The following is a 111,762-nucleotide window of genomic DNA, read 5'->3' on the forward strand; positions in this document are numbered from 1 at the left end:
CATCGCGCATTTATTGCTACGCGGTCAGGCGTTGGGGCTGGCGACCATGGCGTGCGACGTCGCTGCGTTGCTCGGCGAGCGGGATATCTTGCGCGGCGCCGGGGCGGATCTGCACAGTCGTCTGGTGCTGCTGTCCGGCGAAGAACGTGCGGCGCGCGGCGCTCAGGGCGGCGTGCAGCGCGCCCGGCAACTGGCGCGGCAGTATCGCGGCTACCTGCGCGGTAAGGCGAGCGAGCCGGTCAGCGATCCGGATCACCCGCGCTGGCTCGGTGCGCTGCTGGCGCTGGCCTACCCGGATCGCGTCGCCCAGCAGCGGCGTGCCGGTGGTGCCGAATATCGACTGGCCAACGGCCGTGCGGCGTTGTTCGCCGAAGCCGACAGCCTGATGAAGGAACCGTGGATCGTCATCGCCGACCTCGGCAGCCGTCAGGGCCAGCGTGAGGAACGGATTTATCTGGCGGCGGATTTCGATCCGGCGCTGTTCGATTCGGTGCTGGCCGAGCAGGTGCACAACGTCGATCAACTGGACTGGGACGAACGCGAAGGCGTGCTGCGCGCCGAGCGTCAGCGCAAGGTCGGCGAACTGATCCTCAGCCGCGAGCCGCTGACCGGTCTCGACGAAAACGCCCGCAGTCAGGCGCTGGTCAATCTGGTACGGCGCAAGGGTCTTGAACTGCTGCCGTGGACCCCGGAACTGCGCCAGTGGCAGGCGCGAGTCGCGTTGCTGCGCCAGCTCGATCTGGACACCAAGGGCGACAGCCAATGGCCGGATGTCAGCGACGCCACGCTGCTGCAAACCCTCGAAGACTGGCTGATGCCTTATCTGGGCAAGGTCTCGCGGCTCAGCCATTTCGCCAACCTCGACCTGTCGAACATCGTCCGTAATCTGCTGCCATGGCCGCTGCCGCAGCAACTCGACGAACAGGCACCGAATCACCTGAGCGTGCCGTCGGGCTCGTCGATTCGCCTCGACTACAGCGAGCAGCCACCGATTCTCGCCGTGCGTTTGCAGGAGTTGTTCGGCCTCGCCGACACACCGCGCATTGCCGGCGGGCGGCAAGTGGTCAAGTTGCATCTTCTATCGCCAGCACGGCGGCCGGTGCAGGTGACGCAGGATCTGGCCAACTTCTGGCGCAGCACCTATGCGGAAGTGAAGAAGGATTTGAAGGGGCGGTATCCGAAGCATTACTGGCCGGATGATCCGCTGGTGGCTGAAGCCACTGCGCGGGCCAAGCCGCGCGGTACGTGAGGTTCAGCGACTGGCCTTGGCCGTCAGTTGTTCCCGGCAATAATCGGCAAACAACTGCGCCGGTTTGGTCAGTTGTCCGCGTTTGAGCCATGCGGCCACGAGGCCTGAGCCGGTGACGTCTTCGACGATGTCCACGCACACGACTTTCTTGCCGTCGTAGGTGCATTCCGAATGTGGGCGGGTGACCAGGATCGAGAAGCCGAAACCCTGGCCGACCATGCCGCGCACCATTTCGATCGACGGCGAGCTGAACTCGATGCGTGGCGACAGCCCGAGTTCTTCGAACAGGCTGACGAAGTAGGTGCGGCTCGGTTGTACGTCGAGCAGGATCATCGGTTCCAGGCACAAGTCCCGCAGCGACACTTGTTTGAGCTGAGCGAAGCGGTGATCTGCCGGGAGCAGGGCGTAGGGCCGCTGGGCCGGCATCAAGGGTTCGGTTTCGATGGTGGCGTCGAGGTCGTGCTTGTACAGGATCGCCAGGTCGAACGTGCCCGAGGTCAGGCCTTGCACCAGTTCCTGTTGTTCGCCGTCGCGGATGCGGATCTTCACCCCCGGATACAGCGCCGAGAAGCCGGCAATCAGTTGTGGCAAGTACAGCGGCGCGACGGTTTCGAAACAGCCGATATCGATCTGCCCGGCCACCACGTCGTTGTCGGCGAGGGCGTTCTGTTCGAACTCCTTGGCCATGCGCAGCAGTTCCTGAGCCTTGCGGAAGAACCGCGCACCGCTGGGTGTCAGGGATACGCCCTGAGCGTGATGGCGGATCAGCAGTTGCACGCCGAAGCTGTCTTCCAGCCCCTTGATCGCCGTGGAAATCGCCGGTTGCGCGATGTACAGCTTGCGCGAGGCTTCGGCGACGCTGCCGCATTCGACGGTGGTGATGAAGTATTTCAACTGACGCAGGTTGTAAGCGGCCACGGTGAACCTCAAAGCGAACGGATTCCACATCCAAGCAATTTGTAAGCCGCCGGCCTCCGTTCTGTCGGCGGTTTTTTTGTCCCTGAACAATAGCCCCATACGTGCGCGAAGGGGCCATCGGCTGGTTACCTTTTTTATTGTCTGCGAAGACATTTTTACTGGTTTTAGCTCGCACGGGCCTGAGCGACTATCTCTGCGCACTGTTCTCAAAAGAATAAAAGTCCAAGGAGCAACCACCGTGTTCGAGCTTGCAGACTGGCAGCGCAAGGCCGCTGAATTGAGTTTTCCCGATCAGGCCGTGATCGACGGCAAGTTGCGTTCAGCGCAGTCGGGGCAGACCTTTGCCGCGATCAACCCGGCCACCGGCCAGCTTTTGGCAAACGTCGCCGCGTGCGGTGAAGAAGATGTCGCCGCGGCGGTGCGCAATGCGCGGCAGGTATTCGAGGCCGGCACCTGGGCCGGGCGTTCACCGACCGAGCGCAAGCAAGTCTTGCTGCGTCTGGCGGATCTGATTCTGGCCAATCGCGAAGAACTGGCGCTGCTCGATTCGCTGAACATGGGCAAACCGGTGATGGACGCTTACAACATCGACGTGCCGGGCGCCGCCGGGGTGTTCCGCTGGTACGCCGAAAGTCTCGACAAACTCTACGATCAGGTCGCGCCGAGCGCTTCGAATGTGCTGGCGACCATCACCCGCGAAGCGCTGGGCGTGGTCGCCGCCGTGGTGCCTTGGAACTTCCCGCTGGACATGGCCGCGTGGAAACTCGCCCCGGCGCTGGCGGCGGGCAACTCGGTGATCCTCAAACCCGCCGAGCAATCACCTTTTTCCGCATTGCGTCTGGCCGAACTGGCGCTGGAGGCCGGGCTGCCGGCCGGTGTGTTGAACGTGCTGCCGGGGCTCGGCGAACAAACCGGTAAAGCCCTGGGCCTGCACCCGGATGTCGATTGCCTGGTGTTCACCGGCTCGACGCAGGTCGGCAAATATTTCATGCAGTACTCCGCGCAGTCGAACCTCAAGCAGGTGTGGCTGGAGTGCGGCGGCAAGAGCGCCAACCTAGTGTTCGCCGACTGCAAGGATCTGGATCTGGCGGCGCAGAAAGCCGCATTCGGGATCTTCTTCAATCAGGGCGAAGTCTGCTCGGCCAACTCGCGATTGCTGGTGGAGCGCTCGATTCATGATGAGTTCGTCGAGCGACTGAAGGCTCAGGCCGAGCGCTGGCAGCCGGGCGATCCGCTGGATCCGGCGAGTGCGGCCGGGGCGATTGTCGAGACTCGTCAGACCGAAAGTATTCTGCGCTTCATCCACCAGGCCGAACGCGAAGGCGCGACCCTCGTCTGCGGCGGGCGACAGCTGAGTTTCAACGGTTCGGACAACTACGTTCAGCCGACGATTTTCACCGACGTGCAGCCGCACATGACCCTGTTTCGCGAAGAAGTGTTCGGCCCGGTGCTGGCGGTGATTCCGTTCGATGACGAAGCCCACGCCTTGCAACTGGCCAACGACAGCGTCTACGGTCTGGCGGCGTCGCTGTGGACGGATGATCTGCATCGCGCGCACCGGGTGGCGCGGCAATTGCGAGCCGGTACGGTGTCGGTCAACAGCGTCGATGCGCTGGACGTGACCGTGCCGTTCGGCGGCGGCAAGCAATCCGGTTTCGGCCGCGATCTGTCGCTGCACTCGTTCGACAAATACACCCAGTTGAAAACCACCTGGTTTCAACTGCGCTCATGACAGCCGCTCACAACAAAAAAGGAGATCCGGCGATGACCACCTCACGTGAAACCCGCGACTACCAGGCCGCCGATGCAGCGCACCACATTCATGCGTTCGTCGACCAGAAGGCCCTCAACGACGAAGGCCCACGGGTGATGGTGCGTGGCGACCGCCTGCACCTGTGGGACAACGATGGTCGGCGCTACCTCGACGGCATGTCCGGGCTGTGGTGCACCAACCTCGGCTACGGGCGCAAGGACCTGAACGCGACGGCGAGCCGGCAACTGGAGCAGTTGCCGTACTACAACATGTTTTTCCACACCACTCACCCGCAGGTGATCGAGCTCTCCGAGCTGCTGTTCAGCCTGCTGCCGGGGCACTACAGCCACGCGATCTACACCAACTCCGGCTCCGAGGCCAACGAGGTGCTGATCCGAACCGTGCGCCGTTACTGGCAGGTGCTGGGCAAGCCCGAGAAGAAAATCATGATCGGCCGCTGGAACGGCTACCACGGTTCGACCCTCGCGGCGACGGCCCTCGGCGGCATGAAGTTCATGCACGAAATGGGCGGGATGATTCCCGACATCGCGCACATCGACGAGCCGTACTTCTTCGCCCACGAAGGCCACCTGACTCCGGCGGAATTCGGCCTGCGGGCGGCACAGCAACTGGAAGCGAAGATCCTCGAACTGGGCGCGGACAAGGTCGCAGGTTTCATCGCCGAACCGTTCCAGGGCGCGGGCGGGATGATCTTTCCGCCGGAAAGCTACTGGCCGGAAATCCAGCGTATCTGCCGCAAGTACGACGTGCTGTTGTGCGCCGATGAAGTGATCGGCGGCTTTGGTCGCACGGGTGAATGGTTCGCCCACGAATACTTCGGTTTCGAGCCGGACACCCTGTCCATCGCCAAGGGTTTGACCTCTGGTTACATCCCGATGGGTGGCTTGATCCTGTCGAAGAAAATGGCCGACGTGCTGGTGGAGCAGGGCGGTGTGTTCGCCCACGGCCTGACCTATTCCGGGCACCCGGTGGCGGCGGCGGTGGCGATTGCCAACCTCAAGGCATTGCGCGATGAAGGCGTGGTGACGCGGGTCAAGGATGACATCGGGCCGTACCTGCAACAGTGTCTGCGCGAGGTGTTCGGCAATCACCCGTTGGTGGGCGATATCCAGGGCACGGGCATGGTCGCGGCGTTGCAACTGGCCGAAGACAAGGCGACACGCAAGCGCTTCGCCAACGAGAACGACATCGCCTGGCGCTGCCGCACGATCGGTTTTGAAGAGGGGGTGATCATTCGCTCGACCCTGGGGCGAATGATCATGGCGCCGGCGTTGATTGCCAGTCGTGAAGAGATTGACGAGCTGGTGGGCAAGACGTTGAAAGCGCTGGATCGTACGGCGCAGGAATACGGCCGGCTCTAACTCCCAATATCGTTCCCACGTCGAGGCGTCGAACCGTCTGCGTGGGAACGCCTCAAGGGACGCTCCGCGTTCCAGCTCTCGAATGGGACGCAGAGCGTCCCGGGCTGCATTCCCACTCGGAGCGTGGGAACGATCTCCGCCAGACTTTTCCCAATCTGCACCCACCTCGGGCACCCCCGCCCGACGCGCCCTTTCGCGGTGCGCACTACCCAGTTTTTTCATCGTTCGCGTCTAACTATTTCCTCGTTTTCCTGACGCCAAGCCTGGGTCAACATCGATTTCGCCAGCCAAGGCATTGCCCGTCAGAGTCCAGCAGAGACCGCAGCGTGCAATCGCGACACCACGGCTGGCCGTACTGCCCATGACAACTAAATCAACAGCGTTGGGAGTGCTCCATGAACAAGTCCTTGTTTACCCGTCTTGCATGTCCTCTGGCGATTTCCGCCCTTTCAGTCACCGGCGCCCAGGCCGGCACCTTGTCGATCGGCCACACCACGTGGGTCGGTTACGGCACCCTGTATCTGGCCCAGGATCTGGGCTACTTCAAGGAAAACGGCCTGACCGTCGAATTGCCGGTGGTCGAAGAAGCCTCGATGTACATGGCCGCCCAGGCGTCCGGGCAATTGTCCGGCTCGGCCTCGACCATCGACGAAGTGCTCAAGTACCGCCCGCAGTTCTGCTTCAAGGCCGTGGCCGCGCTGGATGACAGCCATGGCGGCGACGGCGTGCTGGTCGGCAAAAACGTGAAGAGCCTGCAAGAACTCAAGGGCCAGGCCGTGGCCGTCAATGAAGGTTCGACCTCGCAGTTCTGGCTGTCGTACCTGCTGAAAAAGAACGGCATGAGCATGAGTGACATCACCGTGCAGAACATGACCGCCGACGATGCCGCCACGGCGTTCATCGCCGGTCGTGTGCCGGCCGCCGTGACTTGGGAACCGCATCTGTCGATGGTGCGCGACAAGCAGCAGGGCAAGGTGCTGATCGACAGCAGCAGTACGCCGGGTGTGATCGTCGATGTGGTGGCGCTCAACTGCACGGTGATCGAGAAGCAGCCGGAAGACGTCAAGGCGCTGGTCGCCGGTCTCTACAAAGCGGTGCAGTACACCAAGGACCATCCACAGAAAGCCTACGAAATCATGGCCAAGGGCGTCGGCGGTTACCTGTCCGATCCGAAGGAACTGGCCGCCGCCGCGCAGGGCGTGCGCTTCTACGATCAGGCCATGAGCGAGAAGCTGCTGGGCAAACCCGGCGCGCCGGGTGACAGCGCACCGCTGATCAAACTGGCCAATGAAACCGCCAGCGAATTGCAGGGCAAGCCCTACAACGTCAGCAACGACGATCTGGTGGATAACCGTTTCGTCAGCCCGCTCTAGGAGACTGGTCATGTTCAAGCGCAATTCATGGCTGAGCCGCTGCATCACGCCGAAGACCGGATTGCCGGTGCCGGTGGTGTGGAGCGCCAGCGGTCTGGCCTGGGTGTTGCTGGTCGGCCTGTGGGCCGGGTTGTCCTACGGCGGCATCGTGCCGGGGATGTTCCTGCCGACGCCCGGCGCGGTGGTTGAAGCCGCCGTGCGCCTGAGCCGCGACGGCACCCTCGGCCAGCATGTCTGGGCCAGTGTCGAAGTGGTGATGGTGGGCTTCATCGTGTCGTCGCTGGTGGCAGTGCCGCTGGGCTTGCTGATGGGCAGCTTCCGTATTGTCCAGGCGTTCCTCGAACCGCTGGTGAATTTCATCCGTTACCTGCCGGTGACCTCGTTCGTGCCGCTGTTCATCCTGTGGATCGGTATCGGTCTGGAGCAGCGGGTGTCGGTGATCATTTTCGGCGTGTTCTTCCAGCAACTGGTGATGGTCGCGGACGTGTCCAAAGGCATTTCCAAGGATTTGATCAACGCCTCTTACACCCTCGGTTCCAACCGGCGTGACGCGGTGCTGCATGTGATCGCCCCGGCGTCGTTGCCGGGTGTGCTCGACACCTTGCGGGTGACCATGGGCTGGGCCTGGACCTATCTGGTGGTCGCCGAACTGGTCGCCGCATCGAGTGGCCTCGGCTACTTGAGCCTCAAGGCCATGCGCGGCTTTCAGGTGGATGTGATTTTTCTCGCCATCGCGATCATCGGCCTGCTCGGCCTGGTCACCGATCAACTGTTCCGCTTCTTGCGTTTGAGGATTGCCGCATGGGCTCAGTAACCGCTGCCAACCGTCGTTTCATCGAGCCGGTCGCCGCACCGGCACTCGCCGCGCCAAGGTTGCAGGTGGACAAGGTCAGCCTGCGCTACAGCAAACCCGGCGGCGGAACATTCACTGCGCTTGAAGAAGTGTCGTTCGAAGTGCCGGATCAGCAATTCGCGGTGCTGGTCGGGCCGTCAGGCTGCGGCAAGTCGAGCCTGCTGTACCTCACCGCCGGCCTGGCCGAGCCGACATCCGGCGAGATCTACGTCGGCGGCCAGCAAGTGCAGGGCCCCGGCGCGGATCGCGGGATGGTGTTCCAGAGCTACACGCTGTTCCCATGGCTGACCGTGCGGCAAAACGTCGAGTTCGGCCTCAAGCGTCGGGGCATGCCGGCGGCGCGGCGCAAGGAGATCGTCGATCACTATGTGCATGAAGTCGGGCTGTCCGGGTTCGCCGACAACTACGCCAAGCAGTTGTCCGGCGGCATGATGCAGCGGGTGGCGATTGCCCGGGCGCTGGCCAACGACCCGCAGATCCTGCTGATGGACGAACCCTTCGGCGCCCTCGATAGCCAGACGCGCCTGCAAATGCAGCAACTGTTGTTACGGGTGTGGGGCAACAGCAAGAAGACTGTGTTGTTCGTCACTCACGATATCGACGAGGCGATCCTGCTCGGCGACCGGGTGTATGTGATGGGCGCGCGGCCCGGGCGGATCAAGCAGATCCTGGATGTGCCGATCGAACGACCGCGCACGCTGGACATGGTCATGGAGCGCTCGTTCATCGACATGAAACGGCAGATCTTCGGGCTGTTGCACGACGATCTCGAAGAGGCTCACTGAGATCAGTTGGGTGGCAGGAGGAACTTCGCAATCACCGGCAGATGATCGGAAATGCGCAACGTATCGTCCTGACGCACCGTGGCCTCGACCCGTTTGATCTTCGGGCTGTAGAACAGGTAATCGACCGTGCGGTCCGGGCCGTTGAGGCCGGGGTCGTTGGGGTAATGGGTCAGCCACTTGGCGCGGTCGATGCCGCCGGCTTCGTTGTTGGTCGGGATCATCGGGTACTTGTCCCACAGCAGATGCAGCGCACTGTCCACGGAGTAGGGCGTGCGCTGTTCGGTGGGCAGGCGCCGGTACTGGCCGAGCGGCAAGAGGTTGAAGTCACCCCCGATCAGCCACGGCGTGCCGTGGCTTTCGTGTTTGTCGAGAACCTTGGCCACCGCCGTCACTTGCGCCTGCAAGGTTTCGTCCGGCTGCATGGCGCGATCCAGATGCGTGTTGAACACCACCAGTTGCCCGCCATCGCTGAACGGCAGGGTGGTGGCGAGCAGGGCGTTTTTCGGCTGGAACTGGCGGCTGATGATATTCAGCGGCTGCACCGGCAATTGCAGGCGTTCGGCGTGTTCGATGCGCAAGCGACTGAGCGTTGCGAGTTGCCGGCCGACGCTGCCGAAGACATGCGGATCCGGGACAAAGTCGGCCTTCCAGTCGAAGGCATGGGCACTGCACGGGTAGAGGTCGGCGAGGCGTTCCTGCAACAGCTTGAGCTGGTTCTGATAGTCGCTGGCCTTGGCGCCGTCATCCAGTTCCTGCAACAGCACCACGTCGGGCTGTTCGTCGCGGATCACCCGCGCCACTTCATCGAGGCTGAACGCCATGTCTTCCGGGGTGGGTGCTTCGTCGTCGCCTTGCGCCAGGTCATTCCAGAACACGTAACGCTTGCCGGCCAGGTATTGCACGTTCCAGGTCATGACCTTCAGCGCCTGGCCGGGCACCAGCGTCGGCGGCTGCCCGGTGCAACTGACCGGCAGGGTCTCCCGGGCATCGGGGCGCCAGGTCAGGCTGAAAATCATCACGCCGGTCAGGGCGACGGCCAGCAGCACGGAGAGCAGGATGTAGCGCAGTAGACGGGTCATGGCTCGGCTTATAGCGATACGGAAGTGGTCCCGAGCATACCCGAGACCCGTCGCTCAGCCCAAGCGCGGAGCGGTCAGGCTATTCCGTCACGTTTGTCGGGCAATTCGCTGATCAGCATGAACAGCCGGAACAGCACCACGCTGGTGAACAGTTGCAGGAAGCTGTGGCCACTGTCGATCAGCACGGCGATCAACGGATTTTGCGGATCGGGATAGACCTGCAAGGTCAGGCCCTTGAGCAGCCACAACGGCCCCATCACACAGAGGATGCACGCCAGAATCCGCAGGAAATGCCCACGGCTCAGGCGCAGGCTTTCCTTCATCGCCTGCAACGGGCCGTAGCCGCGCAGCACCAGCAGGTATTCACCGAAGGCCAGGGTGACCATCAGCCACAGGCCTGGCAGGAAATACAGGGACAGGCCCAGCAGGATCAACATCGTGTTGAGCGCAGTGAGCACGGCGAAACGCGGCCACAGGCGCGCCGACATCGCCAGCAGATCGAGGTTTTGCGGGGATTCGCCGCGGGTGCGGGCGTCGAGAAACAGGATCAGCGCGGCGGTGTACAGCGGATAGACCAGCAGGCCGACGATCACGCTGATGGCCGAATAACCGTCCGGGTCGCTGGCGCGATCGACCACTTGTTGCAGCGCGGCTTCGAAGATCACCAGCGGCAGGCACAGCTGGACGATCCGCACCAGATTGCGTTTAAAGAAATACAGCGAGTCACGCAGCACATCGAAGGCATTCATCAGTCGGTATCGCAGGTCAAAAACAGTGGCTCACTTTAACCGATGATGTGCTGCCGGGCGCAAACGTAAACGTTCGGTAAAGACCATTGAAACATTCTGTCACTGCCTCCATTACAGAGGTGCGCCTCCTCCACTGTGGAGGAGGGCAACGTTATCCCCGGCAATCTACGAGGTCGCCATGAACAGCGAAGAGCAAACCCTGATCGATGGACTGTTTTCCCGGCTGCAACAGGCCGAAACGGAGGCAGCCCCGCGTGACGCCCAGGCCGAGGCGCGGATCAAGGAACACCTGACGCGCCAGCCGGCCGCAGGCTATTTCATGACCCAGGCGATTCTGGTGCAGGAGGCCGCGATCAAGAGCCTCGACGAACAGAACAAACAACTGACTCAACAGGTTCAGCAACTGCAGGCCGAACTGCAATCGGCCAAGGCGCAAAGTGCTGCCCCGGCGCCGAGCGGCGGTGGTTTCCTGTCGAGCATCTTCGGTGGCAGCAGCCCGCGCCCGGCGCCGACCCAAAGCGCCCCGGCTTCTACTGGCGGCTGGCGTGAGCCGGCACCGCAGCAGAACTTCGGTGCACCCGCGCCACAACAGAACTTTGGCGCGCCACCACCGGGTTATGGCCAACAGCAAGCGGCCCCGGCGGCGGGCAGCAGCTTCCTCGGCGGCGCCCTGAAAACCGCGGCCGGTGTGGCCGGTGGCGTGATGCTGGCACAAGGCATCAGCAGCCTGTTCCATCACAACCAGCAGCCGGAAGAAATCGTCGAAGTGATCAAGGAAGAGCCTGCGCAAGTGGCCGATCAGGGTAATAACGGTTGGGGCGATGACCAGCGCATGGCCAACAACGATTCCTTCGGCAACAACCAGGGTGGCTTCACCGACACCGACTACAGCGATGACAACTCATCGTTCTTCGATGACGACGATTCCTTCGTCTGATTCACCATTCGTCCGGGGCGCCTGAGCGCCCCGGGCCGATTATTCGCGGAACCTTCCTTCGGGCTGGCATACTGAGCGCCTTTTTCGGGCCTGGTGCCTGATCCGGCTCATGCGCGTCAGCGCTCACAGGAACTCCGGTGAAAAAAATCGCAGTGTTCGCCGATGTGCAGAACCTCTACTACACCGTGCGTCAGGCCTATGGTTGCCACTTCAACTACGCGGCACTGTGGGCGGACATCAGCAAGGACGGGCAGATCGTCGAGGCCTATGCCTATGCGATCGACCGGGGCGACAGCAAACAGCAGCAGTTCCAGCAGATCCTGCGCAACCTCGGTTTCACCGTGAAACTCAAACCCTACATCCAGCGCAGCGACGGCTCGGCCAAGGGCGACTGGGACGTGGGCATCACCCTCGACATCATGGACGCCGCCGACCACGTCGACGAAATCGTCCTGGCCTCCGGTGATGGCGATTTCGACATGCTGCTCGAACGCATCATTAACAAACACGGCGTGCAAGCGGTGGCCTATGGCGTTCCCGGCTTGACCGCCAACTCGCTGATCCGCGCCGCCAGCCGTTATGTGCCGATTGAAGGCACGCTGTTGCTCAAGAATTGAACGGAGTTGAACCCGGTTTGGAACGCATTGCAGTCATCGACTTTGAAACCACCGGCATCTCGCCGAGCAGCAGCTGCCGGGCCACGGAAATCGCCGTGGTCATGCTGGAAAACGGCCGCATCGTCGAGCGTTACCAGAGCCTGATGAACGCCGGCGTACGCGTCCCGGCCTTCATCGAACAACTCACCGGCATCAGCAACGCCATGCTGCGCACCGCGCCTTCGGCCGAGCAAGTGATGAACGAAGTCAACGAATTCGTCGGCTGCACGCCCCTGCTGGCGCACAACGCTGCGTTCGACCAGAAGTTCTGGGACTTCGAACTGGGCCGGATCAAGCGCACCCGTTTGCAGAACTTCGCCTGCTCGCTGCTGCTGGCCCGCCGCCTGATGCCGGCGGCGCCGAACCACAAGCTCGGTACGCTCACGACCTTCGCCCAACTGCCGCATACCGGCCAGGCCCACCGGGCGATGGCGGATGCGGAGATGGCGGCGAACCTGCTGGCGCATCTGGCGGATGAGTTGCGGCGCAAGCATGGGGTGCGGGAGCTATCGCACGACCTGCTGTGCAAATTGCAGAAAGTCCCGGCCGCTAAAGTCGGCGAACACCTCCAGCGCTATCGCTGAAGTCCACCCCTGGTTGATCGTTCCCACGCTCCGCGTGGGAACGAGCGGCAGTAGGTGTTATTGCCTCAGGGTTTGCCGTTGCCCTCGATATGACCGAGCGGCACCCGCTTCTCTATCGCACTCGACAATACAATCGACGTCTTGCTGAACCCGAATTTCGCCACCCGGTTGATCAGCTCTTCCAGCTCGGTCATCGAGCCCACGGCGGCCTGCATGATCACGCACGGGTCGCCGGTGACGCGGTGGCATTCGGTGAGTTGCGGAATTCTGATCAGTTCGTCGTACACCTTCGGGTTGCCGTGCTGGTTCAGGCGCAGTTCGATGACGCACTGGATCGGCAGGCCGAGCTTGGCCATGTCGACCTTGGCCGAGTAACCGGTGATGACGCCGCTGGCCTCGAGTTTGGCCACGCGCTCGGCGACGGCGGGGGCGGAGAGGTTCACTTTGCGGGCGAGATCGGCGTAGGACGCGCGACCGTTTTCGAGCAGGGCGCTGAGCAGCATGCGGTCGTATTTGTCCAAGGTCGGACTCCTGAAAATGCCAGACTTTCGAAATCGCGGTTTTGGCCGTCGATCTCCGTGTTTTCAAAAGTGTACCGGCGCTATAAACAGGTTTTGTAACTTATTTTTAGCGGTTGGCCTTTCTAGAATAACCAGTCTCCCTGCCTTGATGTCGAGTCGTCTCATGTCTGCCGTGCGCCGTTTTTCCTTGCCGCTGATCGCCGCGTTTTTTGCGTTGTACGTGATTTGGGGATCGACCTATCTGGTGATCCGCATCGGCGTCGAATACTGGCCGCCGCTGATGCTTGGCGGCGTGCGCTTCGTGATCGCCGGCAGCCTGATGTACGCGTTCCTGCGTTGGCGCGGGGCACCGGCGCCGACCTGGGCGCAGTGGAAAGCGGCGGGGATCATCGGGATTCTGTTGCTCAGTTTCGGCAATGGTGCGGTGACCCTGGCCGAACACAGCGGTGTGGCGTCGGGTGTTGCCGCACTGGCAGTGGCGACGGTGCCGCTGTTTACCTTGCTCTGCGGTTATTTCTGGGGCGCTCGCAACACGCGTCTGGAATGGGCCGGGGTGGCGATGGGGATTATCGGCATCGCGATGCTCAACATGGGCTCCAACCTGCAATCGAGCCCGCTGGGCGCGGCGCTGCTGATTTTCGCGGCGGCGAGCTGGGCGTTCGGTTCGGTGTGGAGCAAGCACCTGCCGCTGCCTCAAGGCGCAATGGCCAGTGCGGTGGAAATGCTGGTCGGCGGCGTGGTGCTGCTGATCGGCAGCGCGGCCAGCGGTGAACACCTGCAGGCCATGCCGCCACTGGAAGGCTGGTTGGCGCTGGCATACCTGATTTTCTTCGGCTCGATCATCGCCTTCAACGCCTACATGTATCTGTTGAAAAACGTCCGTCCGGCGGCGGCCACCAGTTATGCCTATGTGAACCCGGCGGTGGCGGTGTTGCTGGGGATCGTGTTTGTCGGCGAGACCATCGGGATCGAAGAGGCGCTGGCGATGCTGGTGATCATCGGCGCGGTGGTGCTGATCGGTCTGCCGCAGTGGCGCCGTCCACGGCAGCTGCCGGTGGTCACCGAGCCGGCTGCCGCAACGAAGGCCATAGCGACGGAGCAGCGTGCGAATTAGGGTAAACTGCGCGCCATCGCACACTTTGCTCTGATTTTTCCTACGGTACTCCCATGACTTTCGCCACCCTTGGCCTGATCGAACCCTTGCTGCGCTCCCTCGAGAAGCTCGGCTACCAGACCCCGACGCCGGTGCAGGCGCAAGCCATTCCGGCCGTGCTGGCCGGTCGCGACCTGATGGCCGCAGCCCAGACCGGCACCGGCAAGACCGCCGGTTTCGCCTTGCCGCTGTTGCAGCTGCTGAGCATGGAAGGGCCGAAAGTCGCTGCCAACTCGGTCCGTGCATTGATCCTGGTACCGACCCGCGAGTTGGCAGAGCAAGTCCACGAAGCCGTGCGCCAGTACGCCGAAAACCTGCCGTTGCGCACTTACGCGGTGTACGGCGGCGTCAGCATCAACCCGCAGATGATGAAGCTGCGCGGCGGCGTCGATCTGCTGGTGGCAACCCCGGGCCGTTTGCTCGACCTGTTCCGCCAGAAGGCACTGAAATTCAATCAGCTGCAAACCCTGGTGCTGGACGAAGCCGACCGCATGCTCGACCTGGGCTTTTCCGAGGAGCTGGCGAACATTTACCGCGCGCTGCCGAAGAAACGTCAGACGCTGCTGTTCTCCGCGACCTTCTCCGATGACATCCGCCTGCTGGCCGGGCAGATGCTCAACGATCCGCTGAGCATCGAAGTCAGCCCGCGCAACGTGGCCGCCAACACCGTCAAGCAATGGGTGGTGACGGTGGACAAGAAGCGCAAGCCGGAACTGTTCGTGCACCTGATGCGCAAGAACAAGTGGAAGCAGGTGCTGGTGTTCGCCAAGACCCGTAATGGTGTGGACTCGCTGGTCGAGAAGCTCCAGGGCCTGGGCGTGAATGCCGACGGCATCCACGGCGACAAGCCGCAAGCGACTCGGCAGCGGGCGCTGGACCGTTTCAAAATGAGCGAAGTGCAGATTCTGGTGGCCACCGACGTGGCGGCCCGTGGTCTGGATATCGAAGACCTGCCGTTGGTGGTCAACTTCGATCTGCCGATCGTCGCCGAGGATTACATCCACCGCATCGGCCGGACTGGCCGCGCGGGCGCGACCGGTGAGGCGATTTCGCTGGTGTGTGCTGATGAAGTGAACATGTTGTCGGCGATTGAAATGCTGACCCGCAGCACGTTGAAGCGCGAGATCGAACCGGACTTCGTGCCGGAGCACCGCGTGCCGGACACTGATGCCAGTGGCCAGGTGATCAAGAAGCCGAAGAAACCGAAAAAGCCGAAGGCTTCCGGTGGTGGCGGTGGCAAGCGCAATCTGGGCAAGTGGGTGGACAGCGGCGAGACTCAGGCGCCGGAGCCTTCGATCAAGCCTGTTCGTAAAGTGCCGGTGTTCAATACCGGGCCGCGTAAGCGTAAGCCTTGAAGATTGCCTTAAAGATCAAAAGCCCCCTCACCCTAACCCTCTCCCGGGGGGAGAGGGGACTGACGGGGTTGTTTTTGCGAGTTACGCCGACCTGAAATACCGAGTCGAACTCAGGTTGTGAAAAGCACTTGATCGATGAATCCATAATCGACTCGGTTTTTCAGGTCGATGTATGACGCCAGACACCGCGGTCGGCTCCCTCTCCCGGAGGGAGAGAGACTGATTGGGGGATGCTTCAGAGATGCGCCGACCTGATTCTGTTTTCCCGAATCCATAATCGACTCGGTCTCTCAGGTCGATGTATGACGCCAGACACCTCGGTCGGCTCCCTCTCCCTCCGGGAGAGGGCTGGGGTGAGGGGAAGAGGTGCAACTCGGTATCAGCGTCGTAACCAGTCCAGCATCCCCAACCCCGCCGCCCGGCCACTGGCAAAACACGCCGTCAGCAAATACCCGCCAGTCGGCGCTTCCCAATCCAGCATCTCCCCCGCACAGAACACCCCCGGCAACGCCTTGAGCATCAGCCGCTCATCCATCGCCTCGAACGTCACGCCACCAGCACTGCTGATCGCTTCATCCAGCGGACGGGTTTTCACCAAGGTCAGCGGCAAGGCCTTGATCGCCCGGGCCAACAGCGCCGGATCGGCAAACGTCGCAGCATCAGTGAGTTCACGCAGCAACGCCGCTTTCACCCCATCAATCCCGACCTGACTGTGCAGATGCTTGGCCATCGAGCGCGAACCCCGTGGTTTGCTCAATGCCGCCTGCAATTTATCCACAGGTCGGCCGGGCAGCAGGTCGATGTGAACAGTCGCTGCACCGTGCACATTGATCGCCTCACGAATCGGCGCTGAGAGCGCGTAAATCAAACTGCCCTCGATGCCGGTCGCAGTGATCACGCATTCACCCAGACGCGGAACATCGTCGTTCAAACCGATGGCGATATTTTTCAGCGGCGCGCCGGCGAATTTGCTGACCAGCACTTCGCTCCAGGTCTGCACCTCGAAGCCGCAATTGCTCGGCTGCAACGGCGCCAGTCCTACACCGCGTTGCTCCAGCGGCAGCATCCACGCACCGTCGGAGCCCAGCCGCGACCAACTGCCACCGCCGAGGGCGAGCAGGGTGGTGTCGGGGTTGAGGGTTTTCTCGCCTTCCGGGCTGTCGATGCGCAACGCACCCTTTTCATCCCAGCCGAGCCAGCGGTGGCGGGTGTGGATAACCACGCCGCTGTCGCGCAGGCGCTTGAGCCAGGCACGGAGCAACGGCGCGGCTTTCATGTCGGTGGGGAATACCCGGCCGGAGCTGCCGATGAAGGTTTCGATCCCCAGTTCGTGAATCCAGCGGCACAGTGCGTCGGCGTCGAACGCGCGCAGCAACGGGGCGATGTTCGGGGCGCGTTCGGCGTAGCGCGAGAGAAACGCCGGGTAGGCTTCGGAATGGGTGATGTTCATGCCGCCGACCCCGGCCAGCAGGAACTTGCGGCCCACCGAGGGCATGCCGTCGTACAAATCGACGCGGACTCCGGCCTGGCTCAGCACTTCGGCGGCCATCAGGCCGGCGGGGCCACCGCCGATGATGGCGACATGAGCGGAAGGGGCGGCGGAAGTCTGAGTCATGGCAGCGGCAATAGCGTGGCGGAATAAGCCGCGCATTCTAGCAGCAGCGGCCATCGTCAGGCCTGATCAAAAAACAACCAGCTTGCTGCAGGCCATGTTCAGCGTGGGCTGTAGTCCGTTTCGCTCAGGTTATCCACAGGCCGTTCCACAGCCATTGTGGGTAACGCAGCACAACTCAATGACAACCCGATGACTGCCAGACGCGCTGCGCACTGTGATGCAGGATGCCGTGACGGCGGGCCAAGGCCTGGCGATCCTTGCTGTAACCGCCGCCGATCACCCCGACCACCGGGATGTCGCGGCCCAGGCAGTGGCGCATCACGCTTTCGTCGCGGGCGGCGACGCCTTCGTCAGTCAGTTGCAGATAACCGAGGGCGTCGTCCTTGTGCACGTCGACACCGGCATCGTACAGCACAAGATCCGGTTGATACAGCGGCAGCAGGTAGTTGAGCGCATCGTCGACCACTTTCAGGTAATCGGTATCGCCCATGCCGTTGGGCAGCGGAATGTCCCAGTCGCTTTCGGCTTTGCGTGCAGGAAAGTTCCTTTCGCAGTGCAGGGAAACGGTGATCGCTTCCGGGGTGTTGTGCAGAATCCGTGCAGTCCCGTCGCCCTGATGCACGTCGCAATCGAAGATCAGCACCCGGTTCACCCGGCCGCTTTGCAGCAGGTAGTGGCTGATGATCGCCAGGTCATTGAAGATACAGAACCCGGCGGGGTAGTCGTAGTGCGCGTGATGGGTGCCGCCGGCGAGGTGACAGGCCAGGCCATGTTCCAGCGCTTTCTCTGCCGCCAGAATCGAACCGCCGACGGCCCGCACCGTGCGCCGGGCCAGTGCTTCGTTCCATGGCAGGCCGAGACGCCGCTGGTCTTCACGGGACAATTCGCCACTCATGTAGCGTTCGATATAACCGCGGTCATGGGCCAGGGCGAGGATGTCGGCAGGGCACAGTTCAGGGCGCAGCAGGTCTTCGTCGCGGGTCAGACCGCTGTCCACCAGGTGATCGCGCAGCAGGCGGAACTTGTCCATGGGAAAGCGGTGATCCGCCGGAAACTCGGGGCTGTAGTCTTCGTGGTAGATCAACGGCAATGGCATGGCGGACTATTCATAAAGGCTGTAGGAAAGAGTGCAAAGCCTACCAGCGATGTAGACTTGCGGCATGGAAACGGAGGGGCACGATGGAGCCGATACTTGAGCTGGAAAGCGCGAGACTGCTGATGCGTCAGTGGCAGGACGCGGATTTGCCGGCATTTGCGGCGATGTGCGCCGATCCGCAGGTGATGCGCTACTTTCCCGCCCCCTTGAGTCGGTTGGAAAGCGCCGCGTTGATTGGCCGTGTACGCGGTCATTTCGCCGAACACGGCTTTGGCTTGTGGGCGCTGGAACGCAAGGACACCGGCGAATTCATCGGTTTTACCGGGCTCGGCGTGGTCGGTTTCGACGCGCCGTTCACCCCGGCGGTGGAAATCGGCTGGCGCCTGGCGAAAGAACACTGGGGCCTGGGTTATGCCAGCGAGGCGGCGTGGACCGCGCTGCGCTGTGGCTTTGACCGGTTGGCCCTGAAGGAAATTGTGGCGTTCACTGCGCAGAGCAATCTGCCGTCGGAAAAGGTCATGCAGGCCATCGGCATGCATCACGACCCGGCCCATGATTTCGATCACCCGAAAGTGGCTGTCGATCACCCGTTGCGTCGACATCTGTTGTACCGCATCACCAGGGAGCAATGGCTGCAGACCCTGCATGGCTAAGCCGACACGGACGTTTACAAGGGCGCGATCATGGCTCGCGCCAGAACCTGAATTGGCCGCCGCAGCCAAGACTGCGCGGCATAGCGTTGTGTGAGGAGAGTCTGAATGAGCCAAGTGTTGGAAGATCTGGTGGATCTGCTGACCCTCGAACCGATCGAGGAAAACCTGTTCCGTGGTCGCAGTCAGGATCTGGGCTTTCGCCAGTTGTTCGGCGGCCAGGTGCTCGGCCAGTCGCTGTCGGCGGCCAGTCAGACCGTTGAAGAGACGCGTCATGTGCATTCGATGCACGGTTATTTCCTGCGCCCGGGCGATGCCAAGTTGCCGGTGGTCTACTCGGTGGATCGCGTACGCGACGGCGGCAGCTTCAGCACCCGCCGTGTGACCGCGATCCAGAAGGGCCACCCGATTTTCACTTGCAGCGCTTCGTTCCAGTACGACGAAGAAGGTTTCGAACACCAGAGCCAGATGCCGCAAGTGGTCGGCCCGGAAAACCTGCCGTCGGAGCTGGAACTGACCCAGCAACGCGCGCACCTGATCCCGGAACACATGCGCGAAAAACTGCTGTGCCCGAAGCCGATCGAAGTGCGCCCGGTCACTGAAAAAGACCCGTACAACCCGCAGCCGGCGGATCCGATCAAGTACGTGTGGTTCCGTGCCGACGGTGCATTGGCCGACATCCCGGCGCTGCACAAATACCTGCTGGCCTACGCCTCGGACTTCGGTCTGCTGACCACCTCGATGCTGCCGCACGGCAAATCGGTCTGGCAGAAAGACATGCAGGTCGCCAGCCTCGACCACGCCTTGTGGTTCCACAACGATCTACGCGCCGATGACTGGTTGCTCTACGCCATGGACAGCCCGTGGGCCGGCAATTCTCGCGGGTTCTCCCGTGGCAGCGTATTCAACCGCGCCGGGCAACTGGTGGCGTCGGTGACTCAGGAAGGCCTGATCCGTCATCGCAAGGATTGGGCATGAGTCTGGCGGATGTGCGGCACTGGGTGTTCGACATGGACGGCACCCTGACCGTCGCCGTGCATGACTTCGCGGCGATTCGCGTGGCGCTGGCGATCCCGCCGGAGGACGACATCCTTACACACCTCGCGGCGTTACCCGCCGAAGAAGCGGCGGCGAAACATGCGTGGCTGCTGGAGCATGAGCGCGATCTGGCGCTCGGCTCGACCCCGGCAGTCGGCGCGGTGGAGTTGGTGCGCGATCTGCACGCGCGGGGTTATCGCCTCGGCATCCTGACCCGCAATGCGCGGGAGCTGGCCCATGTGACGCTGGAGGCCATCGGCCTGGCGGACTGCTTTGCGGTGGACGATGTACTGGGCCGCGATGAAGCGCCGCCGAAACCGCACCCGGGCGGTTTGCTGAAACTGGCGGATGCCTGGCAAGTGCCGGCGAGCGAGATGGTGATGGTCGGCGATTACCGCTTTGACCTCGACTGCGGTCGGGCGGCGGGCACCCACACGGTGCTGGTGAACCTGCCGGATAATCCGTGGCCGGAGCTGACCGACTGGCATGCGAAGGATTGTGTGGAATTGCGGCGGATGTTGTTCGCTTGAAAAAAACGGGGGCTTCGGCCCCCGTTTTTTATTGGTCGAATATCGCTTTCTGGCCTTCCGGCGATGTCAGCATGCCGTCGCCGTTATGCCCGACACCGGGCACTTCCACCAGCCGCTGATTCACCCCTTCCGGATGCCGACGCAGCAGATAGCTGAAGAACATTTTTCCGCGCATCAGGCGATAGGCGCCTTGCGCTTCGGCGGCGCAGCTCTTGTCCAGGGCCGGGTGTTGCGGGTCGGTGTCCTGCTGGCCGAGCAGATAAATCACCTCACGTTTGACGTAACTGCCTTCAAGCTGCGCAGGCGTTTGCCCACCGGAGTAGATCGGCGGATCCACCAGACCGTACTTCCAGCGATTGAAACCCGGGCACTGCGCGTGATCGAACGCTACCGGCCGTTGTTCATTGAAGTAGGCGTACGACGACGGGTTGGCCACCACATAACGCAAGCGAATGCCTTCGGCCTTGAGTGCCGGCTGTTCGCGGGCCAGCAGGGCATAGCGCTGCACCACCTGACCGCCGCCGGAGTGGCCGAAGATCACGATCTGCTTCACGTCCGGAAACTGCTTGCGGTCGCTGAGCCGGCCAATGATTTCGTCGAGGGCGGCATAAGAACTGAGCGCGTTCGGCCCTGTGGATAACCCGCCGCCCATCCACTCATTGCCTTTCCAGCGCAGGACGCTGGCGGGCAACGAATAGAGGGCGACATCGCTTTCGTTGAGAAACTGCGGGGCGATCACCAGGGTGTTGGCGGTTTGCCCGGCCAGTTCGGCGGCGCTCTCGCCACTTTTGCGATAGGTCTCGGCGTTGCGCAGCTTGCCATGAATGACGATCAGCACCCGCTCGATTTTCGCTGGCGCCGGGCCGATGCCCACCGCCATTTCGCCGGCCTGCAATTGCAGGCGTCCGGGACTGATCGCGTCGACGCCGGCCGCTTGTGCGGTGCCGCCGATGAACAGTAAAGCCAACAGCCATTTATGCATTTACAGGTTTTTCGCCGCAAAGGTATCGCACTGGCCGACCTGGCCCTGGGCGAATCCGGTTTTGAACCAGCGCACCCTTTGCGCCGACGTACCGTGGGTAAACGAGTCCGGCACCACACGGCCCTGACCCTGTTGTTGCAAGCGATCATCACCGATGGCGTTCGCCGCGTTCAAGGCCTCTTCGATATCGCCCGGTTCGAGCCAGTTCAGACGCTTCTGGGCGTTGTAGGCCCAGACACCGGCCAGGCAATCGGCTTGCAGTTCCTGGCGCACCAGCAGACCGCCGTCACCTTCCATCTGCCGACCTTGCTGGCGGGCGGCCTGGATTTTCGCCGAGACGCCCAGCAGCGTCTGCACATGGTGTCCGACTTCGTGAGCGATCACGTAGGCCTGGGCAAAGTCGCCGGCCGCCTTGAAGCGTTGGGACATTTCCTGGAAGAACGCCATGTCCAGATAGACCTTCTGGTCCGCCGGGCAATAGAACGGGCCGGTGGCCGAGGTGGCCATGCCGCAGGCCGAATTGACCCGGTTGCTGAACAGCACCAGGGTCGGGTCTTTATATTGGCGACCGGCCTGCTGGAAGATCGCGCCCCAGGTGTCCTCGGTGTCGCCGAGAATCGAACGCACGAATTCGGCCTGTTCATCGTTTGCCGGTGGTGCCTGACGGGTTTGCGAAGTCGGTGCGGCTTGCTGTGTGCCTTGGCCGGTGAGCTGGCCGAGAATCTGTAGCGGGTCTTGCCCGGTGATCCAGCCGATACCGACGATCAACAGGATCGCCCCGAGGCTCAGGCCTTTGCCGCCACCGAAGCGCATGCCTCCACCGCCACCGCCCATGTCATCGCCACGGGCATCGACGACGTTGTCACTGCGTCGACCTTTTCTCCATAGCATGTGGGAATCCTCGTCTGTTCAGGTGGAAAGTGTGTGGTGATGAGTGTTGCTGGTGTGTGAGTGTGGCGCCAGTCCGGTCGTCCGTCCATTCGCACACAGACAAACAGGCCCGACCTCGCGTGACGAGGTCGGGCCTGTTATTGACGAGCACGGGCGCCGGGAATTCAATCCGCCGACGAATTTCTTTCGCCGGGTCAGGTGTCAGCGGTCGAAGGCGTCCCACACCGGCGCGAAGTCCGGGCTGACCTGACGTTCGCGTTTGGACAACGCGGCGATCAGCGCACGATCGTCATGGTCCAGTTCGACCTTCAGTGACGCCAGGTTGGCCAGTTGATTGGCCCGGCTGCTGGCCTTGGGAATCGCTGCGACATTGTCCTGATCCAGCAACCACTTCAGCGCGACCTGAGTCGGCAGCACACCATGTTTTTCGGCGATCTGCTGAATCTGCGCAATATCCGAGACCTTGTTACGCGCCAATGGCGTGTAGGCCGTCAGCGCCAGATCGTGTTGACGGGCGTAGTCGAGCAGGGCGTTTTGTCCGAGCAGGACGTGGTACTCGACCTGAATGGCTGACAGCGGGATGCCGTATTCCTCGACGGCTGTGCGAAGCAACGGCAGCGGAAAATTCGCCACGCCGATATTGCGAGCCAGGCCTTGCTCTTTGAACGACGCGAGGGTCTCAAGAGTGCGTGGCAAGTCCCAGTCAGTAGTCGGCCAATGGATCATGAACAGATCGACGTACTCACTGCGCAACGCCTTGAGGCTGCGATCCAGCGAGTGACGCATGGCATCCGGTTGCAACTGGTCCCACCAGACCTTGGTGGTGACGTGGATCTGCTCGCGGGGTGTCGGCGTATTCACCAGTGCCTGTCCGACTGCGTCTTCATTGTTGTAGGCCGCCGCCGTGTCGATGTGCCGGTAACCGAGCTCCAGTGCTTGCTCCACGGCGCGGGTGCATTCGTCGCCGAGCATCGGCCAGGTGCCGAGGCCGAGTTTGGGCAGGTTCAGTCCTTGTCTGTTGACGATGTGCTGCATGGTCGGCGCTTCCTGCATTGATGGGGTTTCAGAATGGGATTGCGAAAACTAAACAACGCCAGCCAGTAGGGGCAACTCGTCAGCCGAGAAAGGGGGCGATTATCGAGCGGTCAGTTCCAGATTTCGCAATCGCTGATATGTATTTTAGAATCGGCAAAATTTCACTGGGATCGCACCATGGCCGGCAGTCAGATCGAACGGGTTTTCAGCGTACTGGAGAGCCTCACCCACGAGCCGCGCGGACTGCCGCTGCAAACCCTCGCCGAACAAATCGACATTCCGAAAAGTGCGACACATCGCTTGCTCGCCGAATTGTCCCGGCTGGGCTATGTCCGGCAGAACCCGGAAACCCTGCGTTATCACTTGTCGACCAAATTGGTGGCGATGGGTTTTCGTTACCTGTCGAGCAGCGGCGCCGACATCGTGCAGCCGGTGCTTGATCGACTGGCGCAGGAAACCGGCGAGCTGGTACGACTGGGCGTCACCGACGGCGAGCGTCAGACCTGGATTGCCAAGTCTCAGGGCGCACGCAGCGGTTTGCGTTACGACCCGGACATGGGCCGCGATGCGCCGCTGTTCTACACCGCGTCCGGCCATGCGTGGCTGGCGAGCATGAGTGATGCCGAGGCCTTGTCGCGGGTTGAACGTCAGGCCGCCGAAATGCCGGCGGATATCGGGCCGAATGCACCGCGAACGAACATTGAATTGCTCGAGCATCTGCGCGTGGCGCGGGAGCAGGGTTACGCCTGTGTCGAAGAGAGTTCGGCGGTAGGCACATCGGCCATTGCCGCCGTGGTGCGGCATCCGGCAGATGGTCGAGTGATCGGGGTATTGAGCATTGCCGGACCGAGTGCGCGGATGCCGGGGGCGAGGTTGCATGAACTGGCGCCGCTGTTGTTGAGGTTTACCGAGGAGTTGTCGGCGGCGAGCCTGGCTTCGGAGCTGTTCGTCTAGCCGCGCAACGGAAGACGGGATCGGGTTGTCTGTAAAGCTGTGCGTTGATCGCACAGAATTTGGCTTGAAGGGTGTGAGAATTTGGAACCTGGTTCTAAATTATCGCTGGAGGCTTTTTCCTCATTTTGATTTCTAGAGATAGCCAATGACCGTCAGCACCCCGCTTTCCGGCGTCAACCAACCCTTCAAGGGGATCTTGCTGATTGTCGTGGCGACGTTCCTGTTCTCCAGCCACGATGCGCTGTCGAAATACCTCTCGGGTTTTTATCCGATCATCATGGTGGTGTGGGCGCGGTATCTGGTGCACACGCTGCTGATGGCGGGGATTTTTCTGCCGCAGTCCGGGTTGCGCGTGCTGCGCACTAAACGCCCGTTGTGGCAGTTGGCGCGGGCGTTGTGCCTGCTGGGCACCAGCCTGTTTTTCACTACGGCGCTGCTGTACATCCCGTTGGCCGAAGCCACTTCGGTCAACTTTCTCGCGCCGGTGCTGGTGACGGCGCTGTCGGTGCCGTTGCTCAAGGAGCGGGTGACGCGGGGCCAGTGGATCGCGGTGATCTGCGGGTTTATCGGCGTGCTGATCATCGTCCACCCCGGTGGTGAATTGTTCACCCCGGCGATTTTGTTGCCGTTCTGCTCGGCGCTGTTTTTCTGCTTCTATCAATTGCTCACCCGCAAGCTCAGCGAGATCGACAGCCCGACCACCAGCAACTTTTTCGCCGGGTTGTGCAACACGCTGGTGATGAGTGCGCTGGTGCCGTTCTTCTGGCAAGTGCCGAGCCTTGGGCACGCTTTCTTGATGCTGGCGCTGGGCACGTGCGGGATGACGGCGCACCTGTTTCTGACCCAGGCGTTTCGCCATGCCGCGCCAGCGTTGCTGGCGCCGTTCGGCTATTGCCAGATCGTGTTTGCGGGGTTGTTGGGGTGGCTGCTGTTTGCCCACACGCCGACCCTGATGACGGTGATCGGGATCGCGGTGATCTGTTGCAGCGGACTGGCGGCAGCGTGGCAGCAGAGCCGGCGCTGAAAGGAAAACCGGCCTGAAATCAGGCCGGTCGGTGCAGGAAGGTTATTCGGTGATGGTAGGAATTTTGCGCGGTGCCATGAAGTACATCCAGGTCAGCGCGATGAAGTACATCGCCGGAATCAGGGTGAACAGCACGGTGTAGTTGTTGTTGGTGACGGTGAGGATGTGGCCGACGATCTGGGTCATGAACATCCCGCCGATCGCTGCGCACATGCCGCCGAAACCGAACACCGTGCTCATCATGTGCTTGGGCGTGTAGTCCATCACCAGGCTCCAGATGTTCGCCGTCCAGGCCTGGTGCGCGCCGATGGCCAGGGAGATGGCCGCTACCGCAACCCACAGGTTGGCGGAACCGGCCGCCATGACCACACCGATGATGCAGCAGGCGAACAGGAACATCGACAGCAGCCGTGCCTTGATCGAATTCATGCCGCGACCGATCAGGAACGAAGACAGAATCCCGCCGCCCACGCTGCCGAAGTCGGCGGTGACGTAGATGATGATCAGCGGAATGCCCATCTGGGTGACGTTGATGCCCAGGTTGTATTGCTGATTGAGAAACGGCGGCAGCCAGTACAGGTAGAACCAGAACACCGGCGCAGTCAGCGAGTAGGCGAGGGCGAAGGCCCAGGTGCCGCGCATGCGCAGGATTTTCGAGAACGGCACGCGGGCCTGTTCCGGTTCGACTTCTTTCTGGATGTAGTCCAGCTCCGACTGTTTCACGCTCGGGTGATCTTCCGGGTTGAAATACTTCAGGCCCCAGAACAGCAACCAGATCCCGCCCAGTGCCGACATGCACAGGAACGCGGCCTGCCAGCCCCACACATGAAGAATCAGTGGCAGCAGCATCGGAGTGAACATCGCGCCGACGTTGGTGCCGGCGTTGAAGATGCCAGTGGCGACAGCACGTTCGCCGGCCGGGAACCACAGGCGCGTGGTTTTCACACAGGCCGGATAGTTGGCCGCTTCGGTCAGGCCGAGGATGAACCGGCAGACCATGAAGCCCACCGCCGAGGTCGCCAGACCGTGGGCGCCGGTGGCCAGGCTCCAGAGCAGCACGGCGCAGAAGAACACCCGTTTTACGCCGACACGGTCGATCAGTCGTCCTTGCAGCACGAAGCCGATGGCGTAGCCGACCTGAAACCAGAAGTTGATGTTGGCGTAGTCCATCGCCGTCCAGCTCATTTCCTTGGCGAGGATGGGCTGCATGACGCCGAGGGCCGCGCGGTCGATGTAATTGAGGGTGGTGGCGAAAAACACCAGCGCCAGCATGCCCCAACGGGTCTTGCCGACGGCCATGGCGCCGCGGATCTTGTCGCCGATGCCACCCGTGGCAGTGCTCATGGCCGGGGCCATGCGGGAAGTCTGTGAAGGAATCATGTGTTCCACCCGTTTTTGGATTTGTTATTTGGTGTGCTTTTTTTGTGCACGCTGCGACCGGTGGTTCAGATCCGGACTCAAGGTGAAAGGGATGTTGGGCAGTGGGCGAAAAATCGTCAATTCGCCAAACCGGCATTGTGTTCGATAATCGCACGCAAAACTAACCGGGTAGTACAGTTTAAATTGCTCAATGAAAAACCGGGACCAATAATTCGCTCACCTTATAAAAGCGGCGCAATCCTCGTAGCCGACGTCTCCACCGGGAGTTGAAACATGCAGCGATCCATTGCCACCGTTTCCTTGAGCGGAACCCTGCCGGAAAAACTCGAGGCCATTGCCGCCGCCGGGTTCGACGGGGTGGAGATTTTCGAGAACGACCTTCTGTACTACGACGGCAGTCCCCGGGAAATCAGGCAGATGTGCGCCGACCTCGGGATTGCCATCACCCTGTTCCAGCCGTTCCGCGATTTCGAAGGCTGCCGCCGCGATCGTCTGGACCGCAACCTGGAGCGGGCCGAACGCAAGTTCGATCTGATGCAGGAACTGGGCACCGACCTGGTGCTGGTGTGCAGCAACGCCTCCCCTGACAGTATCGGCGATCAACAGATCCTCATCGATGACCTGCGCCTGCTGGCCGAACACGCCGGCGCCCGTGGCTTGCGCATCGGTTATGAAGCGCTGGCCTGGGGTCGTCACGTCAATACTTATCAACAGGTCTGGGACATCGTGCGCCAAGCCGATCACCCAAGCCTCGGCGTGTTGCTCGACAGCTTTCACACCTTGTCGCTCAAGGGGGATCCACGGGCGATTGCCGAGATTCCCGGCGACAAGATTTTCTTCGTGCAAATGGCCGACGCGCCGATCCTGGCGATGGATGTGCTGGAGTGGAGCCGGCATTTCCGCTGCTTCCCGGGACAGGGTGAATTCGATCTGCCGGGCTTCCTCGCGCCAATCATCCAGAGCGGCTACACCGGGCCGCTATCGCTGGAAATCTTCAACGACGGCTTCCGTGCCGCGCCGCCTCGGGCCAATGCGGCTGACGGTCTGCGTTCGCTGCTGTATCTGGAGGAGAAAACCCGCCAGCGTCTGGAGCAGGACATCCGTCCTGTGGATAACCGCGAAATCCTCTTCGAGACGCCGAAGGCCAGCGCCTACAACGGCATCGAGTTTCTTGAGTTTGCCGTCGACGAAGCGCTCGGCGCCAAACTGTCGAACTGGCTTGAGCGACTGGGTTTCGTCAAGGCCGGGCAGCATCGCTCCAAGAGCGTCAGCCTGCTGCGCCAGGGCGATATCAACCTGATCCTCAACTCCGAACCTTACTCGTTCGCCCACAGTTTCTTCGAGTCCCACGGCCCGTCGCTGTGCGCCACCGCCGTGCGGGTCAAGGACAGCGCCAGTGCGCTGGCCCGCGCCGTCGCCTATAAAGGTCAGCCGTATCGCGGACTGGTCGGCCCCAACGAGCTGGAACTCGCAGCGGTGCGTGCGCCGGATGGCAGCCTGATTTATCTGGTGGATGAAGAGGCGGATGTCTACGGCACCGACTTCAATCTGCTGCCGGATGCGGTGGCTCGCGGCGGCCTCAAACGCATCGATCACATGGCCATGGCGCTGCCGGCGGACAGCCTCGACAGTTGGGTGCTGTTCTACAAGAGCCTGCTGGATTTCGAGGCCGACGACGAAGTGGTGCTGCCGGATCCGTACGGTCTGGTGAAGAGTCGCGCGCTGCGCAGTCGCGACAGTTCGATCCGCTTGCCGCTGAACATTTCCGAGAACCGCAACACCGCGATCTCACACGCGCTGTCGAGTTATCGCGGTTCCGGGGTGCATCACATCGCCTTCGACTGCGACGACATCTTTGATCAGGTCAGCCGTGCCAAAGAGGCGGGCGTACCGCTGCTGGATATCCCGCTCAACTATTACGATGATCTCGCGGCGCGTTTCGATTTCGATGACGAGTTTCTCAGCGAACTGGCGTACTACAACGTGCTCTACGACCGTGATGCCCAGGGCGGCGAGTTGTTCCACGTCTACACCGAGCCGTTCGAAGGGCGCTTCTTCTTCGAGATCATTCAGCGCAAGAACGGTTACGCCGGTTATGGCGCGGCCAACGTCGCGGTGCGACTGGCGGCAATGGCCAAAGCACGCAGTGGCGCTGTTCGCCAGGCGAAGTTGTAGGAAATTCGTAAACGCGGGATTAAACACGGGTCGCGCGGCTTCCTTCGCTGGGGCGCGCGGCCCATAATCGCCAGCCTGTGCAGTGATGGCCGTGAGCCCGCAATGACAATGACTTCAGAACTTTCCGCAGCCCCCGTTTTACCAGCGGTAGAGCCGCGCAAGAGTCGCAAGAACAACCCGGAAAAAACCCGCGAAAACATCCTCCAGGAAGCGATCGTCGAGTTCGTCCAGCAGGGCCTGTCGGGTGCTCGTGTGGACGCGATCGCCGAGCGTATCCACACCTCCAAGCGCATGATCTATTACTACTTCGGCAGCAAGGAGCAGTTGTACGTCGAGGTGCTGGAGAAGCTCTACGGCGATATCCGCAGCACCGAAAGCCGTCTGCACCTGGCCGAGCTGCCGCCGGTGGAAGCGATCCGGCGCCTGGTGGAGTTCACCTTCGATCACCACGACCGCAACGTCGATTTCGTGCGCATCGTCTGCATCGAAAACATCCACAACGCCGAGTATGTGAAGCGTTCCGATGCGATCAAGGCGATGAACAACACGATCCTCGATTCGCTGGGCGAGATCCTGGCGCGCGGTGCCGCTGAAGGTGTGTTCCGCGCCGGGCTCGACGCGCTGGACGTGCATCTGCTGATCAGTTCGTTCTGCTTCTATCGCGTGTCGAACCGCCACACGTTCGGTGAGATCTTTCAGATCGACCTGCCGGACGAAACCATCAAGCAGCGTCATCGCGAAATGATTTGCGAGTCGGTGCTGCGTTACCTGCAGGCCTGATCGGTATCGAGGGGGCGTCGCCCCCTCACGGTTTTATCCTTTCATGCTTTGAAAATGCGCTAGCATTCGCTGCGCATCCGGCGCCACGCCGCTGAACAGTTCAAACGCCTTCACGGCCTGAAACACCGCCATGTTGCCGCCATCCAGGGTTCGGCAACCCAAGGCGCGGGCGTTGCGCAGCAGTTCGGTTTCCAGCGGGAAATACACGATCTCCGCCACCCACAATTCTGGACGTAGCAATGCTGCCGGCAGCGGCATGCCCGGCAATTTGGCCATGCCCATTGGCGTGGTGTTCACCAGCCCGTCAGCGTGACTCAACGCACTCGGCAGATCATGTCCGGCCACGGCGCGGCCCGCGCCAAAATGCTGATTGAGGTTGTTGGCCAGGCTTTCGGCCCGCTCAATGTCCACATCAAAAATGCTCAGTTTTTGTACGCCTTCGCTCAACAAGGCGTGGGCCACCGCCGCACCGGCGCCACCGGCGCCCATCTGGACGACGTGCTCGCGGGCGACGTCTGGCAGGCCGCGACGAAATCCTTCGGCGAACCCCAGGCAGTCGGTGTTGTGGCCGACGCGTTTGCCGTCCTTCAACACCACGGTGTTGACCGCTCCGATGCCTCGGGCCTCGGGTGACAGTTCATCGAGCAGCGGGATGATTGCCTGCTTGCACGGGAAGGTGATGTTCAGGCCGGTGTAGTTCATGCGTTCGGCGGCCAGCAGCAGGTCGGGCAGGGCGTTGCTGTCCAGTTGCAGTTGATCGAGATCGATCAAACGGTACAGGTAGCGCAGGCCCTGTTCGTCACCTTCGTGTTCGTGCAGCGCCGGGGTGCGTGACGCCTGAATGCCGGCGCCGATCAGCCCGGCCAGTATCACGTTGTTGCGGAACATGCGGTTCCCCCCTTCAGACGCTGGCTGAAATGCTCCAGGGCCAGGCGATAGCCATGGCTGCCGAAGCCGCACATCACGGCCGTGGCGATGGCCGAGACGAACGAGTGATGACGGAACGGCTCGCGGGCGTGGACGTTGGACAGATGGACTTCGATCACCGGCAATTCGCTGGCGACCAGGGCATCGCGGATCGCTACCGAAGTGTGAGTCCAGGCGGCCGGGTTGATGACGATGCCGGCGCAGCGCTGGCGGGCGCCGTGAATCCAGTCGAGCAGTTCGCCTTCATGGTTGGTCTGGCGAAACTCCACGGCCAGGCCGAATTCTTCGGCGGCGCGCCCGCACAGGGCAGAGATGTCGGCCAGGGTTTCGTGACCGTAGGTCGCCGGTTCACGGGTGCCGAGCAGGTTCAGGTTCGGGCCGTTGAGCACCAGAACGATAGGGGGCATGGGGGCAAACTCCACTTATTGTTTTTGGCTTGGGTCGAGGGTTTCGACCTGTGGAGTTAAATTGTACTAGCTGGTTACTTTAATCAATTGCTCTACATCGACAGTCCTGTTTTGTGTGCGGTGATCGCACACTGGCAAGAATCAACGCGGCAATTGCTCCACCAGAAAATCAATGAAAGCCCTGACTCGCAGCGGCATGTGGCGATTCTGCGGGTACAGCAGGGTGAATGGCCGCGAGCGTCCGCTGTAGGGTTTGAGCACTTCCACCAGCGAGCCGTCGGCCAGTTCCTTTTCCACAATGAAGCGATAAGTCTGGAACAGCCCAGCGCCGTGTCTGGCCAGGGTCACGCCTCCGAGCACGTCATCGGAACAGCAGAAATTGCCCTCGGCGAGGATTTCCCGTGGCGCGTCCTCGTCGTAAAACAGCCAGGTGATTCGCCGCCCGCTGCTGGGCAATTCGTACTGGATGCACTCGTGCTGTTCGAGGTCTTCGAGGGTCTGCGGCGTGCCGGCGCGTTTCAGGTAATCGGGGCTGGCGACCATCACCAGCGCCGCATCTTCCAGGTGTCGGGCGATCAGGCCTGAGTCGGGAATGGCCCGCACGCGGATCGCCATGTCGTAACCCTCGCCGACGAAGTCGATGTTGCGATTGCTGATGTGCATGTCGACCTTCACCTGAGGAAAGCGCGCGCGAAACGCGGGCAGCAGCGGCAGGATCCGATGATGGGCGTAGGTCGTAGGAATACTGATGCGCAGGGTGCCGGACGGTTCCTGCTGCTGGCCCATGACTTCCCGTTGTGCCTCGACCAGCTGCGCCAGTGCCTGACGGCATTCTTCGTAGTAGCGCCGGCCGCTGTCGGTCAATTTCACACTGCGGGTGGTGCGCGCGAACAGCCGCACGCCCAGGCGTTCCTCCATGCGTGACACCGAGCGGCTCACGGCAGCCGGCGTCACCGAAGCCGCCTGCGCCGCGCCGGTGAAACTGCCGCACTCGGCGGCCAGGCAAAACAACTCGATGCTGCCTAGCTGAAGATCGTCGAAGTGTCGCTGCATGATTGATTACACCGGGGAATGAGTCTTCGTATGTAGCAAATGCGCGGCCGCTGCGAAAGAACTGCTTACCATTTTGCGCGGGGCTTTCCTGAATCCCGCACTAGGCTCGAAAACGTAATGACCATTGAAGGCAACAATGCCGATGGTCGGAATTGTCAGGGAATGGCAGTTTTCGAAACTCTTTAACCTAACGGATGGGTTAGCATGAAAGTGTGCAGTTACAAGGGATTGTCGGTGGTGATCATGCTGCGAGACGAACATTGTCCGCCCCATGCGCACGTAGATTCAGGTGCATGGAGTGCCCGCTTCAAATTCAGCTTCTGGCACAACGGCGTGGAGTTATGGGATGTGGTGCCGCTGTCGCGTCGGCCACCGATTGCAGTGCTTGAGGGGTTGCGCCAATCGCTCCGTGAAACCGTTCATCTGCGGCGGGCTCGCCGAATTTGGTGGACTCGTTTGCAGACGGCGTGTCTCGATAATCAATGGTGGGACGGGGACTCGAACGAAGTGGCCGTCATGCGCGAAGTCACCAATGCAACCTTCAGAATCGGATCGGCGTATTACGAGCCAGAAGAAAACAAAACCTTGCTGGCCCTGGTCGGTGCTCAGGAAGGTGTGGAGATCGAACTATGAAAACAGTAAAGGCCGGTTTGCATGCTGATCGACCGGTAACGGAAAAGCGCCTCGATGAAGCTGTCGATCGCGGGGGGCTGCGCCGACGCAGCAGCCTGCAAGCCGTATCGGTGTCCTTTCAGAAACCGTGCCTGGTGATTCACTTTGAAGACGACAGCGGCGTGCTGCTGCCAGTGAATCTTTACCGGGAATTCGATGATTTCGAACCGGAAGACTTCAGCGGATTGATCGTCGGTTTTGCCGGCACTGCCCTTTGCCACGATGGCAAGGACCTGCAGGTTTCCATCGCCGGCATGATCTCGGCCAGTCAGCCATTGATGGCCATGGCAGCCTCGGTGATCGCTTCCCGCAATGGTCGCCAGAGCAGCGCCGCCAAGGCAGAAGCTGCACGGGCCAACGGCAGGAAGGGCGGGCGCCCGCGCAAGATCGATCCTGTGTCATGAACAGGCACAAAAAAGCCGTCGGTCAGGACGGCTTTCTTGTTTCTGGCACCTGCGATCAACGCCGGGTCAACAGCACGCCGGATTCCATGTGGTGGGTCCACGGGAACTGGTCGAACAGCGCACAGCGGGTAATGCGATGCGTGTCGTGCAGTTGGGCGATGTTGGCCGCCAGGGTCTCCGGGTTGCAGGAGATGTACAGGATGTTGTCGAAGCGACGGGTCAGTTCGCAGGTGTCCGGGTCCATGCCGGCCCGTGGCGGGTCGACGAACACGCTGCCGAACTCGTAGCTCTTCAGGTCGATGCCGTGCAGGCGACGGAACGGGCGAACTTCGTTCAGGGCTTCGGTCAGCTCTTCGGCGGACAGGCGCACCAGGGTGACATTATCCACAGCGTTTTCAGCCAGGTTGCTCAACGCCGCGTTAACCGACGTCTTGCTGATTTCCGTGGCCAGCACTTTGCGCACGCGGGTCGCCAGCGGCAGGGTGAAGTTGCCGTTGCCGCAGTACAGCTCCAGCAGATCGTCGCTGCGATCGCCCAGTGCTTCGTATGCCCAGTTGAGCATCTTCTGGTTCACGGTGCCGTTGGGCTGGGTGAACGCGCCTTCCGGCTGGCGATAGCTGAAAGTGCGACCGCCGACTTCGAGTTTCTCGACCACGTAATCGAGGCCGAGCACTTCGCGCTTGCCCTTGGAGCGACCGATGATGCTGACGCCCAGGTCCGCCGAAAGCTTGGTGGCCGCCGCATGCCAGTGCTCGTCCAGCGGACGGTGATAGCACAGGGTAATCATCGCGTCGCCGGCCAGGGTGGTCAGAAACTCCACCTGGAACAGCTTGTGGCTCAGCGCCGCGCTGGCCTGCCATGCCGCTTTCAATTGCGGCATCAACTGGTTGATGCGCAGGCTGGCGATCGGGAACTCTTCGATCAGGATCGGCGTGCGTTTGTCATCCTGCGAGAACATCGCGTAATGCCGCTCACCGCCCTCGCGCCACAGGCGGAATTCGGCACGCAGACGGAAGTTCTGCAGCGGCGAGTCGAACACCGCTGGCTCCGGTGCGTCGAACGGGGCCAGCAGGTCACGCAGGCGCGTGACCTTGTCTTCGAGTTGTGCGGCGTAGGCCTGGGAATCAAAAGTCATGCGTTGAACCAACCCAGCTTGATCACGAACAGAATCGACAGGATCACCAGCGCCGGGTTCAGCTCACGGGCGCGGCCGGACAGCAGTTTGATTGCAGTCCAGGCGATGAAGCCGAAGGCGATGCCGTTGGCGATGGAATAGGTGAAGGGCATCGCCAGTGCGGTGACCACGACCGGCGCGGCGACGGTGATGTCGTCCCAGTCTATTTCCGCCAGGCCCGAAGTCATCAGCACGGCGACGAACAGCAGGGCCGGTGCGGTGGCGAAGGCCGGCACGCTGGCGGCCAGTGGCGAGAAGAACAGCGCCAGCAGGAACAGGATCGCGACAACGATGGCGGTCAGGCCGGTGCGGCCGCCGGCGCTCACGCCTGCAGCGGACTCGATGTAGCTGGTGGTGGTCGAGGTGCCCAGTAGCGAACCGGCCATTGCCGCCGTACTGTCGGCGATCAGTGCGCGGCCCATCTTCGGCATGTGGCCGTCCTTGCCCATCAGGCCGGCGCGCTTGGCGACGCCGATCAGGGTGCCGGAGTTGTCGAACAGGTCAACGAACAGGAAGGCGAAAATCACGCTGACCAGACCGATGTCCAGTGCGCCCTTGATGTCCAGTTGCAGGAAGGTCGGGGCCAGCGAAGGTGGCATCGAAGTCACGCCGCTGAACGGGGTGAAGCCCATCACGATCGAGACGATGGTCACTGCCAGAATGCCGATCAGCACTGCGCCGCGTACTTTCAGGGCTTCAAGGGCGACGATCAGGGCGAAACCGAGGGTGGCGAGGATCGGTGCCGGTTGCTTCAGGTCACCGAGGCCGACCATGGTCGCCTGGTTACTGACCACGATACCGGCGTTGTGCAGGGCGATCAGTGCCAGGAACAGGCCGATACCGGCGGCAATCGCCGAACGCAGCGGCAGCGGGATACTGTTGATGATCCATTCACGGATGCGGAAGATCGACAGCAGGAAGAAGCACACGGCCGAGATGAACACTGCACCCAACGCCACTTGCCAGGTGTGGCCCATGTGCAGCACGACGGTGTAGGTGAAGAAGGCGTTCAGGCCCATGCCCGGCGCGAGGGCGATCGGGTAGTTGGCGATCAGGCCCATCACCGTGGAGCCGATGGCAGCCGCAAGGCACGTGGCGACGAACACCGCGCCTTTGTCCATGCCGGTCTCGCCGAGGATGCTCGGGTTGACGAACAGAATGTAGGCCATGGCCAGGAAGGTCGTGACGCCCGCCAGAATCTCGGTCCGCACGTTGGTGTTGTGTGCCTTGAGTTGAAACAGCCTTTCCAGCATGTCTGCTCCCCGTGGCGCGCGTGGCGCCGTGAATGTATCGACCTCAACAGCAAAGCACAGACCGTCGCAAGCGCCTGGAAAATTGTGGTGGGCCGGAAAAAGCCGCGCATCATACCAGCAGCGTGAGGAATATGGCGGATGTTGGTATCGATCGTCGGCGAAGTTTTGTGTCGCGGCCAAACCGGCCATACTGCGCGCTGATTTTTCGGGAATGGATCGCATGAACAAGCATTGGATGAAGGCCTGCGGGTTGATCGCACTGTTGCTGACCGGGGCACCCGCTGCATCCGCCGCATCGGCACCGCCACTGAGCGAGGTGAAAGTCATCAAGGTTCAGTCGGCGTCCTGCGGGCTCGAAGACATTACCGATGGTCAGGTGCAGACCCGGTGCGATCACAGCGCGCCGGGCATCAAGGTTTATGTGCTGGAAATCGGCTATGGCCAGAGCCAGCCCCAGGCCGCACTGGACGGTTTTGAAGTGAACGGCACGCGAAGCCCGGTGTGTGCCTTCGATAACGGCAATCTGACCGAGTGCACGCCCGGCAGTAAAACCGTTGGTTCTCTCTATACCTTCGATCTGGCAGGCCGGCAGGAGGGCACTTTCACGTTCAGCAACACATCAATCAACGCCCCGCGCAACACGATGTCGACTCAGCTTTACATCAAGTAACGGCGCAGGCTGAACGGTTCGGGACAAAGCTGACTAAGCTTAATGAACCACTCAGCGGATTGCGCCCATGACCTTTAGAGCCCTGATTACCCTCGCCGAGGGCATCGATGATCTGCAATGCGTGACCCTGATCGACGTGCTGCGCCGCGCCGGCGTCGAAGTGGTGGCCGCCAGCATCGAAGGCCGGCGCATGCTGACCTGTGCCCGAGGCACGCGACTGACCGCCGACGGCATGCTCATTGATGTGCTGGCCCAGACCTTCGACCTGATCGTCCTGCCCGGTGGCATCGTCGGCGCTCAACATTTGGCGGCCCACCAGCCTTTACAGCAACTGCTCAAGGATCAGGCCAGCGCCGGGCGACTGTTCGCCGCCATCGCCGAATCCCCGGCGGTCGCACTGCAAAGCTTTGGTGTTTTGCGCCAAAGACGCATGACCTGTTTGCCCGCCACCAGCCATAACCTCTCCGGATGCACGTTTGTCGATCAACCGGTGGTGGTCGACGGCAATTGCATCACTGCCCAAGGCTCCGGCGCCGCGCTTGCGTTTGCGCTGACGCTGGTCGAGCAACTGGCGGGCAAGGCCGCCAGATCGAAGGTGGCGGGGGAGTTACTGGCCTGAGAAAGTCAGGCCTTCACCTCTTCCACCGGCACATGCATCCGGTCGCGATTGGCCAGGGTCGGGAACAGTTTGATCCAGGTTCCGGTCACCACCAGCGTACCGATCCCGCCCATCACCACTGCCGGTACGGTGCCGAACCAGTGGGCGGTGAGGCCGGATTCGAATTCGCCCAACTGGTTCGAGGCGCCGATGAACAGGCCGTTCACCGCGCTGACCCGGCCGCGCATTTCGTCCGGGGTTTCCAGTTGCACGAACGAGGCGCGGATCACCATGCTGATCATGTCCGCCGCGCCGAGCACCACCAACACTGCGAGCGAGAACCAGAACGAGGTCGACAGACCGAAGGCGATGGTGGCCACGCCGAATACACCGACGGCGGTGAACATCACCCGGCCGACGTTGCGTTCGACGGCGAAGCGCGCCAGGAACAGCGACATCATCAACGCCCCGACCGCCGGCGCCGAACGCAGCAACCCCAGGCCCCACGGCCCGGTCAGCAGGATGTCCTTGGCGAACACCGGCAACAATGCCGTGGCACCGCCGAGCAGTACGGCGAACAGGTCCAGCGAGATCGCCCCGAGGATATCCGGGCGGCTGCGGATGAAACGAATCCCCGCCAGCAACGAGTCCAGCGTCGCCTTGCCCTTGTTCAGTGGGGTTTGCCGTGCAGGCAGGTTGAGCATCAAGGTGCAGGCGATGACATACAGAATGACCGTCGGGCCATAGACCCACACGCTGCCGAAGGCGTAGAGCAGACCGCCCATCGCCGGGGCGACGATAGTGGCTGATTGCTGCGCCGATTGCGCGGCGGCGACCGCCCGCGGGAACAAAGCGCTGGGCACGATACTCGGCAGCAGCGCCTGGGTGGTCGGCATCTCGAAGGAGCGCGCGGCGCCCAGCAGGAATGCCAGGATAAAAATCATTTCCCGGGTGACATGGTCGGTGGCGCTGCCGATGGCCAGTGCCAAGGCGATCAAGGCCTGTAGGGACTGACAGATCGCCGCGACCCTGCGCCGGTCGTAGCGGTCGGCGACATGCCCGGTGTGCAGCATGAACAGCACCCGTGGCGCGAATTCCACCAGGCCAACCAGACCCAGGTCGAGCACGTTGCCGGTCAGTTGATAGAGATTCCAGCCGATCGCCACGGTGAGCATCTGGAAACCGCTGGCGGTGAAGATCCGGGCAAACCAGAACGCAAGAAAGGGGCGGTGGTGGCGTAACAGCAAGGGCTCTTGGCTGGGCATCTGCGGGCCGGTCTTGAACGAGGGGAACCGCGAGATTATCACCAGTCTGTAACAGGAAGTTGCTATGACAAAAAATTTAGTTAGCCAGGCATCGATTTTTCGGGACCCGGACACTCAACCCGGCCATCGATGTATTTCAGGGCTTTACCAAGACTCTGAGGCAACTTGTCACGCGGCAAAAGACCACGCGGTTCCCCGTCGGAAATGGGACTACTCTTTCAACGTTGATTGATCCAGATCAAGACCCTTCGCGGAACTGATCCGGGACCCGTCGGCAGACTCCCTGCGTCGCGATGCCTGTAAAAAGAAGAACGAATCCGAGTTCGCCGCACTCCATACCCGTGGGGGCAGTGGTTCAAGGCCGCCAGCCTTGGAACCGTTATCTGATAGAGGAAAGCTTATGTTCGGTTTAGAGGCACTAGATCTCGCCCGAATTCAGTTCGCGTTCACCATCTCGTTCCACATCCTGTTCCCGGCGATCACCATCGGTCTTGCGAGTTATCTCGCGGTGCTGGAAGGCCTGTGGCTGAAAACCGGCAACGACACCTACCGCGATCTCTACCATTTCTGGTCGAAGATCTTTGCCGTCAACTTCGGCATGGGGGTGGTCTCGGGCCTGGTCATGGCCTATCAGTTCGGCACCAACTGGAGCCGCTTCTCGGACTTCGCCGGTTCCGTCACCGGGCCTTTGCTCACGTATGAAGTGCTTACGGCTTTCTTTCTCGAAGCCGGTTTCCTGGGCGTCATGCTGTTCGGCTGGAACAAGGTCGGACGCAAGCTGCACTTCTTCGCCACGGTCATGGTTGCCATCGGCACGTTGATTTCGACGTTCTGGATTCTGGCTTCCAACAGCTGGATGCAGACCCCGCAGGGTTTCGAGATCGTCAATGGCCAGGTCATCCCGACCGACTGGCTGGCGATCATCTTCAACCCGTCGTTCCCGTATCGCCTGATGCACATGGCGACGGCGGCGTTCGTGGCGACCGCATTCTTCGTCGGCTCCTCCGCGGCCTGGCACCTGCTGCGCGGCAAGGACAACCCGGCGATCCGCACCATGCTGTCGATGGCGATGTGGATGGCGTTGATCGTTGCGCCGATCCAGGCGGTCATCGGCGACTTCCACGGCCTCAACACCCTCAAGCATCAGCCGGCGAAAATTGCCGCGATCGAAGGCCACTGGGAAAACCACGGCGACGAAGCGACGCCGCTGATCCTGTTCGGCTGGCCGGACATGAAGGAAGAGAAAACCAAGTACGCGGTGGAGATCCCGTACCTCGGCAGCCTGATCCTGACGCACTCGCTGGACAAGCAAGTTCCGGCGCTCAAGGAGTTTCCACCGGAAGACCGGCCGAATTCGACCATCGTGTTCTGGTCGTTCCGGATCATGGTCGGCCTCGGTTTCCTGATGATCTTCACCGGTCTTTGGAGCCTGTGGCTGCGCAAGCGCGACACGCTCTACACCTCGCGGCCGTTCCTGTACCTGGCGTTGTGGATGGGCCCGTCTGGCCTGATCGCGATCCTGGCGGGCTGGTTCACCACTGAAATCGGTCGTCAGCCGTGGGTGGTCTACGGGCTGATGCGCACGGCGGATGCGTCCTCCAACCACAGCTTCATGCAGATGAGCATCACACTGATCATGTTCGTGGTGGTGTATTTCGCGCTGTTCGGTGCGGGTCTGGGCTACATGATGCGCCTGGTGCGCAAAGGGCCGAAGACCGACGAAGGCAAGGAAACCAACGACGGTGGTCCTGGCCAGAAACGCACACCGGCCCGTCCGTTGTCCGCTGCCGACGACGATGGCGCCGAACACGATCGCAGCCTGACCAAGGAGATTTGAATCATGGGTATTGATCTTCCGCTGATCTGGGCCGTGATCATCATCTTCGGCATCATGATGTACGTGGTCATGGACGGTTTCGACCTGGGGATCGGGATTCTTTTCCCGTTCATCCCCGGCAAGACTGACCGCGACGTGATGATGAACACTGTCGCCCCGGTATGGGACGGCAACGAAACGTGGCTGGTATTGGGGGGCGCTGCGTTGTTCGGCGCCTTCCCGCTGGCCTATTCGGTGGTGCTGTCGGCGCTGTACCTGCCGCTGATCTTCATGCTGATCGGGCTGATTTTCCGTGGCGTGGCGTTCGAGTTCCGCTTCAAGGCCAAGGACGACAAGCGTCACCTGTGGGACAAGGCGTTCATCGGTGGTTCGGTGGCGGCGACGTTCTTCCAGGGCGTGGCGCTTGGCGCATTCATCGATGGGCTGCCGGTGGTCAACCGGCAATACGCCGGCGGTTCACTGGACTGGCTGACGCCGTTCACGCTGTTCTGCGGCGCTGCGCTGGTGGTGGCGTATGCCTTGCTCGGTTGCACGTGGCTGATCATGAAGACCGAAGGCAAGCTTCAGGAGCAGATGCATGACCTGGCGCGCCCTCTGGCCTTCGTGCTGTTGGCGGTGATCGGCATCGTCAGTCTGTGGACGCCGCTGGCCCATCCGGAAATCGCGACGCGCTGGTTCAGCATGCCGAACCTGTTCTGGTTCATGCCGGTGCCGATTCTGGTGCTGGTGACGATGTACGGTCTGATCCGCGCGGTGGCGCGCAATGCCAACTACATGCCGTTCCTGCTGACCCTGGTGCTGATCTTCCTCGGCTACAGCGGACTGGGTATCAGCCTGTGGCCGAACATCGTGCCGCCGTCGATCTCGATCTGGGACGCCGCCGCACCGCCTCAAAGCCAGGGCTTCATGCTGGTCGGCACGCTGTTCATCATCCCGTTCATCCTGGGTTACACCTTCTGGAGCTATTACGTGTTCCGCGGCAAGGTCACCCATGAAGACGGCTATCACTAGGGGTGATCACGATGGCGCCGACAGCGGCGCCATCTCCCTCAACCGGAGGATGCAAGCATGACCGGCAAACATTCCCTGCACGACATTGAAGAAGCCGAAAAAAAGCCGCTGTGGCAGCGGCTCGGCTGGTTGGCCATGATCTGGGTCGGCAGCGTCGGTGCATTGTTCATCGTCGCCAGCCTGATGCGCATGTTCATGAACGCCGCAGGCCTGACTACACACTGAAACTTCCCATCCCGTCGCCTTGCGGCACGGATTTTTGACCCTCCGACCGGAGGGTTTTTTTTGCCCGGATTATTTACGCGCCTTGAGGATGACGAACTTCGGCGTGGCCGCGACTTGCTCGACGCCCCGGAACAGCCGCGCCAGTTTGCTGTGATAACCCAGGTGACGGTTGCCGACGATGTACAGCGCACCGCCAACGACCAGCGCTTCACGAGCCTGCTGGAACATGCGCCAGGCGAGGAAGTCGCCGACCACCTGTTGTTGATGGAACGGCGGGTTGCACAGCACCACGTCGAGCGATTGCGCTTCCTGCCCGGCCAGACCGTCGCCGGCGCGAACGATCACCTCACGTTCACCCAACGCCGCGCGCCAGTTCTCGGCCGCCGATTGCACGGCCATGAACGATTCGTCCACCAGCGTGTAATGCGCATCAGGGTTTTGCAGGGCGCTGGCGATGGCCAGTACGCCGTTACCGCAACCGAGATCGGCAACCCGCGCCGCGCCGAGATTCTTCGGCAAGTGCGGAAGAAAGGCGCGAGTACCGATATCCAGCCCTTCGCGGCAGAACACGTTGGCGTGGTTGAGCAGTTCGATGGCCGGCTCGTCGAGGCGATAGCGGGTCGGATAAGGCGAGACGGCCGCAGCCTTGGCCTCAGGCGTGGCGATCAACAAGCGCGCCTTCTTCACGGCCAGCGAAGCCTGAACCGGGCCGATGTAGCGTTCCAGCAGATCACCGGCAGCGCGGGGCAAGTGTTTGACCATGGCTGCGGCTATCACCTGGGCACCGGGCGCCAATTGGCCTTGCAGGCGAATCAGTTGTTCTTCCAGCAGCGCCAGGGTTTTTGGAACGCGGATCAGTACCCGGTCGAATGGCCCGACCAACGGCTCGCTGGCCGGCGTGCCGCGCAGCGCATCGAATACCCGGCCATTGCGCAGCAGGTTTTTTTCAAGACCCTGAAACGCCAGGAACGAATCGCCGCTGCTGCTGACCTGCACTTTGCCGCAGAGGCTGATGGCCAGCGCGCCGAAGCTGTCGTTGAGCACCAATACCCGAGTGTTTGCCGCCGGGTTCTGCTCGGCCAGATGATTGAGCAGGTATTCGTCGGCCGCATCGAAAGCTTGCAGCGGTTCGTTCTGCTGTTCGGGCTGGCGGATCAGATCAAGCTGGGCGAAGGGCGTATCGAGCAAAGGCATGGGGCGGGGGACTCTGGGTAATCAACGGGTGTCCCGCGGCCCAGGGTGTTGTGCGGCGGAACCGTCCGAGTGGACAGCGGCGCGAAGTTTCGCGGCATCACTCAGGAAGGTCGCAAATGGTACTTTTTTTTCGACTGCATTACTTGCCTGATTTCGGGGACGCCGACTAGATGATCCCGGCCTTGGCGGCGGCGATGACTGCGGAGACCTTGTTGCAGACATTCAATTTCAGAATCACGTTTTGCACATGATAGTTAACGGTGCGTTCGCTAAGGCTCAGGATTCGGGCGGTTTCATAGGCGGTTTTACCGGATGCACACAGCTTCAACACCTCGACCTCCCGAGCGGACAGGCGAGGCGGTCGGGCCTTGGCCGGTCGCGTGGGAAGCGCTTGCGCGAACAACTCGGCCAGATGGCTGGTGACGTAAAACATGTAGCCAAAATGTTCATACAACTCGATTGCGCTGATCGGACAGTGAGGCCGAGCCAGGCTGAGAATGCTGCACAGGCCACTTTCTTCGTGATGAAACGATTGCGACCATCCGTATTGCAGTCCTTGTTCCTGTAACGCTTCCCACAACTTCGGAGTTTTTGAGAAGAGTTCCTTGTTCCAAGTAATTGGCAGCATTGACTGATTGCAGTGTGCTACTACCGGATCATCTTTGCAGTAACATTCCTCTTCGTATTGTTTGTTCCATGCTTCGGGGTAGTTATTGATATTCAAGGCTTTGGGTAGTATCTCTCGTTCAGTCGATGTGACTGAAATCCCACAGAATTTGAAGCCTATGTTTTTGGCAAATGTCAGCAGAATCGGGTAGGCGGTTTCAATTCTTGTGGCGAATGTCACCTGCTGTATCTGCCGCTCCTTCCACAGTTCCATTTGAAGAGTCTCCGAGAGTGTTTCGCTGGGGTGCGATCTTGGATCCAAGAGTCAGGCACGGAAACGAGTGTAGGACGCTTCTTGTATGGGTGTTTGGATTTTTTTGTTCTTAGAGGCTGCTCTGGATAGGAATATCGGATTTCAAGATAGGTAAAAGTTCAGGCCTTGAAGTGGGGTGAGTTGTACTCAAGGCGTCATTCAAAGTTTTGACTCAAAGGCTGTTTGGTCGTTGTTAACAATTCTGTTTTTCTTGAAAAATGATGGTGTTAAATACCACTACAAAACGTCGGTGTTTCAAAGCCTCTAATTGAGTGACACTGAAGCTCTTTGTCGAGGGAGCGCCGCATGACCGCCAGCGCAGAAAAATTCAGCAGCCAGACGCTGCTTGACGTGCAGCCTTTGACGCCCAGCCTGTTCACATTGTGTACGACCCGTGACGCAGGCTTTCGCTTTCGCGCCGGGCAATTTGCCCGCCTTGGGGTGACCAAAGCCGACGGAAGCACGGTGTGGCGGGCCTATTCCATGGTGTCGTCACCGTTCGATGAGTTTCTTGAGTTCTTTTCCATCGTGGTACCCGGGGGTGAGTTCACCAGTGAGTTGAGCCGTCTGAAGGCAGGTGACACCTTGCTGGTGGATCGCCAGGCCTTCGGGTATCTGACGCTGGACCGTTTTGTCGATGGCCGGGATCTCTGGCTGTTATCCACAGGCACCGGCGTGGCGCCGTTTCTGTCGATCCTGCAGGACTTTGAAGTGTGGGAGAAATTCGAGCGAATCATCCTCGTCTACAGCGTGCGTGAGGCGCGGGAGCTGGCTTATCAACAGCTGATTGCCGAGTTGACGCAGCGTGACTATCTGGCCGAGTACGCTCACAAGTTCCAGTTCATTCCTGTGGTGACGCGTGAGCCCTGTTTGGGGGCCCTCAACGGGCGCATTACCACGCTCATCGAAAACGGGGAGCTGGAGCAGGCGGCAGGTATTGAGCTTGATCCGGCCCATTCGCGGGTCATGCTCTGCGGTAATCCGCAGATGATCGACGACACCCGGGCCCTGCTCAAGCATCGGGGCATGAGCCTCAGCCTGACGCGGCGGCCAGGGCAGGTGGCGGTGGAAAACTACTGGTGAAGAAACGGCGCCTTCAGGCGCCGTTCATGGGGTTCAGGGCCGATTGTTCTGGGCCTTGAGCAGATCGCGGATCTCACCCAGCAGTTCTTCTTCCTTGGTTGGCACTGGTGGCAAGGTCGGAGCGACGGCTTCTTCGCGTTTCAGGCGGTTGATGGCTTTGACGCCCATGAAAATCGCGAAGGCGACGATGATGAAGTCCAGAATGCTCTGGATGAACTTGCCGTAGGCCATAACGACCGCAGGGGCGCTGCCCTCGGCGGCTTTCAGGGTTATCGCCAGGTCACTGAAGTCCACCCCACCGATCAGCAGGCCGATTGGCGGCATGATGACGTCACCGACAAACGACGAAACGATTTTGCCGAAGGCCGCACCGATGATGATACCGACGGCCATGTCGACCACATTGCCTTTGACCGCGAAGGCCTTGAACTCGCTGAGCACGCCCATAGTTATTTCCTTGTTACAGATGAGTTTGGTGTACGCAGTGTAAATCAGCAAAACGCGTCCTGCGCGAAACACCTTCTTACAATGCTCGTTTTTATCGACACATCAATTCGCGATTAGTTTGCAAAGTGCCACTAATCGCGCGCGAATTACTCCGCAAGGCTCTGATCGAGAAGCTATTTTTCTCAATCGACGGAGTGTGGATTTTCTATTTATGTTCGCCGTCGTGACTCTCTAGCCTCTGGTTGGCGCACCTGGATGCGCCTCAAACAACAGAGGAACCTGAAATGAATTCCACACTTGGTTCAGGGGTATTGCCCCTTCGCCGTACCGTCGGCGTATTGGCCGCCAGCCTGCTGACCTTTTCCGTGAACGCCGCGCCTCTGACCCGGGATAACGGTGCGGCGGTAGGCGATAACCAGAACTCGCAAACCGCCGGCGCCAATGGACCGGTGCTGTTGCAGGACGTGCAACTGATCCAGAAACTGCAGCGCTTCGACCGCGAGCGTATTCCCGAGCGCGTCGTGCATGCCCGCGGCACCGGTGCTCATGGCACGTTCACCGTCACCAACGATCTCAGTGATCTGAGCAAGGCCAAGGTGTTCGCTGCCGGCCAGGTCACACCGGTGTTCGTGCGTTTCTCCGCTGTGGTTCATGGCAATCATTCTCCGGAGACGTTGCGTGACCCACGGGGCTTCGCGACCAAGTTCTACACCGCTGACGGTAACTGGGATCTGGTCGGTAACAACTTCCCGACGTTCTTCATCCGCGACGCCATCAAGTTCCCGGACATGGTGCATGCTTTCAAGCCTGATCCGCGCACTAACCTGGACGACGACTCGCGCCGTTTCGACTTCTTCTCTCATGTACCGGAAGCCACTCGTACATTGACCGAGCTGTATTCCAACTCAGGGACACCCGCCAGTTATCGGGAGATGGATGGCAACGGTGTGCACGCCTACAAGTTGGTCAACGACAAGGGTGAAGTGCACTACGTGAAGTTTCACTGGAAAAGTTTGCAGGGGATCAAGAACCTCGATCCTGAACAAGTCGCAAAAGTTCAGGGTCGTGACTACAGTCACATGACCAATGATTTGGTAACTAATATCAACAAGGGCAATTTTCCGAAGTGGGACTTGTACGTTCAGGTCCTGAATCCGCAAGATTTGTCCAAGTTTGATTTCGATCCACTGGACGCAACCAAGATCTGGCCCAATGTTCCTGAACGGAAAGTTGGACAAATGGTCTTGAACCGCAATCCGGCAAATGTCTTCCAGGAAACTGAACAGGTGGCCATGGCGCCGGCCAATATTGTTCCCGGTATCGAACCTTCGGAAGATCGCTTGTTACAAGGCCGAGTGTTCTCCTATGCCGATACTCAAATGTATCGCCTGGGTGCCAATGCCCTGCAACTCCCCATCAACGCTCCAAAAGTTGCGGTGAACAATGGTAATCAGGATGGCGCGATGAACTTCGGCGCCAGCAATACGGGCGTGAACTACCAGCCGAGTCGCTTGCACCCGCGTGAGGAGCCACAAGGCGCACGGTACAGCCAGACGTCCCTGCAAGGCAGCACTCAGCAGGCGAAAATCCAGCGTGAGCAGAACTTCAAGCAAGCCGGTGATCTGTATCGATCCTTCAGCAAGAAGGAACGTCAGGACCTGATCGAGAGCTTTGGCGGTTCGCTGGCGAGCACCGATGACGAGAGCAAGCACATCATCCTGTCCTTCCTCTATAAGGCCGATCCGGAGTACGGCGCCGGCGTGACCAAGGTGGCCAAGGGTGACCTGGATCGGGTCAAGGCCCTGGCGGCCAAACTGGTCGACTAAGAACGATCGCGGGGCCCGAAAGGGCTCCGTTTCCCTTCAAGGCGGTGACTCATGCGGTTCTATCTTTCGCTGTTGCTGGGCTGTCTGTCGTTCGCGACCATGGCTGCACCGGCCGAACAGGACCCTGATGTGCTCAAGGCGCAATTGCAGGACTACTACTTCAATGCCGCCCGTGAGGGCGATATCGCCGTACTCGACACCTTCATCGAGGCGGGCTATTCCCTGGATACCCGAGATGCCAAGGGTTACACCGCGCTGATGCTCGCGGCCTACCACGGCGAAGGTGACGCGGTGGACAAGTTGCTGGCTGCCGGGGCGAATGCCTGTGCCCAGGATCAGCGCGGAAACACCGCCCTGATGGGGGCCATATTCAAAGGGGAATTGCAGATCGCCCGTCGATTGATGGCTACCGACTGCAACCCGGACCAACGCAACGGGGCGGGTCAGACCGCTGCGATGTACGCAGGGCTGTTCAAGCGTGAGGCCTTGCTCGACGCCCTCAAGGCCAGGGGCGCCGATCTGAACGCGCAAGATCCGTTGGGCAACAGCGCCGCGCGTCTGGCCAGCGGGGAAATCCGTACCGCCGCGCCGCGCTGATCGGCGACGGCTGCGTTATCATCGCGGTTTTTGCCGGGGGTTCAGATGGCCAAGGCCAAGCGCATGTACGGCTGCACCGAGTGCGGCGCAACCTTTCCCAAGTGGGCCGGGCAGTGCGGCGAATGCGGCGCGTGGAACACCCTGACCGAAACCATGGTCGAGAGCGGTGGCGCCGCCGCCCCGAGCGGGCGCACCGGCTGGGCCGGGCAACAGGCGCAGATCAAGACCCTGGCCGAAGTCAGCATCGAAGAGATTCCGCGTTTTTCCACAGCCTCCGGTGAGCTGGATCGAGTACTCGGTGGTGGTCTGGTGGACGGCTCGGTGGTGCTGATCGGCGGCGATCCGGGTATCGGCAAGTCGACGATTCTGTTGCAGACCCTGTGCAACCTCGCCAAGACCATGCCGGCGCTGTACGTCACCGGTGAGGAATCCCAGCAACAAGTGGCGATGCGCGCACGTCGCCTTGGGCTGCCGCAGGATCAACTGCGGGTCATGACCGAAACCTGTATCGAAACCATCATCGCCACCGCCCGCCAGGAAAAACCCAAGGTGATGGTGATCGACTCGATCCAGACGATTTTCACCGAACAACTGCAATCGGCACCGGGTGGCGTGTCCCAGGTGCGCGAAAGTGCGGCGTTGCTGGTGCGTTACGCCAAGCAAAGCGGCACGGCGATTTTCCTGGTCGGTCACGTCACCAAGGAAGGCGCATTGGCCGGCCCGCGTGTTCTGGAGCACATGGTCGACACTGTGCTGTATTTCGAAGGCGAGTCCGATGGCCGGTTGCGCCTGCTACGGGCGGTGAAAAACCGTTTCGGCGCCGTCAACGAGCTGGGCGTGTTCGGCATGACCGACAAGGGCCTGAAAGAAGTCTCCAACCCTTCGGCTATTTTTCTCACACGCGCTCAGGAAGAAGTCCCGGGCAGTGTGGTAATGGCAACGTGGGAAGGTACCCGGCCGATGCTGGTGGAAGTCCAGGCGCTGGTGGATGACAGTCATCTGGCCAACCCGCGTCGGGTCACGCTGGGTCTGGATCAGAACCGTCTGGCGATGCTGTTGGCGGTGTTGCACCGTCATGGCGGCATTCCGACTCACGATCAGGACGTGTTCCTCAACGTGGTCGGCGGGGTGAAGGTGCTGGAAACCGCATCCGATCTGGCGCTGATGGCCGCCGTCATGTCGAGTCTGCGCAACCGTCCGTTGCCCCACGATCTGCTGGTGTTCGGCGAAGTCGGTTTGTCTGGTGAGGTACGTCCGGTGCCGAGCGGTCAGGAGCGTTTGAAGGAAGCGGCCAAGCACGGCTTCAAGCGCGCGATCGTGCCCAAGGGCAACGCGCCGAAGGAAGCGCCTCCAGGCTTGCAGATCATTGCAGTGACGCGTCTGGAGCAGGCGCTGGATTCACTCTTCGAGTAATCAGAGCTCCATCAACGCGCCAAGCTCTCGTTCGAGCTCGGCCTCATCCCCGAGGTTGAGCTCGATCAGGCGGCGCAGGCGCTGGATCGATTCCAGGCTGATGTGCCGGCACTGGAAACCCAGTTGGCCATGATCGTCGTGCGCCAGTTGCACATCCATCTGGATGTCGGTGTCGTCGCTCAGGTGAATGTCGACGTTGAAGTCCTGCGTTTCATCCCCCAGCCACGGCTCCGGCCGCTCGATCAACAATCCCTTGAGCGACAGGTCGATCAGCTTCACCGGCCAGATGTATTCACCCTGGCTCAATTCGGTTCTGGCATCGAACGCGATACGTTTGAAGCGGCGACGCTCGGACGGGTGCTCGCTCATGGCGCAATCCTCTGGACGGTTCGCTGACTATAGACCCGCCACGTCGAGTGTTGCCAGTCAGGCAGGGCGTCCGACCAATGTCGGGGTATGGCCTTTGCCGCCAGTAGCGCTAAACTCGGGGTGGCTGTCTTTCTTGTCCACCCTGGCTGGAATAATAAAATGAAAAATAATAATAGCCTGCTGCGCCACTTACCCTGGCTAGTGCTGGCAATCGTAGGAGCGTGCGCCCTGGGCGTAGTGGCATTGCGCCGAGGCGAGGCGATCAACGCCTTGTGGATCGTGGTCGCCGCCGTGGCCATTTATCTGGTTGCGTACCGTTACTACAGTCTGTTCATCGCTAACAATGTGATGCAACTCGATCCACGCCGGGCCACCCCCGCCGTGCTCAACAATGACGGTCTGGACTACGTTCCGACCAACAAACACATTCTCTTCGGACACCACTTCGCGGCCATCGCCGGCGCGGGGCCTCTGGTCGGTCCGGTACTGGCTGCGCAGATGGGCTACCTGCCCGGCACGCTGTGGCTGATTGCCGGCGTGGTGCTGGCGGGCGCGGTGCAGGACTTCATGGTCCTGTTCATGTCCACCCGTCGCAACGGCCGCTCCCTGGGCGACATGGTGCGTGAAGAAATGGGCCGTATCCCCGGCACCATCGCGCTGTTCGGCTGCTTCCTGATCATGATCATCATCCTCGCGGTGCTGGCGCTGATCGTCGTCAAAGCCTTGGCCGAGAGCCCTTGGGGCATCTTCACCGTGATGGCGACCATCCCGATCGCGATGTTCATGGGCATCTACATGCGCTACATCCGCCCGGGCCGCATCGGCGAGATCTCGGTGATCGGCGTGGTGCTGCTGCTCGGTTCGATCTGGCTGGGCGGGCAGATTGCCGCTGACCCGGTGTGGGCCAAGGCCTTCAGCTTCACCGGCGTGCAAATCACCTGGATGCTGATCGGTTACGGCTTCGTTGCCGCTGTGTTGCCGGTCTGGCTGATCCTCGCGCCACGTGACTATCTGTCCACGTTCCTCAAGATCGGTACCATCATCGCCCTGGCGATCGGCATTCTGGTCACCATGCCCGAGCTGAAAATGCCGGCCCTGACCCAGTTCGTCGACGGCACCGGTCCGGTGTGGAAGGGCGGTCTGTTCCCGTTCCTGTTCATCACCATCGCTTGCGGTGCGGTATCGGGCTTCCACGCACTGATCTCGTCCGGCACCACGCCGAAACTGCTGGATAACGAAACCAACGCCCGCTACATCGGTTACGGCGGCATGCTGATGGAATCGTTCGTGGCCATCATGGCCATGGTTGCGGCCTCGGTGATCGAGCCTGGCGTGTACTTCGCCATGAACAGCCCGGCGGCAGTCGTCGGCGGTGACGTGGTGGCGGTGGCAACCGCTGTCAGCAACTGGGGTTTTGCGATCACGCCTGAGGCGCTGCAAGCCGTGGCGCATGACATCGGCGAAACCACCATCCTGGCCCGTGCCGGTGGTGCACCGACCCTGGCGGTCGGTATCGCGCAGATCCTGCACAGTGTCCTGCCGGGTGAAAACACCATGGCGTTCTGGTACCACTTCGCGATCCTGTTCGAAGCGCTGTTCATCCTGACCGCTGTGGACGCCGGCACCCGTGCCGGGCGCTTCATGCTGCAGGATCTGCTCGGCTCCTTCGTGCCGGCGCTGAAACGTACCGAGTCCTGGACCGCCAACCTGATCGCCACCGCCGGTTGTGTGGCGATGTGGGGCTGGTTGCTGTATCAGGGCGTGATCGATCCGCTGGGTGGCATCAACACCTTGTGGCCGCTGTTCGGTATCTCCAACCAGATGCTGGCCGGTATCGCGCTGATGCTCGGCACCGTGGTCCTGATCAAGATGAAGCGTCAGCGCTACATCTGGGTCACTCTGCTGCCGGCTGCCTGGCTGCTGATCTGCACCACGACTGCAGGCTTCATCAAGTTGTTCGACGCCAACCCGGCTGTCGGCTTCCTGTCGCTGGCCAAGAAGTACAGCGATGCACTGGCCGCAGGCCAAGTGATCGCACCGGCCAAGAGCGTCGAGCAGATGCAGCACGTGATCTTCAACGCTTACACCAACGCAACGCTGACCGCGCTGTTCCTGTTCGTGGTATTCAGCATCCTGTTCTATGCGCTCAAGGTCGGCATCGCCGCCTGGGGCAAAAAAGAGCGTACGGATAAAGAATCGCCGTTCCAGGCCCTGCCGGATGCGTAACCAGAGGATTGCACCATGTTCAATGACCTGAGTCGCCTCGGTAAATACCTCGGTCAGGCTGCGCGCCTGATGGTCGGCATGCCCGACTACGACACGTACGTCGAGCATATGCAAACCAAACACCCGGACAAACCGGTGATGAGCTACGAGATGTTCTTTCGCGAACGTCAGGAAGCCCGTTACGGTGGCAAGGGTGGGCCGAAGTGCTGTTGAGCCGCTGATCGCGGTTCATCAGACGTGAGGTGGGAGCAGGTCTTTCGGCCTGCTCCCATTTTTATTTGTGCAATTGAAGGAGATCGAGTTTGTCTTCTCCCATCCCGGTCACGGTGCTCAGCGGTTTCCTCGGCGCCGGCAAGACCACCTTGCTGCGCCATCTGTTGAAAGCCGAGCACGGCCTGAAAATCGCCGTGATCGAAAACGAATTCAGCGACGCCGGTATCGACACCCAGTTGCTGGGCGACGAGCCGGTGCAAGTCATGACCCTGGCCAACGGCTGCGTCTGCTGCACCATCCACACCGACCTGACCAAAGCCCTGTACTTGCTGCTCGAACGGCTGGACAGCGGCGAAATCGCCTTCGATCGGCTGGTCATCGAGTGCACTGGTCTGGCCGACCCGGCGCCAGTGGCACAGACCTTTTTCATCGACGAAGAACTGCGTGAGCGTTACCTGCTGGACGGCATCATCACCCTCGTCGACGCGGCCCACGCCGAGCTGCACCTGACCCAGACCATCGCCCAGGCGCAGATCGGTTTCGCCGACCGCTTGCTGGTGAGCAAGACCGATCTGGTGGACGAGGCTGCGTTCACCGCACTCAGCGAACGCCTGACCCGCATCAACCGCCGTGCGCCGATTCGCGTGGTCGAACACGGCAACATCGATCTGGCTGAATTGCTCGATGTGCGTGGCTTCAACCTGAATGCCGATCTCGGTGGCGGGGTGAGTCTGCGCCCGGTCAGCAAGGCGCCGTCCATCGACCGGATTTCCAGTCTGGTGCTGCGTACCGTTCAGCCACTGGATATCGATCAGCTCAGCGAGTTCATGAACGAATTGCTGGAAGAACACGGCAAGCAATTGCTGCGCTACAAAGGCGTGTTGAACATTGCGGGCGAAGATCGTCGGTTGGTGTTCCAGGGCGTGCTGAAACTCTACGGCTTCGACTGGGACACCGAGTGGGCCGAGGGCGAGGCACGGGAAAGCGTGATCGTGTTTATCGCCGATGATCTGCCGGAAGAGAAGATCCGGGCGGGGTTTGCCAAGGTGGCGGCGGACTGAGTCCGCCGCTGTCTCAGTGCGTGGAACCGCTGAGAATCGTCTGTTCCAGATGATCCAGATGACGGTTCATTAGCGACACGGCCTCGGCGGCGTCATCACGCTCGATCGCCTCGACGATCCGGGCGTGATCCTGCCAGCCGCAACAGCTGTGCGTGCTTTCAGTGCAACGCGCAATCGCCAGTGAGGTCAGCGGCACCAGCGTGCCGAGAAAATGCGCCAACGGTGCATTCCCGGCCATTTTCGCCAACTGCAAATGAAACTCCCCGGACAGGCGAATCGCCGCGCCGCGTCGGTCTTTATCCACAGCCTGGCGTTCACGTTCGATCAAGGCGCGCAGGCGTTTCAAGTCTTCAGCCTGCGCATGCTGGCAAGCCAGTCGCACCAGCGTGTTTTCGGCCAGGCGCCGGGCGTGCAAGGCCTGACGTGTCTGCTCGGCGTCCGGCGCGGCTATGCGCGGTCGATGGTTGGCCCGCAGCACGATGATCTGTTCGTGGGACAGTTGGGTCAGCGCCCGACGCACATCCGCGCGGCTGACACCGAACATCTGCTTGAGACTCTCTTCGGTGAAGCGGCTGGCGGCATCGAGGCGTTGTTCGAGGATCGCGTCGAACAGTCGCGGATACAGCTCGTCCACCGGCGTCTGCAGGCGGGAGAAGGGCAGGGCCGCCGAGGTCTGGCGAGGGTGCGACGGCGTGGCAAGACTGTTCATGGCCGGTCTCCAGTGTGAGGCGTTTCAGTTACTCAGATTGTCATCCGGAATATTCAGCTCGATCCCCATGCGCTGGCCTTCACGCAGGATGTGCCGGCGCATCTCGGCGCTGGCCTGAGCGCTGTTCTTGCTGCGGATCGCGCGCACCACGGCCTCGTTTTCCTCAAGGCGTTCGGCCAGGTGCTCCGGCGAATTGCGCAGCACTTCGGCGCTCTGCTTGAGGGCGTTGCTGGTCTGTTGCACCACGCTCTGGAAAATCGGGTTCGAGGTCAGGGTGAACAGCTCTTCGTGAAACGCGATGTAGGCGCTGACGCCGGCCTCGCTGTCACCTGCTTCGAGGGCTTCGCGCATGTCCATCAGGGTCAGGCGCAACTGCCCGACTTCCTTGCTGCTGATCGACTGCGCCACCAGACCGACGATGAACGGTTCGAGGGTGTAGCGCAGTTGCAGCACGTCTTCGAGGCTGGCGCCGGCCACTGCGCTGTCGTGGCTTTGGCTGTCACTGGCCTGGGCGTCGAGCACCACCACACCTTTGCCCGGCATCGAACGCACCAGACCGAGGGTTTCCAGCACGATCACCGCTTCGCGCAGGCTCGGGCGGCTGATGCCCAGTTGCTCGGCCAGTTCGCGCTGGCCCGGCAGCATCTCGCCGGAGCGCCACTGGCCACGGGCGAGGGCGGCCCGGAGTTTTTCTACCACTGAGTTGACGACGGTGGATGTAGTAATCACGTGTTCGCTCCATGAGCCGTGCCTGCATGTGCGCAGGCACGGCGATCATTCAGAATTCTTTGGCCGCCGCTTGAGCGGCCGTTTTTCTCGGCTGAAAGTTATAGCCCTGCTCGCCGTTGAGCACCTTGTTCGCCCGTTGCACATCGATATCCTTTTCCCAGCGGGCGATGGCCACGGTGGCGACGCAGTTGCCGATCAGGTTGGTCAGTGCCCGGCCGATGCCCATGAACCAGTCCACCGCCAGCACCAGCACCAGACCGACCACCGGAATCGCCGGGATGGCCGTCAGCGTGGCCGCCAGAATCACCAGCGCCGATCCCGGAATGCCGTGGGCACCTTTGGAGGTAATCAGCGACACCAGCAAAATCGTCAAGAGATCGGTCATGGCCAGCGGCGTGCCGGTGGCGTTGGCGATGAACACAATGGCCAGGGTCAGGTAGATCGAAAAACCATCGAGGTTGAACGAGTAACCGGTGGGAATCACCAGCCCGACGGTGGAGCTGCCGATGCCCAGATGTTCCAGCTTGCGCATGATCTGCGGCAGCACGGCGTCGGAGGAGGCGGTGCCCATGACGATCAGCAGTTCTTCGCGCAGGTACTTGAGCAGCGGCCACATACGCAGACCGGACAGGCGCATCACCAGGCCGAGAATCAGTGCGACGAAGGCGATGCAGGTCAAGTAGAACAAACCGACCAGGCTGCCCAGGTGTTGCAGGGAATCGAGGCCATATTTGCTGGTGGTGAAGGCGATGGCACCGAACACGCCGATCGGCGCCAGACGCACGATCATGCCCATGATCCGGAAGATTACATGGCTCAGTTCGTTGATCAGCCGCGAGATCCCGGAAGCGGCTTCGCCCACCAGATTCAACGCGCTGCCGAACAGCACCGAGAACAACAGCACTTGCAGGATGTTGTTGTCAGCGAAAGCGCCGAGTACCGAGGTCGGGATCAGGTCCATCAGGAACTGAGTGGTGGTGTGCATGTGCTGGCCGCGTTCGGCGATGTCGCCCATGTCGGCGGCGGACAGCTGCTCCAGATGGATATTGGCGCCACTGCCGATCCCGGTGCTGAACGCGAACACCAGACCGATCACCAGCGCGATGGTGGTCAGCACTTCGAAGTAGATCACCGACTTGAGGCCGATGCGCCCGACCTTCTTCAGGTCGCCGGCGCCGCTGATGCCGCTGACCACCACGCAGAACACGATCAGGCCGATGAGCATCTTGATCAGTTTGATGAAACCGTCGCCGAGCGGTTTGAGCTGGGCCGAGTATTCAGGAAGGGTCAGCCCGCAGATGATGCCGAGCATCAGTCCGAGAACCACTTGGAGGAAGATTGAACGCGAGCACCATCTGAGCATGGGAGGAATCCTGGTCGGTGTCCTGGCTGCCGTACGCGGGGCGTATCAGATTCAGGACTTAATTATTGTGGTCTTACCGGTATGTCCAGTGCGGGTGCAGTCTAGGCGCTGATTTTGGCGGATCGCAAGTGAAAAATGACGAATTGGCATGACCGGTCTGACCAGTTGGGCGCAATGCCCCGACCTTGAGCCATTTGGCGTTCGAAACTTTTTTGCGGACGAAAAAAAACCGGCCAATCACTTGGCCGGTTTTTCATGCTGCGGTTTTAGCGTCGCAATTAAGCGCCGTATACCGGCAGTTTCTTGCAGATGGCTTTGACTTTCTCACGAACGGCGTCGATCACCGCTTCGTTGTTCAGGTCAGCCAGGATGTCGCAGATCCAGCCAGCCAGCTCTTTGCACTCAGCCTCTTTGAAGCCACGAGTGGTCACAGCCGGAGTACCGAAGCGCAGACCGGAGGTGACGAACGGGGAGCGTGGGTCGTTTGGCACGGAGTTCTTGTTCACGGTGATGAACGCTTTGCCCAGAGCGGCGTCGGCGTCTTTACCGGAGATTTCCTGCTTGATCAGCGACAGCAGGAACAGGTGGTTTTCAGTACCGCCGGAAACCACGTCGAAACCGCGCTCGATGAACACGCCGGCCATGGCCTGGGCGTTTTTCACCACTTGTTGCTGGTAAGCCTTGAACTCAGGCTGCAGTGCTTCCTTGAAGCAGATCGCTTTGGCGGCGATCACGTGCTCCAGCGGGCCACCCTGGGCGCCCGGGAATACGGCGGAGTTCAGCTTCTTCTCGATGTCGGCGTTGGCGCGAGCCAGGATCAGGCCACCACGTGGACCGCGCAGGGTCTTGTGAGTGGTGGTGGTCACGACGTCAGCGAATGGAACCGGGTTCGGGTAGACGCCAGCGGCGACCAGACCGGCCACGTGAGCCATGTCGACGAACAGGTAGGCGCCAACCTTGTCGGCGATTTCGCGGAAGCGCGGGAAGTCGAGGATCTGCGAGTAGGCAGAGAAACCGGCCACGATCATTTTCGGCTTGTGCTCGACCGCCAGACGCTCGACTTCGTCGTAGTCGATCAGGCCGTTGGCGTCGATGCCGTACTGGATGGCGTTGTACAGCTTGCCGGAGGAGGAAACGCTGGCGCCGTGGGTCAGGTGACCGCCGTGAGCCAGGCTCATGCCCAGGATGGTGTCACCGGCCGACAGCAGGGCCAGGTAGACAGCGGCGTTGGCTTGCGAGCCGGCGTGCGGCTGAACGTTGGCGTAGTCGGCGCCGAACAGCTCTTTGGCGCGGTCGATGGCCAGTTGCTCAACAACGTCGACGTACTCGCAACCACCGTAGTAGCGCTTGCCCGGGTAGCCTTCGGCGTACTTGTTGGTCAGAACCGAGCCTTGAGCTTCCATCACCGCTGGGCTGGTGTAGTTCTCCGAAGCGATCAGCTCGATGTGTTCTTCCTGGCGCTGGGCTTCTTGCTCCATGGCGGCAAAAAGATCGGCGTCGTACTTGGCAATAGTCAAATCACGGCTGAACATGGCGGTCCTCAAGGATCGGGGGCAGAAAAGGGGGGCATTCTAACCCATCGGGTTTTGGATGGCATATGAAACGACATCATGTCGCAGACAAGTGGCGTTCATGACCAGATATGTGGCGTCCGTGCCGGCCTTTTCGCTGACCAGCCGGTTCGCACAATAACCGAGGCCGGCCCACGATTTTATGATCGACATCAATCCCTGTGGAAGCGGGCTCGCTCGCGAAGGCCGCCCCGCCGATCTTCAGTCGAACATGAACAGCGCATCATTGCTGAACTGCGCCTCGAAGCGGGTGGCCGGCATCGGCCGCCCGAACAGATAACCCTGAACCTCGTCGCAACCATGCTCGCGCAGGAAGTCCAGTTGCTCATGGGTTTCCACACCTTCGGCGATCACCGCCAGATTGAGGCTGTGGGCCATGGCGATGATCGCCCGGGCAATCTGCGCGTCCTGTTCGCCGGACGGCAGGCCGTCGACGAAGGTGCGGTCGATCTTCAGCACATCGATCGGGAATTGCTTGAGGTAGTTCAGCGACGAGTAACCGGTGCCGAAGTCGTCGACCGCGATGCTCAGGCCGAGGTTCTTCAGGCCGGCAAGGATCTGCATCGCTTCGCTGACTTCGCGCATCAGGATACTTTCGGTCAGCTCCAGCTCAAGGCACGCCGGCGGCAGGCCGGTTTCCTTGAGGATGGTGGCGATCCGCGTGCCGAGCTGGCCGTCGGAGAACTGCCGGGCGGAAATGTTCACCGAGACTTTCGGCACGCGCACGCGGCTTTGGTGCCAGGTCTTGAGCTGACGGCAGGCTTCGCTGATCACCCAGTCGCCGACGTCCACCACCAGCCCGAGTTCTTCGAGCACCGGAATGAAATCCCCCGGCGGTACCAGCCCGCGACGCGGGTGACGCCAGCGCAGCAGGGCTTCGGCGCCGGTCAGTCGTTTGCCGTCGCCGCTGAACTGCGGCTGGTAATACAGCACGAATTCGTTTTGCTCGAGGGCGTGGCGCAGGTCGCTTTCAAGTTCCAGACGCTCCAGCGCACTGGCGTTCATGTCGGCCTGATAGAACTGGAAGTTGTTTTTGCCGCGCTCCTTGGCGTGGTACATCGCGGTGTCGGCGTTCTTCATCAGCTGACTGAGTTCGTTGCCGTCCTGCGGGCTCAGGGCGATGCCGATACTGGCGGTGACGAAGAACTCGCGACCCTCCAGCACGAACGGTCGCACCAGGCTGCCAAGAATCTGCTCGGCCACATGGATCGCACGGTTCAGCGCCATCTCGCGGCTGGAGCGGTGTTGCAGCAGCAAAGTGAATTCGTCGCCGCCCATCCGCGCCACGGTGTCGTCATCGTCGACGCAGGCCAGCAGCCGGGTGGCCATATCCTTGAGCATGCGGTCGCCGGCGGCGTGGCCGAGGGAGTCGTTGATCGGTTTGAAGCGGTCGAGATCGAGGAACATCAGCACCACCCACGACTTCTGCCGGTCGGCCGATTGCAGCGCGGTGTGCAGGCGATCCTGGAACAGCGTGCGGTTCGGCAGATGGGTCAGGGCGTCGTAGTAGGCGAGGCGGTGAATCCGTTGTTCGCTGGCCTTGCGCTCGCTGATGTCGCTGAAGAAGCACACGTAACTGGCCAGGTCGCCTTCGTCATCGAGCACCGCAGTGATGCCGACCCACGCCGGGTAATGCTCGCCATTGCGACGCTTGAGCCAGACTTCGCCTTCCCAGGTGCTGTGCTGATGCAACTGCTTGAGCACGTAGCGCAGGTGCGCGTCCTGCTGTTCGTCGACGGTGAGCATGTTCGGCAACTGGTCGAGCACTTCGCTCACCGCGTAGCCGCTGACTCGACTGAACGCTTCGTTGGCCTGGACGATGTAACCGGCCGGGTCGGTGATCAGGATCGCCGAAGTCGAATGCTCGAATACCGTGGCCGCCATGCGCAGGTCTTTCTCGGCACGGCGCTGCTGGCTGATGTCGCGACCGACCCCGAGCACGCCTTCGAAGGCGCCGTGTTCGTCCCACACCAGCACCAGGCGCAGTTCGATCGGGATCTTGCGGCCATCGGCGCGCAGGCAGTCGAACAGGAACATCTGGGTCTGTACCTGACTGCGCAGGATTGCCAGTTGCTCAGGCTTGTCCAGCGCTTTGCTGACCCGGTCCATCAGGTGATAGATGCCGCTCAGTTGCTGCGGGTTGGCGATGGTCGACTGCCAGCCATTCTGGAAAATCCATTCGGCGTCGTAGCCAAGCACGGCTTGCACCGACGGGCTGACGTAGTTCAGCGACAGTTTGCTGTCGGTGGAGAAGATCACGTCGCTGATGCTTTCGGCGAGCATCCGGTAGCGTTGTTCGCTGTCGCGCAGGGATTCGCTGGCTTCGATCTGCTCGGTGATGTCCTTGGCCACGCCGATGATCCGCGTGACCTGATCGTGCTTGTCCCGAGCCAGCGCCTGTTCGCGGATATCGAAGCGCCGCCACTTGCCGTCGCGGTGACGGAAGCGTAACTGGCATTGCAGCAACTGGCTGTAACCGGCGTGACGCTGCATCTGCCGCGAGCGGTGGTAATAGTCGGCGTCTTCCGGGTGCAGGAGGATTTCCCAGAAGTACTCGCCCATCTGATGCAGCTCGGTACGGTTGTACCCGAGGGTCTGGCCGAGGTGGTGGTTGCTGAAAATCATCCGCTGACTGATCACATCCTGCACGTACAGGTGATCCGGCACGGTGCGCACCACGTCCGACCAGAAACCTTCGCGTTCCAGCAGTGACAGTTCGATCAGTTTGCGGCTGGTGATGTCGTTGATGCTCAGGATCACGGCCTTGTAGTCGTGCTGCTCCTGCGGCAGGCGCAGCACCAGCCACAGGTGCTGGTCGCGGCCGTTGATGTCCGGCAGTTTGATTTCCAGTTCCAGCTGCTTTTGCTGCTGGAGCACGGCATCGAGCACTTGATTACCGATGGCGCACTGGCTGTGCGGATGACCGTCGATCAGCAGTTGCCAGGCGTGGTCGCAGGAATTGACGTTGAGAAGTTGCAGCGCCACCTGGTTGACCTCGGTGACCCGCAGCTCCTGGAGCAGTTGCTGGCGCTGTTGCGGTTGGTCGAGCCAGGCCTTGAGCTGGTCGCTGGTCTGGATCTGGGCCTTTTCGAAAACCTGCTTGAGCCCCGAAAGATCGAGCACGCACAGGGCCACACCAGTGCCTTCGAAAATATCCTGATAACGACGACGTCCTTCATGTACCTGACGCTGGCGGCGGCGCATGTTGAGCAACGCGATAAATGGCAACAGCGAGAACGCCAGACCCAGCAGGCATTTGCCGATGAACGCGGGCAGCAATTCTTCCAGTACATGTTGCCGATCGAACAGTCCGCGCAGTTGCCAGTCGCTGCTGCTCAGCGGCACGGTCAGCACGCTGTTGGCCAGATCGTCGGGCGTCAGGGTGCTGGTCTTGGTAGAGGGCAGGGCTTCGTCGCGACTGATGATCTGATGGTTGATGCGGTTTTCCACCAGCCACAAAGGGCGGATGCCGCTGTCACCCTGTTTGGTCAGCGAGGCAAAGAAGGTCGGGGTCAGGCGCAGTGCCCAATAGCCGCGGGTGCTGCCGCTGGCCTGATGCAGCAGCAGATGCACCACCGAGCCGTCGTCGGCATTGCTGAAATAATGGGCCTGGGCGTGGCTGCGGCGGACCAGATCGCTGAGGTAGTCGGCGTCCTGGCTGTCAGTGGCGCTGTCGCTGAGGATTTTTCCGGAGGGGCTGAGCAAGGCCAGGCTGCGCAGGTCCGGCAGCGATTGCTGCAACTTGCGCAGCAGCGCCTGCTGATCGTCGGTGGACTGCGGCTGTTCGACGATCGGTAGCAGATTGAGTGCGATCTGCGCGTTCAGCGACATGTTGAGGCTGACTTGCGAAGCGAGATCGGCGGTGTAGTCGATGGTGTACTGGCGCTGGTTTTTCTGGGTTTCACGCAGTTGATCGAGCAGTTGCCAGAACAGCAACGCCAGCAGCAACAGCACCAAAGTCGCCAGCGCGCCTTTCAATGTCCCACGCAGGGACGAGCCGGGCGCCGGTGGGGTGCTGCTCACAGAAGTAGGCGGAGTGACATTGGACAAGCTGTAATCCTGCGGTTTGGCTGGACTGGCGCGACGTGCACTATAAGCCGGACGCCCAAAGGGCGGCTAGCATGCCTTGAGTTGTGGCGAAGTGCCAGCCCCGCTCGGCTGGACTGCCACCGGTCATTCAGGTAGCTTTGCCGGTTACGCGGGAGCGTTCCAGCTCCTAGAATCAGACTTTTTTCAGCGCGCACGCATTGATCACCATCAAGTGAACGACGCGCATGGTCTGGCCGGGCATCGCCTGCGCTCCAATCATTCATCTGTCACTGACCCAAGGTTCTCCATGGCTCAATACGTCTTCACCATGCATCGGCTGGGCAAAGTTGTTCCGCCGAAGCGGGAAATCCTGAAAAACATTTCTCTGTCCTTCTTCCCGGGCGCCAAGATCGGCGTACTCGGTCTTAACGGTTCGGGCAAGTCCACGCTGCTGAAAATCATGGCCGGCGTCGACACCGAATTCGAAGGCGAAGCGCGCCCGATGCCGGAACTGAACATCGGTTATCTGCCGCAAGAGCCGCAACTCGATCCGACCAAGACCGTGCGTGAAGTGGTCGAGGAAGCGGTCAGCGTGATCAAGGACGCCCAGGCCCGCCTGGACGAGGTCTATGCCGCTTACGCCGATCCGGACGCCGACTTCGACAAGCTGGCCGCTGAACAGGCCAAGCTCGAAGCGATCCTGCAGGCCAGCGACGGTCACAACCTGGAGCGCCAGCTGGAAGTCGCCGCCGATGCGCTGCGTCTGCCGGCCTGGGACGCGAAAGTGGAACACCTGTCCGGTGGTGAAAAACGTCGTGTGGCCCTGTGCCGTCTGCTGCTGTCCGCCCCGGACATGCTGCTGCTCGACGAACCGACCAACCACCTGGACGCCGACTCCGTTGCGTGGCTCGAACACTTCCTGCACGACTTCCCGGGCACCGTGGTCGCGATCACGCACGACCGTTACTTCCTGGACAACGTTGCTGGCTGGATTCTGGAACTCGACCGCGGCGCGGGCATTCCGTACGAAGGCAACTACTCGGGCTGGCTGGAAGCCAAGTCCGATCGTCTGGCGGCCGAATCCAAGCAACAATCGGCTCACGAAAAAGCCATGAAGGAAGAACTGGAGTGGGTGCGCAAAGGCGCCAAGGCCCGCCAGTCGAAATCCAAGGCTCGTCTGCAACGCTTCGAAGAAATGCAATCGCAGGAATTCCAGAAGCGTTCGGAAACCAACGAGATCTACATCCCGGCCGGTCCGCGCCTGGGCGACAAGGTCATCGAATTCAAGAACGTCACCAAGGGCTACGGCGATCGCGTACTGATCGACAACCTGTCGTTCTCGATGCCGAAAGGCGCCATCGTCGGCGTGATCGGTGGTAACGGTGCCGGTAAATCGACCCTGTTCCGCATGCTGATGGGCAAGGAAACCCCGGATTCCGGCACCATCGAAGTCGGCGAAACCGTGCAACTGGCCTGTGTGGACCAGAGCCGCGAAGACCTCGACGGCAGCAAGACCGTGTTCCAGCAGATCTCCGACGGTTCCGACCAGATCCGCATCGGCAACTACGAGATCCCGTCGCGTACCTACGTCGGTCGCTTCAACTTCAAGGGCGGCGATCAGCAGAAGTTCGTCAAGGACCTGTCCGGTGGTGAGCGCGGTCGTCTGCACCTGGCGCTGACCCTGAAGGAGGGCGGCAACGTCCTGCTGCTCGACGAACCGTCCAACGACCTCGACGTTGAAACCCTGCGTTCCCTGGAAGAAGCCCTGCTGGACTTCCCGGGCGCTGCCATTGTGATCTCTCACGATCGGTGGTTCCTTGACCGCGTCGCGACGCACATCCTGGCGTACGAAGACGACTCGCAAGCGGTGTTCTTCGAAGGCAACTACACCGAGTACGAAGCCGATCGCAAAAAGCGTCTCGGCGAAGCAGCGGCCCAGCCACACCGGGTACGCCACAAGAAACTGGCCTGATCACAGGTTGGTTGCATGAAAAAGCGGAGCCTTCGGGCTCCGCTTTTTTTTGCCTGCAATCCGCCGTGATTTATAGCGTGTGTACTATTTGTTTTCATAAATGCGACATTTTTGTCTGTTGCTGTGTACATGTCGTTTGTTACAGTCCGGCTCAATCTCTTCCAACGACAACAAATTTGCCGAGACTTTTCCCATGATCGAATCCGTCGAATCCTTCCTCGCCCGTCTGAAAAAACGCGATCCGGATCAACCCGAATTCCACCAGGCCGTCGAAGAAGTCCTGCGCAGCCTGTGGCCGTTTCTCGAAGCCCATCCGCACTATCTGACCTCGGGAATTCTGGAGCGCATCTGCGAGCCGGAGCGGGCGGTGGTGTTCCGCGTGTCGTGGGTCGACGATCAGGGCAAGGTGCAGGTCAATCGCGGTTTCCGCATCCAGATGAACAGCGCCATCGGTCCGTACAAGGGCGGTTTGCGCTTCCATCCTTCGGTGAATATGGGCGTGCTGAAATTCCTCGCCTTCGAACAGACCTTCAAGAACTCCCTGACCTCGTTGCCCATGGGCGGCGGCAAGGGCGGTTCGGACTTCGATCCGAAGGGCAAGAGCGACGCCGAAGTCATGCGTTTCTGCCAGGCATTCATGAGTGAGTTGTACCGCCACATCGGTGCCGACGTGGATGTGCCGGCCGGCGATATCGGTGTCGGCGCACGGGAGATCGGTTTCCTGTTCGGCCAGTACAAACGCCTGAGCAACCAGTTCACCAGCGTGCTGACCGGCAAGGGCATGACCTACGGCGGCAGCCTGATCCGCCCGGAAGCCACCGGTTTCGGTTGTGTTTATTTCGCCGAGGAAATGCTCAAGCGCCGCGAGCAGACCGTCGAAGGCAAGCGTGTGGCGATCTCCGGTTCCGGCAACGTTGCCCAGTACGCGGCCCGCAAGGTGATGGATCTGGGCGGCAAGGTGATCTCCCTGTCCGACTCCGAAGGCACGCTGTACTGCGAGGCAGGCCTGAGCGAAGAACAGTGGCTGGCGCTGCTGGAACTGAAGAACGTCAAGCGTGGGCGGATCAGCGAACTGGCGGCGGCATTCGGCCTGGAGTTCCGCGCCAGTCAGTTGCCATGGTCGTTGCCGTGCGACATCGCACTGCCATGCGCCACCCAGAACGAACTCGACGCCGAAGCCGCCCGCACCTTGTTGCGCAACGGCTGCGTGTGTGTGGCCGAAGGCGCGAACATGCCGACCACCCTTGAGGCTGTGGATATCTTTATCGAGGCCGGCATCCTGTTCGCGCCGGGCAAGGCATCGAACGCGGGCGGCGTGGCGGTCAGCGGTCTGGAGATGTCGCAGAACGCCATGCGCCTGCTGTGGACGGCGGGCGAGGTGGACAGCAAGCTGCACGCGATCATGCAGTCGATCCACCACGCTTGCGTGCATTACGGTGAGGAAAACGGGCGGATCAACTACGTCAAAGGCGCGAACATCGCCGGCTTCGTCAAAGTCGCCGACGCGATGCTGGCGCAGGGCGTGGTTTAAGGCAGATCGATGCGGATCACTTCGATCAGTTGATTGCCGGCCGGGCGCTGCCACAGCACTTCGTCGTTGAGCCGGGCGCCGAGCAGTGAGCGGCCCAGCGGTGAGGCCCAGTTGATCAGGCCGTTGGCCGCATCGGCCTGATCTTCACCGACCAGTTGCACACGGCGCTCGGTGGCGTGTTCATCGGCGTATGTCACCCAGCTGCCGATCTGCACCTTGTCGGTCGAGGTCGGGGCGAGCGCGACCTGGGCGCTGCCGACCCGCTGATTGAAATAACGCAAATCCCTTTCGAGATCGGCCAGGCGCTGTTTGTCGGCCTGCTCGCCCATGGCCGCCTGTTCGGCGTGCAGGGTTTGCAGCTCGGCGACTTTCGCCTGCAACTGGGCGAGTCCTTGTGGCGTGACGTAATTGGGCTGGTTGCTGACCTGCCGTTCGACCGGCTGATCAGCCTGCGCGGCGGCATTGTCTTCGTTGACGAAAGCACGGCTCATGGTGACCTCCTGTGACAACCGTTGGGCCATGGTCGCAGGCAATGAGTTTCACTGGATGTCTGGAAACGACCTACTGCGAGCGATAAGCCCGCGCGGCGCCCTGATCCTTCTGTTGCTGCCAGGCCCGTTCGCGCTCGTCCCAATGTTCGTTGCGATAGTCTTCGCGGTCCTTGTTTTCCAGCATCGCCTGACACTGACGGAAGCCGTCGCTCCAGCCTTCGGCGTATTGCTTGTCCTTGAGATAGCGCGGCACGTTCTTGCGAAACTCGCCGCTGATCGAACCGGCCGCCTGACGACCGCTGATGCAACCGTCATCGAAACCGTCGGCGAACGCCGGTGGATAACCCTTGGCGATCAGGTCTTCGTGGGTGCTCTGACAGCCACCCAGCAACAGCAACACGCCCACAAAACCCGCACACCGCCACATCACACTCTCCCGCGCCGTTATCCGGCTGATAGGGAAAGTCTAGAAGCGGATTCGTCGATGAGGCGTGAAAGAAAGATCAAAACCTCAGTAGTGATACCACTTCACCTCAAGCATCACTTCGGTCTCCGGCGTTGCCAGATGGCTGAACTCACGCTGGGCGCTGAGGCGCAGGCCGAGGTTGCGGGATAACTCCCACTGCTGGTTCAGGCTCAGGCTGCGGCGCACTTCGCCATTGAAGAAGTAATCGCCTTTGGCCTCCACACTGAGATTGCCCAACGGGTTTTTCCACAGCACACCGGTATTGAAACCGCCTGCGGGGGAAACGAACCCGGCGAAATCATTGTTGTGTTCAACACGCACGGTGCCGAGCGCAAACCCCAGTACATCATCACCCAGCGCCCAAGTGCCGCCACCGCCACCGTTGACATGGCTGACCAGGGTTTCGTCGTCATGCTTGCCCGGCACTCGCTCCAGACCGCCGGTGACTTGCCACGACAGCGGCTGCAACAGCGCATTGCGCGGCGTCAGCGAGCGGATGGTCGCCAGATCCAGCTGCTGGAACTGCCAGTGATTGCCTTCGTACTGGCGCAGCTTCATTTGCAGGATTTCGATCTGCGCGCCGAGGGGGAAACTCTCGGCGTTGTCGTTGAGATCGTGGTAGGCCATACGCAAGCCGTACTCGCCGAACGCGCGGTCACCGCGAGTGCCGAGACCGGCCTGCCAGGTGCGGGATTCGTGGCCGTCCTCGGGTAGGCCCGGCTGCGGGATTTGCAGCTCCGGCGCCGGGTTCTTGTTGATTGCCCGCAGCAGTTCGAAACTGCGCTGCGCTCGCTGTGGATCACGCTCCTGGCCGTTGGCGCGGTAGCGTTCCAGCCGATACGCGGCGTCGATGATCAGCGCCTGCCGGTCGCGGGGCAGGGACTTGAAGGCCGGATCCTGTAATTGCTGTTGGTCGGCGCTGACTTTCAGCACCTGGTCCTGTTCCTCGCCGGTCAGGGGCTCGGCGCGGCTGAGCAATTCACGCTCGCGGGACGGGCGGTATTCGATGTGCTCCACCAGTCCGGCTTCCTTCACCGCTTTGACCGTGTCGGTGGGGATCGCGGTCAGCGGGAATTGCTCGGTCAGGCGCAGACTCGGACGCGCGACCTGCAACAGTTCGAGCAGGCGATAGGAGCAGTTTTCATCGAAGAAAAAGTAGTCGAACTGGATCTGCTTCAGCTCCCACACATGCTCGACCATCCGTGCGGTTTCGGCTTGCGTCAGGTTGAGCCGGTATTCCCACAGGTCGCGGTTTTCCAGGCTGCGGTATTCCGAGAGTTTTTCCTGATAGGGCACCAGCGCGAACAGTCCCGGATATCCGCCCATCAGGCCTTTCCAGGCATACAGGATGCTGTTGTCCGAACCTTCGATGTAGGCGCCGAAGTTGATCGCGTAGCTGAGCAGCGAGGTCTTGTCGCTTTGCACGTCAGCCTGGTCGATGCGCAGCAGGGTGTGACCGAACATCGACGACGGGCTGTTGAGGTAGGCCGCCGGGAAAATCATCACCGCGCTGTGAGGCGAGACGTCCTTGAACCATTTCTTGAAGTCGGTGCAGTCCGGCGTTGGCAGGTCGCTCAGGTTGAGTTGATCTTTCAGCCAGCGCGTGCGCGCCGGGTAGACGCACTGCGCGTGTTGCTCGCCGAGACTGGCCGGGGCGTACAGCGCCTGGACGGTGGCGGCCAGTTCGTGGTCGGGGTGCTCGTTGCCGTCGGGGGCGAGGAAGAACTTCTTGTCGCTGACGTAACTGCGCCAGCCGCCGAGTTTGGCGGTTTCGTAGTGGCCGAGGGAAATCCAGAAACGATCTTTGGCCAGTTGCTGCAAACGTTGAGGGTCGATGTGGGGCGCGGCGGACAGCGGGGCGCAGACACACAGCGCCAGCCAGGCAAGGCGTTTGAGCATAGGTGGCAACTTAAGTCGAAAAAAACAAAAGACCCAAAGAGGGGCGGGCCGAAAAAACAAAACCCGCTTCCCGAAAGAAGCGGGTGGGGTCGAGCTTAAGCCTGAGTCGCGTACTTGGCCAGACGAGGGTCTGCTTTCAGGACGGCCAGGGTGTTGGTATGCACGTCTTCGGCGGTCACGTCAGCCTTGCTGAAGATCTGCTGGAAGTGCTCGTGAGTGACGGCGGCGAAGTGCGCACGGTCTTCCGGCGCCACGCCCAGTACCACGGCATAGGTCGTCAGCGCTTCGCCGTTGCCTTTTGCCATGTCTTCGGACAGCTCGTTCATCATGCCATTCATGGCAAACCAGGATTTGCCGCCATAGGTCAGCGACGCGTTGGTGGAGCAACCGTTGGTGCCGGAAGTCATGCCGAACGTCGCGTTGCCGGAGGTGCCGTTAGTGGTGGATGCCAGGAAGTGAGCCGGGGTGCCACGCTGACCTTCGAACAGCATGTTGCCCCAACCGCAATCCGGACCGCCTGGCGCCTGAGCCATGGCGTTGAGTGATACAACGGTGAAGAGAGTACCGAGAAGAATCCGTTTCATAGCTTTGTTCTCTTTGTGTGCATACCAATGGACAGGGTTCTGGCCCCGCTCTCTACCGAAAAACGCCGCTTGGCGATTTTTCGTACAGACCTTGTGGCGCCAGTGGGCCGGTATTAGTTCCAGCCGCGCAGTTTGGAGTTTAGGCACGTTCCGGCGGTTCCGTGATTTTTTGCACAATATTTGGAATAAACCCCGGTTCCATGGGCCCGGCCGCGGGGATGACCGGTTGTCTATGCTTTGTCGTGTGGCGCGCCTTGCCAGTGGGGCACGGGCAGCGCCAGAATGCCGCTATCTGCCCCGCCTGTGTTAAGGAAGCCCGATGCCTGATCCTGTTGCTGCCAGCTTGCGTCTAGCGCCCGAAGCGCTGACCCGTCCGTTTTCCGCTGAACAGTTCAGCTTCACTACCACCAATGATCTGGAGCCCTTTCGCGGTGTGCTTGGCCAGGAACGTGCGGTCGAAGCCTTGCAGTTCGGTGTGGCCATGCCACGCCCCGGTTACAACGTATTCGTCATGGGCGAGCCCGGCACCGGCCGTTTCTCGTTCGTCAAACGCTACCTGAAGGCCGAAGGCAAACGCCTGCAGACCCCGGCGGACTGGGTCTACGTCAACAATTTCGACGAACCGCGCGAACCTCGCGCCCTGGAGTTGCCGTCGGGCACTGCCGCTGCGTTCATCGGTGACATCAACGGCTTGATCGACAACTTGCTGTCGACTTTTCCCGCCGTGTTCGAACACCCGTCCTACCAGCAGAAGAAAAGTGCCATCGACCGCGCCTTCAACCAGCGCTACGACAAGGCGCTGGACATCATCGAGCGTCTGGCCCTGGAAAAAGACGTCGCCCTGTACCGCGACAGCAGCAACATCGCGTTCACGCCGATGCTCGAAGGCAAGGCGCTGGACGAGGCCGAATTCGCCCAACTGCCGGAAGCCGAGCGCGAGCGTTTTCACGAGGACATTTCCGGCCTCGAAGAGCGCTTGAACGAAGAACTCGCGAGCCTGCCGCAATGGAAGCGCGAGTCGAGCAATCAGTTGCGTCAGCTCAACGAAGAAACCATCACGTTGGCCCTGCAACCATTGCTTTCGCCGCTGTCGGAAAAGTACGCGGAAAATGCGGCGGTCTGCGGTTACCTGCAAGCCGTGCAGGTTTACCTGCTGAAAACCGTGGTCGAGCAACTGGTCGATGACAGCAAGACCGATGCGGTCGCACGCAAGCTGCTGGAAGAGCAATACGCGCCGAGCCTGGTGGTCGGGCATCCGAGCAGCGGCGGTGCGCCGGTGGTGTTCGAGCCGCATCCGACGTATGAAAACCTGTTCGGTCGTATCGAATACACCACCGATCAGGGCGCGCTTTACACCACGTATCGCCAGTTGCGTCCGGGTGCGCTGCACCGCGCCAACGGTGGTTTCCTGATCCTTGAAGCGGAAAAAATGCTCGGCGAGCCGTTCGTGTGGGATGCGCTCAAGCGCGCCCTGCAATCGCGCAAGCTGAAAATGGAATCGCCACTGGGCGAGATGGGCCGTTTCGCCACCGTGACGCTCAATCCGCAGTTCATTCCGTTGAATGTCAAAGTCATCATCATCGGTGCGCGGTCGCTGTACTACACGTTGCAGGACCTCGATCCTGACTTCCAGGAGATGTTCCGCGTCCTGGTGGACTTCGACGAAGACATCCCGATGGTCGACGAAAGCCTGGAGCAGTTCGCCCAGTTGCTGAAAACCCGTACTTCGGAAGAAGGCATGGCGCCGCTGACCGCCGACGCGGTGGCGCGTCTGGCGACCTACAGTGCGCGTCTGGCTGAGCACCAAGGGCGTTTGTCGGCGCGTATCGGTGATCTGTTCCAGCTGGTCAGCGAGGCGGATTTCATTCGGCATCTGGCCAACGATGAAATGACCGACGCCGGCCACATCGAGCGCGCCCTGAAGGCCAAGGCCACTCGCACCGGCCGGGTGTCGGCGCGAATTCTCGACGACATGCTGGCGGGGATCATCCTGATCGACACCGATGGCGCGGCGGTCGGCAAGTGCAACGGCCTGACCGTGCTCGAAGTCGGCGACTCAGCGTTCGGTGTGCCGGCGCGGATTTCCGCCACGGTGTACCCGGGCGGCAGCGGCATCGTCGACATCGAGCGTGAGGTCAACCTCGGTCAGCCGATCCACTCCAAGGGCGTGATGATCCTCACCGGGTATCTGGGCAGCCGTTACGCCCAGGAATTCCCGCTGGCGATTTCCGCGAGCATCGCGCTGGAGCAATCCTACGGCTACGTCGATGGCGACAGTGCGTCCCTGGGCGAGGCGTGCACGCTGATTTCGGCCTTGTCGAAAACCCCGCTCAAGCAATGCTTTGCGATCACCGGTTCGATCAACCAGTTCGGTGAAGTGCAGGCGGTGGGCGGGGTCAACGAGAAGATCGAAGGCTTCTTCCGCCTCTGCGAAGCACGCGGGCTGACGGGCGAGCAGGGCGCGATCATTCCGCAAGCCAACGTGGCCACGCTGATGCTTGATGAAAAGGTGTTGGCGGCGGTGCGCGCAGGGCAGTTCCACGTTTACGCGGTGCGTCAGGCGGACGAAGCGTTGAGCCTGTTGGTGGGTGAGCCTGCCGGTGAGCCGAACGAAGAGGGCGAATTCCCGGAAGGCAGCGTCAACGCACGGGTGGTGGAGCGTCTGCGGGTGATTGCCGAGATGATCAGCGAAGAAGACCTGAAAGAAGCCGAGAAGGAACTGGCGCAGGAGGCGCTGGCCGAGGCCAAACCAGCTTAAGTCAGACTGCAGTCAAAAAAATGGGAGCCTGGTGCTCCCATTTTGTTTTGTCGCGAACGTCGGCAAAAGTGCCATCACTCTGGCGTCAATATTCACACAATGACCATTCGGCGCCTTCTGGTTCTGTGCGGCTTGCGCGGCGGACTTTTCTTCTATTCTCTGCTCAAGGACATCGACAGTATCACGGGATCGAAACAGCCCTTCAGCAAGGGCTGAACACCGGCTTTACCGAGGGTCGCCGCCATGTCGCGCAACCTCTGCCTCACCCGTCAGTGCCTGGGTCTCGTGACCCGTATCGAATGCGCCATCAAGCCGTTGGCCGGCGATAACGGCATGTGGACATTGCTCTTCGCCGCCGGCATGGCCGGTGAACAACCTTCCGCCATCAAGGCTCAGGGCCCGTTTCATGGGCCGATCGCCGCCGAATCGATCCTCGATACCATCGTCGAAAGTCTGACGATGCACGGCTACGAGCTGGCCAATGATCCGCAGATCTGGTCCTTGCACCTGCAAGCCCAGCTACGGCAGATCAACGGTGGACGTGGGCGCAGCATCGGCGTTTTTGACCACTAGCTAGCGCCGATCATGGCGCAGCACCTTGTGTGTGGGCCTTGTCGAGTTTGACCTCAAAGCCGTACTGCACGGTGGCGAGGTCGGTTCGCTGATAGGTTTCCACGTGCGTCGGGCGGCCGTAGAAATAATGCACGCCGAACAGCGCCGGGCCTTCTGCGCTCGTGTCGTGGCTGACCGAAAGAATCTGTTTCAGGTAGTTGCCACTGTCGTCCTTGACGAAGAATCGCCATTCGTTGGCCGGGAACAGTTTCAGATCCACCACCAGTGCGTTGTTCCTGATTTCCAGGCCTTTGGGCAACGCCTTGGCTTCGAAGGCCTGCTTCTCCACCGTGGCCAGAAACAGCGGCATCGAGCCGACGGCAATCGCCGGGGTTTCCGGGAACAGGTTCAAGTCATAGGTGATGGTCGCCTGCAGCGGGTCCACCTGATAGGCCTCGGCCGGCAGTTCGATCGGTTCGTTGAGTTTGCCGCTGGTTTTTTCGGTGAAGAACGTCACCGGGCTTTCGCCGGGGGCCAGGTCGTCGCCCAGCAGTTCGTCATTGAAGGTTTTGCGGTGATCGAACTCGATGCGCGCGGCACTGGGCTCCTCCACTGACTGGCGGATATGGATGCTTTTTTTCAGCTCGTCCTCGGTCAGTGACGCACCTTTGAGCCAGTTGGGCGCCTGGTCGTCGTAGACGGTGATCGCCAGATCCAGCGGTTGCACGGTTTTCGCCGTGGTGTGCGAGTCGAACTCGCGGACCGGCAGGTCCAGTGGCTTGCGGGTGACGGTGGCTTCGGAAAAGTCCAGAACGCTGACTTCGAGGGTATCGATCGGGCCGTTGAAGTAGACCTTGTTGTAGCGGCGCGGATGCTGTTGCTCGAAGGCGTGCTGGTCGTCGTTCAATTGTTTTTCCAGTGCTTCGCTCCAGGCTTTTTGCTGTTGCAGGTGCACCAGTTGTTTTTGATAGAAGCCGACCTGCTCGGGGCTCTCGTTGATGGCGCCGGCGCGCACCAGGTACTGGCCGGTCGTGTCACGGGCCTGGACGATCAGCGGATTGAGCGGGGTGTTGGCGACTTCCGGGGCGAGCGGCAGGCTGTTGCTGAACTCGACTTCGGCGTAGTTCTTTTCCAGCTTCAGCAGGGTCACGCTGAGGTTGGCGTCAGTTCGGGTCTGGCCGATGTCCTTTTTGCCCAGATCGAAACTGTGCAGGCGTTTCGGGGCGATGACTTCAACCTGGCCTTGCAGGCTCACGGGGCGCGGCCGGGTTTTCTTGTCGACATCCAGGCCTTCGATGAACGGGTAGGTCACGGTCAGGTCATCGGGGTTGGTGACGTTGGAACTGGACGGGCTCAACTGAATGCCCGGATCGGTTTCCGACCATTCCGGCTGGTAGGCGATCACCCGCTTGTTGCTCAACGTCACCGATTGCCATTCCACGCCGTGGGGGAACAGGAACCCGCCGGGAATGTTGAGGTTGAAGGGGAACACCGGTTGCAGGTCGGTGAGGTAATCGGAGCTGGCATCCTTGTGCAGCACGAACAGGCCGTTGATGAAGGTGTCGACCAGCGCCTGAGGCGTCGGGTAATGCTTGAGCACGCCGAGGGCGTCTTCGCCGTATTCGGTTCTGGGCGGTTTGTTGTCGAGTCGTTGCTGCGCGCGCTCCAGCAGCAGTAACGAGCCGCCAAGTTCGGTCACGGCATCCTTGAGTTTCGGGTCGGTGATCGCGTCCAGGGACTGTTCGAACTGTGCAGTCTTTTCTTCGAGGCTGAGCGGGTGTTTTTCCTCACCGGGCGAGCAGCCGCCGATCATCAGGGCGAAGCAAATTCCGGCAGTCGTTAACGGCAATCGCACATCCATTTCCAGTCGTCCTGTCCACTGTCGCTGGGCTGTCAATGGTTTGGACACTAGCAGAAAAACTTTGTCACACACACGCAGGTAGCGGATTTCCGGGCGGTTTCTGGCTGTCATGGGGGACTGGTATACTCGCCGCCGATTACAACCCCCCTTGTGTGAGAGTCAATGGAACGCTTTATCGAAAATGCAATGTACGCCTCGCGCTGGCTGCTGGCGCCGATCTATATCGGGCTGTCTCTCGGGCTGCTGGCGCTGGCATTGAAATTCTTCCAGGAAGTGTTTCATGTCATTCCCAACGTGTTCTCCATGGCCGAGTCCGAGCTGATTCTGGTGCTGCTGTCGCTGATCGACATGGCGCTGGTGGGCGGTTTGCTGGTGATGGTGATGATTTCCGGCTACGAGAACTTCGTGTCCGAGCTGAACATCGACGAAGGCAAAGAGAAGCTCAGCTGGCTGGGCACCATGGACTCCTCGTCGCTGAAGATGAAAGTGGCGGCGTCGATCGTGGCGATTTCCTCGATCCATCTGCTGCGGATCTTCATGGATGCCAAGAACGTCGATCCCGAGCATCTGATGTGGTACGTGATCATCCACATGACTTTCGTGATCTCGGCGTTTGCCATGGGTTATCTGGACAAACTCACCAAGCACTGATGAGTTGTCAAAGGCTGTAACAAAACCGCCCGTCTGTTGCGAAACAGACGGGCGGTGTCGTTTATGGCTTGTGCTTTGTAGCGCCGAAGCATATCCCTGTAGGCGTCCCGGCTCGCCACTGTGTGAGGTGCGTTCATGAACCTGCAAGAATTGAATGCGTTTGCCATCGCCAAGAAGGTCGATGAGTTGAACCTGATCTCCATGGAGGGTGGCATCTATCTGCTGGAGGCGCGCATGCATGGCGCGGCATACCCGCTGAGTGATCCACAGGGCAAGATGCTGATGCTGCGCTCGGTGGAGCATGCGCGGGATGTACTCCACAGCTTTCCGGTGCTGCCGTTCAACCTTGTGCACACCTCGGTGCACGATGAAATGTGCGGTCTGGGCGCCAGCGGTGAAGAAAGCCTGAAAGTACCGCTGGCCTGGCGCTCGGCACTGTAGGCCCGAGGGTCTGATCAATGCCGGAACAACTGTGCTAGTCTGCTCGCCCTTTTGGTTCCGGGCGCGCCGGGACGCGCTGTGCACGCACGGCATGTCCTGAGGCCGTCCGCACAGCGGAGCAGTGTCATGTCCGAAGTAAATCTGTCCACCGACGAAACCCGCGTCAGCTACGGTATCGGCCGTCAGCTGGGTGACCAGCTGCGCGACAACCCGCCACCGGGTGTCAGCCTGGACGCCATCCTGGCCGGTCTGACCGACGCATTCGCCGGCAAGCCAAGCCGTGTGGGTCAGGACGAATTGTCCGCCAGCTTCAAAGTGATCCGCGAAATCATGCAAGCCGAAGCCGCTGCCAAGGCTGAAGCCGCCGCTGGCGAAGGTCGTGCGTTCCTGGCTGAAAACGCCAAGAAGGACGGCATCACCACTCTGGCTTCCGGTCTGCAATTCGAAGTGCTGACTCAGGGCGAAGGCGCCAAGCCATCCCGTGAAGACACCGTGCGTACTCACTACCACGGCACGCTGATCGACGGCACCGTATTCGACAGCTCCTACGAGCGTGGCCAGCCTGCTGAATTCCCGGTTGGCGGCGTGATCGCCGGCTGGACCGAAGCCCTGCAACTGATGAATGCTGGCAGCAAATGGCGTCTGTACGTGCCGAGCGAATTGGCTTACGGCGCTCAAGGCGTTGGCAGCATCCCGCCGCACAGCGTTCTGGTGTTCGACGTCGAGCTGCTCGACGTTCTGTAATCCCGTTACCCTGCACAAGCGTGGCTTGTGCAGGGTTTCTCCGCCGTTCTCATACTTCGATCTTGTGATGCAGCTCACTGGTCGGGCGCAACGCCCGGGCATAGCAGAACAGGAACAGATTGCGCACCAGCTCCTTGAGCACCAACGGTTCACTGGAACTCAGGCCGCTGACGTCCAGATCCCCTTGATCCTGCAACTCGTGCAGGGCTTCTTCTTCCAGCACCGCGCAGACTTCACCGGTTTCCCGATGCAGAATCCTGAGGTACGGGTGCGGGCGATCCAGCCAGGCGTCGATCAAATAAGTCATGGTTCTCATCTCCATTGAAAGGGTTTCAATGAGAATAATTCTTATTCGTCAAATAGCAAGCGTCTATTGGCGGTTTGTGATTTTTTGCGGGTAAAGATTGCGTAAGGTCAAAACGACTGGCGTTTGGCTATTGCGTGTTTTTGCTGAGGATAGCGGGGGAGGGTGAAGCTCCATCCCACGACGGGCGCGGGATGGAGGACAGCATATTCAGACTTTTCTGACGAACTCGGATTTGAGTTTCATCGGGCCGATGCCGTCGATCTTGCAGTCGATGTCGTGGTCGCCGTCACACAGGCGGATGTTCTTGACCTTGGTGCCGACCTTGACCACCAGCGAGGTACCTTTGACCTTCAGGTCTTTGATCACGGTGATGGTGTCACCGTCCTGCAGGACGTTGCCGACCGAGTCTTTCTTCACGGCATCATCGGACGCCACTTCGGCTTCGCCGCCGGCAGACCACTCGTGGGCGCACTCCGGGCACACCAGTTGGGTGCCGTCTTCGTAGGTGTATTCGGAATTGCATTTCGGGCAGGGTGGCAACGTGCTCACTAAGGCTCCTTGGAGAGGGGGTCGTTAAAAGTCGCACATTGTATAAGGTTTTAGCCGCAGATGGCAGGCAACAAAAAACCGCAGGCTCCGACGGAGGCTGCGGTTTCTTGATGACAAGGCGTTGATCAGTGCGTGCGGGCGACCGCGAACTCGCTCAATTCAACCAGTGCATCGCGGTATTCGCTGGCCGGCAGCGTTTCGAGGCACTTGATCGCACGGGCCACGTAGTCACGGGCCAGCTGTGCGGTGTATTCCAGAGAGCCGGACGCTTCCACGGCGATGCGGATGCTTTCCAGGTCTTCGATTCCGCCTTTCTGGATCGCCTGGCGTACCAGTGCGGCTTGCTCCGGCGTGCCTTCGCGCATGGTGTAGATCAGCGGCAGGGTCGGCTTGCCTTCGGCCAGATCGTCACCGACGTTCTTGCCCAGGGTTTCGGCGTCGCCCTTGTAGTCGAGCAGGTCGTCGACCAGCTGGAACGCCACGCCCAGGTGATCACCGAAGGTGCGCAGGGCTTCGCTCTGCTCGGCGGTCGCACCGGCCAGTGCCGCGGCGCTGTGGGTCGACGCTTCGAAAAGCATCGCGGTCTTGCCGCGGATGACTTCCATGTAGGTTTCTTCGGTGGTGCTGGCGTCGCGAACCTTGGACAACTGCAGCACTTCGCCTTCGGCGATGATGCGCGTGGCCTGGGACAGGATCTTCATCACCGGCATCGAACCCAGTTCGACCATCATTTCGAACGAGCGCGAATACAGGAAATCGCCGACCAGCACGCTCGGGGCGTTGCCCCACATGGCGTTGGCGGTCGAACGGCCACGGCGCATGCCGGACATGTCGACCACGTCGTCATGCAGCAGGGTGGCGGTGTGCAGGAATTCAATGGTGGCGGCCAGCAGGCGCATGTCGTCGCCTTCGCGACCCAGGGCCTTGCCACACAGCAGCACCAATAAAGGACGCAGGCGTTTTCCGCCGGCCGACGTGATGTAATCGCCGATTTTCGATACCAGCGGCACTCGGGAAGTCAGCTGCTTCTTGATGATGCCGTCGACGGCGCTAAAATCGTCCGCCACCGCGCGGTAGAAAGCTTGGGGTTGCATCAGCGACAGGTGCTCCAGAAGGGTTGCGCGGCATGCTAGGACCCACGTCCGGGCCTGTCAAGGCGCGATGGACGGCCACTTGCATGACTCTTGTAGCTTGCGTACAATCGCGCACCCTGAACTTCCTGGGCAGCACCTGCCTTACGCAATTGCAATCGGGCCTCCAGCCCAATGCAGCCATGCCAGCCAATACCTCTTCTTATAAAGAGCTGGGTGAGCAGGATTATCGGAGAAATACCATGTCTTATGCAGTAATCGTTACTGGTGGCAAGCAGTACAAAGTTGCACCAGGTGAATACCTGAAGATCGAAAAACTGGAAGTCGCTACTGGCGAATCCGTAACTTTTGATCGCGTTCTGTTGGTTGCCAATGGCGACGACGTGAATATCGGCGCTCCAGTTGTTGCTGGCGCTACCGTTGTGGCTGAAGTGATCTCCCAAGGTCGTCACGATAAAGTTCGCATCATCAAGTTCCGTCGTCGTAAGCACCACATGAAGCGTATGGGCCACCGCCAGTGGTACACCGAGATCAAAATCACCGGTATTCAGGCTTAATTTCAGCCTAATTCCTCACTAGGAGAATTGACTCATGGCACACAAAAAAGCTGGTGGTAGTACCCGTAACGGTCGCGACTCAGAAGCCAAACGCCTTGGCGTGAAGATGTATGGCGGCCAGGTCATCAAGGCCGGCAACATCATCGTGCGTCAGCGCGGCACCCAATTCCACGCTGGCTACGGCGTTGGCATGGGTAAAGATCACACCCTCTTCGCGAAAATCGAAGGCGTGATCAAGTTTGAAGTAAAAGGCGCCTTCGGTCGTCGTTACGTGAGCGTAATCGCAGCCTAACTGCGAGAGTGCTGGAGAAGCCCTGTCTTGCGACGGGGCTTTTTCGTTTGTGGGGTGAGTCTCTTGCAAAGCTGTTTGTATGGGCTGCCGGCGTGCGATGCAGGTCGTGGATTGGGGTCGCTGCGCTCATTTTTGCAAGAGTCTTATGTCTTGATTGTTTTTCGGCTCGTCCGTACGGCGAGAGGCGTTGGTTATGAAGTTTGTTGATGAAGTATCGATTCGCGTAAAAGCTGGCGACGGTGGCAATGGCGCCATGAGTTTCCGTCGGGAAAAATTCATTGAAAACGGTGGCCCGAACGGCGGTGACGGCGGTGACGGCGGTTCCATCTTCATGATGGCCGACGAAAACCTGAACACCCTGGTGGACTACCGCTACACCCGGCATTTCGACGCCGAGCGTGGTTCCAACGGCGGCAGCACCGACTGCACCGGCAAGAAGGGTGAAGACCTGATCCTGCGCGTGCCGGTCGGCACCACGGTAATCGACTCCGCCACCCAGGAAGTCATCGGTGACCTGACCAAGGCCGGTCAGAAACTGATGGTGGTTCAGGGCGGCTGGCACGGTCTGGGCAACACTCGTTTCAAATCCAGTACCAACCGTGCGCCGCGTCAGACCACGCCGGGCAAGCCGGGCGAGCAGCGCGACCTGAAACTGGAAATGAAGGTTCTGGCCGACGTGGGTCTGCTGGGTCTGCCGAACGCCGGTAAAAGTACCTTTATCCGTTCGGTATCGGCTGCCAAGCCGAAAGTCGCCGACTACCCGTTCACCACGCTGGTGCCAAACCTGGGTGTGGTCAGCGTCGATCGCTGGAAAAGCTTCGTCATTGCCGACATTCCGGGTCTGATCGAAGGGGCTTCCGACGGTGCCGGTCTCGGTATCCGCTTCCTCAAGCACTTGGCGCGTACCCGTCTGCTGCTGCACCTCGTGGACATGGCGCCGCTGGATGATGCCAGCGCACCGGATGCTGCTGAAGTGATCGTCAACGAGCTGATCAAGTTCAGCCCGTCGCTGGCTGAGCGTGATCGCTGGCTGGTGCTGAACAAGTGCGACCAGATCCTTGAAGAGGAGCACGATGCTCGCGTCAAGGAAATCGTCGATCGTCTGGAATGGACTGGTCCGGTCTATGTGATCTCGGCCATCTCCAAGCTGGGTACCGAGCGTCTTTGCCACGACATCATGCGTTACATGGAAGATCGTGCCGATCGCCTGGCCAATGACCCGGCCTACAAGGAAGAGCTGGCCGATCTCGATCAGCGCATCGAAGACGAAGCCCGTGCTCAGTTGCAGGCGCTGGATGACAAGCGTGCCCTGCGTCGCAGCGGCGTGAAGTCGGTCCACGACATCGGCGACGATGACTGGGGCGAAGAAGATGTGGATGACGAAGACGGTCCGGAAATCATTTACGTGCGTGACTGATTCGTTGAAGTAAACTTAAGCGCCGCTCAATCGAGCGGCGTTTTAGTATCTGGAAATCGATCGTTGGTCACGAATAACCACGAATAATGTCATGGGCAGTGCCAGGTCGCGCTGCCCTCAAGCTAAGGTTGAAGATGATGCGGAGCAAGGTGACGGGTGCGCAGCGTTGGGTCGTGAAGATCGGCAGCGCTTTGCTGACAGCGGATGGCAAAGGGCTCGATCGTGCGGCAATGGGTGTCTGGGTCGAGCAGATGGTGGCCTTGCATGAGGCTGGCGTCGAGTTGGTGCTGGTGTCCTCCGGGGCGGTGGCGGCCGGCATGAGCCGTTTGGGCTGGACCACGCGACCCAGTGCGATGCACGAGCTCCAGGCCGCTGCTGCAATCGGTCAGATGGGCTTGGTGCAGGCCTGGGAATCGAGTTTTGCCGAGCATGGCCGGCACACCGCGCAGATTCTCCTGACCCACGACGACCTGTCCGATCGCAAGCGCTACCTGAACGCCCGCAGCACCTTGCGTGCGCTGGTCGAGCTGAAGGTCATCCCGGTGATCAACGAAAACGACACTGTGGTCACCGACGAAATCCGTTTCGGCGACAACGACACGCTCGCCGCGCTGGTGGCCAACCTGGTCGAGGCTGATCTGCTGGTGATCCTGACGGATCGCGACGGCATGTTCGATGCCGATCCGCGCAACAATCCCGACGCGCAATTGATTTACGAAGCGCGCGCCGATGATCCGAGCCTGGATGCGGTGGCGGGTGGCACTGGTGGTGCGTTGGGTCGTGGTGGCATGCAGACCAAGCTGCGTGCGGCGCGTCTGGCGGCCCGTTCCGGGGCGCACACCATTATTGTCGGTGGGCGTCTGGAGCGAGTGCTTGATCGTCTGAAGGCGGGCGAGCGCATTGGTACGCTGCTGTCGCCTGAGCGCGGCATGCTGGCGGCGCGCAAGCAGTGGCTGGCCGGGCATCTGCAAACCCGTGGCACACTGGTGCTGGATGATGGTGCGGTGTCCGCGTTGTCCCAGGGCAACAAAAGCTTGCTGCCGGTCGGCGTCAAGTTGGTGCAGGGCAGTTTCCGTCGCGGCGAAATGGTGGTTTGCGTGGCGCCGGACGGTCGTGAAATCGCCCGTGGCCTGGCCAACTACAGCGCGCTGGAAGCACAAAAAATCATCGGTCAGTCGTCAGATGCGATTGTCGGTTTGCTGGGTTACATGGCTGAGCCGGAACTGGTTCACCGTGACAACCTGATTCTTGTTTGAGGAAACGCGCAATGCGCATGGCAAAAGGATTGTTGGGCTTGCTGATGGCGTTGCCATTGCTGGCCTCGGCCGAGGAAATCGGCCAGGTATCGACGGTGTTCAAGTTTGTCGGGCCGAACGACCGGATTGTGGTCGAGGCGTTCGATGATCCGAAAGTCGAGGGTGTGACCTGTTATCTGTCGCGCGCCAAGACTGGTGGCGTGAAGGGTGGTTTGGGGTTGGCCGAGGATCGTGCCGAGGCGTCCATTGCTTGTCGTCAGGTGGGTTCTATCAACTTCAAGGGTGAGTTGAAGGATGGCGAAGAGGTGTTCAAGGAGCGTACTTCGCTGGTGTTCAAGACCATGCAGGTGGTGCGTTTCCTCGACAAGAAGCGCAATACGCTGGTTTATCTGGTCTATAGCGATCGCCTGATCGAGGGTAGTCCGCAGAATGCGGTGACAGCGATCCCGATTCTGCCGTGGGCGCCAGTCCATTAATTTGGACGTAAATAAAAAGGGGAGCCGGTTGGCTCCTCTTTTTTTTTGCGTTGTTTTCAGCAAATCGCAGGCAATAAAAAACCGACCCTGAGGTCGGTTTTTTAATGACTACGTCGCTTAGGCAGCTTCTTTCAGTGCCTTGACGTGGCCATTCAGACGGCTCTTATGACGAGCAGCCTTGTTCTTGTGGATGATGCCTTTATCGGCCATACGGTCGATAACTGGCACAGCCAGAACGTATGCAGCTTGAGCTTTTTCAGCGTCTTTTGCGTCGATGGCTTTAACTACATTCTTGATGTAGGTACGAACCATGGAACGCAGGCTGGCGTTGTGGCTGCGACGCTTCTCAGCCTGTTTTGCACGTTTTTTGGCGGAAGGTGAGTTGGCCACCGTCGAGCTCCTCGAAAGACTTTTTAGGAAATAGCAAACAAAATAGGCCGCGAATCATGCCGATGAGTTGAAGTCTTGTCAAGGGCGCTTGAAACGTTCCGCTAAGTGGTAGGTGTGGTGCGACGGGATATTTCTTTCCGGCGTGTGACCTGTAAACTCGCGAGCTTTGGCTCTGTGCTGTTGCGGCGCGGAGTATCGCACAAGTAGGCGCATTGTTCGCCTGCTGTTTATCGACAGGCACAAATTCCTTCAATGAATCTGCTCAAATCGTTGGCCGCCGTCAGCTCTATCACGATGCTTTCCCGGATTCTCGGGTTTGTCCGCGACACGCTCATTGCGCGTACATTCGGCGCCGGAATGGCGACAGACGCCTTCTTTATCGCTTTCAAACTGCCCAATCTGCTGCGGCGAATCTTCGCCGAGGGTGCATTTTCCCAGGCGTTTGTGCCGATTCTTGCCGAATACAAAAGTCAGAAGGGTGAGGAGGCGACCCGTACCTTCATTGCCTATGTGACGGGACTTCTGACGCTGGTTCTGGCGCTGGTGACGGCGCTGGGCATGATTGCCGCGCCCTGGGTGATCTGGGCCACCGCCCCCGGTTTTGCCAACACACCGGAAAAATTCCAGCTGACCTCTGACCTGCTGCGAGTGACCTTCCCCTATATATTGCTGATCTCCCTGTCGTCTCTGGCGGGTGCGATTCTCAATACCTGGAACCGTTTCTCGGTGCCGGCGTTCGTGCCGACCCTGCTCAACGTCAGCATGATCGTGTTTTCGCTGTTCCTGACGCCGTACTTCGATCCACCGGTCATGGCCCTCGGCTGGGCGGTGCTGGTCGGTGGCCTGGCGCAGTTGCTTTATCAACTGCCGCACCTGAAAAAGATCGGCATGCTGGTGCTGCCACGCCTGAATCTGCGCGATACCGGTGTCTGGCGGGTGATGAAGCAGATGTTGCCGGCGATCATCGGTGTCTCGGTCAGCCAGATTTCCCTGATCATCAACACCATCTTTGCCTCGTTCCTGGTGGCGGGCTCGGTGTCGTGGATGTACTACGCCGACCGCCTGATGGAATTGCCGTCCGGCGTGCTGGGTGTGGCGCTGGGCACGATTCTGCTGCCGACATTGGCCAAGACCTACGCCAGCAAGGACCGTCACGAGTACTCGCGGATTCTCGACTGGGGCCTGCGCCTGTGCTTCGTACTGGTGTTGCCGTGTGCGTTGGCGCTGGGGATTCTGGCCGAGCCGTTGACGGTTTCGCTGTTCCAGTACGGCCAGTTCAGCGGGTTTGACGCCGCCATGACCCAGCGCGCGTTGATTGCCTACTCTGTCGGTCTGCTCGGCATTATCGTGATCAAAGTGCTGGCGCCGGGCTTCTATGCGCAACAGAACATCCGCACACCGGTAAAAATTGCAATCTTCACCCTGGTGGTCACGCAGTTGTTCAACCTGGTGCTGATCGGTCCGCTGGCGCACGCCGGGCTGGCGTTGGCGATCAGCGCCGGCGCCTGTCTGAACGCCGGGCTGCTGTTCTATCAACTGCGCAAGCAGCAGATGTATCAACCGCAGCCGGGCTGGCTGAAGTTCGGTTTCAAGCTGGTGGTCGCCGTGGCGGTGATGTCGGCGGTGCTGTTGATCGGCATGCATTTCATGCCCGCGTGGGATCAGGGCCACATGCTGGAACGCTTCCTGCGCCTGGGCGCGTTGGTGGTTGCCGGCGTGGTGGCGTATTTCGGCATGTTGCTGTTGCTCGGTTTCCGCCTGCGCGACTTCAATCGCAAGGCGTTGAGCTGAGGTTTTACCCCTGAAAAACGGGCGCGAGCCGGCAGTTTTGTCGGCTCGATCACTTTGGGTTACGGTGTTGCCTGTCGTCTGTCGCCGGGTGTGGTTATAATCGGCCACTTTATGAGCAAGAAGCGCGTTATGCAGCTGGTTCGAGGCCTTCACAACTTGCGCCCCCAGCATCGGGGCTGCGTCGCCACTATTGGCAACTTTGACGGTGTTCACCGTGGTCACCAGGCCATCCTGGCCCGACTGCGTGAGCGTGCGCTCGAGTTGGGCGTACCCAGCTGCGTGGTGATTTTCGAGCCGCAGCCACGGGAATTCTTTGCCCCGGAGACCGCGCCGGCGCGTCTGGCCCGGTTGCGCGACAAGCTGCAACTGCTGGCCGCCGAAGGTGTTGACCGGGTCTTGTGCCTGGCCTTCAACCAGCGCCTGAGCAAGCTCAGTGCCAGTGAATTCGTCGACACCATCCTCGTTGATGGCCTCGGCGTGCAGCATCTGGAAGTCGGTGACGATTTCCGTTTCGGCTGCGACCGTCTCGGCGATTTCGATTTTCTGTTGCAGGCCGGGCAGGTTCACGGTTTTACCGTGGAAGCCGCGCAAACCGTCGAGCTGGATGGCATTCGTGTCAGCAGCACTCAGGTGCGCAATGCGTTGGCCGCCGCCGATTTTGCTTTGGCTGAGCGTCTGCTCGGCCGCCCGTACCGGATTGCCGGTCGCGTGCTGCATGGCCAGAAACTGGCCCGCCAACTGGGTACGCCCACGGCGAACATTCAACTGAAGCGCCGTCGCGTGCCGTTCACCGGGGTTTACCTGGTCGACGTCGACATCGACGGCAAGACCTGGCCCGGCGTCGCCAATATCGGCGTGCGGCCCACGGTGCAAGGTGATGGCAAGGCCCACCTTGAAGTCCATCTTTTAGATTTTGCCGGCGATCTGTATGACCGGCGTTTGACGGTGGTTTTCCACCAGAAGCTGCGTGAAGAGCAGCGTTTCGCCTCCCTGGAGGCATTGAAAACGGCGATCAGCGCGGATGTCGCCGCCGCCCGTGCACTAGCCGCACCTAGCGCCCATCGCTAATGAAGAGCCTTAAATGACCGACTATAAAGCCACGCTAAACCTTCCGGACACCGCCTTCCCAATGAAGGCCGGCCTGCCACAGCGCGAACCGCAGATCCTGCAGCGCTGGGACAGTATTGGCCTGTACGGAAAGTTGCGCGAGATTGGCAAGGATCGTCCGAAGTTCGTCCTGCACGACGGCCCTCCGTACGCCAACGGCACGATCCACATCGGTCACGCTCTGAACAAGATTCTCAAGGACATGATCATCCGTTCGAAGACCCTGTCGGGCTTCGACGCGCCGTACGTTCCAGGTTGGGATTGCCACGGCCTGCCGATCGAGCACAAGGTTGAAGTGACCCACGGCAAGAACCTGGGCGCGGACAAGACCCGCGAACTGTGCCGTGCCTACGCCACCGAGCAGATCGAAGGGCAGAAGACCGAATTCATCCGTCTCGGCGTGCTGGGCGACTTCGCCAACCCGTACAAGACCATGGACTTCAAGAACGAGGCTGGTGAAATCCGTGCCCTCGCCGAAATCGTCAAGGGCGGTTTCGTGTTCAAGGGCCTGAAGCCTGTGAACTGGTGCTTCGATTGCGGTTCGGCCCTGGCCGAGGCGGAAGTCGAGTACGAGAACAAGAAGTCCTCGACCATCGACGTCGCGTTCCCGATCGCTGACGAGGCCAAACTGGCCGCTGCGTTCGGTCTGCCGTCGTTGAGCAAACCAGCTTCGATCGTGATCTGGACCACCACTCCGTGGACCATCCCGGCCAACCAGGCGCTGAACGTTCACCCGGAATTCACCTACGCCCTGGTCGATATCGGCGACAAGCTGCTGGTGCTGGCTGAAGAACTGGTCGAATCCTGCCTGACCCGTTACGGCGTCGAAGGCACTGTATTGGCGACCGCTCCGGGTTCGGCGCTGGAGCTGATCAACTTCCGTCATCCGTTCTACGACCGTCTGTCGCCGGTGTACCTGGCCGACTACGTGGAACTGGGCGCCGGCACCGGTGTGGTTCACTCTGCTCCGGCCTACGGCGTGGATGACTTCGTGACCTGCAAGAAGTACGGCATGGTCAACGACGACATCCTCAACCCGGTACAGAGCAACGGCGTTTACGTGCCGTCGCTGGAGTTCTTCGGCGGCCAGTTCATCTGGAAGGCCAACCCGGCCATCGTCGACAAACTGACCGAAGTCGGTGCGTTGCTGCACACCACCGTCATCGAACACAGCTACATGCACTGCTGGCGTCACAAGACCCCGCTGATCTACCGCGCTACGGCGCAGTGGTTCATCGGCATGGACAAAGAGCCGGTCAGCGGCGACACCCTGCGTGTGCGCTCGCTCAAAGCCATCGAAGAAACCAAGTTCGTTCCGGCCTGGGGCCAGGCGCGCCTGCACTCGATGATCGCCAACCGTCCGGACTGGTGCATCTCCCGTCAGCGCAACTGGGGCGTGCCGATCCCGTTCTTCCTGAACAAGGAAAGCGGCGAGCTGCACCCACGTACCGTCGAGCTGATGGAAGAAGTCGCCAAGCGCGTTGAAGTCGAAGGTATCGAAGCCTGGTTCAAGCTCGACGCTGCCGAACTGCTGGGTGATGAAGCGCCGCAGTACGACAAGATCAGCGACACCCTCGACGTCTGGTTCGACTCGGGCACCACGCACTGGCACGTCCTGCGCGGTTCGCACCCGATGGGCCACGAGACCGGCCCGCGCGCCGACCTGTACCTGGAAGGTTCGGACCAGCACCGTGGCTGGTTCCACTCGTCCTTGCTGACCGGTTGCGCCATCGACAACCACGCGCCGTACCGCGAACTGCTGACCCACGGTTTCACCGTGGACGAGTCCGGCCGCAAGATGTCCAAGTCCCTGGGCAACGTGATCGCGCCACAGAAAGTCAACGACACCCTGGGCGCCGACATCATGCGTCTGTGGGTCGCTTCGACCGACTACTCCGGCGAAATGGCCGTGTCCGAGCAGATCCTGCAGCGCAGTGCGGACGCCTATCGTCGTATCCGTAACACCGCGCGCTTCCTGCTTTCCAACCTGACCGGTTTCAACCCGGCCACCGACCTGCTGCCAGCCGAAGACATGCTGGCGCTGGATCGCTGGGCGGTGGATCGCACCCTGCTGCTGCAACGCGAGCTGCAAGAGCACTACGGCGAATATCGTTTCTGGAACGTCTACTCGAAGATCCACAACTTCTGCGTTCAGGAGCTGGGTGGTTTCTACCTCGACATCATCAAGGATCGCCAGTACACCACCGGCGCCGACAGCAAGGCCCGTCGTTCGTGCCAGACCGCGCTGTTCCACATCTCCGAAGCGCTGGTGCGCTGGATCGCACCGATCCTGGCATTCACCGCCGACGAACTGTGGCAATACCTGCCGGGCGAGCGCAACGAATCGGTGATGCTCAACACCTGGTACGAAGGTCTGACCGAGCTGCCGGAAGGCTTCGAGCTGGGTCGCGCCTACTGGGATCGCATCATGGAAGTGAAGGTGGCGGTCAACAAAGAGATGGAAATCCAGCGCGCGGCCAAGGCCGTGGGTGGCAACCTGCAAGCCGAAGTGACGCTGTTCGCCGAGGACGACCTGAGCGCCGACCTGGCCAAACTGAGCAACGAGCTGCGCTTCGTTCTGATTACTTCGACCGCCAGCGTTGCGCCGTTCGTGCAAGCGCCGACTGACGCTGTAGCAACAGAAGTCAGCGGCCTGAAGCTGAAGATCGTCAAATCGGCCTTCCCGAAATGCGCCCGTTGCTGGCACTGCCGTGAAGACGTCGGCGTGAACCCGGAGCATCCGGAAATCTGCGGCCGTTGCGTGGACAACATTGATGGCACCGGCGAGGTTCGTCACTATGCCTAATGCCGTTGGCCGTTTCGGACGGCTGAGCTGGCTCTGGTTGAGCTTGCTGGTTCTGGTCATTGACCAGGCCAGCAAGTTTTACTTCGAAGGCAAGCTCGAGATGTACCAGCAGATCGTGATCATTCCCGATTACTTCAGCTGGACCCTGGCCTACAACACGGGCGCGGCATTCAGCTTCCTGGCTGACAGCTCCGGCTGGCAGCGCTGGCTGTTCGCCCTGATCGCGGTCGTGGTCAGTGCGGTGCTGGTGGTCTGGCTCAAACGCCTGGGCCGCAACGAAACCTGGCTGGCCGTCGCACTGGCATTGGTGCTGGGCGGCGCGCTGGGCAATCTGTATGACCGCATCGCCCTGGGGCATGTGATCGATTTCATTCTGGTGCACTGGCAGAACCGCTGGTACTTCCCGGCGTTCAACTTCGCCGACAGCGCCATCACCGTGGGTGCGGTGATGCTGGCACTGGACATGTTCAAATCCAAGAAATCCGGAGAAACCGTTCATGACTGAACAGGTATTGGCTGAGCAACGCATTGGCCAGAACACGGAAGTCACCTTGCACTTTGCATTGCGCCTGGAGAACGGCGACACGGTCGACAGCACTTTCGACAAGGCCCCGGCGACCTTCAAGGTCGGCGACGGCAACCTGCTGCCGGGCTTCGAGGCGGCGTTGTTCGGCTTCAAGGCGGGTGACAAGCGGACTCTGACCGTCGAGCCGGAAAACGCGTTCGGCCAGCCGAACCCGCAGAACGTGCAGGTCATTCCACGTTCGCAGTTTGCGGACATGGAACTGTCACCGGGTCTGCTGGTGATCTTCAACGATGCGGCCAATACTGAGCTGCCGGGTGTGGTGAAAGAATTCGACGACGCGCAAGTGACCGTCGACTTCAACCACCCGCTGGCCGGCAAGACGCTGACCTTTGACGTGGAAATCTTCTCCGTCAAAGCGTTGTAAACGCTGTTCTGCAGGGGCCGTACCGGCTCCTGCATTGATCTGAATTTTCGCGCGCAAGACACGAGGCACAGCATGCAAATCAAACTCGCCAACCCCCGTGGCTTCTGCGCTGGCGTGGACCGGGCGATCGAAATCGTCAACCGCGCCCTGGAAGTCTTCGGGCCGCCGATCTATGTGCGTCATGAAGTGGTGCACAACAAGTTCGTCGTCGAGGACCTGCGCAGTCGTGGCGCTATCTTCGTTGAAGAGCTGGATCAGGTGCCGGACGATGTCATCGTGATCTTCAGTGCCCATGGCGTCTCGCAAGCCGTGCGCACCGAAGCCGCCGGCCGTGGCCTGAAAGTGTTCGACGCCACCTGCCCGCTGGTGACCAAGGTGCACATCGAAGTCGCCAAATACAGCCGCGACGGCCGTGAATGCATCCTGATCGGCCACGCCGGTCACCCGGAAGTCGAAGGCACCATGGGCCAGTACGACGCCAGCAATGGCGGTGCAATCTACCTCGTCGAAGACGAGAAGGATGTTGCCGAACTGCAGGTACATGACCCGGAAAAACTGGCCTTCGTGACCCAGACCACCTTGTCGATGGACGACACCAGTCGAGTCATCGACGCGTTGCGCTCCCGTTTCCCGGCCATCGGTGGCCCGCGCAAGGACGATATCTGCTACGCCACGCAGAACCGTCAGGACGCGGTCAAGCAACTGGCCGACGAATGCGACGTGGTGTTGGTGGTCGGCAGCCCGAACAGCTCCAACTCCAACCGTCTGCGCGAGCTGGCCGAACGCATGGCCACGCCGGCGTACCTGATCGATGGTGCCGAAGACCTGCAAAAGAGCTGGTTCGATGGCGTCGAGCGCATCGGTATCACCGCCGGGGCCTCCGCACCGGAAGTGCTGGTACGTGGCGTGATCCAGCAATTGCAGGCCTGGGGCGCTACCGGTGCCGACGAACTGGCCGGGCGAGAAGAGAACATCACGTTCTCGATGCCTAAAGAGCTGCGCGTACGTTCGATCTGACCGCTTTATCCTTTCGACACAGCGCCTGTTCAGCCTTTTCGCTGGCCAGGCGCACGCGACCGGTCGCCGCCAGCACCAGTTGAAGCTGGCTGACCGGCTCGCGGGTCGAACAGATGTGTAGTTTTCCTGCCTGAAACGCCCGCCCGGGCATCAGCGGTTGCCCCAGACTGCTGAACCGTATGTACCGACTGACGAACCAGTTGCCGACAATGGGTATTCGCCCATCACTGGCGTGCTCGACCAGCAGCGGATTGCTGCTGTCCTCCGAACCCTTGCCACTGACATCCAGAATGATCCGCCAGCCCCGGCTCCAGTCCCCGTCGATGCCGTGAATCACCACGCTCTGATTGCGCGTGATCGCCTGGGTGCGGGCAGTGCGGATCCCGCTGATCAGCGATTCTGCGGCCTGCTGTCGGTGGTTTGACTCTGTCAGCGTTGCAAACGCCGGGCTGACCAGTGACAGAACAATTGCGCCGATCGCCAGTCCCATAAGCAGTTCGACCAGGCTGAAACCCTGTTGCGGCATGTGTATTCCCTCCGTGGGGCAGGGTGCCCGACGCGATCCGTGCGCCGGGCAGGGCAAATCAACCGACGTAACCCGGTCGAATGTTCTAGGTTTGTAGAGCAGGTATAGCCGACGGCAACGGAGGGCATCGATGGATCATCGTACAAAAGGTTTCACGCTGATCGAGCTGTTGGTGGCGGTCGCGTTGTTTGTGATCCTGATCACGATGGCCGTGCCGGCGTTTACCCGTTCGATACAGGGCAGCAAGGCCGACACCGAAGTCGGCGACCTGCAACGGGCGCTCAACTACGCCCGTCTGGAAGCCATCGATCGCGGGACGACCATTCGCTTGCGGCCGACCGCCGGGGGCAGCGTCTGGACTGGCGAATTGTCGGTCTACGACAGTACTGGCACTTCGGCCAATGTATTGCGGGTTGTTCCAGCGATGAGCAGTGGTGCGACTCTGACGCTAACCTCAGGAGTGACCGCGCTGGATTTCAACAATCTGGGCGGCCTGGCAGCACCGTCCACGGCGGTGGTGTTCAGTTACACGCTGGGCACGCAAAGCAGGACGCTGAACGTGTGTCTGAACGGACGAATTCAATCGGGTGGAAGCTGCGGATGAGGGCAGGGAGCAAAGGTGCACAGGAAGGCATGTCGCTGATCGAAATACTGGTCGCGTTGCTGATTCTGACGGTCGGGTTGCTGGGGGCGGCGGCGGTTCAGCTCAATGCGCTGAAGTACACCGACAGCTCGCGCATGACCAGTCAGGCCAGCTTCATCGCCTACGACATGATGGACCGCATCCGCGCCAACGCCGGGGCCGACTACACCGTCACTCCGCCGACCTCGGGCAACCTGAATGTCACTCGGGATCAGGATCTCTACGACTTCACCACCAACATCGTCAATTTCGGCGGGCCGAGCGCCACCGGCAGCATCACCCTCAATCAGCGCGTGTACACCATCACCATCAACTGGAGTGACGCGCGAGCCGCCAACACCGCGAGCGCCCCGCGCAGTTTTGTCCTGACCAGCCGCGCCGCGGTCGACCCGGTGGCCACGCCATGAAGCGTCATAACCAGGGTTTCGGCCTGATCGAAATGCTCATCGCCTTGGCGTTGGGGCTGATCATCGTGCTGGGCGTCGTACAAACCTTTCTCGCAGCGAAGAACACCTACGTCAGCCAGAACACCTCGGCGGCGATGCAGGAAGATGCGCGGTTTGTGTTGAGCAAGATGATTCAGGAATTGCGCATGGTCGGGATGTTCGGCTGTCTGGGCACCATTACCGATTCCAGTAGCAGCGGTGACTTCAATGCCGCCCAGATCACGCCGATCAGTTGGGACAACACCAACCTCAAACTGACACTGGTTACCGCCGACGTCGGTGGTGCGGGCGGGACGCCGACCTGGACAGTGGTGTCTGACTGCCGCAACAGTTCAACGGCCTATACAGGTGTGCGAGCACCGGCGACCGGGCAAATCGCGTTTCCGATCCGGCGTCTGGTCTACAGCTTCAGCAACAACCAGATCCTGATGGGCACCGGCAGCGGTACGCCGACCCAGCAAGTGCTGGTGAGCAATGTCAGTGCCTTCACCGTCCTGTTTGGCCTGGCCAGTACCGCGACCGATGTGGCTGCTTCGACCTACAGCAGCAACCCCAGTGATCCGGCACGCATCCGCAGCGTACGCCTGAGCCTGACCCTCACTGATCCGAACAACCGGATCGCCAATCAAACCTTCAATGTGGTTGCCGCGCTGCGCAACCGCTTGCAGTGAGGGCCGGTCGATGAATATTTCTCTTCATCAGCGACGAAGCCAGCGCGGCATGGTGTTGTTGGTCAGTCTGGTGTTTCTGTTGCTTCTGACCGTGATCGGTCTTTCTTCGATGCAGAGCGCCAATCTGCAGGAAAAAATGGCCGGTAGCGTTAGCCTGCGCAACCAATCGTTCCAGACCGCCGAGGCGGCACTGCGCATCGGCGAAAGCGCGGTGCAACTGGACAGCTATGCACTGGCGGTGTGTGCCAATACCACGCAATGCGCGCCGCCGGCGGAGTCGTCGGTGGTCAGCGCGGCGGGGCTCAACTCGACGTCGGGCGTTACCTGGGTCGCTGCGGGCAGCGGCTTCTACGGGGTGCAGAACATCGGTACCACCCTGACGGCGGTGAACGTGCCGAGCAATACCTCGGCGACGCTGTACCGGGTCACGGCTGTCGGCATCGTCGGCAGCTCTCGCAGTGTGGTGGAGAGCGTTTATGCGAAGTACTGAGCGACGCTCTGGCGGGTGGTCCGGGTTCATGGGTCTGTTATTGGGCCTGTATCTGGCGGTGCCAGCGTATGCCTTCACCCCGTCCGACTCGCCACTGTTGAGCGCGGCGGCAGTACCGCCGAATGTCATGCTGTTGATCGACGATTCGGGAAGCATGAACAGCATCATTTATGCCGCCGGTTTTGATCCGGCGGTGACTCGTACGCCGGCCCGCCAGTGCAACGCAGTGCTTGGTTTGTGCCTGTCCTCGACGGCGATCACCGGTGATCCGGTGTTTCTGTCGAGCCTGCCGACCTCCGGCTGCTCCGGCGGTGCCTATGCGTTCTACAACAACAGCCTGACGCCGCTGTGCCTGAAACTGCCGGACCCGGTGGGCGGCGGAAACACCCGCTATTACGGGGATTACATCGCCTACGTGGTCGGCCTCGCCATCAATAACGGTACGCGTGATTTCACCACCGGGGCCATTCCCAATGACTACCGGATCAACGTCGCACGCAACGTTTCCACGGCGCTGGTGACCAGCAACCGCAATCTGCGCATCGGTCTGTCGACGTTCAACCCGGCCACCAGCAACAACCCGGGCAATGGCGGGTACATCGCCCGTTCCATCAGTGACCTGTCACCGGTGAGCGGCAGCGTGACCCAGGGCCAGGCCGACACCAACTACAACGCCCTGATTTCGTCGATCAATGGCCTGAGCGCCGTGGCCAACACGCCATTGGCGGAAACCTATTACGAAATCACCCGCTACATGCGCGGCATGGCGCCGTACTACAACAGCACGCCAAACACCTACACCAGCCCGATCCAGTACCGCTGCCAGAAAAACTACGGGGTGGTGATCACCGACGGCCTGCCGACCTACGACCGTACATTCCCCAACAATGATCCCCTCGGGGGCAGTCGCCTGCCGAACTGGGACGGGGTCAACAATGACGGCAACAACCTCAACGGTGATAACGAGGGCGACACGCTGTACCTGGACGACATCGCCAAGTTTGCCTTCGACATCGACATGCGTTCGACCGGCGTCGATGCGGCCGGCAAGAGCTGGAGTTCGGCAGACTTTCCCAAGCAGAACATGAACACCTACACCGTTGGCTTCACCGCCGATAACGATATGTTGTCGGACGCGGCGGCGTACGGGCAGGGCAGGTATTACCAGGCCACCGACAGCGCCGGCCTCAACACAGCATTGTCGGCGGCATTGAGCGACATCACCTCCAAGGCGGGTTCCGGCGGTAGCGGTGTCACCAGCGGCACCACGCTGGCGAGCGGCAGCAGTTATTTCCAGACCAGTTACGACCCCAGGGACTGGCGCGGCACCATCAAGTCGTTCGGTTTCACTTCGGCCGGGACGGTGAACACCTCGACGGTGCTGTGGACAACCGACACCGCCATCGTTCCCGGTGCTGTGGCGCCGACCTACCAATCGTGGAATACCGCGAACAACGCGGCGGTCACCCTGGCTTACGGCAACTTCTCGGCAACCCAGCAGACTTCGCTCAGCCAGAGCCTGCCCTCCGGCATCAGCGGCAGCGATCTGGTGGAGTGGAGCAAAGGCACCAACAAGACCGGGCTCAAGGTTCGCAGCGTGCTGTTGGGCGACATCATCAACTCGCCGCTGGTGCTGGCCTCGCCCTCGGACAAGACCGCTTCCGACCTGTCGGGTGATAGCACCTACACCAGCTACCTGACCACCAAAGCCGCGAACATGAACGCCAGCCTGGTGGTGAATGGCAACGACGGTTTCGTCAGCGTCATCAACTCGGCCAACGGCACCCGGCGCTATGCCTACATGCCATCGAGCGTGTTGCCGTCATTGCGGCTGATCGCCGACCCGAATTACATCAACGGCGTCAGCCACAAGTTTCTGGTAGACGGGCAGGTCGGTGTCTACGACGTGCAGTTCGGCAGCGCCTGGAAAACCTTGGCCATCGGCGGCACAGGGGCCGGTGGCAAGACGTTCTATGCGCTGCAACTGTTCGACGCATCGGCGGGGAACATTCTCAATGCGCTGTGGGAAGTCAGCGCTCCGGCGACTGCCAACACGGCCAACACTTTCAATGATCTGGGTTATGCCTACGCCCGGCCGGAAGTGGCACGCTTGGCCGATGGTCGCTGGGCGGCCTTCATCGCCAACGGTTACGGCAGCAATTCGGGAGTCGCGGCGTTGTATGTGCTGGATGTGCGCGATGGTTCATTGATCAAGAAAATCGTCATCGACAGCACGGAAACCACCAATGGCTTGTCCTCGGTAAAGCTCAAGGTCAATTCGCAGAATGTGGTGCAGGCCGCGTATGGCGGCGATTTGAAGGGACGCCTGTGGAAGTTCGACCTGAGCGCGACCACCACCGACGGCTGGGGTGTGGCGTTTTCCGGCAAACCGCTGTTCACGACGGCGGGCGGGGCGACTCAACCGATCACTGCGCAACCGCTGCTGGCGGATAATTCATTGGGCGGCAAACAGATATTCGTCGGCACCGGCAAGTTCAACGAAACCGCCGACAAGACCAACAAGGATCTGCAGGCGTTCTATTCGGTGTGGGATGCCGACGGCGGTTCGGGTCAGCTCACGGTCAGCAGTTTGCAGGCGCAGGCCATCACCGGTGTGTTTTCCGGCAGTTCGGGGCAGTTCGTCACCACCACCCAGAACGACACGACGTATCCGGCGGAGAAGGGCTGGTACCTGCCGCTGGTGTACAACAACGTATTGACGGGGGAACGGGTGATCAATCAGGCCAGCCTGGTGCTCGGGCGCATCGTATTCACCACGGCCAGTGTCGATACCACTGACCCGTGCTCCAGTTTCGGCACCGGCAAACTGGTCGAACTCGATGCGTTCAGCGGTAAGATGCTCAACTATGCGGTGCTCGACACCAACGCCGACGGCGTGGTCGACAGCAACGACACGATTTCCAGCGGCGTGGTATTCAGCGGCGGCATTCCCACCCTGAACGCCATCGTCAATGGCGCAACGCGCAAGATCGTGAACGATTCCAGTGGCGGTATCACCACCCTGGTGGAAAAATCCGGCGGCGGCAGTCGTCGTATCATGTGGCGACAAATACAGTAAGCGAGAGTTGAGGCATGCGCAGATCCATCCGAGGATTCACCCTGATCGAAATCATGATCGTGATTGCGATTATCGGGATCATCATCACCATTGCCGCACCGAGCTATACCGAGTACTTGAAAAAGGGTCGTCGCGCCGAGGTGGTATCGCTGCTGTCGGAGCAGGCGCAGACGCTCGAGCGCTTCTACACCAAAAACAACGTTTACACAGGCATCACCGGTCTCAGCGCGGGCAATGATTTCTACACGATCACCCCGACCATCGCTGACCAGACCTTTCTGCTGACCGCGACCCGCAAGGCCGGTACGACCATGGCCGGCGACAAGTGCGGGGACTTCACCCTCACCAACACCGGTGTGCGCAGCATGAACAACGCGACAACCGGGCTGACCTCCAAGGATTGCTGGGGCCGCTGAGCCGCATTTATTCGGGTGCCTTTTGCGCCCACTGTCTTTTTTACGGTTGGATCAAACATGACCAGGCAACAGCAAGTGGTGATTGTCGGTGGCGGGGTGATTGGCCTGCTCACCGCGTACAACCTCGCCTCCGAGGTGCGCAGCGTGGTGCTGCTGGATCGCTCGAATGTCGGCCAGGAATCGTCCTGGGCCGGTGGCGGCATCGTTTCTCCGTTGTATCCGTGGCGTTATAGCCCGGCGGTCACGGCACTGGCGCACTGGTCGCAGGATTTTTATCCACAGCTGGGCGAGCGGCTGTTTGCCGACACCGGCGTTGATCCCGAAGTACACACCACCGGCCTGTACTGGCTGGATCTGGATGACGAAGCCGAAGCGCTGGCCTGGGCCGAGCGGGAAAACCGTCCGCTGCGGGCTGTCGATATCTCGGCGGCCCATGATGCGGTGCCGGTACTCGGCGGTGGATTTTCCCGGGCGATCTACATGGCCGACGTGGCCAACGTGCGTAACCCACGGCTGGTGAAGTCATTGAAAGCGGCGTTGCAGGCGCTGCCGAACGTGACGATTCACGAGCAGTGCGAGGTCAGCGGGTTTGTCCGTGAAGGTGAGCGCGTCGTGGGCGTAAAGACCCCGCAAGGCGTGATCAACGGCGACCAGGTGGTGCTGACTGCCGGTGCGTGGAGCGGTGAACTGCTCAACACCCTGAATCTTTCGCTGCCGGTGGAGCCGGTCAAAGGCCAGATGATTCTCTACAAATGCGCGGCGGATTTCCTGCCGAGCATGGTGCTGGCTAAGGGGCGTTACGCGATCCCGCGCCGCGACGGGCATATTCTGATCGGCAGCACGCTGGAGCACGAAGGCTTCGACAAGACGCCGACCGACAATGCACTGGAAAGCCTCAAGGCCTCAGCAGTCGAATTGCTGCCGGCGCTGGCGGATGCCGAAGTGGTGGGGCATTGGGCCGGTTTGCGTCCCGGCTCACCGGAAGGGATTCCCTACATTGGCCGGGTGCCGGGGTTTGATGGCCTGTGGCTCAATTGCGGGCATTACCGCAACGGGCTGGTGCTGGCGCCCGCATCCTGTCAGCTGTTTGCCGATGTGATGCTGGGACGGGCGCCGATCATCGATCCTGCGCCGTATGCACCGGAAGGCCGGCTCTGAAGCCAGATCAAAGATCGCAGCCTGTGGGCTGCGATCTTTGAATGACTCAGTCCAGGCCCAGTTTCTTCAATCGATAGCGCATCGAGCGAAACGATAGATTCAGCCGCTGCGCCGCCGCCGTGCGGTTCCAGCGGGTTTCCTCCAGCGCCTGCAGAATCAGTTTGCGCTCGACGTTCTCCAGATAGTCTTCCAGGTTGTCGATCTGCGTGAGATCGGCGATGCCGCCCTCGGCCGCGCAGTTGCCTTCACTCAGGCGCAGGTCGTCGGCTTCGATCATGCGGTTTTCGCACAACGTGTGCGCGCGTTCGAGGACGTTCTCAAGCTCCCGGACATTTCCCGGGAAGCGGTAGTTCTTCAAGGCTTCAAGCGCTTGCGGATGCAGGCGGGTCGAAGGCTGGCCAGTGCCGTGGGCCAGACGCTTGAGCATATGGGAGGCCAGCGCTTCGATATCATCACGGCGTTCGCGCAGAGACGGTACGCGCAGTTCGATCACGTTCAGCCGGTAATACAGATCCTGCCGAAAGCGCTCGGCGGCAACTTCCGCGTCCAGGTCCTTGTGGGTGGCGCAGAGAATGCGCACATCGACCACGGTTTCCTGCTGGCCGCCGACGCTGCGCACGGCTTTTTCCTGGATCGCCCGCAGCAACTTGACCTGCATCGACAGCGGCAAGTCCGCCACTTCATCGAGAAACAGCGTGCCGCCATGGGCTGCCTGGAACAGACCCGGTTTGTCCTCCACCGCGCCGGTGAAACTGCCTTTGCGATGGCCGAAGAACTCGCTTTCCATCAACTCTGACGGAATGGCCCCGCAGTTCACCGGCACGAACGGCTGGCTGGCGCGGGGGCCTTGCTCGTGAATCAGGCGGGCGACCAGTTCCTTGCCGCTGCCGGACTCGCCGCTGATGTAGACCGGCGCCTGACTGCGGGCCAGTTTGTCGATCTGTTTGCGCAGATCGCGCATCGGCTGTGAGTCACCGAGCAGGCGCCGGTCGATCGATGTGCAGACTCCACCGGTCGCGGGCATGCGCAATGCCGTGGCGACCAGTTCACGCAACCGCGTGAGGTCCACCGGTTTGGTCAGGAAGTCGAAAGCCCCGGCCTTCAAGGCGTTGATCGCTGTTTCCAGGCTGCCATAGGCCGTGATCATCGCCACCGGCAATTGCGGATGGCGTTGTTGAATGTGCTGCACCAGCTCCAGCCCGGTGCCGTCGGGCAGACGCATGTCGGTCAGGCACAGGTCAAAGGTATCGCGGTGCAGCAATGCCTGGGCTTCGCCGAGATTGCGTGCGCTGAAAGTGTCGAGTTTCATCCGTCCCAGGGTGATTTCCAGGAGTTCGCGGATATCCGGTTCGTCGTCGACGATGAGGATTTTTTGCCGTGGGCTCGTGTTCAACTTTGTTTCCGTCCGTGAGCAAAGGTGATGCGAAAGCAACCGCCGCCTTGGCGTGGTTTGAAGTCTAGGCGGGCCTGGTTGCTTTCGCACAGCTCACGGGACAGATAAAGCCCAAGGCCGGTGCCCTGGCTGCTGGTGGTAAAGAAGGGTTCGAACAGGTGGGCCTGCTGATCCAGCGCCACGCCGGGGCCGTTGTCCTGCACTTCGAGCACGGCCAGCTGGCTTTCGGGGTCGATGAACAGCCGCAGCCAGACCTCGGCAGGATCGTGCAGCAGGGCGCTGTGCCGCCAGCCGTTGCGCAACAGATTGTCGAGAATTTGCGTCAGTTGGCCCGGGTCCATCAGGGTGCGGAAATCCCCGGATTCGATGTTCAGATGAATTCGTTGGCGCTCGCTGGCCTGTTCCCGGCTTTCCTCGACGAACTGCACAAGCCACGGTTCGAGATCGAGTCGCTGCGGGGCGCTCTGCTGGCGACGGGAGAGTTGCAGGACATTTTCAATGACTCGGTTCATGCGCTGGGAGTGATCCTGGATGATCTGCGTCAGACGCCGATCCGCGCCGTCGAGTTCCTCGGATTCCTGCAACAGCTGCGCGGCATGACTGATGGCGCCCAGCGGGTTGCGGATCTCGTGGGCGATGCCGGCGGTCAGGCGCCCGAGTGCGGCGAGCTTCAGTTGCTGAGCTTGCTGGGCGATCTGGGCGAGGTCTTCGAGAAACACCAGGGTCTGGCGGTTCGGGCTCTGTTCCAGGGCGATGAAGCTCGGTTGCAGTTCCAGGCCGTTGGTGGCGATTTTCAGGCTCTGCGGTCGCAGTGTCGGGTTGTTCAGCCACAGATGCAGACGCTCGACCAGCGCGGTCGAGTAGTCGTCGATCAAATGGCCCTCAAGGGGCGATTGCGCCAGCAGGGTCCGGGCGCTGTGGTTGGCCAGTTGCACCCGGCGTTGTTCGTCGAGGACCAGAATGCCGGTGCGCATGCGTTGCAGGATCAAGGCGTTGAGGGCTTCGAGGCTGACCACTTCGCTGGCCCGTTGTTCGGCCAGGGTCTCGCTGACTTCGAGCCGACGGATCAAGCCTTGCACCAGCAGCGCCCCGGCAAAACACAGGGCGCCGAGGGTGCCTGCTTGCAGGTATTCGTTGGCGCTGAGGGGATGGCTGAAGCTCAGCAGGAAGCTGAGGCCGACAATACCGAGTGCGCCGATGGCTGCAATCAGCACACCGATACGGCGTCGCAACAGGGTATTGCTGATGGCTACCGAGACGATCAGCAGATTGCCGATCGGGCTGGCCACGCCACCGGCGGCATAAAACAGCCCGCACAACAGCAGGATGTCGAGGAGGGCCAGCCCGAACAACTGGGCCGGGCGGCGGATGTTCTCCAGGAACACCACCAGCAGGATATTCAGCACCAGGTACAACCAGCTGCCATTGCGCAGCAGATCGTCGTCGGCCGACGTCAGCAGGCGGTTGTCCATGTTGCTGGAAATCAGCAACACCAGGGTGATGCCGACGCTTAAACGGTAGAGATGATAGAGGCGCAGCAGTCGCTGTGCCTGTTTGCGAGTGGCGTTGGTGGCCTCAGCGATCACTGGAACCGGGGCCTTGCTCGAGGTGAGCCTGGCTGCAATACCACTGTTGTCGAAGGCTCAGCGCACGGTCGCGCGGCAGGTGCACGCCGCAATGGGCGCAACGCACCATGGGCGCGGCATCCTGTTCGCGAGGGGATTGTGTCGGCGCGGCAGGGGCCTTGAATTTGCGCCACAACCAGACGGCGGCGGCGATCAGGGCGATCCAGAACAGTAAACGAAGCATGATGGGCGGCTTTTTGGCTGATGATCCGGCAGTTTAGCCAAGGACCCGGCAGGCGCACAGCTCAATAAAACGCGGCAATAAAAAAGGGAGATCCGAAGATCTCCCTTTTTGGCATCACCGAAGTGATCAGTCGAACAGACCGAAGGTCATGTAGCTGAAAATGGAGCGGTCGCTGTTGCTGGACTCCGGTTCCGGCGCTTCGATCACGTCGCCGTTTTCGTCTTTAGGCTTGAGCTCGTTCGGGATCGCGTCTTTCGCGTCCTGGAACTGCTTCTGCACGTCCTGGTTGGCGCGGGTTTCTCCCGGCGGCAGCGGTGGACGGGATTCGATCAGGCCCAAAGTTGCCTTGCTCAGGAACGAACGGTTGTCGGCTTCCGCGACCGACGGTACGAACTGACCGTCTTTCAGGCTCGGGTGGTTCGGGTAGTTGAGCTTCAGGGTTTCCAGGCTCGAGGCTGCCAGTTCGTCCAGGTGCAGACGCTGGTAGGCTTCGGTCATCACCGCCAGGCCGTCACCGACCGATGGGGTTTCCTGGAAGTTTTCCACTACATAACGGCCACGGTTGGCGGCAGCGACGTAGGCCTGACGGGTCAGGTAGTAGTCGGCCACGTGGATTTCGTAGGCCGCCAGCAGGTTGCGCAGGTAGATCATGCGCTGCTTGGCGTCCGGCGCGTAGCGGCTGTTCGGGTAGCGGCTGGTCAGCTGGGCGAACTCGTTGTAGGAGTCGCGGGCAGCGCCCGGGTCACGCTTGGTCATGTCCAGCGGCAGGAAGCGCGCCAGCAGGCCGACGTCCTGGTCGAACGAGGTCAGGCCCTTGAGGTAGTAGGCGTAATCGACGTTCGGGTGCTGTGGGTGCAGACGAATGAAGCGCTCGGCGGCGGACTTTGCAGCTTCCGGCTCCGAGTTCTTGTAGTTGGCGTAGATCAGTTCCAGCTGCGCCTGATCCGCGTAGCGACCGAACGGATAGCGCGACTCCAGAGCCTTCAGCTTGGCTGTGGCGCTGGTATAGCTGTTGTTGTCCAGGTCCTGTTGAGCCTGCTGGTACAGCTCGGCTTCACTCAGGTTTTCGTCTACGACTTCCTTCGATGAGCAAGCAGCGGTCAATGCGAGGATGGCGATCAGCAGCAGGTGTTTCACTTGCATGGCGGCTTGCGTCCCTATGACGGCCGCTGTCTTGGGCGGGGCCGTCCTGTTATGATGAGCGCCCCGTTGAAAAGCCCCGGGGCAAAAGACGCCGTATTTAACCACAAGCGCGCAGCCGAAACCAAAGGCTGTAGCCGACGCCCAGTCCGAGCATGTCCGATAAAATTGAACTTCGCGCAGAGGTGCCGTCCGAATTGGGCGGCCAACGCCTCGATCAAGTCGCCGCCCAACTCTTCGCAGAGCACTCACGCTCGCGCCTTTCCGCCTGGATCAAAGAAGGTCGCCTGACTGTGGACGGGGCGGTCATCCGCCCGCGCGACATCGTTCATGGCGGTGCCATTCTTGAGCTGACCGCCGAGCAGGAGGCCCAGGGTGAATGGGTCGCTCAGGACATCGAGCTCGACATCGTCTATGAAGACGACGACATCCTGGTGATCAACAAGCCTGCGGGCCTGGTGGTGCACCCGGCTGCCGGTCACGCCGATGGCACCTTGCTCAACGCCTTGCTGCACCACGTGCCGGACATTATCAATGTCCCGCGCGCCGGTATCGTGCATCGCCTGGACAAGGACACCACCGGTCTGATGGTGGTGGCCAAGACCATTCAGGCGCAGACCAAACTGGTCGCCCAGCTGCAAAGCCGCAGCGTCAGCCGGATCTACGAGTGCATCGTGATCGGCGTGGTGACGGCCGGTGGCAAGATCAACGCCCCGATCGGTCGCCACGGCCAGCAGCGCCAGCGCATGGCGGTGATGGAAGGCGGCAAGCCTGCCGTCAGCCACTATCGCGTGCTGGAGCGTTTCCGTTCGCACACCCACGTACGGGTGAAGCTGGAAACCGGTCGTACCCACCAGATCCGCGTGCACATGGCGCACATCAACTTCCCGTTGGTCGGCGACCCGGCGTACGGCGGTCGTTTCCGCATTCCGCCGGCGGCGAACCCGACAATGGTCGAATCGCTCAAGCACTTCCCGCGTCAGGCGCTGCATGCACGGTTCCTGGAGCTGGATCATCCGACCACCGGTGTGCGCATGAGCTGGGAATCGCCGTTGCCGGAAGACTTCGTCTGGCTGCTGACGCTGCTCAAGCAGGATCGCGAGGCATTCGTCGGATGAACTGGCTGACGCCGGACTGGCCCGCGCCGGCCAGCGTCAAGGCCTGTGTCACCACCCGCGAGGGCGGCGTCAGCGAGGCGCCGTTCGACAGCCTCAATCTGGGCGATCATGTCGATGACCGCCCTGAGGCCGTCGCCGAAAACCGTCGGCGTCTGACCGAACACTTCTCTATAAAGCCTGCCTGGCTGCAGCAAGTGCACGGGATTGCCGTGGCGCATGCCGATCCGTCCGTGGTGGCCACGGCGGATGCCAGCTGGACTGCAACACCCGGTATTGCTTGTTCAGCGATGACCGCCGATTGCCTGCCAGCGTTGTTTTGCGACCGTGCCGGTACTCGTGTGGCAGCGGCTCATGCCGGTTGGCGTGGACTGGCGGCCGGCGTGCTGGAAGCCACCCTCGACAGCCTGGCCGTCGATCCGAAAGACATTCTGGTCTGGCTCGGCCCGGCCATCGGCCCGCAAGCCTTTGAAGTCGGCCCGGAAGTCCGGGAAGTCTTCATCAATCAATTGCCCGAAGCCGCGACAGCCTTTGTTCCGAGCCACAATGCCGGCAAGTTCATGGCCGACATCTATAAGCTGGCGCGACTGCGTCTGGCGGTCCGGGGTGTCACCGCTGTTTATGGCGGCGGTTTCTGTACCGTGACCGATCCGCGCTTCTTTTCCTACCGCCGTGCGCCACGCACCGGTCGCTTTGCTTCTCTAGTCTGGCTCACCCGCTAAGCTTGTCTGACCTGTATCAACTCCCTGACGCTTGAATCTTCCAGAATCGACCGCATCTATAGCGGTATCTGGCAGGTTTCTTTATTCAGGATGGTTTTTTAGGTCCGGCCTGCTCAAAAGGAAGGTGACCCATGCGTATAGACCGTTTAACCAGCAAATTACAGTTGGCGTTGTCCGATGCCCAATCCCTGGCTGTCGGCCACGATCATCCGGCCATCGAGCCGGCGCATTTGATGCAAGCCATGCTTGAACAGCAGGGTGGTTCGATCAAACCCCTGTTGATGCAGGTGGGCTTCGACGTCAACAGCCTGCGCAAAGAGCTGACCAAAGAGCTCGATCAATTACCGAAAATCCAGAACCCGACCGGCGATGTGAACATGTCGCAGGATCTGGCGCGTCTGCTCAACCAGGCCGACCGTCTGGCGCAGCAGAAGGGCGATCAGTTCATTTCCAGCGAGCTGGTGCTGCTCGCCGCGATGGACGAGAACAGCAAGCTCGGCAAGTTGCTGCTCGGCCAGGGCGTGAGCAAAAAGGCGCTGGAAAACGCAATCAACAACCTGCGCGGTGGTGAAGCGGTCAATGACGCCAACCACGAAGAATCGCGTCAGGCACTGGATAAATACACCGTCGACCTGACCAAGCGCGCTGAAGACGGCAAGCTCGATCCGGTGATCGGCCGTGACGACGAAATTCGTCGCACCATTCAGGTTCTGCAACGTCGCACCAAGAACAACCCGGTGCTGATCGGCGAGCCGGGCGTGGGTAAAACCGCGATTGCCGAAGGTCTGGCCCAGCGCATCATCAACGGCGAAGTGCCGGATGGCCTCAAGGGCAAGCGTCTGCTGTCTCTCGATATGGGTGCGCTGATTGCCGGTGCCAAGTATCGCGGTGAGTTCGAAGAGCGCCTGAAATCCCTGCTCAACGAGCTGTCGAAGCAGGAAGGGCAGATCATTCTGTTCATCGACGAACTGCACACCATGGTCGGCGCCGGTAAAGGCGAAGGCTCGATGGATGCCGGCAACATGCTCAAACCGGCTTTGGCCCGTGGCGAGCTGCATTGCGTCGGCGCGACCACGCTCAACGAGTACCGCCAATATATAGAGAAGGACGCGGCTCTCGAACGGCGCTTCCAGAAAGTGCTGGTGGACGAGCCGAGTGAAGAAGACACCATCGCGATCCTGCGTGGCCTCAAGGAGCGTTACGAGGTTCACCACAAGGTCGCGATCACCGACGGTGCGATCATCGCCGCGGCCAAGCTCAGCCATCGTTACATCACTGACCGGCAGTTGCCGGACAAGGCGATCGACCTGATCGACGAAGCGGCCAGCCGCATCCGTATGGAAATCGACTCCAAACCGGAAGTGCTGGATCGTCTGGAGCGTCGCCTGATTCAACTGAAAGTCGAATCCCAGGCGCTGAAGAAAGAAAGCGACGAGGCAGCGATGAAGCGCCTGGAAAAACTCCAGGAAGAAATCGTCCGCCACGAGCGTGAGTATTCGGACCTGGAAGAAATCTGGAACTCGGAAAAAGCCGAGGTGCAGGGTTCTGCGCAGATTCAGCAGAAGATCGAACAGTCCCGTCAGGAGCTGGAAGCCGCGCGCCGCAAAGGCGACCTGAACCGCATGGCCGAGTTGCAGTACGGGGTGATCCCGGATCTGGAGCGCAGCCTGCAAATGGTCGACCAGCACGGCAAGAGCGAGAACCAGTTGCTGCGCAGCAAGGTGACCGAAGAGGAAATCGCCGAAGTCGTCTCGAAGTGGACCGGTATCCCCGTGTCGAAAATGCTCGAAGGCGAGCGCGACAAGCTGATGAAGATGGAAAGCCTGTTGCACCAGCGTGTGATCGGCCAGGACGAAGCAGTGGTCGCAGTGGCCAATGCGGTGCGGCGCTCCCGTGCCGGGTTGTCCGACCCGAATCGTCCGAGCGGCTCGTTCATGTTCCTCGGCCCGACCGGTGTCGGTAAAACCGAGCTGTGCAAGGCGCTGGCCGAATTCCTCTTTGATACGGAAGAGGCGATGGTGCGGATCGACATGTCCGAGTTCATGGAGAAACATTCCGTGGCGCGGCTGATCGGTGCGCCACCAGGCTACGTGGGTTATGAAGAGGGCGGTTACCTGACCGAAGCGGTACGGCGCAAGCCTTACTCGGTGATCCTGCTGGACGAAGTCGAGAAGGCGCACCCGGACGTGTTCAACATCCTGCTGCAAGTGCTGGAGGATGGTCGTCTGACCGACAGCCACGGCCGTACGGTGGATTTCCGCAATACCGTGATTGTCATGACCTCCAACCTCGGTTCGATGCAGATCCAGGAACTGGTCGGTGACCGTGAGGCGCAACGTGCAGCGGTGATGGATGCGATTTCCACCCACTTCCGTCCGGAGTTCATCAACCGGGTCGACGAAGTGGTGATCTTCGAGCCATTGGCGCGGGATCAGATCGCGGGCATTACCGAGATCCAGCTGGGTCGTCTGCGCAGTCGTCTGGCCGAGCGCGAGCTGAAGCTGGAACTGAGCCCGGAGGCGATGGACAAGCTGATTGCCGTCGGCTACGACCCGGTCTATGGCGCACGGCCGCTGAAACGGGCGATCCAGCGCTGGATCGAGAACCCGCTGGCGCAGTTGATCCTGTCGGGACGCTTCCTGCCGGGCGAGACCGCGACCGGTGTCGTGGAGAACGACGAGATCACGTTCAACTGACACCTGAAGGTGGTGAAGTAAGGAAGGCCTCGCACTGCGAGGCCTTTTTTTTCGTTAGGCTGTTGAACTCAAAGGAAAAGGCTTGTAAAGTGCGCCCCGCAGTCAGTCACCAACACGGTTTCAGCTCACTGGGCAGAAATCTGAAATAAGTTGCAAATCATTAACTTGAAAGCAATTTAGGGGGTTGACAGAGGTGTTCTAGGTTGTAGAATAGCGCGCCTCAGACACACGAACGCAGCGATGCGAAAACGGTGTCGAGAAGCTGCAAGTTTCACCGTAGTAAATTGAAATATGTAGTTCCGTGATAGCTCAGTCGGTAGAGCAAATGACTGTTAATCATTGGGTCCCAGGTTCGAGTCCTGGTCACGGAGCCAATTTCAAGCCGGGGTATAGCGCAGTCCGGTAGCGCGCCTGCTTTGGGAGCAGGATGTCAGGAGTTCGAATCCCCTTACCCCGACCATTTTTGGGTCGTTAGCTCAGTTGGTAGAGCAGTTGGCTTTTAACCAATTGGTCGTAGGTTCGAATCCCACACGACCCACCATTTTTGAAACCAGTTAACGCTGGGATCGAATCTTAAGATCAGAGGCCAAAAGCGCTGATCGAAGAAGGCGATCTTTGAAAGGTCGCCTTTTTTTTACCGGGGTATAGCGCAGTCCGGTAGCGCGCCTGCTTTGGGAGCAGGATGTCAGGAGTTCGAATCCCCTTACCCCGACCATATTAAAAATCCTCGTATCGAAAGATACGGGGATTTTTTTTGTCCTCCAGAAATGTTTCATTCAAGTCATCGTACAACTTGCCGATAGCCCGCTAACGAAAGGGGTCTGCCGTCGATCGCCCCTTGAATCCGGCCAATACAAGAAAAAGGGCGTTCGTCATGTTGCTTCGTCAGTTGAATATTGCTCCCCGTGCCGCCCTGGGCTTTGCCCTGATTGCTGTGCTGGTAGCGTTGCTCGGCGTGTTTGCCCTGGGCCAGATGTCGAGCATCCGCGAGAGCGAAGTCGCCGTGGAGAATCAATGGCTGCCGAGCATCCGCGGCGGTGACGAGATCCGCGAAATCATGCTGCGCATCCGTACCATCTCCCTGCGCATGGCCCTGGATCAGGACCCGAACAACGTCGCCACCTACCGCAGCCAGATGGACACCCGCGACAAGGAACTGAGCGAGAAAATCGCCGCGTACGATCGACTGGTCACCACCCCGGAAGGGCAACAGTTATACGATCAGTTCAAGAAAACCTTCGCGGCCTACCGCGCCGGCATCACTCAATCGTTCACGCTGGCCGAGCAAGGCAAGCGTGACGAGCTGACCAAACTGCTGCTGGTCGACATGAAAACCGTGGTCGACGGCTCCGGCAAGCAACTCAACGACCTGGCAGATCTGTTCGCCAAACAGGTCGCCGCAGAAAGCCGCAACTCCGCCGCGCACTACGAAACCTCACGCACCATCGTCAGCCTGTTCATCGCACTGGCGGCATTGGCGACCGTGGCCCTGGCGATGCTGCTGACGCGCAGCATCGTTCGCCCCCTGAGCGCCGCTGTGGATGCTGCGGAAAACGTCGCAAGAGGCGATCTGACGCGTCCGATCAAGACCGATGGCAATGATGAGGTCAGCCGTTTGCTCAAGGCGCTGGCGACCATGCAACAAAACCTGCGTGAAACCCTGCAAGGCATCAACGGTTCAGCCACGCAACTGGCGACCGCGGCCGACGAACTCAACGTCGTCACGCTCGACAGCACCCAAGGCCTGCAACAACAGAACAACGAAATCGAACAGGCCGCCACCGCCGTCAACGAAATGACCACGGCGGTCGAGGAAGTCGCACGCAATGCAGTGTCGACCTCCGACGCGACGCGCCAGTCCAGCGAATCGGCGCATCTGGGGCAAGAGCGGGTCAGTGAAACCGCCAGCGCCATCAACGCGCTGGCCAGTGAGGTGCAACACACCGGCGAGTTGGTGCAATCACTGGCCAATCAATCTCAAGACATCGGCAAGGTGCTGGACGTGATCCGGGCGATCGCCGAGCAGACCAACCTGCTGGCGCTCAATGCCGCCATCGAAGCGGCGCGGGCAGGGGAGAGCGGACGCGGGTTCGCGGTGGTTGCTGACGAGGTCCGCGCGCTGGCCTATCGCACGCAGCAATCGACCCAGGAAATCGAGCAGATGGTGCAAGGCATGCGCAACGGTTCAAGCCTGGCGCTGGAGTCGATGCAGGCCAGTGCCTCGCGTGCGTCCACCACGCTGGTGCTGGCCGAACGGGCCGGTGAGGCGCTGCAAACCATCACCGCGTCGGTGCATGAGATCCACGAACGCAACCTGGTGATCGCCAGCGCCGCCGAAGAGCAGGCGCAGGTGGCGCGGGAAGTGGATCGCAACCTGGTGAATATTCGTGACCTGTCGGTGCGTTCGGCGGCCGGCGCCGATCAAACCAGCGCTTCCAGTCATGAGCTATCGAAACTGGCCAATGCATTGCAGGGCATGGTGCGGCGCTTCCAGCTGTAATCCCGGCAGACGTAAAAAAGCCGCGCTCCTCGTGAGAGAAAGCGCGGCTTTGTTTTGTCGGGACAGAATGAATATCAGGCACCGTCCTGGTCTTTCAGGTGTTCGAACAGGCCTTTCGGCATTTTCTTGCCGTTGGCTTCGAAGTTGGCTTTGACGTTGTTGTAAGCCTCTTGCTCGTCGATGAAGCCGTCATGGTTGGTGTCGATCTTGTCGAAGTCAGATTTCGGCGCGACCTTCAGGAACTCGGCGCGCGAGACTTTGCCGTCGCCATCGGTGTCGGTCTTGGCCATCGACGCGTCGCCGCATTTGCCTTCACCGCATTTGCCTTCCGGGGTTTTCACCGAGGTTTCAGCCGAGGCAACCATGTAGCCCTGGGCCAGCGGTTGTGCGGCGAACACCGAGCCGGACAGCATCAGGCCGCCAGCCAGTACGGCACCGACCAGGCCAAGGGAGGTTTTGCCAATTTTCGAAGTGCGGGTCATTTCATTCTCCTTCGGTTGCACTGCGCAACCACACGTTAAGGGCGATCAGCCGGAGCAGGTGTGCTCGGGTGTGGCCATTAAGCGGTGGCGGTGTATCGCGTCTGTGTCGAGGAGCGGGGGCGTTTGTAAGCGAAGGTGGGGAAAGCGGGGGCAGATACAGTAAAAGACAAAACCCTGTGGGAGCGAGCAGGCCCGCCCCCACAGCGTTTTACATCAGTGCAGCTTCAGGCGCGGCTCGGTGCCGCGTCCGATCTTGCTGCCCAGCATCAGCATGGCGGTGCGGAACGGGCCGTACAGCGCCATCTGGTGCATGCGGTACAGCGACACGTAAAACATCCGCGCCAGCCAGCCTTCGAGCATCACACTGCCGGTCAGGTTGCCCATCAAGTTACCCACAGCCGAAAAACGCGACAGCGAAATCAGCGAGCCGTAGTCGGTGTACTTGTACTCCGGCAGGGTCTTGCCTTCGATCCGCAGTTTCAGCGACTTGGCCAGCAGCGACGCCTGTTGGTGCGCAGCCTGGGCCCGTGGCGGAACGTTGCGATCCGAGCCCGGTTGCGGGCAGGCGGCGCAGTCACCGAAGGCGAAAATGTTTTCGTCGCGGGTGGTCTGCAAGGTCGGCAGCACTTGCAGCTGGTTGATGCGGTTGGTTTCCAGGCCATCGATGTCTTTGAGGAAACCCGGCGCGCGGATCCCGGCAGCCCAGACTTTCAGGCTGGCCTTGATCTCGTTGCCATCGGCGGTGATCAGGCTGTCGGCGGTGACCTGGCTGACCGACGCGTTGGTCATCACATTGACCCCGAGTTTTTCCAGAGTCTTGTGCACTGGCCCGCTGATACGTTCCGGCAGGGCTGGCAGCACCCGTGGCCCGGCTTCGATCAGGGTGATGTGCATGTTTTCCGGTTTGATCCGGTCCAGACCGTAGGCCGCCAGCTCATGAGCGGCGTTGTGCAGCTCGGCCGCCAGTTCGACGCCCGTGGCGCCGGCGCCGACGATAGCCACGCTGATCTGCTGGACCACATCGGTTTGCCCGGCGTGAGCACGCAGATAGTGATTGAGCAATTGCTGGTGGAAACGCTCGGCCTGTTTGCGGGTGTCGAGGAACAGGCAGTGCTGCGCTGCGCCCTGGGTACCGAAATCGTTGGTGGTGCTGCCGACCGAGATCACCAGCGAGTCATAAGGCACTTCCCGCGCCGGCACCAGTTCCACGCCGTTTTCGTCGTAGGTGGCGGCGAGCTGAATCTTCTTCTGCTCACGGTCGAGCCCGCTCATGCGCCCCAGCTGGAACTCGAAGTGGTTCCATTTGGCCTGGGCGACATAGTTGAGTTCGTCTTCGGAGGAGTTCAGCGATCCGGCGGCCACTTCGTGCAACAGCGGTTTCCAGATGTGCGTGAGGTTCGCGTCGACCAGCATGATGCTGGCAGTGCCGCGTTTGCCCAGAGTCTTACCCAGACGGGTAGCCAACTCCAGACCGCCGGCGCCGCCGCCGACAATGACAATACGATGGGACATGGGAATAGCTCGCAAGGTTTTTAAAGGAAATCGTTGTCGTCGTAACCCGAGCGAGCGCGATGCAGCTCATAGCGTCAGGTAACTGATAAATCGGCTCAACAGGCCCAGACCAATGGTCACTGCCAGCACCACCACCAGGAGCATCCACGGCCGGAATGGCCGGCGCTCGACACGGTGTTGGGACAACTGCAGGTACTCTTCGACATGCTTCTGGTCATCGGGGTTCAGGCGGCTGGTCATATGAGGCCTCGTCAGGGATAGACGTTGCTGAATGCGCAGACGTTACAGCGGTTTGCCTGCGAGCGTTGAACGGCGCATGTCATCCGGGCGAATGATTGCGCTTTTGTAACATCCGGCCAGTGTTTGCGCCATCCTGCTTAGGGATTACAGGCTGATCCCGACATCGAACACGATGCTGCGACCCAGGTTGCTGCGCAGGAAATCCGGTGCATCGGGGTGGGCGAACAGCACGCGGGCGAACGTCGGCCCGACCAGTGACAGCGAGCGCCAGCCCTGTCGCAAGTATTCGGTGGGCGGTGGAAAGTGGCTGTTGAGGTCGAGCACTTCGCGTTTGAGGCTGGCGAAGGCGATGATGTCCAGCTCCCCCAGATCCATGCCGCGTTCCTTGTAGTTGTGCGCTTTCTTGCGCAAGGTCGGCGCCAGTCTCAGCAGAAACTCATTGGCCGGAATCCGCCGTGGCTTGGCCTCGCGGCGCACCAGTTGGCTCAGGGAAAACGCACTGCGCCGACGTTGCAGCTCATCGCGCCATTCATCGTTGAGGCGGCGGCCTTCGTCGAGGACGAAAAACACCTCGAAGTTGGCATCGCGAAACAACACGTCCGGTGGCTCGCCGGCCGGGGCGAATTCGTCGGCGCGATACGGAATATTCAGGCCTTGCAGCAGGCGCTGGCAGACCCAACGCTCACGCTCCCATTTGCGGGCATTGGACAGGAACGCGTTGGCTTGCTCGGCCGCGATGGTCAGCAGGCGTAAATAATCTGAGTCATCCATAGGCCCAAGCTTAGCGTTCAATTGCGACAAGCAGAAAGCTTTGCATCGGCAGTTTCACCAAGGTGGCGGTGTAGACTTCGACACAGGAGCGCCAATCAAAGGAGTCTGCGGTGCGAATGAAGGTGATGGGATCATGATCGGTGCAGAACTGCTGTCATCGACAAGTCTGACCCTTGGCTGGCTGATCTACCTGCCCGTGCTGCTCTGGGCGATCTGCCGCTCGCCGTGGGTCGAATTGTTCAGCGACAGCCGTCGTCAGCACTTGCTGTTCGGCACCGTGTTCGCGCTGTTTCTGTTGTGGATGGTGCGCAGGGATTTCGACACGGGTGTGTCGTATCACTTCATTGGCATGACCGCAGTGACGTTGCTGCTCGACTGGCCGTTGGCGATTGTGGGCGGGCTGGTGGCGCAGATCGGGCTGGTCCTGCTGGGACGCCAGGATCTGGCGGCGGTCGGGGTCAACGGCGCGTTGCTGATCCTGCTGCCGGTGCTGATCACCGAGGGCGTGGCGATCCTGGTCGAGCGGGCGCAACCGCGTAATCCGTTTGTGTATATCTTTTGCTCCGGCTTCTTCGCGGCGGCCTTGTCGGCGCTGTCATGCCTGGTGCTGAGCCTGACGTTGCTCTGGTACGACGGCCTCTTCGCCATGCCCGAATGGCTGGAAGATTTCATCGGTTACCTGTGGCTGCTGATTTTTCCGGAAGCGTTCATCAATGGCATGGTGATCAGCGCACTGGTGGTGTTCAGCCCGGAATGGCTGGAGACCTTCAACCGCACCCGTTACCTTTCGGCGCCCTGGAAGGACGACGATCCCAAGTCTTGATCCACATCAAATCCACCCCGCGCACGGCATTTCATGCTCGGCCAAATCCCTTCAGGAGCAGCGGCATGAGCGTTTACGAGTGGGCGAGGCAGGAAACCCGGCAAAGTCTGGAGATGGCGCAGGAGGTGGGGTTCGATCCTGGATTGAGTCTGCGCGCCTTGCTCAGTGCCGTGGTGCAGCAGAGCAAGGTGGTGCGCAACGCCGAAGACCTGGCCGACGAGTTGCGCTTTCTGGCAGAAAACCTCGACGACAATCAGGACTACGGCTTCATGCGGCCCTGATCAGAGGATCAGTGGCGCGGGTCGAAGTCGCCGGAAAACAGTTCGTCCTCGGCATCCGGGGCGACCGGGATCTTGTGTTCTTCCGATGCCCAGGCGCCGAGGTCGATCAGTTTGCAGCGGTCCGAGCAGAACGGCCGGAATTTGTTCTCGG

The 111,762-nt window shown here is 60.8% G+C and carries 107 protein-coding genes and 4 tRNA genes (2 of these 111 only partly in view); 67 read left to right on the forward strand and 44 right to left on the reverse strand.

Features of this window, described 5'->3' with window-relative positions; translation table 11 throughout:
• A protein-coding gene (gene hrpB, locus AC1RR7_RS22330; protein WP_493158450.1) for an ATP-dependent helicase HrpB crosses the window boundary here: on the forward strand, positions 1–1,249 show its end. The gene continues 1,271 nt to the left of window position 1, outside the view; 1,249 of the gene's 2,520 nt are visible here — the last part of the coding sequence; its start codon lies beyond the left edge, outside the window; it ends in the stop codon at positions 1,247–1,249.
• A gap of 3 nt (positions 1,250–1,252) precedes the next feature.
• Here hrpB and AC1RR7_RS22335 read toward each other — a convergent pair whose 3' ends face one another.
• Positions 1,253–2,167, reverse strand: coding sequence for a LysR family transcriptional regulator (locus tag AC1RR7_RS22335; RefSeq protein WP_007958716.1), 915 nt, complete (start codon positions 2,165–2,167; stop codon positions 1,253–1,255).
• Positions 2,168–2,405: 238 nt separating this feature from the next.
• On the opposite strand from AC1RR7_RS22335, the gene AC1RR7_RS22340 reads away from it, so the two are divergent.
• The 5 genes from AC1RR7_RS22340 (at position 2,406) to AC1RR7_RS22360 (ending at position 8,313) form a co-directional block, all read left to right on the forward strand.
• Positions 2,406–3,899 carry an aldehyde dehydrogenase gene (locus AC1RR7_RS22340; protein ID WP_273536390.1) on the forward strand — a complete coding sequence of 498 codons (1,494 nt, stop codon included), beginning with the start codon at positions 2,406–2,408 and terminating at the stop codon, positions 3,897–3,899.
• Between the two features lie 32 nt (positions 3,900–3,931).
• Positions 3,932–5,302: an aspartate aminotransferase family protein gene (locus AC1RR7_RS22345; RefSeq protein ID WP_493158452.1), complete on the forward strand. Its 1,371-nt coding sequence runs from the start codon at positions 3,932–3,934 to the stop codon at positions 5,300–5,302.
• Between the two features lie 395 nt (positions 5,303–5,697).
• Entirely contained in the window at positions 5,698–6,675 is a 978-nt protein-coding gene (locus tag AC1RR7_RS22350; RefSeq protein WP_096820810.1) for an ABC transporter substrate-binding protein, read from the forward strand.
• Positions 6,676–6,685: 10 nt separating this feature from the next.
• Positions 6,686–7,489, forward strand: coding sequence for an ABC transporter permease (locus AC1RR7_RS22355; RefSeq protein ID WP_085732919.1), 804 nt, complete (start codon positions 6,686–6,688; stop codon positions 7,487–7,489).
• The gene (locus tag AC1RR7_RS22360) at positions 7,477–8,313 is read left to right on the forward strand and encodes an ABC transporter ATP-binding protein (RefSeq protein ID WP_064382153.1); all 837 of its coding nucleotides are present in this window, start codon (positions 7,477–7,479) and stop codon (positions 8,311–8,313) included. The genes AC1RR7_RS22355 and AC1RR7_RS22360 overlap by 13 nt, the downstream gene beginning before the upstream one ends.
• A gap of 2 nt (positions 8,314–8,315) precedes the next feature.
• Here AC1RR7_RS22360 and AC1RR7_RS22365 read toward each other — a convergent pair whose 3' ends face one another.
• On the reverse strand, positions 8,316–9,392 hold the full coding sequence (locus tag AC1RR7_RS22365) for an endonuclease/exonuclease/phosphatase family protein (protein WP_493158454.1): 1,077 nt from the start codon (positions 9,390–9,392) through the stop codon (positions 8,316–8,318).
• Between the two features lie 74 nt (positions 9,393–9,466).
• Positions 9,467–10,141: a YciC family protein gene (locus AC1RR7_RS22370; RefSeq protein WP_493158455.1), complete on the reverse strand. Its 675-nt coding sequence runs from the start codon at positions 10,139–10,141 to the stop codon at positions 9,467–9,469.
• Positions 10,142–10,319: 178 nt separating this feature from the next.
• Between AC1RR7_RS22370 and AC1RR7_RS22375 the strand changes: the two genes are divergently transcribed.
• The 3 genes from AC1RR7_RS22375 to AC1RR7_RS22385 all read left to right on the forward strand — a co-directional run bounded on the left by AC1RR7_RS22375 (position 10,320) and on the right by AC1RR7_RS22385 (position 12,318).
• Positions 10,320–11,078: a DUF2076 domain-containing protein gene (locus AC1RR7_RS22375; protein ID WP_096820813.1), complete on the forward strand. Its 759-nt coding sequence runs from the start codon at positions 10,320–10,322 to the stop codon at positions 11,076–11,078.
• 137 nt (positions 11,079–11,215) lie between these two features.
• Positions 11,216–11,695: a LabA-like NYN domain-containing protein gene (locus AC1RR7_RS22380; RefSeq protein WP_493066462.1), complete on the forward strand. Its 480-nt coding sequence runs from the start codon at positions 11,216–11,218 to the stop codon at positions 11,693–11,695.
• A gap of 17 nt (positions 11,696–11,712) precedes the next feature.
• Positions 11,713–12,318 (forward strand): 3'-5' exonuclease, encoded by a 606-nt coding sequence (locus tag AC1RR7_RS22385; protein WP_039771802.1) that lies wholly within the window; start codon positions 11,713–11,715, stop codon positions 12,316–12,318.
• A 65-nt stretch (positions 12,319–12,383) separates the two neighbouring features.
• Here the strand turns inward: AC1RR7_RS22385 and AC1RR7_RS22390 are convergent, their stop codons facing one another.
• On the reverse strand, positions 12,384–12,839 hold the full coding sequence (locus AC1RR7_RS22390) for an Lrp/AsnC family transcriptional regulator (RefSeq protein ID WP_102621133.1): 456 nt from the start codon (positions 12,837–12,839) through the stop codon (positions 12,384–12,386).
• A gap of 163 nt (positions 12,840–13,002) precedes the next feature.
• Between AC1RR7_RS22390 and yedA the strand changes: the two genes are divergently transcribed.
• Positions 13,003–13,953, forward strand: a complete 951-nt coding sequence (gene yedA, locus AC1RR7_RS22395) for a drug/metabolite exporter YedA (protein WP_096820816.1) — start codon at positions 13,003–13,005, stop codon at positions 13,951–13,953.
• 53 nt (positions 13,954–14,006) lie between these two features.
• Complete coding sequence (rhlE1, locus tag AC1RR7_RS22400) at positions 14,007–15,347, forward strand: RNA helicase RhlE1 (RefSeq protein ID WP_273538422.1); 1,341 nt, start codon at positions 14,007–14,009, stop codon at positions 15,345–15,347.
• A gap of 379 nt (positions 15,348–15,726) precedes the next feature.
• Here the strand turns inward: rhlE1 and AC1RR7_RS22405 are convergent, their stop codons facing one another.
• A complete protein-coding gene (locus tag AC1RR7_RS22405; protein ID WP_273538424.1) occupies positions 15,727–16,962 on the reverse strand; it encodes a TIGR03862 family flavoprotein in 1,236 nt (411 codons plus the stop codon).
• Positions 16,963–17,137: 175 nt separating this feature from the next.
• Positions 17,138–18,058 carry a histone deacetylase family protein gene (locus AC1RR7_RS22410; protein WP_493158458.1) on the reverse strand — a complete coding sequence of 307 codons (921 nt, stop codon included), beginning with the start codon at positions 18,056–18,058 and terminating at the stop codon, positions 17,138–17,140.
• An 83-nt stretch (positions 18,059–18,141) separates the two neighbouring features.
• Here AC1RR7_RS22410 and AC1RR7_RS22415 point away from each other — a divergent pair, with 83 nt between their 5' ends.
• The 3 genes from AC1RR7_RS22415 (at position 18,142) to AC1RR7_RS22425 (ending at position 20,276) form a co-directional block, all read left to right on the forward strand.
• Positions 18,142–18,711, forward strand: a complete 570-nt coding sequence (locus AC1RR7_RS22415) for a GNAT family N-acetyltransferase (protein ID WP_102621130.1) — start codon at positions 18,142–18,144, stop codon at positions 18,709–18,711.
• Between the two features lie 105 nt (positions 18,712–18,816).
• The gene (tesB, locus tag AC1RR7_RS22420; RefSeq protein ID WP_085712241.1) at positions 18,817–19,686 is read left to right on the forward strand and encodes an acyl-CoA thioesterase II; all 870 of its coding nucleotides are present in this window, start codon (positions 18,817–18,819) and stop codon (positions 19,684–19,686) included.
• On the forward strand, positions 19,683–20,276 hold the full coding sequence (locus tag AC1RR7_RS22425; protein WP_273538849.1) for an HAD family hydrolase: 594 nt from the start codon (positions 19,683–19,685) through the stop codon (positions 20,274–20,276). The genes tesB and AC1RR7_RS22425 overlap by 4 nt, the downstream gene beginning before the upstream one ends.
• 28 nt (positions 20,277–20,304) lie before the next feature.
• On the opposite strand, the gene AC1RR7_RS22430 is transcribed toward AC1RR7_RS22425, so the two are convergent.
• The 3 genes from AC1RR7_RS22430 to AC1RR7_RS22440 all read right to left on the reverse strand — a co-directional run bounded on the left by AC1RR7_RS22430 (position 20,305) and on the right by AC1RR7_RS22440 (position 23,184).
• On the reverse strand, positions 20,305–21,258 hold the full coding sequence (locus AC1RR7_RS22430; RefSeq protein WP_096820822.1) for a S49 family peptidase domain-containing protein: 954 nt from the start codon (positions 21,256–21,258) through the stop codon (positions 20,305–20,307).
• The gene (gene ypfJ, locus AC1RR7_RS22435) at positions 21,259–22,149 is read right to left on the reverse strand and encodes a KPN_02809 family neutral zinc metallopeptidase (RefSeq protein ID WP_096820823.1); all 891 of its coding nucleotides are present in this window, start codon (positions 22,147–22,149) and stop codon (positions 21,259–21,261) included. It abuts the gene before it with no gap.
• 201 nt (positions 22,150–22,350) lie between these two features.
• The gene (locus AC1RR7_RS22440) at positions 22,351–23,184 is read right to left on the reverse strand and encodes an aldo/keto reductase (protein WP_493158460.1); all 834 of its coding nucleotides are present in this window, start codon (positions 23,182–23,184) and stop codon (positions 22,351–22,353) included.
• Between the two features lie 177 nt (positions 23,185–23,361).
• Between AC1RR7_RS22440 and AC1RR7_RS22445 the strand changes: the two genes are divergently transcribed.
• Both AC1RR7_RS22445 and AC1RR7_RS22450 read left to right on the forward strand, forming a co-directional pair.
• Entirely contained in the window at positions 23,362–24,138 is a 777-nt protein-coding gene (locus AC1RR7_RS22445) for an IclR family transcriptional regulator (RefSeq protein WP_096820824.1), read from the forward strand.
• Between the two features lie 145 nt (positions 24,139–24,283).
• Complete coding sequence (locus tag AC1RR7_RS22450; RefSeq protein ID WP_273538853.1) at positions 24,284–25,162, forward strand: DMT family transporter; 879 nt, start codon at positions 24,284–24,286, stop codon at positions 25,160–25,162.
• A 42-nt stretch (positions 25,163–25,204) separates the two neighbouring features.
• Here AC1RR7_RS22450 and AC1RR7_RS22455 read toward each other — a convergent pair whose 3' ends face one another.
• A complete protein-coding gene (locus AC1RR7_RS22455) occupies positions 25,205–26,542 on the reverse strand; it encodes an MFS transporter (protein WP_397482743.1) in 1,338 nt (445 codons plus the stop codon).
• Between the two features lie 273 nt (positions 26,543–26,815).
• Here AC1RR7_RS22455 and quiC point away from each other — a divergent pair, with 273 nt between their 5' ends.
• Both quiC and AC1RR7_RS22465 read left to right on the forward strand, forming a co-directional pair.
• Positions 26,816–28,717 (forward strand): 3-dehydroshikimate dehydratase QuiC, encoded by a 1,902-nt coding sequence (gene quiC / locus AC1RR7_RS22460; protein WP_273538856.1) that lies wholly within the window; start codon positions 26,816–26,818, stop codon positions 28,715–28,717.
• Positions 28,718–28,819: 102 nt separating this feature from the next.
• On the forward strand, positions 28,820–29,497 hold the full coding sequence (locus tag AC1RR7_RS22465; protein ID WP_096820828.1) for a TetR/AcrR family transcriptional regulator: 678 nt from the start codon (positions 28,820–28,822) through the stop codon (positions 29,495–29,497).
• 33 nt (positions 29,498–29,530) lie between these two features.
• Here AC1RR7_RS22465 and AC1RR7_RS22470 read toward each other — a convergent pair whose 3' ends face one another.
• From AC1RR7_RS22470 to AC1RR7_RS22480, 3 genes are all read right to left on the reverse strand, one after another.
• On the reverse strand, positions 29,531–30,385 hold the full coding sequence (locus tag AC1RR7_RS22470; RefSeq protein ID WP_493158462.1) for a shikimate dehydrogenase: 855 nt from the start codon (positions 30,383–30,385) through the stop codon (positions 29,531–29,533).
• A complete protein-coding gene (gene aroQ, locus AC1RR7_RS22475) occupies positions 30,367–30,831 on the reverse strand; it encodes a type II 3-dehydroquinate dehydratase (protein ID WP_493158463.1) in 465 nt (154 codons plus the stop codon). The genes AC1RR7_RS22470 and aroQ overlap by 19 nt, the downstream gene beginning before the upstream one ends.
• A gap of 141 nt (positions 30,832–30,972) precedes the next feature.
• A complete protein-coding gene (locus AC1RR7_RS22480) occupies positions 30,973–31,884 on the reverse strand; it encodes a LysR family transcriptional regulator (RefSeq protein ID WP_102621123.1) in 912 nt (303 codons plus the stop codon).
• Positions 31,885–32,088: 204 nt separating this feature from the next.
• Between AC1RR7_RS22480 and AC1RR7_RS22485 the strand changes: the two genes are divergently transcribed.
• Positions 32,089–32,517: a DUF4160 domain-containing protein gene (locus tag AC1RR7_RS22485; protein WP_273541113.1), complete on the forward strand. Its 429-nt coding sequence runs from the start codon at positions 32,089–32,091 to the stop codon at positions 32,515–32,517.
• Positions 32,514–32,960: a hypothetical protein gene (locus AC1RR7_RS22490; protein WP_493066467.1), complete on the forward strand. Its 447-nt coding sequence runs from the start codon at positions 32,514–32,516 to the stop codon at positions 32,958–32,960. The genes AC1RR7_RS22485 and AC1RR7_RS22490 overlap by 4 nt, the downstream gene beginning before the upstream one ends.
• A 55-nt stretch (positions 32,961–33,015) precedes the next feature.
• On the opposite strand, the gene trmA is transcribed toward AC1RR7_RS22490, so the two are convergent.
• Positions 33,016–34,095: a tRNA (uridine(54)-C5)-methyltransferase TrmA gene (gene trmA, locus AC1RR7_RS22495; protein WP_114885665.1), complete on the reverse strand. Its 1,080-nt coding sequence runs from the start codon at positions 34,093–34,095 to the stop codon at positions 33,016–33,018.
• Positions 34,092–35,387: an NCS2 family permease gene (locus AC1RR7_RS22500; RefSeq protein WP_273541115.1), complete on the reverse strand. Its 1,296-nt coding sequence runs from the start codon at positions 35,385–35,387 to the stop codon at positions 34,092–34,094. The genes trmA and AC1RR7_RS22500 overlap by 4 nt, the downstream gene beginning before the upstream one ends.
• A gap of 220 nt (positions 35,388–35,607) precedes the next feature.
• Between AC1RR7_RS22500 and AC1RR7_RS22505 the strand changes: the two genes are divergently transcribed.
• Both AC1RR7_RS22505 and AC1RR7_RS22510 read left to right on the forward strand, forming a co-directional pair.
• Positions 35,608–36,057: a DUF4879 domain-containing protein gene (locus AC1RR7_RS22505; RefSeq protein WP_273541294.1), complete on the forward strand. Its 450-nt coding sequence runs from the start codon at positions 35,608–35,610 to the stop codon at positions 36,055–36,057.
• 67 nt (positions 36,058–36,124) lie between these two features.
• Complete coding sequence (locus tag AC1RR7_RS22510; RefSeq protein WP_273541292.1) at positions 36,125–36,676, forward strand: DJ-1 family glyoxalase III; 552 nt, start codon at positions 36,125–36,127, stop codon at positions 36,674–36,676.
• A gap of 5 nt (positions 36,677–36,681) precedes the next feature.
• Here AC1RR7_RS22510 and AC1RR7_RS22515 read toward each other — a convergent pair whose 3' ends face one another.
• A complete protein-coding gene (locus AC1RR7_RS22515; RefSeq protein WP_493158465.1) occupies positions 36,682–37,920 on the reverse strand; it encodes an MFS transporter in 1,239 nt (412 codons plus the stop codon).
• A gap of 400 nt (positions 37,921–38,320) precedes the next feature.
• Here AC1RR7_RS22515 and AC1RR7_RS22520 point away from each other — a divergent pair, with 400 nt between their 5' ends.
• The 3 genes from AC1RR7_RS22520 to AC1RR7_RS22530 are packed head-to-tail and all read left to right on the forward strand — an operon-like array spanning position 38,321 to position 40,993.
• Positions 38,321–39,757 carry a cytochrome ubiquinol oxidase subunit I gene (locus tag AC1RR7_RS22520; RefSeq protein ID WP_493158467.1) on the forward strand — a complete coding sequence of 479 codons (1,437 nt, stop codon included), beginning with the start codon at positions 38,321–38,323 and terminating at the stop codon, positions 39,755–39,757.
• A gap of 3 nt (positions 39,758–39,760) precedes the next feature.
• Positions 39,761–40,768, forward strand: coding sequence for a cytochrome d ubiquinol oxidase subunit II (cydB, locus tag AC1RR7_RS22525; RefSeq protein WP_085697554.1), 1,008 nt, complete (start codon positions 39,761–39,763; stop codon positions 40,766–40,768).
• A 57-nt stretch (positions 40,769–40,825) separates the two neighbouring features.
• Positions 40,826–40,993, forward strand: a complete 168-nt coding sequence (locus tag AC1RR7_RS22530; protein ID WP_007950992.1) for a DUF2474 domain-containing protein — start codon at positions 40,826–40,828, stop codon at positions 40,991–40,993.
• Positions 40,994–41,062: 69 nt separating this feature from the next.
• Here the strand turns inward: AC1RR7_RS22530 and AC1RR7_RS22535 are convergent, their stop codons facing one another.
• Together AC1RR7_RS22535 and AC1RR7_RS22540 are read right to left on the reverse strand one after the other, a co-directional pair.
• Positions 41,063–42,187 carry a methyltransferase gene (locus AC1RR7_RS22535; RefSeq protein ID WP_102621115.1) on the reverse strand — a complete coding sequence of 375 codons (1,125 nt, stop codon included), beginning with the start codon at positions 42,185–42,187 and terminating at the stop codon, positions 41,063–41,065.
• A gap of 166 nt (positions 42,188–42,353) precedes the next feature.
• Positions 42,354–43,067, reverse strand: a complete 714-nt coding sequence (locus AC1RR7_RS22540; protein ID WP_102621114.1) for an autoinducer binding domain-containing protein — start codon at positions 43,065–43,067, stop codon at positions 42,354–42,356.
• 345 nt (positions 43,068–43,412) lie between these two features.
• Here AC1RR7_RS22540 and AC1RR7_RS22545 point away from each other — a divergent pair, with 345 nt between their 5' ends.
• On the forward strand, positions 43,413–44,189 hold the full coding sequence (locus tag AC1RR7_RS22545; protein ID WP_273538046.1) for a ferredoxin--NADP reductase: 777 nt from the start codon (positions 43,413–43,415) through the stop codon (positions 44,187–44,189).
• Positions 44,190–44,222: 33 nt separating this feature from the next.
• Here the strand turns inward: AC1RR7_RS22545 and mscL are convergent, their stop codons facing one another.
• Positions 44,223–44,636 carry a large-conductance mechanosensitive channel protein MscL gene (gene mscL / locus AC1RR7_RS22550; protein ID WP_085712217.1) on the reverse strand — a complete coding sequence of 138 codons (414 nt, stop codon included), beginning with the start codon at positions 44,634–44,636 and terminating at the stop codon, positions 44,223–44,225.
• Positions 44,637–44,920: 284 nt separating this feature from the next.
• Here mscL and katB point away from each other — a divergent pair, with 284 nt between their 5' ends.
• From katB to radA, 3 genes are read left to right on the forward strand one after another with little or no spacing between them, the layout of a single operon-like run.
• Positions 44,921–46,462 carry a catalase KatB gene (katB, locus tag AC1RR7_RS22555; RefSeq protein ID WP_493073002.1) on the forward strand — a complete coding sequence of 514 codons (1,542 nt, stop codon included), beginning with the start codon at positions 44,921–44,923 and terminating at the stop codon, positions 46,460–46,462.
• 51 nt (positions 46,463–46,513) lie between these two features.
• Positions 46,514–47,059: an ankyrin repeat domain-containing protein gene (locus AC1RR7_RS22560; RefSeq protein ID WP_096820843.1), complete on the forward strand. Its 546-nt coding sequence runs from the start codon at positions 46,514–46,516 to the stop codon at positions 47,057–47,059.
• Positions 47,060–47,104: 45 nt separating this feature from the next.
• Positions 47,105–48,472 carry a DNA repair protein RadA gene (gene radA / locus AC1RR7_RS22565; RefSeq protein WP_039771749.1) on the forward strand — a complete coding sequence of 456 codons (1,368 nt, stop codon included), beginning with the start codon at positions 47,105–47,107 and terminating at the stop codon, positions 48,470–48,472.
• Here the strand turns inward: radA and AC1RR7_RS22570 are convergent, their stop codons facing one another.
• On the reverse strand, positions 48,473–48,841 hold the full coding sequence (locus tag AC1RR7_RS22570) for a PilZ domain-containing protein (RefSeq protein ID WP_085712214.1): 369 nt from the start codon (positions 48,839–48,841) through the stop codon (positions 48,473–48,475).
• A gap of 159 nt (positions 48,842–49,000) precedes the next feature.
• Between AC1RR7_RS22570 and AC1RR7_RS22575 the strand changes: the two genes are divergently transcribed.
• The 3 genes from AC1RR7_RS22575 to yjiA all read left to right on the forward strand — a co-directional run bounded on the left by AC1RR7_RS22575 (position 49,001) and on the right by yjiA (position 52,341).
• A complete protein-coding gene (locus AC1RR7_RS22575; protein WP_096820844.1) occupies positions 49,001–51,067 on the forward strand; it encodes a carbon starvation CstA family protein in 2,067 nt (688 codons plus the stop codon).
• A gap of 15 nt (positions 51,068–51,082) precedes the next feature.
• Entirely contained in the window at positions 51,083–51,280 is a 198-nt protein-coding gene (locus AC1RR7_RS22580) for a YbdD/YjiX family protein (RefSeq protein ID WP_003228401.1), read from the forward strand.
• An 89-nt stretch (positions 51,281–51,369) separates the two neighbouring features.
• Positions 51,370–52,341 (forward strand): GTPase, encoded by a 972-nt coding sequence (gene yjiA, locus AC1RR7_RS22585; protein WP_273538039.1) that lies wholly within the window; start codon positions 51,370–51,372, stop codon positions 52,339–52,341.
• A 13-nt stretch (positions 52,342–52,354) separates the two neighbouring features.
• On the opposite strand, the gene AC1RR7_RS22590 is transcribed toward yjiA, so the two are convergent.
• From AC1RR7_RS22590 to AC1RR7_RS22610, 5 genes are all read right to left on the reverse strand, one after another.
• The gene (locus tag AC1RR7_RS22590; RefSeq protein ID WP_493158469.1) at positions 52,355–53,050 is read right to left on the reverse strand and encodes a GntR family transcriptional regulator; all 696 of its coding nucleotides are present in this window, start codon (positions 53,048–53,050) and stop codon (positions 52,355–52,357) included.
• A gap of 24 nt (positions 53,051–53,074) precedes the next feature.
• The gene (locus AC1RR7_RS22595) at positions 53,075–53,779 is read right to left on the reverse strand and encodes a FadR/GntR family transcriptional regulator (RefSeq protein ID WP_096820847.1); all 705 of its coding nucleotides are present in this window, start codon (positions 53,777–53,779) and stop codon (positions 53,075–53,077) included.
• Positions 53,780–53,828: 49 nt separating this feature from the next.
• Positions 53,829–55,142, reverse strand: coding sequence for a C4-dicarboxylate transporter DctA (locus AC1RR7_RS22600; RefSeq protein WP_493158470.1), 1,314 nt, complete (start codon positions 55,140–55,142; stop codon positions 53,829–53,831).
• Positions 55,143–55,420: 278 nt separating this feature from the next.
• Positions 55,421–56,674, reverse strand: a complete 1,254-nt coding sequence (gene glyA / locus AC1RR7_RS22605) for a serine hydroxymethyltransferase (protein WP_096820849.1) — start codon at positions 56,672–56,674, stop codon at positions 55,421–55,423.
• Positions 56,675–56,914: 240 nt separating this feature from the next.
• A complete protein-coding gene (locus AC1RR7_RS22610) occupies positions 56,915–60,763 on the reverse strand; it encodes a bifunctional diguanylate cyclase/phosphodiesterase (RefSeq protein ID WP_102621108.1) in 3,849 nt (1,282 codons plus the stop codon).
• 286 nt (positions 60,764–61,049) lie between these two features.
• Between AC1RR7_RS22610 and ettA the strand changes: the two genes are divergently transcribed.
• Together ettA and gdhA are read left to right on the forward strand one after the other, a co-directional pair.
• On the forward strand, positions 61,050–62,714 hold the full coding sequence (ettA, locus tag AC1RR7_RS22615; protein ID WP_096820851.1) for an energy-dependent translational throttle protein EttA: 1,665 nt from the start codon (positions 61,050–61,052) through the stop codon (positions 62,712–62,714).
• A gap of 193 nt (positions 62,715–62,907) precedes the next feature.
• Positions 62,908–64,245, forward strand: coding sequence for an NADP-specific glutamate dehydrogenase (gene gdhA / locus AC1RR7_RS22620; protein ID WP_493066476.1), 1,338 nt, complete (start codon positions 62,908–62,910; stop codon positions 64,243–64,245).
• Here the strand turns inward: gdhA and AC1RR7_RS22625 are convergent.
• The 4 genes from AC1RR7_RS22625 to AC1RR7_RS22640 all read right to left on the reverse strand — a co-directional run bounded on the left by AC1RR7_RS22625 (position 64,242) and on the right by AC1RR7_RS22640 (position 67,685).
• On the reverse strand, positions 64,242–64,736 hold the full coding sequence (locus tag AC1RR7_RS22625; protein WP_493158471.1) for a GreA/GreB family elongation factor: 495 nt from the start codon (positions 64,734–64,736) through the stop codon (positions 64,242–64,244). The genes gdhA and AC1RR7_RS22625 overlap by 4 nt on opposite strands.
• Before the next feature lie 70 nt (positions 64,737–64,806).
• Positions 64,807–65,163, reverse strand: a complete 357-nt coding sequence (locus tag AC1RR7_RS22630) for a hypothetical protein (RefSeq protein WP_096820854.1) — start codon at positions 65,161–65,163, stop codon at positions 64,807–64,809.
• Positions 65,164–65,247: 84 nt separating this feature from the next.
• Positions 65,248–67,101 (reverse strand): Lnb N-terminal periplasmic domain-containing protein, encoded by a 1,854-nt coding sequence (locus AC1RR7_RS22635; protein ID WP_493158472.1) that lies wholly within the window; start codon positions 67,099–67,101, stop codon positions 65,248–65,250.
• 95 nt (positions 67,102–67,196) lie between these two features.
• Entirely contained in the window at positions 67,197–67,685 is a 489-nt protein-coding gene (locus AC1RR7_RS22640; RefSeq protein WP_025108775.1) for a DUF3015 domain-containing protein, read from the reverse strand.
• Between the two features lie 319 nt (positions 67,686–68,004).
• Between AC1RR7_RS22640 and AC1RR7_RS22645 the strand changes: the two genes are divergently transcribed.
• Together AC1RR7_RS22645 and AC1RR7_RS22650 are read left to right on the forward strand one after the other, a co-directional pair.
• A complete protein-coding gene (locus tag AC1RR7_RS22645; protein WP_096820856.1) occupies positions 68,005–70,443 on the forward strand; it encodes a Lon protease family protein in 2,439 nt (812 codons plus the stop codon).
• Positions 70,444–70,686: 243 nt separating this feature from the next.
• Positions 70,687–71,016, forward strand: a complete 330-nt coding sequence (locus AC1RR7_RS22650; protein ID WP_085732860.1) for a PA4575 family protein — start codon at positions 70,687–70,689, stop codon at positions 71,014–71,016.
• A 10-nt stretch (positions 71,017–71,026) separates the two neighbouring features.
• Here AC1RR7_RS22650 and AC1RR7_RS22655 read toward each other — a convergent pair whose 3' ends face one another.
• Positions 71,027–72,856, reverse strand: a complete 1,830-nt coding sequence (locus tag AC1RR7_RS22655) for a hypothetical protein (protein ID WP_493066478.1) — start codon at positions 72,854–72,856, stop codon at positions 71,027–71,029.
• Between the two features lie 162 nt (positions 72,857–73,018).
• Here AC1RR7_RS22655 and AC1RR7_RS22660 point away from each other — a divergent pair, with 162 nt between their 5' ends.
• The 3 genes from AC1RR7_RS22660 (at position 73,019) to bamJ (ending at position 74,692) form a co-directional block, all read left to right on the forward strand.
• On the forward strand, positions 73,019–73,507 hold the full coding sequence (locus AC1RR7_RS22660; RefSeq protein ID WP_096820858.1) for a TIGR00645 family protein: 489 nt from the start codon (positions 73,019–73,021) through the stop codon (positions 73,505–73,507).
• 135 nt (positions 73,508–73,642) lie between these two features.
• On the forward strand, positions 73,643–73,948 hold the full coding sequence (locus AC1RR7_RS22665; RefSeq protein WP_096820859.1) for a DUF6482 family protein: 306 nt from the start codon (positions 73,643–73,645) through the stop codon (positions 73,946–73,948).
• A 126-nt stretch (positions 73,949–74,074) separates the two neighbouring features.
• Entirely contained in the window at positions 74,075–74,692 is a 618-nt protein-coding gene (gene bamJ, locus AC1RR7_RS22670; RefSeq protein ID WP_096820860.1) for a BamJ family beta-barrel-assembly machinery protein, read from the forward strand.
• A 49-nt stretch (positions 74,693–74,741) separates the two neighbouring features.
• Here the strand turns inward: bamJ and AC1RR7_RS22675 are convergent, their stop codons facing one another.
• From AC1RR7_RS22675 to AC1RR7_RS22685, 3 genes are all read right to left on the reverse strand, one after another.
• Complete coding sequence (locus tag AC1RR7_RS22675; protein ID WP_039771721.1) at positions 74,742–74,999, reverse strand: PA4570 family protein; 258 nt, start codon at positions 74,997–74,999, stop codon at positions 74,742–74,744.
• A 207-nt stretch (positions 75,000–75,206) separates the two neighbouring features.
• On the reverse strand, positions 75,207–75,548 hold the full coding sequence (locus AC1RR7_RS22680) for a zinc ribbon domain-containing protein YjdM (RefSeq protein WP_007950963.1): 342 nt from the start codon (positions 75,546–75,548) through the stop codon (positions 75,207–75,209).
• Positions 75,549–75,673: 125 nt separating this feature from the next.
• Positions 75,674–76,642, reverse strand: a complete 969-nt coding sequence (locus AC1RR7_RS22685) for a polyprenyl synthetase family protein (RefSeq protein WP_102621104.1) — start codon at positions 76,640–76,642, stop codon at positions 75,674–75,676.
• A 239-nt stretch (positions 76,643–76,881) separates the two neighbouring features.
• Between AC1RR7_RS22685 and rplU the strand changes: the two genes are divergently transcribed.
• The 5 genes from rplU to AC1RR7_RS22710 all read left to right on the forward strand — a co-directional run bounded on the left by rplU (position 76,882) and on the right by AC1RR7_RS22710 (position 80,637).
• Complete coding sequence (gene rplU, locus AC1RR7_RS22690; protein ID WP_007950961.1) at positions 76,882–77,196, forward strand: 50S ribosomal protein L21; 315 nt, start codon at positions 76,882–76,884, stop codon at positions 77,194–77,196.
• A gap of 34 nt (positions 77,197–77,230) precedes the next feature.
• On the forward strand, positions 77,231–77,488 hold the full coding sequence (rpmA, locus tag AC1RR7_RS22695) for a 50S ribosomal protein L27 (protein ID WP_016773121.1): 258 nt from the start codon (positions 77,231–77,233) through the stop codon (positions 77,486–77,488).
• A gap of 193 nt (positions 77,489–77,681) precedes the next feature.
• Positions 77,682–78,905 carry an Obg family GTPase CgtA gene (cgtA, locus tag AC1RR7_RS22700; protein WP_493158473.1) on the forward strand — a complete coding sequence of 408 codons (1,224 nt, stop codon included), beginning with the start codon at positions 77,682–77,684 and terminating at the stop codon, positions 78,903–78,905.
• 137 nt (positions 78,906–79,042) lie between these two features.
• On the forward strand, positions 79,043–80,161 hold the full coding sequence (gene proB, locus AC1RR7_RS22705) for a glutamate 5-kinase (RefSeq protein ID WP_102621103.1): 1,119 nt from the start codon (positions 79,043–79,045) through the stop codon (positions 80,159–80,161).
• A gap of 11 nt (positions 80,162–80,172) precedes the next feature.
• Complete coding sequence (locus AC1RR7_RS22710; RefSeq protein ID WP_102621102.1) at positions 80,173–80,637, forward strand: CreA family protein; 465 nt, start codon at positions 80,173–80,175, stop codon at positions 80,635–80,637.
• A gap of 117 nt (positions 80,638–80,754) precedes the next feature.
• Here the strand turns inward: AC1RR7_RS22710 and rpsT are convergent, their stop codons facing one another.
• Entirely contained in the window at positions 80,755–81,027 is a 273-nt protein-coding gene (gene rpsT, locus AC1RR7_RS22715) for a 30S ribosomal protein S20 (protein WP_003228351.1), read from the reverse strand.
• Between the two features lie 252 nt (positions 81,028–81,279).
• On the opposite strand from rpsT, the gene murJ reads away from it, so the two are divergent.
• From murJ to ispH, 6 genes are all read left to right on the forward strand, one after another.
• The gene (murJ, locus tag AC1RR7_RS22720) at positions 81,280–82,818 is read left to right on the forward strand and encodes a murein biosynthesis integral membrane protein MurJ (protein ID WP_096820864.1); all 1,539 of its coding nucleotides are present in this window, start codon (positions 81,280–81,282) and stop codon (positions 82,816–82,818) included.
• A 129-nt stretch (positions 82,819–82,947) separates the two neighbouring features.
• Positions 82,948–83,886, forward strand: a complete 939-nt coding sequence (gene ribF, locus AC1RR7_RS22725) for a bifunctional riboflavin kinase/FAD synthetase (protein WP_007959537.1) — start codon at positions 82,948–82,950, stop codon at positions 83,884–83,886.
• 13 nt (positions 83,887–83,899) lie between these two features.
• The gene (gene ileS, locus AC1RR7_RS22730) at positions 83,900–86,731 is read left to right on the forward strand and encodes an isoleucine--tRNA ligase (RefSeq protein WP_493158474.1); all 2,832 of its coding nucleotides are present in this window, start codon (positions 83,900–83,902) and stop codon (positions 86,729–86,731) included.
• A complete protein-coding gene (gene lspA, locus AC1RR7_RS22735; RefSeq protein WP_096820866.1) occupies positions 86,724–87,236 on the forward strand; it encodes a signal peptidase II in 513 nt (170 codons plus the stop codon). Before ileS ends, lspA begins: the two co-directional genes overlap by 8 nt.
• 7 nt (positions 87,237–87,243) lie before the next feature.
• Complete coding sequence (fkpB, locus tag AC1RR7_RS22740; RefSeq protein ID WP_173861359.1) at positions 87,244–87,681, forward strand: FKBP-type peptidyl-prolyl cis-trans isomerase; 438 nt, start codon at positions 87,244–87,246, stop codon at positions 87,679–87,681.
• A 72-nt stretch (positions 87,682–87,753) separates the two neighbouring features.
• On the forward strand, positions 87,754–88,698 hold the full coding sequence (ispH, locus tag AC1RR7_RS22745) for a 4-hydroxy-3-methylbut-2-enyl diphosphate reductase (RefSeq protein WP_096820867.1): 945 nt from the start codon (positions 87,754–87,756) through the stop codon (positions 88,696–88,698).
• On the opposite strand, the gene AC1RR7_RS22750 is transcribed toward ispH, so the two are convergent.
• Positions 88,670–89,224, reverse strand: coding sequence for a GspH/FimT family pseudopilin (locus AC1RR7_RS22750; RefSeq protein ID WP_096820868.1), 555 nt, complete (start codon positions 89,222–89,224; stop codon positions 88,670–88,672). The two genes, ispH and AC1RR7_RS22750, sit on opposite strands and share 29 nt — an antisense overlap.
• Before the next feature lie 130 nt (positions 89,225–89,354).
• Between AC1RR7_RS22750 and AC1RR7_RS22755 the strand changes: the two genes are divergently transcribed.
• From AC1RR7_RS22755 to thiO, 7 genes are read left to right on the forward strand one after another with little or no spacing between them, the layout of a single operon-like run.
• A complete protein-coding gene (locus AC1RR7_RS22755) occupies positions 89,355–89,828 on the forward strand; it encodes a GspH/FimT family pseudopilin (RefSeq protein ID WP_096820869.1) in 474 nt (157 codons plus the stop codon).
• Positions 89,825–90,274 carry a type IV pilus modification protein PilV gene (pilV, locus tag AC1RR7_RS22760; protein WP_192559030.1) on the forward strand — a complete coding sequence of 150 codons (450 nt, stop codon included), beginning with the start codon at positions 89,825–89,827 and terminating at the stop codon, positions 90,272–90,274. The genes AC1RR7_RS22755 and pilV overlap by 4 nt, the downstream gene beginning before the upstream one ends.
• Positions 90,271–90,984 carry a PilW family protein gene (locus AC1RR7_RS22765; protein WP_096820871.1) on the forward strand — a complete coding sequence of 238 codons (714 nt, stop codon included), beginning with the start codon at positions 90,271–90,273 and terminating at the stop codon, positions 90,982–90,984. The genes pilV and AC1RR7_RS22765 overlap by 4 nt, the downstream gene beginning before the upstream one ends.
• A gap of 10 nt (positions 90,985–90,994) precedes the next feature.
• A complete protein-coding gene (locus AC1RR7_RS22770) occupies positions 90,995–91,474 on the forward strand; it encodes a pilus assembly PilX family protein (protein ID WP_096820872.1) in 480 nt (159 codons plus the stop codon).
• Complete coding sequence (locus tag AC1RR7_RS22775) at positions 91,461–94,553, forward strand: pilus assembly protein (RefSeq protein WP_493158475.1); 3,093 nt, start codon at positions 91,461–91,463, stop codon at positions 94,551–94,553. Before AC1RR7_RS22770 ends, AC1RR7_RS22775 begins: the two co-directional genes overlap by 14 nt.
• 14 nt (positions 94,554–94,567) lie before the next feature.
• Positions 94,568–94,969, forward strand: coding sequence for a type IV pilin protein (locus AC1RR7_RS22780; protein WP_096820874.1), 402 nt, complete (start codon positions 94,568–94,570; stop codon positions 94,967–94,969).
• 57 nt (positions 94,970–95,026) lie between these two features.
• Positions 95,027–96,127, forward strand: coding sequence for a glycine oxidase ThiO (thiO, locus tag AC1RR7_RS22785; protein WP_096820875.1), 1,101 nt, complete (start codon positions 95,027–95,029; stop codon positions 96,125–96,127).
• A 46-nt stretch (positions 96,128–96,173) separates the two neighbouring features.
• Here thiO and AC1RR7_RS22790 read toward each other — a convergent pair whose 3' ends face one another.
• The 4 genes from AC1RR7_RS22790 to AC1RR7_RS22805 form a co-directional block, all read right to left on the reverse strand.
• The gene (locus AC1RR7_RS22790; RefSeq protein WP_273539497.1) at positions 96,174–97,520 is read right to left on the reverse strand and encodes a sigma-54-dependent transcriptional regulator; all 1,347 of its coding nucleotides are present in this window, start codon (positions 97,518–97,520) and stop codon (positions 96,174–96,176) included.
• The gene (locus AC1RR7_RS22795) at positions 97,517–99,106 is read right to left on the reverse strand and encodes a sensor histidine kinase (RefSeq protein WP_192559025.1); all 1,590 of its coding nucleotides are present in this window, start codon (positions 99,104–99,106) and stop codon (positions 97,517–97,519) included. The genes AC1RR7_RS22790 and AC1RR7_RS22795 overlap by 4 nt, the downstream gene beginning before the upstream one ends.
• Entirely contained in the window at positions 99,096–99,329 is a 234-nt protein-coding gene (locus AC1RR7_RS22800) for a PP0621 family protein (RefSeq protein ID WP_096820878.1), read from the reverse strand. Before AC1RR7_RS22800 ends, AC1RR7_RS22795 begins: the two co-directional genes overlap by 11 nt.
• A gap of 126 nt (positions 99,330–99,455) precedes the next feature.
• On the reverse strand, positions 99,456–100,472 hold the full coding sequence (locus AC1RR7_RS22805; protein ID WP_096820879.1) for an outer membrane protein assembly factor BamD: 1,017 nt from the start codon (positions 100,470–100,472) through the stop codon (positions 99,456–99,458).
• A gap of 152 nt (positions 100,473–100,624) precedes the next feature.
• Between AC1RR7_RS22805 and rluD the strand changes: the two genes are divergently transcribed.
• The 8 genes from rluD to AC1RR7_RS22845 all read left to right on the forward strand — a co-directional run bounded on the left by rluD (position 100,625) and on the right by AC1RR7_RS22845 (position 107,502).
• Positions 100,625–101,587, forward strand: a complete 963-nt coding sequence (gene rluD, locus AC1RR7_RS22810; RefSeq protein WP_096820880.1) for a 23S rRNA pseudouridine(1911/1915/1917) synthase RluD — start codon at positions 100,625–100,627, stop codon at positions 101,585–101,587.
• Entirely contained in the window at positions 101,584–102,306 is a 723-nt protein-coding gene (pgeF, locus tag AC1RR7_RS22815) for a peptidoglycan editing factor PgeF (protein WP_096820881.1), read from the forward strand. The genes rluD and pgeF overlap by 4 nt, the downstream gene beginning before the upstream one ends.
• Before the next feature lie 131 nt (positions 102,307–102,437).
• The gene (gene clpB / locus AC1RR7_RS22820; RefSeq protein ID WP_096820882.1) at positions 102,438–105,002 is read left to right on the forward strand and encodes an ATP-dependent chaperone ClpB; all 2,565 of its coding nucleotides are present in this window, start codon (positions 102,438–102,440) and stop codon (positions 105,000–105,002) included.
• Positions 105,003–105,300: 298 nt separating this feature from the next.
• Positions 105,301–105,376 (forward strand) — tRNA-Asn (locus AC1RR7_RS22825).
• Positions 105,377–105,385: 9 nt separating this feature from the next.
• Positions 105,386–105,462: transfer RNA gene (locus tag AC1RR7_RS22830), tRNA-Pro, on the forward strand.
• 5 nt (positions 105,463–105,467) lie between these two features.
• Positions 105,468–105,543: transfer RNA gene (locus tag AC1RR7_RS22835), tRNA-Lys, on the forward strand.
• Positions 105,544–105,640: 97 nt separating this feature from the next.
• Positions 105,641–105,717, forward strand: a tRNA-Pro gene (locus tag AC1RR7_RS22840).
• A gap of 159 nt (positions 105,718–105,876) precedes the next feature.
• Positions 105,877–107,502, forward strand: a complete 1,626-nt coding sequence (locus AC1RR7_RS22845; protein ID WP_493158478.1) for a methyl-accepting chemotaxis protein — start codon at positions 105,877–105,879, stop codon at positions 107,500–107,502.
• Between the two features lie 74 nt (positions 107,503–107,576).
• Here the strand turns inward: AC1RR7_RS22845 and AC1RR7_RS22850 are convergent, their stop codons facing one another.
• The 4 genes from AC1RR7_RS22850 to AC1RR7_RS22865 form a co-directional block, all read right to left on the reverse strand.
• Positions 107,577–107,984, reverse strand: coding sequence for an HvfA family oxazolone/thioamide-modified RiPP metallophore (locus AC1RR7_RS22850; protein ID WP_096820884.1), 408 nt, complete (start codon positions 107,982–107,984; stop codon positions 107,577–107,579).
• Positions 107,985–108,197: 213 nt separating this feature from the next.
• Complete coding sequence (locus AC1RR7_RS22855; protein WP_096820885.1) at positions 108,198–109,496, reverse strand: NAD(P)/FAD-dependent oxidoreductase; 1,299 nt, start codon at positions 109,494–109,496, stop codon at positions 108,198–108,200.
• Between the two features lie 66 nt (positions 109,497–109,562).
• The gene (locus AC1RR7_RS22860; RefSeq protein WP_096820886.1) at positions 109,563–109,736 is read right to left on the reverse strand and encodes a DUF3094 domain-containing protein; all 174 of its coding nucleotides are present in this window, start codon (positions 109,734–109,736) and stop codon (positions 109,563–109,565) included.
• A gap of 144 nt (positions 109,737–109,880) precedes the next feature.
• Complete coding sequence (locus AC1RR7_RS22865) at positions 109,881–110,507, reverse strand: DUF1780 domain-containing protein (protein WP_003228301.1); 627 nt, start codon at positions 110,505–110,507, stop codon at positions 109,881–109,883.
• A gap of 133 nt (positions 110,508–110,640) precedes the next feature.
• Between AC1RR7_RS22865 and AC1RR7_RS22870 the strand changes: the two genes are divergently transcribed.
• Together AC1RR7_RS22870 and AC1RR7_RS22875 are read left to right on the forward strand one after the other, a co-directional pair.
• Positions 110,641–111,330 carry an energy-coupling factor ABC transporter permease gene (locus AC1RR7_RS22870; RefSeq protein WP_096820887.1) on the forward strand — a complete coding sequence of 230 codons (690 nt, stop codon included), beginning with the start codon at positions 110,641–110,643 and terminating at the stop codon, positions 111,328–111,330.
• A gap of 65 nt (positions 111,331–111,395) precedes the next feature.
• Positions 111,396–111,611, forward strand: coding sequence for a hypothetical protein (locus AC1RR7_RS22875; RefSeq protein ID WP_493158480.1), 216 nt, complete (start codon positions 111,396–111,398; stop codon positions 111,609–111,611).
• Between the two features lie 8 nt (positions 111,612–111,619).
• Here AC1RR7_RS22875 and yacG read toward each other — a convergent pair whose 3' ends face one another.
• Positions 111,620–111,762, reverse strand: partial view of a DNA gyrase inhibitor YacG gene (gene yacG, locus AC1RR7_RS22880; protein WP_096820889.1) — the 3' portion only. It continues 58 nt past the right edge of the window; only the last 143 of its 201 coding nucleotides appear in the window; the start codon falls outside the window, past its right edge; its stop codon occupies positions 111,620–111,622.

The sequence above is a fragment of the Pseudomonas sp. GW821-FHT11G12 genome (assembly GCF_058808055.1).

Excerpts from the sequence above, each read along its gene's own strand:
- AC1RR7_RS22805 (WP_096820879.1), bottom strand. The coding sequence starts at position 100,472 with ATGCAAGTGAAACACCTGCTGCTGATCGCCATCCTCGCATTGACCGCT.
- yedA (WP_096820816.1), top strand. The coding sequence starts at position 13,003 with ATGTCTGCCGTGCGCCGTTTTTCCTTGCCGCTGATCGCCGCGTTTTTT.
- AC1RR7_RS22510 (WP_273541292.1), top strand. The coding sequence starts at position 36,125 with ATGACCTTTAGAGCCCTGATTACCCTCGCCGAGGGCATCGATGATCTG.
- AC1RR7_RS22545 (WP_273538046.1), top strand. The coding sequence starts at position 43,413 with ATGACCGCCAGCGCAGAAAAATTCAGCAGCCAGACGCTGCTTGACGTG.
- AC1RR7_RS22430 (WP_096820822.1), bottom strand. The coding sequence starts at position 21,258 with ATGCATAAATGGCTGTTGGCTTTACTGTTCATCGGCGGCACCGCACAA.
- AC1RR7_RS22685 (WP_102621104.1), bottom strand. The coding sequence starts at position 76,642 with ATGCAACCCCAAGCTTTCTACCGCGCGGTGGCGGACGATTTTAGCGCC.
- AC1RR7_RS22850 (WP_096820884.1), bottom strand. The coding sequence starts at position 107,984 with ATGACCCGCACTTCGAAAATTGGCAAAACCTCCCTTGGCCTGGTCGGT.
- cydB (WP_085697554.1), top strand. The coding sequence starts at position 39,761 with ATGGGTATTGATCTTCCGCTGATCTGGGCCGTGATCATCATCTTCGGC.
- murJ (WP_096820864.1), top strand. The coding sequence starts at position 81,280 with ATGAATCTGCTCAAATCGTTGGCCGCCGTCAGCTCTATCACGATGCTT.
- AC1RR7_RS22845 (WP_493158478.1), top strand. The coding sequence starts at position 105,877 with ATGTTGCTTCGTCAGTTGAATATTGCTCCCCGTGCCGCCCTGGGCTTT.
- AC1RR7_RS22665 (WP_096820859.1), top strand. The coding sequence starts at position 73,643 with ATGAACCTGCAAGAATTGAATGCGTTTGCCATCGCCAAGAAGGTCGAT.
- gdhA (WP_493066476.1), top strand. The coding sequence starts at position 62,908 with ATGATCGAATCCGTCGAATCCTTCCTCGCCCGTCTGAAAAAACGCGAT.
- AC1RR7_RS22405 (WP_273538424.1), bottom strand. The coding sequence starts at position 16,962 with ATGACTCAGACTTCCGCCGCCCCTTCCGCTCATGTCGCCATCATCGGC.
- ribF (WP_007959537.1), top strand. The coding sequence starts at position 82,948 with ATGCAGCTGGTTCGAGGCCTTCACAACTTGCGCCCCCAGCATCGGGGC.
- AC1RR7_RS22465 (WP_096820828.1), top strand. The coding sequence starts at position 28,820 with ATGACAATGACTTCAGAACTTTCCGCAGCCCCCGTTTTACCAGCGGTA.
- AC1RR7_RS22470 (WP_493158462.1), bottom strand. The coding sequence starts at position 30,385 with ATGTTCCGCAACAACGTGATACTGGCCGGGCTGATCGGCGCCGGCATT.
- AC1RR7_RS22800 (WP_096820878.1), bottom strand. The coding sequence starts at position 99,329 with ATGCTTCGTTTACTGTTCTGGATCGCCCTGATCGCCGCCGCCGTCTGG.
- clpB (WP_096820882.1), top strand. The coding sequence starts at position 102,438 with ATGCGTATAGACCGTTTAACCAGCAAATTACAGTTGGCGTTGTCCGAT.
- lspA (WP_096820866.1), top strand. The coding sequence starts at position 86,724 with ATGCCTAATGCCGTTGGCCGTTTCGGACGGCTGAGCTGGCTCTGGTTG.
- AC1RR7_RS22535 (WP_102621115.1), bottom strand. The coding sequence starts at position 42,187 with ATGCCTTTGCTCGATACGCCCTTCGCCCAGCTTGATCTGATCCGCCAG.
- AC1RR7_RS22360 (WP_064382153.1), top strand. The coding sequence starts at position 7,477 with ATGGGCTCAGTAACCGCTGCCAACCGTCGTTTCATCGAGCCGGTCGCC.
- AC1RR7_RS22445 (WP_096820824.1), top strand. The coding sequence starts at position 23,362 with ATGGCCGGCAGTCAGATCGAACGGGTTTTCAGCGTACTGGAGAGCCTC.
- AC1RR7_RS22640 (WP_025108775.1), bottom strand. The coding sequence starts at position 67,685 with ATGAAACGGATTCTTCTCGGTACTCTCTTCACCGTTGTATCACTCAAC.
- AC1RR7_RS22365 (WP_493158454.1), bottom strand. The coding sequence starts at position 9,392 with ATGACCCGTCTACTGCGCTACATCCTGCTCTCCGTGCTGCTGGCCGTC.
- AC1RR7_RS22865 (WP_003228301.1), bottom strand. The coding sequence starts at position 110,507 with ATGGATGACTCAGATTATTTACGCCTGCTGACCATCGCGGCCGAGCAA.
- katB (WP_493073002.1), top strand. The coding sequence starts at position 44,921 with ATGAATTCCACACTTGGTTCAGGGGTATTGCCCCTTCGCCGTACCGTC.
- AC1RR7_RS22645 (WP_096820856.1), top strand. The coding sequence starts at position 68,005 with ATGCCTGATCCTGTTGCTGCCAGCTTGCGTCTAGCGCCCGAAGCGCTG.
- AC1RR7_RS22480 (WP_102621123.1), bottom strand. The coding sequence starts at position 31,884 with ATGCAGCGACACTTCGACGATCTTCAGCTAGGCAGCATCGAGTTGTTT.
- AC1RR7_RS22600 (WP_493158470.1), bottom strand. The coding sequence starts at position 55,142 with ATGCTCAGATGGTGCTCGCGTTCAATCTTCCTCCAAGTGGTTCTCGGA.
- AC1RR7_RS22635 (WP_493158472.1), bottom strand. The coding sequence starts at position 67,101 with ATGCTCAAACGCCTTGCCTGGCTGGCGCTGTGTGTCTGCGCCCCGCTG.
- AC1RR7_RS22750 (WP_096820868.1), bottom strand. The coding sequence starts at position 89,224 with ATGCCGCAACAGGGTTTCAGCCTGGTCGAACTGCTTATGGGACTGGCG.
- AC1RR7_RS22655 (WP_493066478.1), bottom strand. The coding sequence starts at position 72,856 with ATGGATGTGCGATTGCCGTTAACGACTGCCGGAATTTGCTTCGCCCTG.
- AC1RR7_RS22765 (WP_096820871.1), top strand. The coding sequence starts at position 90,271 with ATGAAGCGTCATAACCAGGGTTTCGGCCTGATCGAAATGCTCATCGCC.
- proB (WP_102621103.1), top strand. The coding sequence starts at position 79,043 with ATGCGGAGCAAGGTGACGGGTGCGCAGCGTTGGGTCGTGAAGATCGGC.
- ettA (WP_096820851.1), top strand. The coding sequence starts at position 61,050 with ATGGCTCAATACGTCTTCACCATGCATCGGCTGGGCAAAGTTGTTCCG.
- AC1RR7_RS22780 (WP_096820874.1), top strand. The coding sequence starts at position 94,568 with ATGCGCAGATCCATCCGAGGATTCACCCTGATCGAAATCATGATCGTG.
- rhlE1 (WP_273538422.1), top strand. The coding sequence starts at position 14,007 with ATGACTTTCGCCACCCTTGGCCTGATCGAACCCTTGCTGCGCTCCCTC.
- AC1RR7_RS22505 (WP_273541294.1), top strand. The coding sequence starts at position 35,608 with ATGAACAAGCATTGGATGAAGGCCTGCGGGTTGATCGCACTGTTGCTG.
- AC1RR7_RS22530 (WP_007950992.1), top strand. The coding sequence starts at position 40,826 with ATGACCGGCAAACATTCCCTGCACGACATTGAAGAAGCCGAAAAAAAG.
- AC1RR7_RS22860 (WP_096820886.1), bottom strand. The coding sequence starts at position 109,736 with ATGACCAGCCGCCTGAACCCCGATGACCAGAAGCATGTCGAAGAGTAC.
- AC1RR7_RS22520 (WP_493158467.1), top strand. The coding sequence starts at position 38,321 with ATGTTCGGTTTAGAGGCACTAGATCTCGCCCGAATTCAGTTCGCGTTC.
- thiO (WP_096820875.1), top strand. The coding sequence starts at position 95,027 with ATGACCAGGCAACAGCAAGTGGTGATTGTCGGTGGCGGGGTGATTGGC.
- rluD (WP_096820880.1), top strand. The coding sequence starts at position 100,625 with ATGTCCGATAAAATTGAACTTCGCGCAGAGGTGCCGTCCGAATTGGGC.
- AC1RR7_RS22775 (WP_493158475.1), top strand. The coding sequence starts at position 91,461 with ATGCGAAGTACTGAGCGACGCTCTGGCGGGTGGTCCGGGTTCATGGGT.
- AC1RR7_RS22675 (WP_039771721.1), bottom strand. The coding sequence starts at position 74,999 with ATGACTTATTTGATCGACGCCTGGCTGGATCGCCCGCACCCGTACCTC.
- pilV (WP_192559030.1), top strand. The coding sequence starts at position 89,825 with ATGAGGGCAGGGAGCAAAGGTGCACAGGAAGGCATGTCGCTGATCGAA.
- quiC (WP_273538856.1), top strand. The coding sequence starts at position 26,816 with ATGCAGCGATCCATTGCCACCGTTTCCTTGAGCGGAACCCTGCCGGAA.
- glyA (WP_096820849.1), bottom strand. The coding sequence starts at position 56,674 with ATGTTCAGCCGTGATTTGACTATTGCCAAGTACGACGCCGATCTTTTT.
- AC1RR7_RS22485 (WP_273541113.1), top strand. The coding sequence starts at position 32,089 with ATGAAAGTGTGCAGTTACAAGGGATTGTCGGTGGTGATCATGCTGCGA.
- AC1RR7_RS22855 (WP_096820885.1), bottom strand. The coding sequence starts at position 109,496 with ATGTCCCATCGTATTGTCATTGTCGGCGGCGGCGCCGGCGGTCTGGAG.
- AC1RR7_RS22570 (WP_085712214.1), bottom strand. The coding sequence starts at position 48,841 with ATGAGCGAGCACCCGTCCGAGCGTCGCCGCTTCAAACGTATCGCGTTC.
- AC1RR7_RS22560 (WP_096820843.1), top strand. The coding sequence starts at position 46,514 with ATGCGGTTCTATCTTTCGCTGTTGCTGGGCTGTCTGTCGTTCGCGACC.
- AC1RR7_RS22370 (WP_493158455.1), bottom strand. The coding sequence starts at position 10,141 with ATGAATGCCTTCGATGTGCTGCGTGACTCGCTGTATTTCTTTAAACGC.
- pgeF (WP_096820881.1), top strand. The coding sequence starts at position 101,584 with ATGAACTGGCTGACGCCGGACTGGCCCGCGCCGGCCAGCGTCAAGGCC.
- AC1RR7_RS22755 (WP_096820869.1), top strand. The coding sequence starts at position 89,355 with ATGGATCATCGTACAAAAGGTTTCACGCTGATCGAGCTGTTGGTGGCG.
- AC1RR7_RS22410 (WP_493158458.1), bottom strand. The coding sequence starts at position 18,058 with ATGCCATTGCCGTTGATCTACCACGAAGACTACAGCCCCGAGTTTCCG.
- ispH (WP_096820867.1), top strand. The coding sequence starts at position 87,754 with ATGCAAATCAAACTCGCCAACCCCCGTGGCTTCTGCGCTGGCGTGGAC.
- AC1RR7_RS22580 (WP_003228401.1), top strand. The coding sequence starts at position 51,083 with ATGTTCAATGACCTGAGTCGCCTCGGTAAATACCTCGGTCAGGCTGCG.
- AC1RR7_RS22440 (WP_493158460.1), bottom strand. The coding sequence starts at position 23,184 with ATGCAGCACATCGTCAACAGACAAGGACTGAACCTGCCCAAACTCGGC.
- rplU (WP_007950961.1), top strand. The coding sequence starts at position 76,882 with ATGTCTTATGCAGTAATCGTTACTGGTGGCAAGCAGTACAAAGTTGCA.
- mscL (WP_085712217.1), bottom strand. The coding sequence starts at position 44,636 with ATGGGCGTGCTCAGCGAGTTCAAGGCCTTCGCGGTCAAAGGCAATGTG.
- cgtA (WP_493158473.1), top strand. The coding sequence starts at position 77,682 with ATGAAGTTTGTTGATGAAGTATCGATTCGCGTAAAAGCTGGCGACGGT.
- AC1RR7_RS22630 (WP_096820854.1), bottom strand. The coding sequence starts at position 65,163 with ATGTGGCGGTGTGCGGGTTTTGTGGGCGTGTTGCTGTTGCTGGGTGGC.
- AC1RR7_RS22455 (WP_397482743.1), bottom strand. The coding sequence starts at position 26,542 with ATGATTCCTTCACAGACTTCCCGCATGGCCCCGGCCATGAGCACTGCC.
- AC1RR7_RS22660 (WP_096820858.1), top strand. The coding sequence starts at position 73,019 with ATGGAACGCTTTATCGAAAATGCAATGTACGCCTCGCGCTGGCTGCTG.
- ypfJ (WP_096820823.1), bottom strand. The coding sequence starts at position 22,149 with ATGCTATGGAGAAAAGGTCGACGCAGTGACAACGTCGTCGATGCCCGT.
- AC1RR7_RS22870 (WP_096820887.1), top strand. The coding sequence starts at position 110,641 with ATGATCGGTGCAGAACTGCTGTCATCGACAAGTCTGACCCTTGGCTGG.
- radA (WP_039771749.1), top strand. The coding sequence starts at position 47,105 with ATGGCCAAGGCCAAGCGCATGTACGGCTGCACCGAGTGCGGCGCAACC.
- AC1RR7_RS22710 (WP_102621102.1), top strand. The coding sequence starts at position 80,173 with ATGCGCATGGCAAAAGGATTGTTGGGCTTGCTGATGGCGTTGCCATTG.
- AC1RR7_RS22500 (WP_273541115.1), bottom strand. The coding sequence starts at position 35,387 with ATGCTGGAAAGGCTGTTTCAACTCAAGGCACACAACACCAACGTGCGG.
- AC1RR7_RS22350 (WP_096820810.1), top strand. The coding sequence starts at position 5,698 with ATGAACAAGTCCTTGTTTACCCGTCTTGCATGTCCTCTGGCGATTTCC.
- bamJ (WP_096820860.1), top strand. The coding sequence starts at position 74,075 with ATGTCCGAAGTAAATCTGTCCACCGACGAAACCCGCGTCAGCTACGGT.
- AC1RR7_RS22540 (WP_102621114.1), bottom strand. The coding sequence starts at position 43,067 with ATGGAACTGTGGAAGGAGCGGCAGATACAGCAGGTGACATTCGCCACA.
- AC1RR7_RS22590 (WP_493158469.1), bottom strand. The coding sequence starts at position 53,050 with ATGAACAGTCTTGCCACGCCGTCGCACCCTCGCCAGACCTCGGCGGCC.
- aroQ (WP_493158463.1), bottom strand. The coding sequence starts at position 30,831 with ATGCCCCCTATCGTTCTGGTGCTCAACGGCCCGAACCTGAACCTGCTC.
- rpmA (WP_016773121.1), top strand. The coding sequence starts at position 77,231 with ATGGCACACAAAAAAGCTGGTGGTAGTACCCGTAACGGTCGCGACTCA.
- AC1RR7_RS22650 (WP_085732860.1), top strand. The coding sequence starts at position 70,687 with ATGTCGCGCAACCTCTGCCTCACCCGTCAGTGCCTGGGTCTCGTGACC.
- AC1RR7_RS22425 (WP_273538849.1), top strand. The coding sequence starts at position 19,683 with ATGAGTCTGGCGGATGTGCGGCACTGGGTGTTCGACATGGACGGCACC.
- AC1RR7_RS22875 (WP_493158480.1), top strand. The coding sequence starts at position 111,396 with ATGAGCGTTTACGAGTGGGCGAGGCAGGAAACCCGGCAAAGTCTGGAG.
- AC1RR7_RS22625 (WP_493158471.1), bottom strand. The coding sequence starts at position 64,736 with ATGAGCCGTGCTTTCGTCAACGAAGACAATGCCGCCGCGCAGGCTGAT.
- AC1RR7_RS22355 (WP_085732919.1), top strand. The coding sequence starts at position 6,686 with ATGTTCAAGCGCAATTCATGGCTGAGCCGCTGCATCACGCCGAAGACC.
- AC1RR7_RS22345 (WP_493158452.1), top strand. The coding sequence starts at position 3,932 with ATGACCACCTCACGTGAAACCCGCGACTACCAGGCCGCCGATGCAGCG.
- trmA (WP_114885665.1), bottom strand. The coding sequence starts at position 34,095 with ATGACTTTTGATTCCCAGGCCTACGCCGCACAACTCGAAGACAAGGTC.
- AC1RR7_RS22575 (WP_096820844.1), top strand. The coding sequence starts at position 49,001 with ATGAAAAATAATAATAGCCTGCTGCGCCACTTACCCTGGCTAGTGCTG.
- AC1RR7_RS22770 (WP_096820872.1), top strand. The coding sequence starts at position 90,995 with ATGAATATTTCTCTTCATCAGCGACGAAGCCAGCGCGGCATGGTGTTG.
- AC1RR7_RS22450 (WP_273538853.1), top strand. The coding sequence starts at position 24,284 with ATGACCGTCAGCACCCCGCTTTCCGGCGTCAACCAACCCTTCAAGGGG.
- ileS (WP_493158474.1), top strand. The coding sequence starts at position 83,900 with ATGACCGACTATAAAGCCACGCTAAACCTTCCGGACACCGCCTTCCCA.
- AC1RR7_RS22515 (WP_493158465.1), bottom strand. The coding sequence starts at position 37,920 with ATGCCCAGCCAAGAGCCCTTGCTGTTACGCCACCACCGCCCCTTTCTT.
- tesB (WP_085712241.1), top strand. The coding sequence starts at position 18,817 with ATGAGCCAAGTGTTGGAAGATCTGGTGGATCTGCTGACCCTCGAACCG.
- AC1RR7_RS22490 (WP_493066467.1), top strand. The coding sequence starts at position 32,514 with ATGAAAACAGTAAAGGCCGGTTTGCATGCTGATCGACCGGTAACGGAA.
- AC1RR7_RS22375 (WP_096820813.1), top strand. The coding sequence starts at position 10,320 with ATGAACAGCGAAGAGCAAACCCTGATCGATGGACTGTTTTCCCGGCTG.
- AC1RR7_RS22415 (WP_102621130.1), top strand. The coding sequence starts at position 18,142 with ATGGAGCCGATACTTGAGCTGGAAAGCGCGAGACTGCTGATGCGTCAG.